This is a genomic window from Cryobacterium sp. TMB3-10 (assembly GCF_004402305.1).
Taxonomy (GTDB): Bacteria; Actinomycetota; Actinomycetes; order Actinomycetales; family Microbacteriaceae; genus Cryobacterium; species Cryobacterium zongtaii.
In genome coordinates, this window is record NZ_SOGH01000033.1 from 1 (window position 1) to 82,934 (window position 82,934).

The 82,934-nt window shown below is 67.2% G+C and carries 84 protein-coding genes, 1 tRNA gene and 1 pseudogene; 44 read left to right on the forward strand and 42 right to left on the reverse strand.

Annotation, left to right across the window (positions count from 1 at the left end; all coding sequences use genetic code 11):
- Positions 1-200 precede the first annotated feature (200 nt).
- Positions 201-599, reverse strand: coding sequence for a VOC family protein (locus E3T22_RS18225; RefSeq protein WP_088457620.1), 399 nt, complete (start codon positions 597-599; stop codon positions 201-203).
- A gap of 57 nt (positions 600-656) precedes the next feature.
- Here E3T22_RS18225 and E3T22_RS18230 point away from each other — a divergent pair, with 57 nt between their 5' ends.
- The 3 genes from E3T22_RS18230 to E3T22_RS18240 are packed head-to-tail and all read left to right on the forward strand — an operon-like array spanning position 657 to position 2,105.
- Entirely contained in the window at positions 657-1,001 is a 345-nt protein-coding gene (locus E3T22_RS18230) for a DUF1905 domain-containing protein (RefSeq protein WP_241983732.1), read from the forward strand.
- A gap of 11 nt (positions 1,002-1,012) precedes the next feature.
- The gene (locus tag E3T22_RS18235; RefSeq protein WP_088457622.1) at positions 1,013-1,300 is read left to right on the forward strand and encodes a hypothetical protein; all 288 of its coding nucleotides are present in this window, start codon (positions 1,013-1,015) and stop codon (positions 1,298-1,300) included.
- Positions 1,301-1,316: 16 nt separating this feature from the next.
- Positions 1,317-2,105 (forward strand): alpha/beta fold hydrolase, encoded by a 789-nt coding sequence (locus E3T22_RS18240; RefSeq protein ID WP_134480432.1) that lies wholly within the window; start codon positions 1,317-1,319, stop codon positions 2,103-2,105.
- A 525-nt stretch (positions 2,106-2,630) separates the two neighbouring features.
- Here E3T22_RS18240 and E3T22_RS18245 read toward each other — a convergent pair.
- From E3T22_RS18245 to E3T22_RS18270, 6 genes are all read right to left on the reverse strand, one after another.
- Entirely contained in the window at positions 2,631-5,114 is a 2,484-nt protein-coding gene (locus tag E3T22_RS18245; protein ID WP_134480389.1) for a tandem-95 repeat protein, read from the reverse strand.
- Between the two features lie 265 nt (positions 5,115-5,379).
- Positions 5,380-6,165, reverse strand: coding sequence for a (S)-acetoin forming diacetyl reductase (locus tag E3T22_RS18250; protein ID WP_088457625.1), 786 nt, complete (start codon positions 6,163-6,165; stop codon positions 5,380-5,382).
- Between the two features lie 81 nt (positions 6,166-6,246).
- On the reverse strand, positions 6,247-6,849 hold the full coding sequence (gene nrdG, locus E3T22_RS18255) for an anaerobic ribonucleoside-triphosphate reductase activating protein (protein ID WP_088457626.1): 603 nt from the start codon (positions 6,847-6,849) through the stop codon (positions 6,247-6,249).
- Between the two features lie 9 nt (positions 6,850-6,858).
- The gene (nrdD, locus tag E3T22_RS18260; protein WP_241983733.1) at positions 6,859-9,078 is read right to left on the reverse strand and encodes an anaerobic ribonucleoside-triphosphate reductase; all 2,220 of its coding nucleotides are present in this window, start codon (positions 9,076-9,078) and stop codon (positions 6,859-6,861) included.
- A 210-nt stretch (positions 9,079-9,288) separates the two neighbouring features.
- A complete protein-coding gene (locus E3T22_RS18265) occupies positions 9,289-10,623 on the reverse strand; it encodes a TrkH family potassium uptake protein (protein ID WP_241983734.1) in 1,335 nt (444 codons plus the stop codon).
- Between the two features lie 210 nt (positions 10,624-10,833).
- A complete protein-coding gene (locus E3T22_RS18270) occupies positions 10,834-12,354 on the reverse strand; it encodes a SulP family inorganic anion transporter (RefSeq protein ID WP_134480391.1) in 1,521 nt (506 codons plus the stop codon).
- Between the two features lie 186 nt (positions 12,355-12,540).
- Between E3T22_RS18270 and E3T22_RS18275 the strand changes: the two genes are divergently transcribed.
- Complete coding sequence (locus tag E3T22_RS18275) at positions 12,541-12,939, forward strand: MerR family transcriptional regulator (protein ID WP_134407911.1); 399 nt, start codon at positions 12,541-12,543, stop codon at positions 12,937-12,939.
- Between the two features lie 28 nt (positions 12,940-12,967).
- The gene (locus E3T22_RS19430; protein WP_241983735.1) at positions 12,968-14,164 is read left to right on the forward strand and encodes a haloacid dehalogenase type II; all 1,197 of its coding nucleotides are present in this window, start codon (positions 12,968-12,970) and stop codon (positions 14,162-14,164) included.
- A gap of 16 nt (positions 14,165-14,180) precedes the next feature.
- Here the strand turns inward: E3T22_RS19430 and E3T22_RS18285 are convergent, their stop codons facing one another.
- The 3 genes from E3T22_RS18285 to E3T22_RS18295 form a co-directional block, all read right to left on the reverse strand.
- Positions 14,181-14,702: a hypothetical protein gene (locus E3T22_RS18285; protein ID WP_088457627.1), complete on the reverse strand. Its 522-nt coding sequence runs from the start codon at positions 14,700-14,702 to the stop codon at positions 14,181-14,183.
- Positions 14,703-14,754: 52 nt separating this feature from the next.
- Entirely contained in the window at positions 14,755-15,360 is a 606-nt protein-coding gene (gene dcd / locus E3T22_RS18290; RefSeq protein WP_134480392.1) for a dCTP deaminase, read from the reverse strand.
- 74 nt (positions 15,361-15,434) lie between these two features.
- Positions 15,435-15,914, reverse strand: coding sequence for a DUF1801 domain-containing protein (locus tag E3T22_RS18295; RefSeq protein WP_134480393.1), 480 nt, complete (start codon positions 15,912-15,914; stop codon positions 15,435-15,437).
- A gap of 135 nt (positions 15,915-16,049) precedes the next feature.
- Here E3T22_RS18295 and E3T22_RS18300 point away from each other — a divergent pair.
- The 4 genes from E3T22_RS18300 (at position 16,050) to E3T22_RS18310 (ending at position 17,972) form a co-directional block, all read left to right on the forward strand.
- Positions 16,050-16,123: transfer RNA gene (locus tag E3T22_RS18300), tRNA-Gly, on the forward strand.
- Positions 16,124-16,151: 28 nt separating this feature from the next.
- Positions 16,152-16,655 (forward strand): hypothetical protein, encoded by a 504-nt coding sequence (locus E3T22_RS19435; protein ID WP_241983736.1) that lies wholly within the window; start codon positions 16,152-16,154, stop codon positions 16,653-16,655.
- Positions 16,652-17,662: a DUF2804 domain-containing protein gene (locus tag E3T22_RS18305; RefSeq protein WP_241983737.1), complete on the forward strand. Its 1,011-nt coding sequence runs from the start codon at positions 16,652-16,654 to the stop codon at positions 17,660-17,662. The genes E3T22_RS19435 and E3T22_RS18305 overlap by 4 nt, the downstream gene beginning before the upstream one ends.
- Positions 17,663-17,732: 70 nt before the next feature.
- On the forward strand, positions 17,733-17,972 hold the full coding sequence (locus E3T22_RS18310; protein WP_134480395.1) for a hypothetical protein: 240 nt from the start codon (positions 17,733-17,735) through the stop codon (positions 17,970-17,972).
- A 26-nt stretch (positions 17,973-17,998) separates the two neighbouring features.
- On the opposite strand, the gene E3T22_RS18315 is transcribed toward E3T22_RS18310, so the two are convergent.
- From E3T22_RS18315 to E3T22_RS18350, 8 genes are all read right to left on the reverse strand, one after another.
- Positions 17,999-18,883: a carbohydrate kinase family protein gene (locus E3T22_RS18315; protein WP_134480396.1), complete on the reverse strand. Its 885-nt coding sequence runs from the start codon at positions 18,881-18,883 to the stop codon at positions 17,999-18,001.
- Positions 18,884-18,952: 69 nt separating this feature from the next.
- Entirely contained in the window at positions 18,953-19,414 is a 462-nt protein-coding gene (locus E3T22_RS18320; protein WP_134480397.1) for a GNAT family N-acetyltransferase, read from the reverse strand.
- Positions 19,415-19,481: 67 nt separating this feature from the next.
- The gene (locus E3T22_RS18325; RefSeq protein WP_103479995.1) at positions 19,482-20,321 is read right to left on the reverse strand and encodes an ABC transporter permease; all 840 of its coding nucleotides are present in this window, start codon (positions 20,319-20,321) and stop codon (positions 19,482-19,484) included.
- Entirely contained in the window at positions 20,318-21,325 is a 1,008-nt protein-coding gene (locus E3T22_RS18330) for an ATP-binding cassette domain-containing protein (RefSeq protein ID WP_088457636.1), read from the reverse strand. Before E3T22_RS18330 ends, E3T22_RS18325 begins: the two co-directional genes overlap by 4 nt.
- 31 nt (positions 21,326-21,356) lie before the next feature.
- Positions 21,357-22,202: a DUF4097 family beta strand repeat-containing protein gene (locus tag E3T22_RS18335; protein ID WP_134480398.1), complete on the reverse strand. Its 846-nt coding sequence runs from the start codon at positions 22,200-22,202 to the stop codon at positions 21,357-21,359.
- A gap of 154 nt (positions 22,203-22,356) precedes the next feature.
- The gene (locus tag E3T22_RS18340) at positions 22,357-22,845 is read right to left on the reverse strand and encodes a toxin-antitoxin system HicB family antitoxin (protein WP_134480399.1); all 489 of its coding nucleotides are present in this window, start codon (positions 22,843-22,845) and stop codon (positions 22,357-22,359) included.
- A gap of 59 nt (positions 22,846-22,904) precedes the next feature.
- Positions 22,905-23,621 (reverse strand): MBL fold metallo-hydrolase, encoded by a 717-nt coding sequence (locus E3T22_RS18345; RefSeq protein ID WP_134480400.1) that lies wholly within the window; start codon positions 23,619-23,621, stop codon positions 22,905-22,907.
- A gap of 43 nt (positions 23,622-23,664) precedes the next feature.
- Positions 23,665-24,168: a DUF6328 family protein gene (locus E3T22_RS18350; RefSeq protein ID WP_088457640.1), complete on the reverse strand. Its 504-nt coding sequence runs from the start codon at positions 24,166-24,168 to the stop codon at positions 23,665-23,667.
- Between the two features lie 226 nt (positions 24,169-24,394).
- On the opposite strand from E3T22_RS18350, the gene E3T22_RS18355 reads away from it, so the two are divergent.
- The 3 genes from E3T22_RS18355 (at position 24,395) to E3T22_RS18365 (ending at position 26,791) form a co-directional block, all read left to right on the forward strand.
- Positions 24,395-25,033 carry a GAF and ANTAR domain-containing protein gene (locus E3T22_RS18355; protein WP_166789331.1) on the forward strand — a complete coding sequence of 213 codons (639 nt, stop codon included), beginning with the start codon at positions 24,395-24,397 and terminating at the stop codon, positions 25,031-25,033.
- A 7-nt stretch (positions 25,034-25,040) separates the two neighbouring features.
- Positions 25,041-25,796, forward strand: coding sequence for a GAF and ANTAR domain-containing protein (locus E3T22_RS18360; RefSeq protein WP_103460260.1), 756 nt, complete (start codon positions 25,041-25,043; stop codon positions 25,794-25,796).
- Between the two features lie 74 nt (positions 25,797-25,870).
- Positions 25,871-26,791 (forward strand): 5'-3' exonuclease, encoded by a 921-nt coding sequence (locus E3T22_RS18365; protein WP_134480434.1) that lies wholly within the window; start codon positions 25,871-25,873, stop codon positions 26,789-26,791.
- Positions 26,792-26,839: 48 nt separating this feature from the next.
- On the opposite strand, the gene E3T22_RS18370 is transcribed toward E3T22_RS18365, so the two are convergent.
- Entirely contained in the window at positions 26,840-27,820 is a 981-nt protein-coding gene (locus tag E3T22_RS18370; RefSeq protein ID WP_134407900.1) for an NAD(P)-dependent alcohol dehydrogenase, read from the reverse strand.
- A complete protein-coding gene (locus E3T22_RS18375; protein ID WP_134480401.1) occupies positions 27,817-28,536 on the reverse strand; it encodes a DUF4386 domain-containing protein in 720 nt (239 codons plus the stop codon). The genes E3T22_RS18370 and E3T22_RS18375 overlap by 4 nt, the downstream gene beginning before the upstream one ends.
- 112 nt (positions 28,537-28,648) lie before the next feature.
- Here E3T22_RS18375 and E3T22_RS18380 point away from each other — a divergent pair, with 112 nt between their 5' ends.
- The gene (locus tag E3T22_RS18380) at positions 28,649-29,362 is read left to right on the forward strand and encodes a TetR/AcrR family transcriptional regulator C-terminal domain-containing protein (protein ID WP_134480402.1); all 714 of its coding nucleotides are present in this window, start codon (positions 28,649-28,651) and stop codon (positions 29,360-29,362) included.
- A 7-nt stretch (positions 29,363-29,369) separates the two neighbouring features.
- Here the strand turns inward: E3T22_RS18380 and E3T22_RS18385 are convergent, their stop codons facing one another.
- On the reverse strand, positions 29,370-30,719 hold the full coding sequence (locus E3T22_RS18385) for a permease prefix domain 1-containing protein (protein WP_134480403.1): 1,350 nt from the start codon (positions 30,717-30,719) through the stop codon (positions 29,370-29,372).
- Entirely contained in the window at positions 30,719-31,081 is a 363-nt protein-coding gene (locus E3T22_RS18390) for a PadR family transcriptional regulator (protein WP_088457647.1), read from the reverse strand. The genes E3T22_RS18385 and E3T22_RS18390 overlap by 1 nt, the downstream gene beginning before the upstream one ends.
- Positions 31,082-31,340: 259 nt before the next feature.
- Here E3T22_RS18390 and E3T22_RS18395 point away from each other — a divergent pair, with 259 nt between their 5' ends.
- From E3T22_RS18395 to E3T22_RS18405, 3 genes are all read left to right on the forward strand, one after another.
- Positions 31,341-32,516 carry an alcohol dehydrogenase catalytic domain-containing protein gene (locus tag E3T22_RS18395; protein WP_134480404.1) on the forward strand — a complete coding sequence of 392 codons (1,176 nt, stop codon included), beginning with the start codon at positions 31,341-31,343 and terminating at the stop codon, positions 32,514-32,516.
- Positions 32,517-32,626: 110 nt separating this feature from the next.
- Complete coding sequence (locus E3T22_RS18400; protein WP_134480405.1) at positions 32,627-34,246, forward strand: HNH endonuclease signature motif containing protein; 1,620 nt, start codon at positions 32,627-32,629, stop codon at positions 34,244-34,246.
- A gap of 45 nt (positions 34,247-34,291) precedes the next feature.
- Positions 34,292-35,584, forward strand: coding sequence for a GNAT family N-acetyltransferase (locus E3T22_RS18405; RefSeq protein WP_134480406.1), 1,293 nt, complete (start codon positions 34,292-34,294; stop codon positions 35,582-35,584).
- Between the two features lie 4 nt (positions 35,585-35,588).
- Here E3T22_RS18405 and E3T22_RS18410 read toward each other — a convergent pair whose 3' ends face one another.
- From E3T22_RS18410 to E3T22_RS18420, 3 genes are all read right to left on the reverse strand, one after another.
- Positions 35,589-36,122: an NUDIX hydrolase gene (locus E3T22_RS18410; RefSeq protein ID WP_088457651.1), complete on the reverse strand. Its 534-nt coding sequence runs from the start codon at positions 36,120-36,122 to the stop codon at positions 35,589-35,591.
- Between the two features lie 108 nt (positions 36,123-36,230).
- The gene (locus E3T22_RS18415; protein ID WP_134480407.1) at positions 36,231-39,062 is read right to left on the reverse strand and encodes an esterase-like activity of phytase family protein; all 2,832 of its coding nucleotides are present in this window, start codon (positions 39,060-39,062) and stop codon (positions 36,231-36,233) included.
- Positions 39,063-39,278: 216 nt separating this feature from the next.
- On the reverse strand, positions 39,279-40,028 hold the full coding sequence (locus E3T22_RS18420; RefSeq protein ID WP_134407893.1) for an SDR family oxidoreductase: 750 nt from the start codon (positions 40,026-40,028) through the stop codon (positions 39,279-39,281).
- A 109-nt stretch (positions 40,029-40,137) separates the two neighbouring features.
- Here E3T22_RS18420 and E3T22_RS18425 point away from each other — a divergent pair, with 109 nt between their 5' ends.
- Positions 40,138-41,076, forward strand: coding sequence for an AraC family transcriptional regulator (locus E3T22_RS18425; RefSeq protein ID WP_134407892.1), 939 nt, complete (start codon positions 40,138-40,140; stop codon positions 41,074-41,076).
- A gap of 385 nt (positions 41,077-41,461) precedes the next feature.
- Here E3T22_RS18425 and E3T22_RS18430 read toward each other — a convergent pair whose 3' ends face one another.
- The gene (locus tag E3T22_RS18430; RefSeq protein WP_166789332.1) at positions 41,462-44,203 is read right to left on the reverse strand and encodes a DUF11 domain-containing protein; all 2,742 of its coding nucleotides are present in this window, start codon (positions 44,201-44,203) and stop codon (positions 41,462-41,464) included.
- Positions 44,204-44,803: 600 nt separating this feature from the next.
- Positions 44,804-46,381 carry a LuxR C-terminal-related transcriptional regulator gene (locus tag E3T22_RS18435; RefSeq protein ID WP_134480409.1) on the reverse strand — a complete coding sequence of 526 codons (1,578 nt, stop codon included), beginning with the start codon at positions 46,379-46,381 and terminating at the stop codon, positions 44,804-44,806.
- Positions 46,382-46,646: 265 nt separating this feature from the next.
- On the opposite strand from E3T22_RS18435, the gene E3T22_RS18440 reads away from it, so the two are divergent.
- The gene (locus E3T22_RS18440; protein WP_134480410.1) at positions 46,647-47,015 is read left to right on the forward strand and encodes an AraC family transcriptional regulator; all 369 of its coding nucleotides are present in this window, start codon (positions 46,647-46,649) and stop codon (positions 47,013-47,015) included.
- Between the two features lie 490 nt (positions 47,016-47,505).
- Complete coding sequence (locus E3T22_RS18445; protein WP_134480411.1) at positions 47,506-48,654, forward strand: hypothetical protein; 1,149 nt, start codon at positions 47,506-47,508, stop codon at positions 48,652-48,654.
- On the opposite strand, the gene E3T22_RS19700 is transcribed toward E3T22_RS18445, so the two are convergent.
- On the reverse strand, positions 48,651-49,136 hold the full coding sequence (locus tag E3T22_RS19700) for a GNAT family N-acetyltransferase (protein ID WP_134480412.1): 486 nt from the start codon (positions 49,134-49,136) through the stop codon (positions 48,651-48,653). The two genes, E3T22_RS18445 and E3T22_RS19700, sit on opposite strands and share 4 nt — an antisense overlap.
- 228 nt (positions 49,137-49,364) lie before the next feature.
- On the opposite strand from E3T22_RS19700, the gene E3T22_RS18455 reads away from it, so the two are divergent.
- Together E3T22_RS18455 and E3T22_RS18460 are read left to right on the forward strand one after the other, a co-directional pair.
- Positions 49,365-51,422, forward strand: coding sequence for a hypothetical protein (locus E3T22_RS18455; RefSeq protein ID WP_134480413.1), 2,058 nt, complete (start codon positions 49,365-49,367; stop codon positions 51,420-51,422).
- Entirely contained in the window at positions 51,419-51,847 is a 429-nt protein-coding gene (locus tag E3T22_RS18460; protein ID WP_134480414.1) for an ASCH domain-containing protein, read from the forward strand. Before E3T22_RS18455 ends, E3T22_RS18460 begins: the two co-directional genes overlap by 4 nt.
- Positions 51,848-51,915: 68 nt before the next feature.
- Here E3T22_RS18460 and E3T22_RS18465 read toward each other — a convergent pair whose 3' ends face one another.
- Positions 51,916-52,809: an ATP-binding protein gene (locus tag E3T22_RS18465; protein ID WP_370291428.1), complete on the reverse strand. Its 894-nt coding sequence runs from the start codon at positions 52,807-52,809 to the stop codon at positions 51,916-51,918.
- A gap of 92 nt (positions 52,810-52,901) precedes the next feature.
- Here E3T22_RS18465 and E3T22_RS18470 point away from each other — a divergent pair, with 92 nt between their 5' ends.
- The 10 genes from E3T22_RS18470 (at position 52,902) to E3T22_RS18515 (ending at position 62,555) form a co-directional block, all read left to right on the forward strand.
- Entirely contained in the window at positions 52,902-53,921 is a 1,020-nt protein-coding gene (locus E3T22_RS18470) for a LacI family DNA-binding transcriptional regulator (protein WP_134480416.1), read from the forward strand.
- Positions 53,922-54,026: 105 nt separating this feature from the next.
- Positions 54,027-55,325: an extracellular solute-binding protein gene (locus E3T22_RS18475; RefSeq protein ID WP_370028204.1), complete on the forward strand. Its 1,299-nt coding sequence runs from the start codon at positions 54,027-54,029 to the stop codon at positions 55,323-55,325.
- Between the two features lie 55 nt (positions 55,326-55,380).
- On the forward strand, positions 55,381-56,334 hold the full coding sequence (locus E3T22_RS18480) for a carbohydrate ABC transporter permease (RefSeq protein ID WP_134480417.1): 954 nt from the start codon (positions 55,381-55,383) through the stop codon (positions 56,332-56,334).
- A 176-nt stretch (positions 56,335-56,510) separates the two neighbouring features.
- A complete protein-coding gene (locus tag E3T22_RS18485) occupies positions 56,511-57,302 on the forward strand; it encodes a carbohydrate ABC transporter permease (protein ID WP_241979923.1) in 792 nt (263 codons plus the stop codon).
- A 10-nt stretch (positions 57,303-57,312) separates the two neighbouring features.
- Positions 57,313-58,308: a glycosyl hydrolase family 32 gene (locus E3T22_RS18490; RefSeq protein WP_134480418.1), complete on the forward strand. Its 996-nt coding sequence runs from the start codon at positions 57,313-57,315 to the stop codon at positions 58,306-58,308.
- Positions 58,305-59,252: a carbohydrate kinase gene (locus E3T22_RS18495; protein WP_241983738.1), complete on the forward strand. Its 948-nt coding sequence runs from the start codon at positions 58,305-58,307 to the stop codon at positions 59,250-59,252. The genes E3T22_RS18490 and E3T22_RS18495 overlap by 4 nt, the downstream gene beginning before the upstream one ends.
- A gap of 267 nt (positions 59,253-59,519) precedes the next feature.
- Entirely contained in the window at positions 59,520-60,326 is an 807-nt protein-coding gene (locus E3T22_RS18500; RefSeq protein ID WP_166789334.1) for a carbonic anhydrase, read from the forward strand.
- Positions 60,327-60,410: 84 nt separating this feature from the next.
- Positions 60,411-61,265, forward strand: a complete 855-nt coding sequence (locus E3T22_RS18505) for an endonuclease/exonuclease/phosphatase family protein (protein ID WP_134480420.1) — start codon at positions 60,411-60,413, stop codon at positions 61,263-61,265.
- Between the two features lie 79 nt (positions 61,266-61,344).
- Complete coding sequence (locus E3T22_RS18510; protein WP_134480421.1) at positions 61,345-62,103, forward strand: hypothetical protein; 759 nt, start codon at positions 61,345-61,347, stop codon at positions 62,101-62,103.
- A 38-nt stretch (positions 62,104-62,141) separates the two neighbouring features.
- The gene (locus tag E3T22_RS18515; RefSeq protein WP_134407878.1) at positions 62,142-62,555 is read left to right on the forward strand and encodes a MauE/DoxX family redox-associated membrane protein; all 414 of its coding nucleotides are present in this window, start codon (positions 62,142-62,144) and stop codon (positions 62,553-62,555) included.
- 17 nt (positions 62,556-62,572) lie between these two features.
- On the opposite strand, the gene E3T22_RS18520 is transcribed toward E3T22_RS18515, so the two are convergent.
- Positions 62,573-62,926 carry a helix-turn-helix domain-containing protein gene (locus E3T22_RS18520; RefSeq protein ID WP_241983739.1) on the reverse strand — a complete coding sequence of 118 codons (354 nt, stop codon included), beginning with the start codon at positions 62,924-62,926 and terminating at the stop codon, positions 62,573-62,575.
- A 90-nt stretch (positions 62,927-63,016) separates the two neighbouring features.
- Between E3T22_RS18520 and E3T22_RS18525 the strand changes: the two genes are divergently transcribed.
- The 4 genes from E3T22_RS18525 to E3T22_RS18540 all read left to right on the forward strand — a co-directional run bounded on the left by E3T22_RS18525 (position 63,017) and on the right by E3T22_RS18540 (position 66,462).
- The gene (locus E3T22_RS18525) at positions 63,017-63,718 is read left to right on the forward strand and encodes an NADPH-dependent F420 reductase (protein WP_134480422.1); all 702 of its coding nucleotides are present in this window, start codon (positions 63,017-63,019) and stop codon (positions 63,716-63,718) included.
- 133 nt (positions 63,719-63,851) lie between these two features.
- Entirely contained in the window at positions 63,852-64,892 is a 1,041-nt protein-coding gene (locus tag E3T22_RS18530; RefSeq protein WP_134480423.1) for an LLM class flavin-dependent oxidoreductase, read from the forward strand.
- Between the two features lie 81 nt (positions 64,893-64,973).
- Complete coding sequence (locus tag E3T22_RS18535) at positions 64,974-65,837, forward strand: endonuclease/exonuclease/phosphatase family protein (RefSeq protein WP_134480424.1); 864 nt, start codon at positions 64,974-64,976, stop codon at positions 65,835-65,837.
- Between the two features lie 10 nt (positions 65,838-65,847).
- On the forward strand, positions 65,848-66,462 hold the full coding sequence (locus E3T22_RS18540; protein ID WP_134480425.1) for a hypothetical protein: 615 nt from the start codon (positions 65,848-65,850) through the stop codon (positions 66,460-66,462).
- Positions 66,463-66,485: 23 nt separating this feature from the next.
- On the opposite strand, the pseudogene E3T22_RS19705 reads toward E3T22_RS18540, so the two are convergent.
- From E3T22_RS19705 to E3T22_RS18560, 4 genes and pseudogenes are all read right to left on the reverse strand, one after another.
- Positions 66,486-66,593: pseudogene (locus E3T22_RS19705) on the reverse strand (N-acetylmannosamine-6-phosphate 2-epimerase); the annotation flags it as partial.
- A gap of 61 nt (positions 66,594-66,654) precedes the next feature.
- Positions 66,655-66,870 carry a hypothetical protein gene (locus E3T22_RS18550; RefSeq protein WP_088457673.1) on the reverse strand — a complete coding sequence of 72 codons (216 nt, stop codon included), beginning with the start codon at positions 66,868-66,870 and terminating at the stop codon, positions 66,655-66,657.
- Between the two features lie 79 nt (positions 66,871-66,949).
- Positions 66,950-67,717, reverse strand: a complete 768-nt coding sequence (locus E3T22_RS18555; protein ID WP_134407863.1) for a DUF6544 family protein — start codon at positions 67,715-67,717, stop codon at positions 66,950-66,952.
- The gene (locus E3T22_RS18560) at positions 67,714-68,388 is read right to left on the reverse strand and encodes a TetR/AcrR family transcriptional regulator (RefSeq protein WP_241979921.1); all 675 of its coding nucleotides are present in this window, start codon (positions 68,386-68,388) and stop codon (positions 67,714-67,716) included. The genes E3T22_RS18555 and E3T22_RS18560 overlap by 4 nt, the downstream gene beginning before the upstream one ends.
- A 138-nt stretch (positions 68,389-68,526) precedes the next feature.
- Between E3T22_RS18560 and E3T22_RS18565 the strand changes: the two genes are divergently transcribed.
- The 4 genes from E3T22_RS18565 (at position 68,527) to E3T22_RS18580 (ending at position 71,420) form a co-directional block, all read left to right on the forward strand.
- A complete protein-coding gene (locus E3T22_RS18565) occupies positions 68,527-69,114 on the forward strand; it encodes a PadR family transcriptional regulator (RefSeq protein ID WP_088457676.1) in 588 nt (195 codons plus the stop codon).
- Positions 69,111-69,569, forward strand: a complete 459-nt coding sequence (locus E3T22_RS18570) for a hypothetical protein (RefSeq protein ID WP_134480426.1) — start codon at positions 69,111-69,113, stop codon at positions 69,567-69,569. Before E3T22_RS18565 ends, E3T22_RS18570 begins: the two co-directional genes overlap by 4 nt.
- Entirely contained in the window at positions 69,566-69,955 is a 390-nt protein-coding gene (locus tag E3T22_RS18575; RefSeq protein WP_241983741.1) for a hypothetical protein, read from the forward strand. The genes E3T22_RS18570 and E3T22_RS18575 overlap by 4 nt, the downstream gene beginning before the upstream one ends.
- A gap of 367 nt (positions 69,956-70,322) precedes the next feature.
- The gene (locus tag E3T22_RS18580) at positions 70,323-71,420 is read left to right on the forward strand and encodes a hypothetical protein (protein ID WP_134407758.1); all 1,098 of its coding nucleotides are present in this window, start codon (positions 70,323-70,325) and stop codon (positions 71,418-71,420) included.
- 179 nt (positions 71,421-71,599) lie between these two features.
- On the opposite strand, the gene E3T22_RS18585 is transcribed toward E3T22_RS18580, so the two are convergent.
- Positions 71,600-72,205: a TetR/AcrR family transcriptional regulator gene (locus tag E3T22_RS18585; RefSeq protein ID WP_134407757.1), complete on the reverse strand. Its 606-nt coding sequence runs from the start codon at positions 72,203-72,205 to the stop codon at positions 71,600-71,602.
- A 54-nt stretch (positions 72,206-72,259) separates the two neighbouring features.
- Here E3T22_RS18585 and E3T22_RS18590 point away from each other — a divergent pair, with 54 nt between their 5' ends.
- On the forward strand, positions 72,260-73,231 hold the full coding sequence (locus tag E3T22_RS18590; RefSeq protein ID WP_241983742.1) for an SDR family NAD(P)-dependent oxidoreductase: 972 nt from the start codon (positions 72,260-72,262) through the stop codon (positions 73,229-73,231).
- 66 nt (positions 73,232-73,297) lie between these two features.
- Here E3T22_RS18590 and E3T22_RS18595 read toward each other — a convergent pair whose 3' ends face one another.
- Together E3T22_RS18595 and E3T22_RS18600 are read right to left on the reverse strand one after the other, a co-directional pair.
- Complete coding sequence (locus E3T22_RS18595) at positions 73,298-74,359, reverse strand: SDR family NAD(P)-dependent oxidoreductase (protein WP_134480427.1); 1,062 nt, start codon at positions 74,357-74,359, stop codon at positions 73,298-73,300.
- The gene (locus E3T22_RS18600) at positions 74,356-76,050 is read right to left on the reverse strand and encodes an FAD-binding protein (protein WP_134480428.1); all 1,695 of its coding nucleotides are present in this window, start codon (positions 76,048-76,050) and stop codon (positions 74,356-74,358) included. Before E3T22_RS18600 ends, E3T22_RS18595 begins: the two co-directional genes overlap by 4 nt.
- 47 nt (positions 76,051-76,097) lie before the next feature.
- Here E3T22_RS18600 and E3T22_RS18605 point away from each other — a divergent pair, with 47 nt between their 5' ends.
- The gene (locus E3T22_RS18605; protein ID WP_134480429.1) at positions 76,098-76,655 is read left to right on the forward strand and encodes a TetR/AcrR family transcriptional regulator; all 558 of its coding nucleotides are present in this window, start codon (positions 76,098-76,100) and stop codon (positions 76,653-76,655) included.
- Positions 76,656-76,773: 118 nt separating this feature from the next.
- Positions 76,774-77,589: an MBL fold metallo-hydrolase gene (locus tag E3T22_RS18610; RefSeq protein ID WP_103460212.1), complete on the forward strand. Its 816-nt coding sequence runs from the start codon at positions 76,774-76,776 to the stop codon at positions 77,587-77,589.
- A gap of 10 nt (positions 77,590-77,599) precedes the next feature.
- Here the strand turns inward: E3T22_RS18610 and E3T22_RS18615 are convergent, their stop codons facing one another.
- The 3 genes from E3T22_RS18615 to E3T22_RS18625 all read right to left on the reverse strand — a co-directional run bounded on the left by E3T22_RS18615 (position 77,600) and on the right by E3T22_RS18625 (position 79,412).
- Complete coding sequence (locus E3T22_RS18615) at positions 77,600-77,920, reverse strand: ATP-dependent DNA ligase (RefSeq protein ID WP_088457684.1); 321 nt, start codon at positions 77,918-77,920, stop codon at positions 77,600-77,602.
- 137 nt (positions 77,921-78,057) lie between these two features.
- Positions 78,058-78,438, reverse strand: coding sequence for a hypothetical protein (locus E3T22_RS18620; RefSeq protein ID WP_088457685.1), 381 nt, complete (start codon positions 78,436-78,438; stop codon positions 78,058-78,060).
- 56 nt (positions 78,439-78,494) lie between these two features.
- Positions 78,495-79,412 carry a hypothetical protein gene (locus E3T22_RS18625; RefSeq protein WP_088457686.1) on the reverse strand — a complete coding sequence of 306 codons (918 nt, stop codon included), beginning with the start codon at positions 79,410-79,412 and terminating at the stop codon, positions 78,495-78,497.
- Positions 79,413-79,830: 418 nt separating this feature from the next.
- Here E3T22_RS18625 and E3T22_RS18630 point away from each other — a divergent pair, with 418 nt between their 5' ends.
- Positions 79,831-80,832: an SRPBCC family protein gene (locus tag E3T22_RS18630; RefSeq protein ID WP_134480430.1), complete on the forward strand. Its 1,002-nt coding sequence runs from the start codon at positions 79,831-79,833 to the stop codon at positions 80,830-80,832.
- On the opposite strand, the gene E3T22_RS18635 is transcribed toward E3T22_RS18630, so the two are convergent.
- Positions 80,829-81,542 carry an NUDIX domain-containing protein gene (locus tag E3T22_RS18635; RefSeq protein ID WP_134480431.1) on the reverse strand — a complete coding sequence of 238 codons (714 nt, stop codon included), beginning with the start codon at positions 81,540-81,542 and terminating at the stop codon, positions 80,829-80,831. The two genes, E3T22_RS18630 and E3T22_RS18635, sit on opposite strands and share 4 nt — an antisense overlap.
- Complete coding sequence (locus E3T22_RS18640) at positions 81,539-81,925, reverse strand: DUF4406 domain-containing protein (protein WP_240632304.1); 387 nt, start codon at positions 81,923-81,925, stop codon at positions 81,539-81,541. The genes E3T22_RS18635 and E3T22_RS18640 overlap by 4 nt, the downstream gene beginning before the upstream one ends.
- 55 nt (positions 81,926-81,980) lie before the next feature.
- Between E3T22_RS18640 and E3T22_RS18645 the strand changes: the two genes are divergently transcribed.
- Positions 81,981-82,742, forward strand: a complete 762-nt coding sequence (locus tag E3T22_RS18645; RefSeq protein ID WP_088457689.1) for a DeoR/GlpR family DNA-binding transcription regulator — start codon at positions 81,981-81,983, stop codon at positions 82,740-82,742.
- Positions 82,743-82,934: the final 192 nt, after the last annotated feature.

Here is an 82,934-nt window from a genome sequence, read left to right on the forward strand (position 1 = left end):
CGACCGCCCCCGCAAAACCCTCGACTGGAAAACCCCGAAAGAAGCCCTCAACGAGCTACTCTCGAAGCCACAACCGACCGGTGTTGCGCTGACCGGTTGAATCCGCCGCCAAAAGCATCCTTGAAATCTCACTATTTCCTTATTGACGTGCGAACCCGGTCAGTCGAGCGTGTGTTCCGACGGGTCGGCGGGAGTTTTCGTCAGTTCGCGGACAGCTCGGCGTAGAGGTCCACGGAGTTGCCATCGGGATCCAACAGGGTCGCGTAGCGCTGGCCCCAGTGCGCGTTCCACGGTTCGACATGGGCAACGTAACCGGCGGTGACCAGCTCGGCGAAGGCCGCATCCACCTCGGCCGGCGTGCCTTTGTCGAACGCGAGCGCGATGCGGTGGCCGCCCGTGGGTGCGATGTAGTCGGGGTCGAATCCGCGAATAGTCGCGATGGTGTCCCATGCCAGGCTCGTGCCGTCATCGAGTTTCGCGTCGACGTGCGGCGCATCGTCGAGTCCTTCCTCGATCCGCACGCCCAGCGCTCGATAGAAGGCCAGCGAAGCGGCCATGTCACCCGTCACGATCCCGATGAAACCCAGTTTTAGTGTCACGCCATCACCTTAGGAGACTTTGGCCGGCTGGGCAGCTGCTATTGGGATGAGCCGCGGGTGGCCGATACTGTGAACGGACGGTCCATCCAGGCGTGTCGATTGGAGATCCTTGTCATGAGCACCGAACAGGGCCCGATGCAGTTCTCCTTCACCGCTCCGATCGGAGTACTGGTGAAGGGCGAGATGTGGTCGTGTGTCGAAGTCCCGGGTTCGGTGGAGCTGTTCGGCACCGGGAAGGCCGTCCGGGTAGTGGCGCAGGTGGATGACCAGCCGGTGACGGCTGGCCTGATGCCCACCGGATCGGGTGGTCACATGCTCTCGATCAGCGCCAAGCTGCGGAAGAAGCTCGGCAAAGAGGTAGGCGACGACGTCGTCGTCCGGCTTTCAGAGCGGTTGACCTGAGGAGGATGCCAGTGGCCGTCAGCGAAAAGCTCGTGAAGGCTCAGAGCGAGCTCACCGACATCAACGTGCAAATCGACAACCATCCGCTCAACAGCAGCGCGCTGAAGGATGCGCGTGAGGTCGTTGCCGAGCACCGGGAGGCGGGCAAGGATGCCGTCGAGGTCGCGCTCGCCGAACGCGGGCTGCCCAGTGCCGCAGCGCAAGGCAAGGCCCTCGTGCTCGGCGTCACGTCAATGTGGAACCTGAACCGCAAGCGCGTTGGTCTCGAAAACCGAATCCGCAGACTCGACCGCTTGTGACGTTGCGGCACTAGCGATGAAAATCAGACGAGGCGCGATCGACCTCCACATCACCGACACCGAAGGCTCTGGGCCTCCGGTCGTAATCCTTCACGGCCTGGCGGGCAGCAGCACCGAGCTGGCTGCGACAGCTGCGGCTCTCGGCGATCACCGAGTGGTCACGGTTGACGCTCGAGGTCACGGACGCAGCACCCGCTTTCCGGACGACGTGTCGCGGGCGGCCCATGTGGCCGACGTGGTGTTCGTGATCGAGTCGGTGCTCGGGAGCCCTGTTTCCCTTGTCGGCCAATCCCTGGGCGGCCACACCGCTCTGCTGGTCGCAAGTGCCCGGCCCGATCTGGTGGAACGTCTCGTTCTCCTCGAGGCCGGTGTCGGCGGGGACGGCAACGAACAAAGCAGAGATGCCATGCGTCGCTTCTTCACGTCCTGGCCGGTGCCGTTCGGCAACAAATCGCACGCGCGCGCCTTTCTCGGTGACTCTCCGCTCTCGCGCGCCTGGATCGCCGACCTCGAGGTGCGGCCCGATGGGCTGTGGCCGCGCTTCGATCCCGACGTGATGGTCGAGACCATCGCTCACGTGGATGCTCACCCGCGCTGGCCGGAGTGGTGCGACCTCAACATCCCCACCCTCGCCGTTTTCGGCACCGAGGGAATGTTCTCTGCGGCAGCGAAGGATGAGTTCGTATCGCGTGGTTCGAAAGTCACGCGCGTCGACCTCGACGGCGGAAGCCATGATGCGCACCTCGATGCCTTCCCCCAGTGGATAGCTGAGCTCAGGGCCTTTCTCCCGCCGCCTCGCACCTAGCGGGAACATCCCCGCGGGCCCCGGCCAGCCGCTGATTTCGACGGTTACCGTGGCGACACCGGCTCCCAGCTCCACCTCAGTCGATGAAGCCGAATCCGATTTTCCCGAACCCGAAAGCGTGACGGGTCTCATCAACCGACACAGCCGCATCGGGGATCGGTCGTCCCAGAGAGTCGGCCAGCAGAACGCGGGCATCAGCGATGCAGTGGGTGAGCTCGGGAATGAGCGGGAACCGCCAGGGTGCGATGCGAGCGTCTCTGGCGCATCAGGTTCGCATTGCGGGCGAACCTCACTGAAAGTCAATCGTGCCAGGGCTAAATCAGTGCCTGCTTCTCGAGCGGGACGGTGGCCGTCGCGACTCGACCGCGAATGCAGTGAGTGTGACGGGCGCGACCTTGCCATCACTGTGCGTTCCATCTGTTGCAGCAAGAACCGCACCTCCGAAAGTGAACTCCCCATGAGGAGCCCAACTTTCGGGGTGCGGTTCAAGGTACTGTCAGGCCGGCGGATGGCCCAGTGGAGCGGCTAGCCCAGCTGCTGGCGCCGGCGGCGGAACAGGATGAGCGCCGTGCCGAGGAGCACCACTCCCAGACCGGTGCCCGCGACGCCGACCACGTTGACTCCAGTGGCGGCGAGCTTGCTGGTGGCCGCCGGAGTGGCAACCGGAGTGGCAACCGGGGGCACGACAACTACCGTGGCGGGCGCGTAGGTGATGGTCACGATCGCGGTGGTGGTGTTTCCGGCGGTGTCGCTGACCTCGTAGGTGACCGGCGTGGGGTTTCCCGTGAAGCCGGCCTGTGGGGTGAACGTGATGGCGCCGGTGGCAGGGTTGACCGTCCAGGTGCCCTCGCCCGTGACGACGAGCTTGGTGACCGGGTCACCCCTACCGTCGATGATGCGCACGGTGGCCGGGTCGAGGTCGCCGGAGTCGTTGCCGATCACGTCGACAGTGACCGGGGCACCCTGCGGGTTACCGACCGACTTGTCGTTCGCTGACTCCGGAACGAACGTGATCGTGACGTTGGCGGTGGTGGTGTTTCCGGCGGTGTCGCTGACCTCGTAGGTGATCGGCGTGGGGTTGCCTGCGAAGCCGGCCTGTGGGGTGAAGGTGATCGCGCCGGTGGCGGGGGCGACCGTCCAGATGCCCTCGCCCGTGACGACGAGCTTGCTGACCGGGTCACCCTTACCGTCGATGATGCGCACAGTGGTCGGATCGAGGTCGCCGCGGTCGTTGCCGATCACGTTGACGGTGACCGGGTCACCCTGCGGGTTGTTGAGCGACGTGTCATTGATCGCGCCGGGGACGTAGGTGACAACGACGTCGGCGGCCGTGACCGTGCCGAGGGTGTCGGCGATGGCGTAGCTGATTGAGGTCGGGTTGCCGGAGAATCCGGCCTCCGGAGCGAAGGTGATCGCGCCGGTGGCAGGGTCGACAGTCCAGGTGCCCTCACCGGGCACGACGAGCTTGGTGACCGGGTCACCCTTGCCGTCGATGATGCGAACGGTCGTCGGGTCGAGGTCGCCGCGGTCGTTGCCGACCACGTCGACGAGGACCGACCTGCCCTGCGCATTGTTCAGCGACTCATCGTCCGCGGCCTCCGGGACGAACGTGATCGTGACGTCAGCAATGGCGGTCTTGCCGCGCGCATCGGAGATCACGTAGGTGATCGGCGTGGGGTTGCCGGAGAAGCCGTTCTCCGGGGCGAAGGTGACCGCGCCGGTGGCAGGGTCGACCGTCCAGGTGCCCTCACCGGGCACGACGAGCTTGGTGACGGGGTCGCCCTTACCGTCGATGATCTGAACTGTCGTCGGGTCGAGGTCGCCGGAGTCGTTGTCGATCACCTCGACCGTGACGGGCTTGCCCAGCTCATTGCCTGTCGACACATCGTCGTTCGCCACGGGGGCGGGCTTGGGGGTCGAGGTGAAGGTGCAGGCGACGTCCTTCACACCGGCGGGGACGGTGAACTGCCCGGAGGTTCCGGTGCCCCCGGTGACCTGAGTACCGGTTGCCGGATCGACGCAGGTCCAGACCGTGTTGTAGGCGTCCGGGTTCGTGGTACCGGCGGGGGTCTGCTCGACCGTGTAGGTCTCTCCGGGCAGGATGAGGATCGGGCCGACGGTCTCCGATGTTTCGGTGCCGGTGGTGGTTCCGGTGTTGCCTGTGGTGATGCCGCCGCCACCGATGGTGACGGTGAACTGGTCGCCTTCTTCGACACGGCCTCCGGGGAGTTCCGTGGTCACGGCTGCGGTGAAGGGAACGGCGTTCGTGCCCAGGTCGGTGATCGCGACGCTGAGCGTGCGGCGCTCCAGGATGGCGCCGGTCACGGGGTTGGCCCGGAGGAAGCCGTCCGCCCCTCTGCCGGCGATGTAGATGAAGCCGTCATCCGCGAAGGCCATCGAGTTGAGGGCCAGACGGGAGTCGATCACGGGACCGACCTTGGTGGCGGCGACGGTGGCGCTGCCGCCGAGCTGATTCGCGTCGACGCGGTACAGCTGTGCGGTCTGGTCGTTGCTCGATACGAAGTAGAGGTTGCCCCGGCTATCGAAGGAGAGGTCACCGTTGCCGCCAGGCGCATCCGCCGCTGTGACGGACAGTACGCTGCTCGAGAGAGCGTTCGTGGTGGGGGAGTAGCTGCGGAACGTGAACGTGCTCCCCGTGGCCTGTCCGCCGTAGTAGAAAAGACCCGTGGCCGGGTCGACGCCGCCCATCGTGCTCGCCACTGTCGTGCCTACGCGGGCGGTAGTCTCCCACGTCTCGGACGATGCCGTGTACTCGAAGACGGTGGTCGGGTTCGTGAGCATGAGGGTGTTGCCGTCACCGGTGATACCGATCTGGTTCAGACCCTCAACACCGCCCGGAACAGTCAGAATCTTCGTGGTAGCTCCGGTCGCGCGGTCCAGCGCGACGATCTCGGAAGAGTTCGACTGGGTGGCCAGCATCTGCGTCTCGGAGAACGGCTCGGCCGCGAAAGCGGCCTGCGGGACGGCGATGATCGTGCCGCCCGTCACCAGAGCGGCCGCGACTGCTGCGCTTCCCAGTTTCGGTAGCAAGCGGTGGGTGGGTCGTTGTAGCGATCGCAAACGACGATCCTCTCAAGTAGTGCTGCCCCGTGGGCGCGACTGGGGCCTCGGTCCGGGCGGAGCCGAGGCCTCCCAAACCCTATTGGCTGAAAGAGGCGTAAATCCCGTGCCGCGAACCCCCAAAATGGGGCGATTCCCGTGCCGCGAGCGCCCGGCGCTGCCGGAGGCAGCGCCGGGTCGCGGTCAAGCGCGACTAGTTGAAGACCATCCCACCGTCGACCACGATTGACTGGCCGGTGATGTAGTTGGAGTCGGGGCCGGCCAGGAAGGAGACGACTCCGGCGACCTCGGCGGTTTCAGACAAGCGGTCGAGGGCGATGCCCTTGGTGAACTGTTCCCAGCCCCACGCTTCAGGCTTGTCGTTGTCGGTCGCCAGCTTCTTCGCCAGGTTCTCCATCAGGGGCGTCTTCACGATGCCGGGGGCGAAGGTATTGACCGTGATGCCGAACGGCGCCAGGTCCCGGGCGGCGGTCTGGGACAGACCGCGAAGGGCGAACTTCGTCGACGAATACAACGCGAGGCCGGGGTTGCCGATGTGGCCGGCCTGGGAGGCGGCGCTGATGATCTTTCCACCGTGGCCGAGTTCCTTGAACGCCTTGGTGGCAGCCTGGATGCCCCACACCGCGCCGTTGAAGTTGATGGAGAAGATCTTCGCGATGCTCTCCTCGGTGATCTCCTCGATGGGAGAGGTCGGGGCGATGCCGGCGTTGTTGACGATCACGTCGAAGCCACCCAGTTCGGTGACGGCCTGCGCGACCGCAGCGAAGACGCTGTCTCGGTCGGAGACGTTGACGTGCACCGCGATTGCTCCGCCGGCCGTGCCACCGAGCGATTCGGCGACGGCGACGGCGGTCTCGAGGTTCAGGTCGGCGATGGCCACCTTGAAGCCGTCAGCGTGCAGCCGCTCCGCGACCGTCCGCCCGATTCCCTGTCCACCACCGGTGATGAGTGCGACTTTTCCATTCTCCGTGCGTGCCATGATCGTGCTTCCTATCTTCATTGTTCGAAACCTGTCGGCGGGTCGATGACAAAGTCACAACCGGACAGGCGGGAGGCGCAGCTAGATCAGCGTTTGCTTCACGAGCTGCTCATAGGTCTGGGTGGCGTCGAGCAGGTTGGTCCAGAGCACGGCGCGACCCGCGGCGCGGGACTTCTTCACGTCGATGATGCGCTGGTTGCTGCTGCCGCGGAATTGCAGCTTGAAGTCTTTCTTGGCGAGGTCGAATCGGCCATCCACGAGGATGTCTATCTGATCGAGCAGTTCCAGCTTGTCGGGGCTGTCGAGCAGCAGCTCTTCGTAGGAATACCCGGTCCACGACCAGATGTCCTTGGCTTGGCCGAAGGTCGCCCGCACCCGGCGCACCAGGGAGAGGCACACCCCGGTGTTGATGAAGGGTTCCCCGCCCAGCAGGGTGAGGCCCTGCACGTACGGTTGGGCCAGGTCGGCAAGGATCCGATCCTCGAGCTCGACCGTGTACGGCGTGCCATAGCGGAAGTTCCAGGTGGCCTCGTTGAAGCAGCCTTCGCACGCGAACAGGCATCCGCTCACATAGAGGCTGCAGCGCACTCCCTCGCCGTCGACGAACATGAACGGTTTGTAGTCACCGATGAAGCCCTGGCTGAGCTTGTCGGAGAGCCACTCACCGGGTTTCGGGTTCCGCATAACGGCTGCCTACAGGGAGCCGCTGACGCCGGTGGCGCCAGCCATGTGCTTGACCCTGGAAACGATCTCCTGGTGGCGACCGTGCACCATCGGGCGGGCCTGCGGGTTGCCGAGGTAACCGCAGGTGCGCTTGACCACGTCGCAGCTGGCCGGGTCGTCGTTGCCGCAATCCGGGCAGGCGAAACCACGCTCGGTGGGGGTGAAGTCGCCGGAGAAGTCGCACTTGTAGCAGCGGTCGATGGGGGTGTTCGTACCCAGGTAACCGACCCGGTCGTAGGCGTAGTCCCAGACGGCTTCGAGCGCCTTGGGGTTCTGCTGCAGCACCGGGTACTCGCAGTAGTGGATGAAACCGCCGGAGGAGAACACCGGGTAGTCCTTCTCGAAGTCGAGCTTTTCGAACGGGGTCGGGTTCTTGCGCACGTCGTAGTGGAAGCTGTTGGTGTAGTAATCCTTGTCGGTGATGTTCTCCACCGACCCGAACTTGACCTTGTCGAGGCGGGAGAACCGGTCGGTCAGGCTCTCGCTCGGGGTCGAATAGACGCTGAACTGGTAGCCGTACTCGGCGCTCCACGCCTTGGTGTGCACGTCGAGGGTCTTGAGGATGTCGAGGGTGAACGCCTTCGCCTCGGCGTCGCCCTCCCAGGCGCCGCCGAAGAAGGCCGCAGCCACCTCGTAGAGGCCGATGTAGCCCAGCGACACCGTGGAGCGGCCGTCCTTGAAGAGGGTGTCGACCGAATCGGTGCGCGCCAGCTGCTGGCCGAAGGCGCCGTAGACGTAGAGGATCGGGGCGTTCGCGGGGGTCGCCTGCTTGCACCGTTCGATGCGGTAGACCAGGGCGTCGCGGGTGATCAACAGACGCTCCTCGAGGATGCTCCAGAACTTCGCCCGGTCCCCGGCGGCCTCCAGCGCGATGCGCGGCAGGTTCACCGTCACCACGCCCAGGTTCATCCGGCCCTCGGAGACATCGTTGCCGTCAGCGTCGGTCCACCCCTGCAGGAAGGATCGGCAGCCCATCGGCACCTTGAAGCTGCCCGTGATCTCGACGAGTTTGTCGTAGCTGAGCACGTCCGGGTACATCCGCTTGGTCGAGCACTCCAGCGCGAGCTGCTTGATATCGTAATTCGGGTCACCCTCAGCGAGGTTGAGGTCGCGCTTGAGCGTGAAGATCAGTTTGGGGAAGATGGCTGTGCGCTTCTCGCTGCCCAGGCCGTCGATGCGGATCTGCAGGATCGCCCGCTGGATCTCCCTCTCGAACCAGTCGGTGCCCAGGCCGAAGCCCAGCGACACGAACGGGGTCTGCCCGTTCGAGGTGAACAGGGTGTTGATCTCGTATTCGAGGCTCTGCATCGCGTCATAGATGTCCTTGCGGGTCTTCTCCTCCGCATAGGCGTGGTGCTTGGTCTGGTCGCCGATCCACCGTTCCGCGTCGGCAAGGTGCTTGGCGAAGTTGGCGCGGGCGTACGGAGCCAGCAGCTCGTCGGTGCGGTTGGCGGAGCATCCGCCGTACTGGCTGGACGCCACGTTGGCGATGATCTGCGAGATCTGCGCCGTGGCAGTCTGAATGGAGCGGGGCGGCTCCACGTCAGCGTTGCCGATGCGGAAACCCCGGCTGAGCATGCCCGTGAAGTCGATCAGGCAGCAGTTGGTCATCGGTGCGTATGGGCTGTAGTCCAGGTCGTGAAAATGGATGTCGCCCTTCTGGTGCGCATTGGACACGTGCGGCGGCAGCATCTTGTGGCCGATGGCCTTGCCCACGGCCCCGGCGGTGAGGTCGCGCTGGGTGTTGAAGACGTCGCTGTCTTTGTTGGCGTTCTCGTTCACCACCGAGGAGTCTTTGCTGAGCAGGTTGATGATCGAGTGGTTGATGTCGGTGGACTTGCTGCGGGCGAAGTCGCGCTGGGTGCGGTAACCGATGTACTTCTCGGCGAGGTCATATTCGTGGCTTTCGAGCAGCGCGTGCTCCACGATGTTCTGCACCTCGTAGATCTTGATGTCGGTGCTGAAGCGGCCGGCGATCTCCCGGTTGACGGCGGCGACGATATCGACGATCGCCCGGTGCACGAGCGGGGTCATTTCGGTGTGAATCTCCAGCGCGGCCTTGACCAGCGCCTCGTAGACCTTGGTGTCATCGAAGTCCACCCGGCGGCCGTCGCGTTTGACGACCTGGATGGCGACGACGTCGTCGCGGGTGGCAGTGGTCGGGGCCGGGGCGCTGATGCTTGGATTCACGACTTCAGCATAGGGACGTCGGGTCGCCGAAATCACTAGATTTGGGTGCCCTTGGTCCCTGGTGCCGCTACATGTAGTGGTGGCGCGCCGTCGAGGGCCGGAAAGACGCCTCGGGATTCGCCGACCGTTTTGGGTGCACATCTGTGCACCCGAAACACGTGGGCGTGTCTGTCACAGCTGTGACTTGTGCTTCGCCGGCACCCTCGCCGGTCAGCCGATGACGGGCTGTTCCTCCGGGTACTTGTAGAGCAGATTGCGGCGGCGCAGCGCCAACGCTGACGCCAACCCGATCGGTCCGATCCGGCCGGCGAACATCAACGCCGCGAGGATGTATTTGCCCGCAGGTGGCAGTTCCGCGCTGAGCCCCACGCTCAGCCCGCAGGTGGCGAAGGCGGAGATCACCTCGAAGAGAATATGGTCGAGCGACGCGTCGCTGACCAGCATGATCAGGCCGCTCCCGCCGAGCACCAGCGTTGCCCCGAAAAAGGTCACGCTGATGGCCACCCGCATGGTCTGCTCGGGAATGGTGCGCCCGAACACCATCAGGTTTTTGTCGCCCTTGGCCTCGGCAACGATCGCCAGGAACAGCAGCGCGATCGTGGTCACCTTGATCCCGCCCGCGGTAGACGCCGACCCGCCGCCGACGAACATCAACGCGTCGGTCGCCAGAAGGGTCGCCGAGGTGGATGCGGCGGGATCCACCAGGGAGAACCCGCCCGACCGCATCATGGTCGACGCGAAAATCGACTGCATCACCCGCTCCCCCACCGAGAGGTCCCCGATCGTGGCACTGTTGGACCATTCCAAAGCGCCCCACAGTGCGGCGCCGACAACCAACAGGATGCCTGTCGTCGTCAGGGTGAGCTTCGTGTGCAGGTTCCACTTGCGCCAATGGGCCTTGGCCATCATCAGCACCAGGAACACCGGGAACCCGAAACTTCCGACAAGAACGCCGACCATGATGGGCACGAGGATCCACGGGTCGTTCTCGAACCCGGACAGGCCGGTGGTATGAGCGGTGAAACCGGCGTTGTTGAACGACGAAACGGCGTAGAAGATGCCGTGCCAGAGGCCGCCGCTCCAGGACTGCTCCACCACTATGAACCGTGGCACCAGAAACACGGCCAGCGCCAGCTCCAGCGTCAGGGCTGTCAGGATCACCACGCGCAGCAGCGACTGCACCTCACCGAGCTTGGTGGTTCCGACCCCCTGACGGGCCAGGATGCGACCCTTCAAACCGAGATTTCGGGTCACCGCTCGAGTCAGGAGCAGTGCGATCGTGACGATGCCCAAACCGCCGATCTGGATGGCCAGCAGGATCACGATCTGGCCGAAAAACGACCAGTGCTCCGCCGTGTTGACGGTGACGAGGCCCGTCACCGTCATCGCCGAGACCGCTGTGAAAAGAGTGTCGTGGAACGCGGTGCCGCGACCATCAGCGGCGGCTATGGGCAGGCTGAGCAAGGTCGTGAACAGCAGCACAACGAAGAGAAACACCATCAGGGCCAGCAGCGCTGAGAAGTCGTGGACGACCAGATTCGACAAGCCCGTCGCCGTACGGGGATGCCCCTGCGTCTTCCGCCCGAACGAGGCGCGTGTCACCGCCACGGCCGGCCTCGGTGCCGTGAACAGGTGAGGAACACGTCCGCGGGATCTGCAGCGCCTTTCGGCATGTTTAGCCACCTCAGATGTCTAGGCTTCGGTCGTGCAACTGTACAGCCCGAGCGCCCCGTCGCGGTCCTCCGAACCGGCGGCCTAGTGCCCGCCGCCGAGATTGCCCGCGAGACGCGCGTGGATGTCGGTGCTGGCTTCGTTCAGCCCGACGATCACGGCACGCTTGCCGTGGCGTTCGTACCTGTTGGTGATCGCGTCCAGCGCGGCCACCGTTGAGGCGTCCCAGATGTGCGAGGCGGACATGTCGATGACCACCCGGTCGGGGTCGTCGGCGTACTCGAACTGGGTGGTGAGGTCGTTGCTCGAGGCGAAGAACAGCGCACCGGTCACGGTGTAGAGGGCCGTGGGCACGGTGTCCTCGGTGGAGACGGTGCGCTGAACGTTCACGAGGTGCGCCACCCGCCGGGCGAACGCGACCATGGCCACGAGCACACCCACCATCACACCGATGGCGAGGTTGTGGGTGAAAACGACAACCACGACGGTGGAGAGCATGACGGTGGTCTCGCTCTTGGGCATCCGCTTGAGCGTCGACAGGCGGATGCTGTGCCAATCGAAGGTGAGCACCGACACGATGATCATCACGGCCACCAGCGCCGCCATCGGGATGATCGCCACGACGTCGCCGAGGGCGACGACCAGGATCAGCAGAAACACCCCGGCGAGGAAGGTGGAGATGCGGGTGCGGGCACCAGAGGCCTTGACGTTGATCATGGTCTGACCGATCATGGCGCAGCCGCCCATGCCGCCGAAGAAGCCGGAGAGCATGTTCGCCACACCCTGGCCCCAGGTTTCGCGGGTCTTGTGCGAGTGGGTGTCGGTGACCTCGTCGACGAGCTTGGCGGTCATCAGCGACTCAAGTATGCCCACCATCGCCATCGCCAGGGCGTACGGCGCGATGATGGAGAGGGTCTCAGAGGTCAGCGGCACATTCGGGATGAACAGCTCCGGCAAGCTCTTGGGCAGTTCGCCCTGGTCGCCCACGGTGGGCACGGTGATCGCGATGGTGACGGTGGCGATGGTGAGGAGCACGATGGCCACCAGCGGCGCCGGCACGATCTTGGTGAACCGGGGCATCACGACCATGATGATGATCCCGATCGCCACCAGCGGGTAGACCATGACCGGCACGCCGAGCAGGTGCGGCAGCTGGGCGATGAAGATCAGGATGGCCAGCGAATTGACGAAGCCGACCATGACGCTGCGCGGGATAAACCGCATCAGTTTGGCCACGCCGAGCACGCCGAGTATCACCTGCAGCAGCCCGGCCAGGATGACCGTGGCGATGAAGTAGTCCATGCCGTAGTCCAGCGCCACGGGTGCGATCACCAGGGCGACCGCGCCGGTGGCGGCGGTGATCATGGCGGGGCGACCGCCGAGGAATGCGATGGACACGGCCATCACGAACGAGGAGAACAGCCCCACCCGCGGGTCGACGCCGGCGATGATCGAGAACGAGATGGCCTCGGGGATGAGGGCCGTCGCCACGACGAGGCCGGCGAGCACCTCCCGGGTAAGGATGCGCGGGGTGCGGAGCGCCGTCAGCACGGACGGGTCGGCCTTGTAGCGGTTGGGCGTGGGAGTTTTCTCAATGAGAGCCATGGCGGCCTCCAGCGACGGGGCCCGCGGTGCGGACCGGGATGGGGCAAAGTAGGGGGTGCGCCGGGTGCGCACGCCATCCGCCGAACCGGCAGGATGGAAGGGCTGGCAGCAGCGTCAGCCAACCAGCACAACCCTACCCTAACGTAAGGGTTGGTTTAGTTCCTGTGCGCGGGAGGGGTTTGAGACATGGCAACGGATGACGCACCGGCCACGATGCACATCGGCGAGTTGGCCGACCGCACCGGCCTGTCCCTGCGCACCATCCGGCACTATGACGAGGTGGGTCTGCTGAAGCCCTCCGGTCGCACCGAGGGTGGCTTCCGGCTGTACACAGCCGTCGACCTGGAGCGGCTGATCCTCATCCGGCGGATGAAGCCGCTCGGCTTCTCGCTGGAGCAGATGATGGCGTTGCTGAAGACCATCGACACCCTGGATGCGGCCGACGCGGCCGATCGGACCGCCGTGCGGGCCGACCTGGCGTCGTTTGTGACCCAGGCCGAGGAGCGCCGGCAGAAGCTAGCCGAGCAGCTCGCCATGGCCGACGAGTTCCTGGACCTCCTGCGCCGTCACGGCCGCGACGTGTAACACCCGCCGACGGGAGGGAACCGAACCAATGACCAGCAGCACTCCAGCCGTGATCGTCTGCGACGTGAATGAGACCCTCTCAGACATGTCGGGCATGAAGGCCCGGTTCGTGCAGGTCGGCGCCCCCGCCCATCTGGCGTCCGTGTGGTTCGCCGCGCTCCTGCGGGATGGTTTCGCCCTCGCCGCGGCGGGTGGCGCCGCGCCGTTCGCGGTGATCGGGTCCGAGCTCCTCCGCGAGGTGCTGCGCGATGTGGCACTCCTGCGCAGCCCCGCCGACGCCGTGGAGCACATCATGGCGGGATTCGGGCTGCTCAAACTGCACGCCGACGTGCCCGAGGGCGTGCGAGCGTTGACAAGCACCGGGATGCGCCTGGTGACGCTGTCCAACGGATCCGCCGGGGTCGCCAGGTCGCTCCTGGCCGCGGCCGGGCTCGAGGGAGAATTCGAGGCGCTGCTCAGCGTCGAAGATGCTGGTGCCTGGAAGCCGGGGCGGCCCGCGTACGACTACGCCGCCGAGGCCTGCGAGGTGCGCCCGGCCCAGCTGCTGCTCGTGGCCGTGCATCCCTGGGACATCCACGGAGCCGCGCAAGCGGGCCTGGCCACCGCCTGGCTGAACCGCGGCGGTGACACCTACCCGAGCTACTTCACGGCCCCCGACTACACGGTGGGCCGGCTGGCCGAGCTGGCCACGCTGCTGGCAGGTGCGCCGGCGTCGCCATCCGGCGACGCGGCGCCAGAAGCCGCCCCGGAAGCCGCCGCTGAGCCGGCCGAAGCTGATCCGGCTGAAGGTCTCGTGGTCGTGACCGAGGCAGGAAAAGGCGGTTACGCCCAACAGATCACCGTCGGCCAGCACCGACTCACCGCCGACGAGCCTCGCCCGGTCGGCACCGATACCGGCCCGTCCCCGTATGACCTGGTCCTGGCCGGGCTCGGCGCGTGCACGTCGATGACCGTGCGCATGTATGCCGAACGCAAGAACTGGTCATTGGAGAAGGTGACCGTGACCCTCCGGCACAGCCGCATCCACGCCACGGACTGCGCGGACTGCGAGACCGCGGTCGGGCACATCGACCACGTCGAACGGGTACTCCGGTTCGACGGCGACCTCGATAAGCAGCAGCGTCAGAGGCTGAGCGAGATCGCCGACAGGTGTCCGGTGCACCGCACGCTGCACTCGGAGATCATCGTGCACACCACGGTCGCAGAGGCTGGCGCACCCGAGTGAGCGCTGCCGAAGCCGGTCAGTGCACCCGCACGGCCTCGTTGTGCTCCACGAGGTGCCAGGTGGTGCCCTCGTCGTCGCTCACCCAACCCTCCCAGGTGTAACCGTCCTCGGTGATCGAGGTGAAGTTCCAGCGCACCGGGCGACCGTCGGTGCCGGTGCCGTCCTGGCGCAGGCCGTTGCGGTACGGGGTGGCGATCAGGTGGCAGTACTCGCCGATCGTCGGGGCGAAGGAGCTCACCCGCCAGGCACCGGCCAGCTGGTCGTAGACCCGCACGGCGGTGGCGACGGTCTCGAAGCCGGACGGATGCGTGGCGCTGGCCTCGACCTCCACGTCCTGCACCGCGCGCCCGTCGAGGATGAACTGCACGATCCAGGTGAACTCGCGTTCAGTCCACTCCCCCGTGGCCTCGTCGAGCCGGCTGCCGTGCGCCGCCCAGGTGCCCACGAGCTGGCCGAATCGGCGCATGCGCCCGGGGTATTCCGGGGTGGGACCGTCGGCGATCAGCGCCTCGGCAAAACGGGACTCTGAGGTGGTCATGCCTCGATTTTACCGGGCGCACGTAACGCGCGCATGAACATGGCGTTCCAGGTCAGCCGCCGAGGCTGCCGGCATCCGTGGTGCCCACGTCGGTGCGGTGAAAGCTCAGGTGCGAGCGGGAGGCCGTGGGGCCGCGCTGGCCCTGATACCGGGAACTGTACGCGGCAGAACCGTAGGGCTTCTCGGACGGCGAGCTGAGCTGGAAAAAGCACAGCTGGCCGATCTTCATACCCGGCCAGAGCTTGATCGGCAGGGTGGCCACGTTGCTGAGCTCCAGGGTGACGTGCCCGGTGAAGCCCGGGTCGATGAATCCGGCGGTGGAGTGGGTGAGCAGGCCGAGCCGGCCCAACGAGCTCTTGCCCTCGAGGCGGGCGGCCACGTCATCGGGCAGGGTGACGGCCTCGAAGGTGGCGCCGAGCACAAATTCGCCCGGGTGCAGGATGAACGGTTCGTCACCCTTGGCCTCGATCAGCCGGGTGAGTTCGGGCTGGTCGACGGCCGGGTCGATGAACGGATACTTGTGGTTGTCGAACAGCCTGAAGAACCGATCGAGCCGCACGTCGATGCTCGACGGCTGGATCATCTCCGGGTCGTAGGGGGCGAGCGCGATTCGTTCCGCGTCGATCTGGGCCTTGATGTCACGATCCGAGAGAAGCACGGTGCCAGCCTATCGGCGTGGCCCCGCCCGGAGCGTGTGGTTTCCCAGCGTGACTTTCGGCGGCGCCGAGCCGATCAGGCAGCGGCCGTCGCGACCAGCTTCGCGATGGTCGCTGCACTGTCATCGTTCAGTTCGCGAAGCGCATAGGAGGTGGGCCACATCCCGCCGTCGTCGTCGAGGTTGGCCTGGGCGCTGAAGCCGAGAGTCGAGTAGCGCTCCTTATCGTCTTGGCCACTGCGGAAGAACACCACGACCTTGCCGGCCTTGGCCCAGCCCGGCTGGCCGTAATAGAGCTTGGGCAGCAGCTCTGGGGCGGCCTCGGTGACGATGCCGTGCAGACGCACGGCCATCTGGCGGTCGGGCTCTTTCATCTCGGCGATCTTTGCCATCATGGTCGCCTCATCCGCGGCCGCCTTGTCCTCGGCACGGCCGCGACGGGCGTCGGCTTTGAGTTCGGCGGCACGGGCCTTCATCGCGGCGCGCTCTTCCGCAGAGAAGCCTCCCGCCGACTCGGCGCCGACCTGGTTGCCGCTGATTTTCGGTTCGGTGCTCATCGCGTTGGGCCCTTTCGTCGGCGGACCGTCCCATGTTCGCACCTCGGCGGCCGAGGCTCAAGGAAGTCGGTGCCAGCCTGGCGGTCGAGGCTTGGTAGGATGGCGGTTCCAGTTCAGCTTCGGCGGCCTGGACGCGCGGATGTAGTTCAATGGTAGAACTTCAGCTTCCCAAGCTGATAGCGCGGGTTCGATTCCCGTCATCCGCTCCAAACTTCGGTCGGCCCAATAGAATCCGGCATGACCTCTCTTCCTCCTGAGCACATGCCACTGGCGCAATCGGCCGTTCCGGACGCGTCCGGCCGCCGCTTTTGGGGAATCGGTTTCCTCTGGTTTGTTCCGTTGTTCGGCGCCCTGCTTGCTCCGGTTCTGCTTGGCATTCTCGCAGCTCAGAACCGCCGGCACCCGGACGCGCTGGTGCGGGAGAATTCCCGATGGGCAGCGAACTGGGTGCTGACCGTGACGGTTGTCGCAGCGATCGGGGCGGCCATTGTGGTATCCGACGCGATCATCGGGCTCGTTCTGACTGGAGAAAGCGAGAGCGGGCCGTCGCCCACCCTTCTTCTGGCAAATTTGCTGCTGTGGGCGGCTGTGATCGGACACCTCGTTGTGTCCATCGTCGGGGTGGTGCGGGCACGCACCCGAATAGTCAATCCGAAGATCGCGATTCCCTTCATCCCTGCCCTAAAAGTAGACGTGTCGATGGAATTGGGACAGCCCGCTCTGGTGCGAGAAACGCCGTGAGTCGCACGATCGTCGAGCGCGAGATCACCGAGCCGGTTTCGCTGTGCCTGCCCGACGGGCGGCTCAACCCCGCCGCCGTCGGTTGGAGCAGAAGGCCTCTGCACGACACTGCAGGCATCGACGGCCGCAGCAGTTGGGGCCGCAATAAGCGCTGGGAGTATTGGGGCGTCACCACGCCCACCCACATCGTGACTCTGACCGTCTCCTCGCTCGACTACGCAGCGGTGCACAACATCCTGATCTACGACCGCGTATCGGGAACGACGATGGAACGCGGCGCCGTCGCACCGCTGGGATCCAGTGCCACCCTGCCGGCATCCCTCGGCGCCTCATCCGCCCGGGCGCGCACCCGGTCGCTCACGATCGACATCGACGAGGTACCCGGCGGCACCCGCCTGCGCGGTCGCGCCGCGGGGGTGGCCTTCGACATCACCGCCGTGCGTCCGGCCGGCCACGAGGCGCTGGCCGTCGTGGTTCCGTGGTCCAAGAGCCGCTTCCAGTACACCGTCAAAGACGTGGCCCGTCCGGCCGAGGGCTGGGTCGAGGTCCAGGGTGACCGGTTTGAGCTTCCCGCCGGCGACAGTTGGGCGGTGCTCGACCACGGCCGCGGTCGCTGGCCGTACAAGATGACCTGGAATTGGGGCGCGGCGTCGGGAATCGTCGACGGACGCACCATCGGCCTCCAGCTGGGCGGCCGGTGGACGGACGGAACCGGTTCGACCGAGAACGCGGTGCTCATCGACGGAACGCTCCACAAGGTCAGCGATGAACTCGACTGGGTCTACGACGAAGCCGACTGGCTCGCCCCGTGGCGAATTCACGGAGGGAGCCTCGACCTGCGTTTCGACCCGTTCTGGGACCATGCCAGCAAGACCGAGCTTCTGGTCTTCGGCAGCCGCGGTCACCAGTGTTTCGGCCACTATTCAGGCTGGGTCGACACCGATCTGGGACGCATCCGGGTCGACAGTCTGTTGGGCTGGGCGGAAGACATCCGCAACCGTTGGTGACACCTCGACCAGCGCTCGGAGCTTCGTGAGGCACAATGGTCCCCACGAGATTCTGCCAACGGAGGACAGCATGCCCGGCGACACCCAGGACGAACCGATTCAGGCCCAGCACAGCACAACCGAAGACGACAAAGTGGCGGGCATCCTGCTGCAGCAGGAAGCGGACCTGGCCGGTCACGACGAGGCCCAGGTCTTGGTTGCATTACGCCAACGCTTCGCCGACGGCGGCCACCAGGTGACTGACGAGGCCCTTCAGGAGTACGCCCGTCGCATCGCGGGCCTCGAACCGAACGCCTTCTCGAAGGAGTAGGCGCATCGCCCCCCTGACCCCCCGAGCTAGGGAACCAGCGTCTCCAACGCCGGGTGCAGGTGTTTCGTGCGCAGAGCAACTGTCGCCTGGTCGGCGCCCGCGGCGAGCGCCGCCTCCGTGGAGGCGCCTGACAGGGTGGCGTCGAGAAAACCCGCGAAGAACGCATCGCCGGCGCCGTTCGTGTCCCGCAGCTGAACGGGCACGGCAGCCACCCGGTGCAGGCCCTCGGCGTCGACGGCCATCGCGCCCTCTGCGCCGAGCGTGCACACGACGGCCGTGGTGCCGGCCGCCACACGGGCCCGCATGAACGCCGACGGATCGCTCATGCCGTCGGCATTCATGAAGATGTAGTCGGCCGCCCGGATGAAGGGCTCGTGGAACTCGGACCGGCCGTCGTAGTCGTGGACATCGGTCCAGACGGGGACGCCGGCCGCGATAGCCGTGGGGAGCAGGGCTCGGGAGGTTTCGGAGAGGTCCATCACCAGGGCCGCGGCACCCCGGCTCATTGCCGTGAACTGGGCGATGTCGGGTGCGGTGAACGCCGGCACCGAGAGGTACACGGACACCCGCTCCCCCGCCCGGGTCATCAGGTTCAGGTGTCGTTCGCCGGCACCCGGCACCACCGACGCGGTCACCTGGATTCCCGCCGCCTCGAGAACGGAACGCACCCGTCCTGACGCGTCGTCGTCGCCGAGCAGGGTCTGACATTCGACAGCCCGCCCGAGCCCGGTCAGGTGCAGCGCCTTACCCGCGGAGGTACCACCGACGGTCTGAAAATCCTCGAGGGCGAACGTGACGTGCGGGCGCGGCTCCGGCAGCTGGTCGAGGTAGACCAGCGTGTTCCACGACACCGGTCCGCATACAACGATGTGACCCGCGCCGATGGCGCCCCCAGCGGATGCTCTGCTCATCCGCTCAGGCTACGGCACGGCCGCTTGGCGACTCGATGTGCCACAGCCGGTACGGATTTTTGCCGGTCCCTACCCGGCTCGGAGCGGGCGAGACCACGCAACCTCACGGCTGAGCTGGCCGGATTGGACGAAGTGTTGCACCTGGTGGGTACCGGCGAGCGCCCTGGCGAGGTCGTCGCGGTCGGCAGCCTCGAAGCCCAGTTTCTGCCAGAAAGGCCCGGACCGTCGACTGAACAGCCACGCCCGCTGCGCTCCGCTTTCAGCAGCCCGCGCCAGGGCGAACAGGGCCAGCCGGGTGCCCTCGCCGGTTCGCTGGGTGAGTGGATGAACCGCCACGCTCCGAATGAGCGCGTGCTCCTGGTCACCGCTGAGCTCGAATCCCGTGCACGCCACGATGCTGCCGACCGCATCCCGTTGGATCCAGAGGTGCACCGTGGGAGCGTCAAGCCCGCTCAGCGTCAGATCTACCTCGCGGAGGAAATCGGTCAGGTCGGCCGTATCGCCGGGCGACACTGGGGTGAGGGACGACATGGGCCCAGGTTACTGGGGCGGTTCATCGCGATCCGCAAGTCAACTCGCGAGAGCCCGGGCGGCGTGACTAGGAACGCACCGACTTGCGCTCGTAGATGATCATCGACCAGGCGTAGCCGATGACCGTGATCACCACGCACCAGCCGACCGCGAGCACAGCGTTCCAGCCGAGCGGGGTGCCGAGCAGCAGCCCGCGGAGGGTCTCCACGATCGGCGTGAACGGCTGGTACTCCGCGAACCACTGCAGCCCGGCCGGCATCGACTCGGTCGGTACGAAGCCGCTGCCGAGGAACGGCAGCAAAACCAGCAGGAGCGGCAGGTTGCTCGCCGTCTCCACCGATTTGGCCTGCATGCCCATCCCCACGGCGATCCAGGTGATCGCGAAGGCGATCAGTGCGATCAGGCCGAAGGTGGCGAGCCACTCGATGGGGGTGGCGGTGGGCCGGAACCCGATCAGCACACCGACGCCGAGCACCAGCGCGACGGCGATTATCGCCTGGATGGTGTTGCCGAGCACGTGCCCGGCGAGCACCGCCGCGCGGGAGATCGCCATGGTGCGAAACCTCGCGGTGATGCCCTCGGTCATGTCCATCGAGACCGTCGTGGCAGTGCCGCCGGCGGTGCCGGCTATGGTGATCGCCAGGATGCCCGGCATCACGTAGGCGAGGTACGCCGCCCTCCCGCCGGCCGGGTCCACGCCCGGCAGGCCGGCCCCGAGGGTGCCGCCGAAGACGAACACGAACATGAGCAGGATCACCACCGGACCCACGATGGTGAACACTGACAGGCCCGGGTAGCGAATCATGTGCAGCAGGTTGCGGCGCAGCATTGTGATCGCGTCGGTCACGACATAGGACCGATGACGGCTGCCCTGCACGGTCGGGCGCGGGGCGGTGATGGTGGTCATGAGTCTGTTCCCTTCGAATCGGCCCGGCCGGACGATTCCTTCGTGCCGGTCAGCGCGAAGAACACGTCATCAAGGTCCGGGGTGTGGATGCTGAGGTCGTCGACCTCGAGATGGGCCGCGTCGAGGCGGTCGAGCACGGCGCGCAGCGCGCCGACGCCGCCGGCGCTGGGCACGGTGAGCACCAGTCCGGCGTCATCACGAGCAGAGCCGTCACGAGCAGAGCCATCGCGAGCAGAGCCATCGCGAGCCGACTGATTGAGCAGGCGGGCGGCGGTGTCCAGCGCCGCGGCATCCGCAAAGCGAAGCCGGATGTGACCGCCCGGTACGAGGCTCTTGAGCTCGTCGGGCGTGCCGTCGGCGACGATGCGACCGCCGTCGAGCACCGCGATGTGGTCCGCGAGCTGGTCCGCCTCCTCGAGGTGCTGGGTGGTGAGCAAGACCGTGGTGCCCTCCGACACCAGGCCACGCACGATGTCCCACATGGTGTGCCTGCTGCGCGGGTCCAGGCCCGTGGTGGGCTCGTCAAGGAAGATCACGCTCGGCGCCTGGACCAGGGTCATCGCGAGGTCGAGGCGGCGGCGCATGCCGCCGGAGTAGGTGGCGAGTGGCTTGCGCGCGGCCTCGACGAGGTCGAACTCCTCGAGCAGTTCGGCCACCCGCGACTTCGAGCGTTTCGCGCCGAGGTGACGCAGCCGGGCCATCAGCAGGAGGTTCTCCTCGCCGGTGAGCAGGCCGTCGACAGCGGAGAACTGGCCGGTGAGACCGATCGCCGCGCGCACACCGTCGGGGTCGCGCGAAACGTCGCATCCCGCGACGGTGAGGGTGCCGGCATCCGCCCGCACGAGCGTGGAGAGGATGTGCACGGTGGTGGTCTTGCCGGCGCCGTTCGGGCCGAGCAGCGCGGTCACGGTGCCCGCCTTCACGGTGAGGTCGACGTCGTCGAGAACGGTCTTGCTGCCGTAGGACTTACGCAATCCCTGCACGGCGATCGCGGTGGTGGTCATGATGTTCTACCCTTCGCTTCGGTGCGCGCACTCAGCGCGCGCGGTGGATGCCGATGTCGCCGAACGCGGTGCGCGCACGCACTGCCACGGTCTGCTCGGACGGGTCTGGGGCACTGTCGCCGTCGAGCTCGTTGCGCAGGCGGCCGTTCTTGGAGGCCAGATCGAGCCAGGCGGGAACGCCGGGACGCACACCGATGCTGACCTGGCCGAAGCCGCTCTCGACCTGCACCGACCCGCTCGAGATCTCTCCGAGCTGGATACTGCCATAGGCGGTTTTCGCCGACACGGCGGCGAGCGCCCGGGTGATCTCGAGGTCGCCGTAGGAGAGCTTCGCGTCGAGATCGCCGCCGGACTCCCCCACCGAGATGTTGCCGTGCGAGGCCTTGAGGATCGCGTTGCCGGTGACAGTGCCGATCCGGAGCTGACCGTGATCGGCGGTGATCTCGATGTCTCCCTCGGCGGCGCCGACGGTGGCGTTGCCGTTGCCGGCGCGCAGCCACAGGTCGCCGGTGGTATCGACCTCCGCCGCACCGTTCGAGCACTTGATCCGGGTGGCGCCGAGGCGTCCGGTTGCGCGCACATTGCCCGATGAAATCTCGGCCGTGAGCCGCGATCCCGTCGGCAGCTCGATGAGCACGTCCACCGACTCGCTGGGGCCGATGATGCTGAAGCGGGGCTTCGGGCCGGTGACGGTGAGGCGCTGGCCGTCGAAGACCACTCTGGTCTCCTCGGCACCGCGGCGGTCGACTGCCCTGGCCGGGCTGGTGGGTGACACCGTCACGACGGTGTCGGTTCGGTCGCTGGCGACGACGTCGATTGCGCCGACCGGCAGGTGGATGGCGAGGTCGATGGGGTTGGGGGTGTCGTAGGTGGGCATGCTGATGCGTCCCTCTCTGTGGGCTATGCAATTCAGGGCTATGCAATTCAGGGCTGTGCAATTCGGGGCTGTGCAATGTGGTGCTGTGCAATGTGGGTACGACGGACCGACCCCGCGGGTGCGCGTGGTTGGAGTGTTCAGCGTGCTGGGCGGGTTAGCGCGCCCAGCCCGCGAAGTTGTCGCCGGTGCGCAGGGTGCGCTGCACGGAACGGCGTTGCTTGGGTTGCAGAGCGGCCGCCGTCGCACGCACCAGCCAGGTGTTCACCGACAGACCATCGGCCGCCGCCGCTTCGTCCACCCGCGCCTTGAGGGCGTCCGGCAGACGGAGGGTGGTGCGTGAGGTGCTCGCTTCGTCGAGGTCGACGGATGCTGCGGGCCGCTCGTCGCTCTCCGGCTCGGTGTTCGGCGCGGTGACGACGAACTCGATCTCACGACCGCGCAGCCGCAGGTCGACGGAGCCGGGGGCGAGGTCGCGGGTGATTTCGCCCACCGCGGCCGACAGCACGTCGAGGAGCACGAGCCGCGCCGCTGCATCCAGCCCGGCGGCGAGGCGCCCGGCGACGGCGCGAGTGTCCTCCGCACCGTTCTCCGCGGCATCCACCAGCTGACGCTGAAGGTCATTGACGTACGGTCCAAGTTCCATGCCACCATCATGACACCACGATGGTGTCATGTCAAGCATTGATGGTGTCAGAGTTGGCGTCAGACCCGGGCGGCCTTCTCTACGGCGGTGACGGCCGCCGCAACGCCGGCGTTCCACGGGGTGCCGTGTCCGGGCAGCACCCAGGTGGCCCCCGTGGGGAGAATGGCGCGAAGCGATGCGATCGCCTGCTCCGGCTCATCCGTGAACGGCGCCGGCTGAGGCCCCGTCTTGCCCGTGAGTACGTGACGGGTCGTGAGCCCATCGCCAACGAAAACGGCGTCGGCGATCGGCACATGGATCGCGATGCTGCCCTCGGAATGCCCGGGCAGGCCGATGATTCGGGGCGCACCGGGCAGGTTCAGCGTGTCTCCGTCGTTCGCGTCCACGGTCTCGGTCAGGTAGGTGGTGCGCATCCCGCCCTTGCGCAGGGAGTACGCCGCGAAACCCAGAGTGGCGCCCAGCTTCATCGACTGGGGGCCGTTCGCCGGCTTGGGGCCGCCCTTCGCGCGAGCCGCGTCGCCCGGGTGAACGTAGACCGGCACGCCGTGATCGCGCCGGAGCCGTTCGGCAAAGCCGACGTGATCGCCGTCACCGTGCGTGAGAATGACGCCTTTGACGTCGCTGAGGGTGCGCCTCATACCGGTCAGCTCGGCGAGGAGGTCCCGCCACTGGCCGGCGAGTCCGGCATCGATCACGGTCACCCCCTCGGGAGTGTCGACGAGGTAGGCGGCCACGATGTCGTTGCCGATGCGGTGAAGGTGCGGTCCTAGTCTCATGATGGCTCGACCGTACCGCTCGTGACGCCGATCGGCCAGGATGTCAAGCCGAACGACGGATGATGCGCGGCACCACAATCCAGAGCAGCGCGACAACGACGAGGATGAACACCGCGAAGGCCACACCCCACGCCCGGCCGAGCACCAGATCGAAGATGAGCAGCCCGATACCGGCGACCGTGATGGCGACCCCGGCGAGCGTGGCCTGCACGAAATAGTCGGTGTACCGGATGATGCGGCTCTTCGCGTGCTTGCGGAACAGCACTCGATGCAGGCTCACCGGAGCCAGGCCCACCAGGGTCGTCAGAACCGAGGTTGCGACCAGGACCAGATAGATGTCGCGCTGAAACGCATCGAGGTCCTCGAACCGGGACTGGAAGACCGCGGCCAGGAGGAAGCCGGTGAGAATCTGGGTTCCAGTTTGGATGACCCTGAGCTCCTGGAGCAGCTCATTCCAGTTGCGGTCCAGACGCTCATTCGGGGTTTCGCCGCGACCGTCACGGGTGGCGCCGCCGGGTACGTCCGGAACCGGAGAGGAGTGCGACATGGGCTGAACCTTCCGTGAAGAGAACCGGCAGCATCGGCCGCCGCGGGTCGGGACTCACGAGAGTACCGCCGGGCATCCGGGATCGCAGCCGGTTCGGACTGGTCGAGCCGGGCCAGACAGGACTAACGTTGACCTTAGGTTCGGACTCGTTTCGATGACACGTGCCCTTTTGACACTATGGACACGGCTGGCGGTGCTGATGAGTGAAGTCTCGGGGACACCCCGAATGACGGGCGGGCAGCTGGCCTCCCCGTTCCTGGAACTCCTGCCGATCACGGGTGCGGCCATTTCGGTGATGGATCAGGACCGCCGCGCCTCGCTGATCCACGCCACCGACCCCACGGCCGCCCGGTTGGAGGAGATGCAATTCGATCTGGGTGAAGGTCCCCAGTTCGATGCGTTTCGGACCGCATCGCTCATATCGGTTCCCGACCTCGCGCTGACCGACCGGTGGCCGGCATTCCTGCGGAGCGCTGCCGAGCTGACCGTGGGCGCCGTCTTCACCTTTCCCCTCATGCTGGGAGCGGCCTGCACCGGCACTGTCACCTGTTACCGCACCACCCCCGGGGCCCTCGATGACCAGGCCGCCGCACTGGGCACCTCCCTGTGTCGCGCCATCGCCGGGCCCGCCTTCCGCCGTGCGATAGTCCTCGCCGAACACGAATCATCCGACGATGAGGCACCGATCGAATCCCGGCGGGAGATCCACCAGGCCACCGGGATGGTTCTCGGCCAGCTGGATATCAACGCAACGGATGCTTTCTCACGAATCCGGGCCTACGCTTTTTCTAGCGGATATACCGTCCAAGAGATTGCCCACGCCGTCGTCAGCCGGCGCCTCAATTTCGCAGAGCTCCCAGAGTAGGTATGACATGCACGCCATAGACCACGCGGCTGACAACACCCGTGAAGAAAGAATCAACGACGCGTTTGTGCGCGTGGCCGGCAGCTTGGTCGCCGACTACGACATCGTCGATCTGCTGTCCACCCTCGTCTACACCTGCACCCAGCTTCTCGACGTACAGGCAGGCGGCATCCTCCTGGCCGATGGCACGGGGATGCTCGAATTGGTGGCCTCGACCAGCGAAGAGGCTGAAATCGTCGAGGTCATGATCGTCGCCGCCGGCGCCGGCCCATGCATCGACTGCTACCAGACCGGGGCGGTGGTGAGCGTTCCCGACATCGAAACCGACCCCCGCGACTGGCCGCGGTTCCGCCGCACCGCCCTCGACCAGGGCTTTCGGGCCGCCCACGCCACCCCACTCCGGCTGCACGGCGAGGTCATCGGCGCGATGAACCTGCTCAGTACGGAGGCCGGCGCGCTCAGCGACCGAGACGCCCAGCTCGCCCAGGCCTTGGCGGATGTCGCGACAGTCGGCATCCTGCACGAGCGCAGTTTCCGGCAGCCCGAGGTTGTGGCCGCGCAGCTCCACCTCGCTCTGGACACCCGGATTCTGGTGGAGCAGGCAAAGGGGGTTCTCGCCGAGGTGCGCTCCTGCACCATGAGCGAGGCCTTCGACGCCCTCCGCGACTACGCCCGCACACACGCGGTCACCCTGCGCGCTGCGGCGGCCGGTGTGGTGAACCGCAGCATCTCCGCCGAGGCACTGGTGGCCCAGGCACGCTAGCGGCGCGGCCGGCCACTGCGCCGGTTCCTCAGGTGTGGCAAGATGCGGCCGTGACCACTCAACCCGAGCGCCGGATGCTCCTTGACACCGCTTCCCTGTATTTCCGCGCGTTCTACGGCGTGCCGGACTTGGTGCGCGCACCGACCGGTGAACCGGTGAACGCCGTGCGCGGGTTGCTCGACATGATCGCCCGACTCGCCACCGAGTTCCAGCCCACCGAGATCGTGGCCTGCTGGGACGACGACTGGCGGCCGCAGTGGCGGGTCGATCTCATCCCCACCTACAAGACCCATCGGGTCGCCGCCGAGTCTTCGGTGGCTGCCGACCCCGCAATCGAGGTTGTGCCCGACCTGCTCACCCCGCAGGTGCCGATCATCCGCGAGGTGCTCACCGCGCTCGGCATCCCGATCATCGGCGCCGCCCAGCACGAGGCAGACGATGTGATCGGCACCCTCGCCTCGCACTCGTCGATCCCGGTGGACATCATCACGGGCGACCGGGACCTCTTCCAGCTCGTCGACGACACCCGGGACGTTCGGGTGATCTACACCGGCCGCGGCATGGCCCGGCTGGAGCTTCTGACCGACGCGACGCTGACGGCCAAGACCGGCGTCACTCCGGCGCAGTACGCCGACTTCGCCGCCATGCGCGGCGACGCCTCCGACGGCCTGCCCGGCGTGGCCGGGGTGGGCGAGAAGACCGCGGCCACGCTGCTGGCCGAGTACGGCGACCTCGACGGGATCGTGGCGGCGGCGGCCGACCCCGATGTGAAGTTGGGCGCCTCCGTGCGCGCGAGGATCCTCGCCGCCGCGGACTACCTCACGGTGGCCCCGACCGTGGTGAACGTCGTGCGTGACCTGGACCTGCCGGACTTCGACGCCCGCATCCGCCCCAGCACACCCGAGCAGAATGCCGAGCTGGAGCAGTTGTCGGCCACGTGGGGGCTCAGTTCGTCGATGCAACGCGCCCGCGAGGCCCTGGCCGCATTGGTCTGAGCGCGTGGCCTGAGCGCGTTGGCCTGAGCCAGTTCGCCTGAGGCCGGTCTAGCTCGATCCGGCGATGCGCAGCACAACACTGCCCCGCTTGTGGCCGGCGTCGACGAAGCGGTGCGCGGCCACGATCTCGTCGAGGTCGTAACTGCGGTCGATGACCGGTCGCAGTTTGCCCTGCTCCGCGAGGCCCACGAGAAACCGAAGGTCCTCGGCCCGGTAGTCGACGCCGCTGGCGCTGACCAGCTTGCCGCTCCTGCGAGTGCGGGACCTCGCGCGCAGGAGACCGGTGAGGTCGGTGATGACGGCCAACAGGGCTCCGCCGGGGGTGATCAGCCGCTGCACTCTGTCGAAAGACGCGTTACCGACGCAGTCCATGATCACGTCGTAGGTGTCGGATCCGGTCGTGAAGTCCGAGCTCTCGTAGTCGATCACCCTGTCGGCGCCCAGGTCGGTGACCAGGGCGGCGTTCCGCGCCGCGCAGACCGCGGTCACGTGCGCACCGAGGTTCTTGGCCAGTTGCACGGCCGCGGTGCCGACGGCTCCGGATGCCCCGTTGACCAGTACCCGCGCGCCCGGCTGGATGTCGGCGCGGTTCAGGAAGACCCTCGCGGTGATGCCGCCGAAGACGAGGGCGACGGATTCGTCGAAGCCCAGGCCGGCCGGCTTGGCGGTGATCGGTCCGTCCTGCCCGATCCGGGCATACTCGGCGTGGCCGCCGAACTTCGCGCCGAGCATGGCGATGACCTCGTCGCCGGGCGCGAATCTGGTGACCTTCTCCCCCACCGCTGCGACGACCCCGGCGGCGTCCATGCCGAGCACCCGCCGGCGGGGCCTGAAGAACCCCAGGCCGGCCCCGGCCAGGAGGCCGAGTCCCTTCGGCACGTCGTGGGAGCGGGCCCGGTGGTCGGCGGCGCTCACGGTGCTGGCGAGCACCCGGATGAGCACCTCCTCCGGCCCGGGCGCCGGAGTGGGGATCTCCTCAACCGAGACAACGTCGGCGGGGCCGAACCGTCCGTAGACCGCGGCCCTCACGAGGTCGCCCCAACCGGGTCGGCGCCGACTCGGCGCTGCGGCATCCGTTCGACGGCGGCGGTGTTGAAGCCCTTGAGGATCAGCCAGAGTGCGAGCGACACCTCCCAAGCGAACACGGGCAGCGCAACGAGCAGCCCGGTCGGCGAGAACTGGCCGTACAGGCCGAAGATCACCAGCACCGTCGAGATGGAGATGATGGCCCCGCCCACCAGGCCGAGTACCGCGATGGCGCGAGGCACGAGGCGGGAGGTGAACATCAGGGAGGCCAGCAGGATCGAGCCGACGCCGAGTGCGAAGCCCGGGCCGAACAGCAGGGTGCCGTCTTGCAGGGCCAGCAACGCGGCGGCGACGGCCTCAAGCGCGCTGTCATCAACACTGGGCGGCTGCTGCCGCAGCATCAGCACCGTGAGCAGGCTGAGGGTGCCCACCAGGATGATCGCGGCCTCGAGGATGCGCGCGGCAGCGTAGGCCAGCGCCAGCGTCGGACTCTGGCGGCGGAGCACCGGATAAAGGACCACCCCGGTGCCGACCACGGCGATCACCAGCACGACCTCGAACAGCACGCCGACGGCCACCATCGGGTCGCGGCCGGCACCGAGGACATAACCGGGCGTGTTGAGCACCGGGGCATAGAGCAGACGACCGACGATCGCGCCGACTTCGGTCAGGAGAAAGAGTACACCGGCGAGAATTGCGGTTCGGCGGATGGGAGACATGAGAGCTCCTTCAAGGTTGAGGTGTACGGCGTACACTCGGATGCAGCGACTCTAAGGTGTACGCTGTACTCCTGTCAATGGGCAGGACTGATCTCGTTCATAGGGAGCTCACATGGCTCAAGTTCTGGTGGTCCCGCGGGTGCGCCTCAACCGTGATCGGGTGCTGCAGGCCGCCGTCGGGCTTGCCGATCAGGCCGGTATCGAGGCGCTGAGCATGCGCCGGCTGGCCGAGGAGCTCGGCGTTGTGCCGATGGCTCTGTACAAGCACGTGGCGAACAAGGACGAGCTGCTCGACGGCATGGTCGAGGTGATCGTCGCCGAGATCGACCCGCCGGCCCCGGACACCGAGTGGAAGGCCGCGGTGCGACTGCGGGTGCTCTCGGCCCGCCAGATGTTGTTACGGCATCCGTGGGCCCGGTCGGTGCTCGAGTCGCGCACCACGCACACCCCGGCGGTGCTGGACTACCTGGAGTCGACGATCGGGATGTTCCTGGCCGGCGGGTTCTCGGCGGACCTCACCCACCACGTGATGCACGCCCTGGGCAGCCGCATGTGGGGGTACACCCAGGAGCTCTTCGACGCATCCGCCGACCCGGCCCGGCCACCCGTCGACCCCGCCGTGCAGGCTGCCCGAATGCAGGCGATGGCGGAGCGGTATCCCCACATCCTGCAGATCAGCACTGCGGCGGCCCACGACGATTCGGTCGTGGCGCACGGCTGTGACGACAGGTTCGAGTTCGAATTCGCCCTCGACCTGCTCCTGGACGGCTTCGAGCGCCTCCATGTCTCCGGCTGGTCATCCGGCCCGGTCACCCGCACCGCCTAGCGCGGAATCAGGCGAAACCGAAGACCAGCGGGAAGACCGCGACCACGACGAGCGCCCAGAGCCCGTATATCGGCAGGTACCTGGTCTGCCAGTGTTCGAGCGCCGCGAACGGGTGTCGCCCTCGCAGGAACCCGATGGCGAGCCAGGCCGCACGCACCAGGTGCACGAGGAGCAGCAGGTTGAGGCCCAGCGCGGCGATCTTGTTGGGGCTGAAGCCGAACTCGGTGATGCGCGTGAGCATCGCGGTGAGCATCACGGCGTCGACAGCCAGGGCCACGATCACCAGCACCAGCTGGAGCACGTCGAAGACGCCGGGCCGGGCGAGGGAATCGCGGGCGGAGATCGAGTAGAGCAGCAGGCTGAGCACGAGCACCAGGATGGCGTTCATCAGGATGAGCAGGTAGCGGTCGACGGTGCCCAGCCCGCCGGCGGCGGCCAGCACCGCGAGCACGGCCAGGAGCATGATGATCGTCAGCGGGGTGAACACCCGGGTGAGCACCGGGGCGATGTTCTCGACCACGTTCTGCTTGGCCTCGACCAGCCAGGCGGCCACGACGAGGGCGCCGGGTATCGCGAGCGGCAGGATCCAGCCGGTCAGCACCGGACCGGGATCGACGCGCACGGCGGACAGCACCGCGACGGTGAGCCCGATGAGCACGGCTCCGCCGAGGGCGAGCAGCGTGTAGTAGATCGCGAGCTCGCCGGTGAACCGCACGAAGTCCATCCGTCGGGCGTCGGAGCGCCAGCGGCCGCCGACGTAGGCGATCCCGACCAGCATCCAGAGCAGCACCGGGGCGTGCAGCGCGGCGAGCAACTCGGTGGAGCCGCCGGCGGCAAACGGGTAGACGTTGAGCAGCACCGCGAGGGCGGCGAACGAGACGATGAGGGTTGCCGCGACGGGCACGGTGAGCCGACGCTTCCAGCCGAAGTAGGCGGCGAGGAACGGGAACACCAGCAGGCCGAGGTTTCGGACCAGGCCCGTGCCGCCGTCGGACCATGTGAGGCCGGCCTTGACGGCCAGGCCCGCGCCGAGGGCGAAACCGACCACCACGGCGAGTTCCCGCCAGGCCGGCGCGCGGCTGTCGCCGGCGGCGTCGGGCAGGAGCACGAGTTGTTTCCAGAGCCTGTCGGAGTGCTCCCTGGCGAATTCGCGGGACACGGCGTCGAGGTTGCCCAGCCGCTTGATCGCCACGAGGAAGGCCTCGTCATGGTCGAGCCCGGTGGCCAGCAGGTCTTCGATCTGCTCGCGCAGGTGATCTTCCAGCTCCTCCACGTCGGCGGTGGCGATGGCCTGGCGTCGCTGCACGTAGCCGCGCCAGCTATCGATCTGGGCTTCCAGGTCGGCGTCGAGGTCCATCAGGCCCACCCCTCCGTCACGGCCGTCGGTCGGGGCCGGTCCTGCCAGACCTGGCGGAGGGCATCCGCCACGACGGTCCACTGCTCCTGCCGCTCGGCCAGCTGTTCCCGGCCGAGGTCGGTGATGGCGTAGTGCTTGCGCCGGCGGCCCACGTCGGAGGTGCCCCAGAGCGAGGTCACGTAGCCAAGCCGTTCGAGGCGGTGCAGCAACGGGTAGAGCATCCCGTCGGTCCACTGCATGCTGCCGCCGCTGAGATCGCTCACCCGCTTGAGGATGGCGTAACCGTAGAGGTCGCCGTCCATCAGAATCCCCAGCACCAGCGGGGTGGCCGCGGCGGCGACCAGGTCTTTCTCGATGCGCATGGCGCCTCCTATACCTAAAGCTGCAATGCATGAACCCTAGCAGTTCTAGGTATAGGGATGGAAGCGACCACTGCCCGGCTGCGGCCGCGCACACCCGTTGGTGCGACGGTGAATTTCCCGATTCGTCACGCCTCGGCGCCAAGCCTGGAGATACGTCCAGCTTCCTTGAGTTTCTCCTCTGCCTGAACAAGGCTGGTCAGATTCGCCCCACCCGGGCGGCACCGCAACCGCGGCCCGATCGTACAAAGAAGAGGACACCGTGAAAGCACTCACCTGGCAGAACACCAAAAAGGTAGAGGTCATCGAAGTCCCCGATCCGGTCATCGAAAAGCCCACGGATGTGGTCATCCGCATCACGTCAGCGGCCATCTGCGGTTCAGACCTGCACCTGTACAACGTGATGGGGCCGTTCCTGGCCAAGAACGACGTTCTCGGCCACGAGAACATGGGCATCGTGGAGCAGGTCGGCGCCGCGGTAACCACCCTCTCGGTGGGCGATCGGGTCGTCATCCCGTTCGTCATCGCCTGCGGTGACTGCTTCATGTGCAACCAGGGCCTCACCACCCAGTGCGAGACCACCCAGAATCGCGACTCCGGCACCGGCGCCAGCCTCTACGGCTTCAGCGAGCTCTACGGATCGGTTCCCGGCGGCCAGGCCGAGCGCCTGCGGGTTCCGTTCGCGGACTTCAATGCGGTCAAGGTCGGCGCGGACCTGCCCGACGAGCGCTACCTGTTCCTCAGCGACATCCTGCCCACCGCCTGGCAGGGTGTGCAGTACGCGGATGTGCCCGCCGGCGGCACCCTCGCCGTGATCGGCCTGGGCCCCGTGGGCCAGTTCGCCAGCCGCATCGGACGCCACCTGGGCTTCCGGGTGCTCGGCGTGGACCCGGTGCCGGAGCGCCGCGAGATGGCCGCCCGGCACGGTGTGGAGGTGTTCGGCCTCGACGACGACATCGTCGCGATGCTGCGGGCGACGACCGACGGTCGCGGCCCGGACTCCGTCGTTGACGCCGTGGGAATGGAGGCGCACGGCAACCCCGCCGCCGCGTTCACCCAGTACGCCGCAGGGCTGCTGCCGGATGCGGTGGCCAAAAAGGTCTTCACCACGGTGGGTGTTGATCGCCTGGCCGCGCTGCACATGGCGCTGGACCTTGTACGTCGCGGCGGCACGGTCTCGGTGAGCGGCGTGTACTCCGGTGTGGCCGACCCGATGCCGCTGATGAACATGTTCGACAAGCAGATCCAGCTGCGGATGGGCCAGTGCAACGTGCAGCGCTGGGTCGGCGATCTGCTGCCCCTGGTGGAGGACCCCACCGACCCGCTCGGCGTGATGGACCTCGTCACCCACCGGGTGCCGCTGGGTCGCGCCCCGGAGATGTACGAGACCTTCAGCGCCAAGGACGACGGCTGCATCAAGGTCGTCCTGACCCCCTGATTCCCTCTCGCGAACTGTGAGTCAAGCCCCAGAATCTCGCGATTTCTGGGGCTTTTCTCACAGCTCGCGGAACCTTCTGCAGTGTCAGTGGTTGGTGAGACGATCTCATCATGAGTAACCCCGACCAGGCAGTACCGCCCGCTCCGGATGATGACCACCACTCTCCGGAGTCCGCTCCACCTGGCTCCACCCCCTCCCCCGTCGACCCGACCGCTTTCGGGCCGTACGTCCCCAACCCGGCGCTGTACGAGTTGGTCTGCTCGGAGCTGGCCCGCCGCACTGAGCTGATCGCGGTCGAGGCCCGCGCCATTGCGCAGGCGCAGGCCCGGCAGGCCGAGTTCCTCGTCGCTCTGCAGGGCTGGAGTGAGGACCCGCTCGTTTCCTCGCGCCTGCACGGCAACCCGGAGAGCATCCGGCTGGCCGACGTGAACGCGGCCACCCTGACCGAGGACCAAGCCCGCGCGGCCGCCTACAACCGGTGGGACGACCGGGACGTGGCCCGCCGCACGATTGTCAGTGAGACCGCCTGCCTGCTGCGCCTGTCTGAACGCACCGTGGAGCACCTGATGGATCAGTCCCTCTGGCTCCTGGCCGCCCCGGCGACCTTCGAGGCCCTCTCGACCGGAGAGATCAGTTACCGGCACGCCACCGCGCTCGTCGACCAGATGCGCACCCTGCCGATGGAGGACCAGGCGGCATTCGAAGAGAAGGTGCTGCCCGAGGCCAAGCGCCTGCCGGTGGGCCGATTCATCGACAAGGCCCGCCGGCTACGGGAGCGGCTGCACCCGGAGTCGATCGTGACCCGCAGCACGAACGCCCTGACCGAACGGCACAGCCGCTGGGAGGCCGCCCCGGACGGGATGGGCTGGTTGCACTGGTACGGCACCGCCCACGACACCAAGGCCGCCTACGACCGCATCAACGGCATGGCCGTGAAGCTCAAGCACCTCGGCGACCCGAGCCCGGCCGACCAAACGGATGACGCCAGCAGCAACGGTGCCGCCTTCGGCATCGCGCAGGACCCGGCCGACGACTCCCCGACCCGCACCCTCGACCAGCTCCGCGCCGACATCACCGCCGCCCTGCTGCTGGACGGCATCACGCCCGACGGGATGGGTGCCGGCATCCGCGGCACCGTCATGGTCACCGTGCCCGTGCTCACCCTGCTGGGCTTGGACGAGGAACCCGGCACCCTCGAAGGCTACGGGCCCATCTCCCCCGAGGCCGCGCGGGAGATCGCCGGGCACGCACCGAGCTTCACCCGGCTGCTGACCCACCCGGAGACCGGGGTGGTGCTCTCGCTCGGTAAAACCCAGCACAAGAACACCGAGGCCATGAAGAAATACCTGCGGGTGCGCGACGAAACCTGCCGGTTCCCGGGCTGCTCCCGACCCGCGGTGACCAGCGACGTCGACCACACCGACCCCTGGGCCGGCGGCGGCAACACCGACAGTGACAACCTCGCCCACCTCTGCGAACCCCACCACCGACTCAAACACCTCTCCCAGTGGCGAGTCACGCAGGAACCAGGTGGGATCCTGCACTGGACCTCACCGGGCAAACGCAGCTACCGCACCGACCCCGCCAACCCAGTCGGACCACCCCGACCCCGACCACCGGTCGTGGGGCCGAAGACCCGGAGGCGGCCCGCCGACGAGACCTACCTGATGCCCCGGCAGCGGCCGACCCTGAAGCCGACCCCACCGGTGCCCGAGAACCCACCGTTCTAAGCGGTCACCGAGTGGCCCAAGGCTGGTATCCCTAGACTCGGATCCATGTCCTTGATCAACGCAGATTACGAGATCCGTCGGTTTGAGCCGGCAGCCCCAGGCGAGCCCGGATACCCCGAAGCGACAGCCTGGGACAGCGCAGTCTCGTTCGGGTTCCATGAGGAGCGCAGCAGCGACGAGCGGGTTCAGGAGTCCATCGCCAGGAGCCGTGTGGACGGCGCCGTCTACACGGGCGCCTACCAAACCGGCCAGCCGGCCCCGCATTCGCTGGGCAGCGACGTGCCGGTGGCCACGTTCGGCACCCAGCCGAGCACGCTCAACATCGGGTTCGGCAGGTTGCTGGATGCGCATCTGATCACCGGCGTGACAGTGCGCACCTCCCACCGTCGTCGCGGGCTGCTCCGCCGCATGATGACCGAAGACCTCACCCTGGCCAAGGGCAACGGCATCGCGATCGCCGCCCTCACCGCGTCTGAGGCGTCGATCTATGGCCGTTTCGGTTTCGGTGTGGCCACTTCGGAGCAGAGCATCACGGTGGATACCAGCGCCAAGTTCCGGCTCGACCACCTGCCAGTGGGCTCTGTGGAGGTCGCCGACCCCAAGGTCCTTCTCGAGCTGGCACCACAGGTCTTCGCCCGGCTGCACGGCGAACAACCGGGGTCCATCGGCCGTCAGGAGTTCTACCGCCAGCTGGCCGCCGGGGCGTCGAGCCGCGAGGGCGGCCCCGATGCCAAGGTGAAGGCGGCCCTGCACTACGCGCCCGACGGTTCGGTCGACGGCTATGTCTCGTACAGATTCGGCGGCTGGGACAAGACGCCCGCGACGATGGAGATTGTGGACCTGGTGGCCGCCACCCCGGCGGCCTACCTGGAGCTCTGGCAGTATCTGGCGGCCATCGATCTGGTGGAGCGCGTCACCTGGAACGAGGCGCCGGCGGACAACCCGCTCACTTGGGCCTTGACTGATCCGCGATGTGTGTCCGCGACGAACCCGCGGGACCTGCTCTGGTTGCGCATCCTCGATGTGCGCCAGGCACTCGAAGCGCGCCAATTCGCCACCGACGGCGCCGTGGTGCTGGGAGTCACCGACGGGCTGAGTCTCACGGCGGGCACCTTCTCACTGAAGGTGCAGGGCGGCACGGCGCAGGTCACCGAATCAGCCTCGGCGCCCGACCTGGACCTGGACATCGCCGCGCTCTCCTCGATCTACCTGGGCGCGGTGAACCCCGTGTCGCTGGCGGCGGCGAACAAGGTGCGCGAAAACACGTCGGGTGCAGCGTTCCTGGCCGCCAGGCTCTTCGCCGTCGAGCGGCCCGCCCACTGCCTGACGCACTTCTAGCGGGTCACGCCTGCCGGTCAAGCAGCACGTAGGTATAGGCCGCGATGGTCGCCGCATCCACGATGTCGCCCGCGCGGATCATGCGCCGGAAGTCGTCTTCGCTGAACCAGCGGTGCACCATGTCCTGCTCGGTGATCTCCCGCTCCGGCGGGCCGGGCGTCAGCTCGGTGGCCAGATATAGGTCGCAGCCCTGGCTGCTGTGCCCGTAGGCGCTGTAGAAGTGCGCCAGGTGTCGCACCTCGCCGGCGCGCATCCCGGTCTCCTCCTGAAGCTCGGCGCGGGCCAGGTCCTCCTGGCTGCCGTCGTTCTCACCCGGCCAGGAGCCTTGCGGGAACTCCCAGGCCCGCCGCCCGACGGTGTACCGGAACTGCTCGACCAGCCAGAACCCGCCGTCGACATACGGCACCACGATGGCAAAATCGGGCTTGTCGATGACGCCATAAATGCCCTGCGACCCGTCCGGGCGGCGCACGATGTCTTCGCGCACGGTCATCCAGGCGTTGCGGTACACCTCACGGGTTGAAACGGCTTCAGTCATGGGGCCATTCTCTCGGGTTCCCCGCACGACCCACAACGAGGCAGAGGAGGCGCCCCGACGTATCGGGGCACCTCCTCGACGATCTGGCCGCGGGGCGACCGGTGCGGCTCAGGCCCGCTGACGGCGGCGGATGAGCAGAGCGCCGGCTCCGGCGGCCAGTAGAGCGAGCGCGCCGCCTACCATTGCGGCCAGCGAGCTGACCCCCGTGTCGGCCAGGGCCGCGGCCGCGCTCTTGGCCGTCACCACGGTGAAGACGATCTCGGCGGCCTCTCCGTTCGCGGCCGTCACGATAATGCGGTGCGCGCCCGCTTCGGTGTTGGCCGGGATGGTGACGGTTCTACTGAAGGCGCCCGCAGCATCCGCAGTGACGGCACCGAGGCGCACCGGCGCCGAGTGCAGCACGACGTTGAGCTCGGCGTTCGCGGCGAAGTCGCGACCGGAGACGCCAACGGTGCTGCCCGCGGCCACCCGCAGGTCGGCGTCTGCGAGGGCGACGGATGGCTTGCGTGTGGTGGTGCCGGTCGGAGCCGGGGTCGGTGTCGCCGTCGCCGTCGCCGTCGGAACCGGGGTGGCGGTGGGCGTCGGTGTTGGCGTGACGAGGCCGAAGACCTCGGTCGCAGTTCCGAGGTTGAGGAAGACCGTTTCGCCGGTGGCGTCCTTGAGGCCGTCGTTGTCGGTGACCGCGTATACGTTGCCGTCGGCGCCGATGGTGAGGCCCTCGAGCTTCTCCTGGGTCCAGCCGTTGGTGGCCGCAAGGTCAGGCAGCACGTCGTGGGCGAGCGTTTTGGGCAGAACAGGCAGCGTACCTGCGGCCGGGTCTGCCTCTGGAACGGTCACGGTGTAGATGCGCTTCACCGCGGCGGCAGGGCCGTTGAGCTTGTCTCGCTCGATGACGGCAAGGGTGCTCTCGTCGACCGCGACGATCTCGGACAGGCCCATCCAGTCGCCGCCGCCGGCGGCTGCCTCCAGCTGGTAGCCGAACCAGGTCCAGCTCTGCTCGGTTACGTCGTAACGACCGATCCGGGTGACGCCCTCGCCGTCCACGGTCGTGGTGGGCTCGGCCGGGTCTGCCCAGAGCGGACGCTGCACGGCAACGTAGAGCTGTTCGTTTCCGGCCGCGTCGGTGGTCGCGGTCACGCCCTCGAAGCCCCATTTGGAGATGTGGTCGGAGATCTCCGTGGGCAGCGACACCTTCTCCTGCACCCCACCCGCGGCATCCGTTCGGTACAGCGCATTGCCATCGCCGGTGGCACCCTCGGCGGCGAGCCAGAAACCACCCTGTTCACGCGCGTGCAGGCCCTCGATGTCGAGCACGGCCGGCTTGCCGTTCTCGGTGACCACCAGGCTGTCGTCGATGCGCGCGGGCGCGGTGGTCACGTCGATCGTGAAGATCGTGCTCGGCGAGACGGCGGAGTCACTCGCCGTGTAGATGTGGGCGGTGTCGCCGGGCTTGGCGCTGAGCGCGCCGAGCGCCTGCCAGCCGATCGGCAGGCCGTCGACGTCGTCGGAGACGATGCTCGGCTGGCCCGCCGAAGCGTTACCGAGCGTGCCATCCCCGAGCTGGTACAGGGCCACCGAGGCGCGCACGCCGACGCTGGCGTCGTCGGTCTCGCTCGAGGCGACGAGCAGGTTGCGGCTGGGCACGGCCAGCAGGCCCTCTGGCCCGTTGGTGGCGAACACCATCTGCTGATAGACCGGCTTCACAGGGTCGGAGAGGTCGTAGACAGCCACGAAGTTGCTGCGCTCGGAGGCGACGAAGCCGTACCTGGTGCCGTCGATGGTGGAGACCATCAGTCCCTCGGGCTCGCTGCCCTTTTTGTCGGCGCGGCTGTCGGCGTACACGCCATTGGCCACAGCGAGGTGCTCGAAGGAGTTTCCGGCGTCCCAGGAGACGTCGCCCGTGCTGGCGTCGAAGATCGTCCAGCCGCGAGTGCCGCCCTTCCAATCACCCTCGTTGGCGGTGGCCAGGTGGGTGTCGTCGACCCAGGCGATCGAGTCGGGCTCGCGCGGGACATTCGTGATCTGACCGGTGAGGTTGATCACCTTGTCTTTTTTCGTGTCGATGCCGGTGACCGTGGCGGTGCCGGCGCTGAAGACCTTGGTGATCGCCCTGGTCGGCAGGTCGATGAGCGCGATGCCGTTGTTCTCCTGCAGGGTGACCGCCAGCTGGTTGGCGCTGTTGATGGTCACATATTCGGGCTCGGGGTCGGTGGGCGAGTCCAGGCCCGCGGCCACGAACGAGGGCAGGGCGGCGCCGTCGGCGGCAACCAACGGCACCGGGGTGGTCACCCAGCTGGTGGGGTCGGCGTTCAGGTCGATCACCTGAACGAACCCCGCGGGCAGCTGGGGCAGGTCGCCCTTTTTACCGGCTGTGGGAGTGAAATCCTCGTCGCGCTGGTTCTCGATCGCGATGGCCGCGTATTTTTTGTCGGCGCCGATGGCGATGGAGTCGGGCTGGCCGCCCAGGTCGATGCTGGTGACCAGGCTGCGGTCGCTGATGCGGATCACGTCGAGCCGGCCGGAGGGCGAGACGAAGTCTCCGCCGCTCTCGTCGACGACTACGAGCACGTAGTCGCCGTACACGGCAACGGAGGTGGGCTGGTCATCAGCGTGGCCGAGGTCGGCCAGGGAGATGCTGCCGGCGCCGACGGGGTTGTTCACGTCGGTGATGTCGAGGAAGCCGATGCGCTTGCCCGGGGCATCCGTGTAGATCACGGTCTTGCCGTCATCGGTGACGCCGGAGATCTCCGCGGCGGTGGTGTCGGCCGCGTCGGCTCCCGCGGGTGCGTTGAGGTAGACCGGGTAGGTGGCGGTGCGGTGAAACGCCGAGGAAGTCGGGGCCGGCGTCGCGGCGAGCGCCGGGGCGACGACCACGCAGCTGGCCATCAGTGTGGCCCCCACGATCAGGGTGGCGCGGCGGGCGGTTTTCGAGAGTGGCATGGCTTCCCCTGGATCACGAACGTGGTCTGTACGTCTTCACATGTACCCACCGAGCGTGACGGCGGCGGGCGACCTGGGGATGACCCGCGGGAGTCTCGCAGGCGACGGCACGGTGTACGTCAGGCAAACCGGTCGCGGCGCGGCGGTGCGGGTGCGAGCAAGCGGATGAGGACCCGGGCAGCCGCGCCCGGGTCCGCATCCAGCCCGAGGGGGGGGCTACCAGGCGACGGGTCCCTGAACGTCGGTGAACGTGCCGGTGGGGCCATCCGCATCGATCGTGGCCATGCGCACGGCCGATCGTGCGCCCTCGGCCGGGGTGAGTACGCCGCGGTGGTTGTTCAGGTCGGTCGCGACGAAGCCGGGGCAGACGGCGTTGACCAGGATGCGCTCGGCGACGAGGGCCCGGGCATACATCATGGTTACGGCGGTCAGTGCGGTCTTCGAGGGTACGTAGCCGAGGGCGATCGGGTCGGTGTTCGCGAAGTCGGAGATCGCCGCCAGTGAGCCCGCGCTGCTGGATACGTTTACGATTCGCGGGGCCGCCGACCGGCGCAACATCGGCAGGAACGCGCTGGTGACGGTGATTACCCCGAACACGTTCGTCTCGAAGACGTAGCGCACGTGGTCGACATCGGCGGTTTGGGGCATCTGGCCAGCGAAATCAGCGCCGGGCCGGTGGCTGATGCCGGCGTTGTTGATCAGGGCGTCGAGGCGCCCGAACCTGGTCTGGATGGTCTCGGCTGCCGCCTGCACCGATGTCGGGTCGGTGACGTCGAGGGCAACCGCGGTGACATCGCCGCCGGTTGCACGCAGCTGGGCAGCGGTCGCTTCGCCTCGCTCGAGGCTCCGGGCGCCGATGACCACGGTGTGGCCGAGGTGGGCGAGCTGGGCGGCGATTTCGCGCCCGATTCCTTTGTTGCCGCCGGTGACGAGGGTGATCATGGGGTTGGTCCTGGGGGTGGTCATAGGTGCTCCTTCAGTGCCGAAACGATTTGTGCGGCACAGCTCAGCCTGACGACCGTGGCCGGGATTCGGAATAACGCAATGTCCGTTTTAATTGCCCTATAGTTCGGATATGGCGACCGACCGGCTCTCAGACATCCTCGATCTCATCGAGGTGAGAAGTGTGGTGTCGGGTGGCTCGGCCGTGCGCGGTCGCTGGCAGACCCGCAACAACATCGACGACGACCTCAAGTTCATCGCGGTGGTGCGGGGCCAGGCCCGGTTGACGACCAACGGCCTGCTCGAGCCGCTCGAACTGAACGCGGGCGATGTCGTGATCCTGAACGGGCGATCGTGGCTGGCGCTCGAGGGCGGGGTCGGCGACGGCGAACCCATCCAGGTGCGACCGCCGTCGGCGGGCTCCGTGATGTCTGCCGAAGACGCGAATGCGGATGGTGCGGACGTGCTCATCGGCGGGCGGGTGGATTTGAACCCCACCGGCCGGGAGTTGCTCCTGCGCACGTTGCCGCCGGTTGTGCACATCGGTCTGGCGAGCCCGGTCGGCGCTGCGCTGCGCGGCCACATCCAACGATTGTTCGAAGAGATCGTGGCCGACCGCGTCGGGTCTGACTTCGCAATCCGCCAATACGGCCAACTGCTCGTGCTCGATGTCATCCGTGGATACCTGCACGACCCCGATATGCCGGCCGGCTGGTTGAAGGTGCTCACCGACGAACGTCTGCGGCCGGCTCTCGCGCTCATTCACGAGCAACCCGCCAAGGGCTGGAGCCTGGAGGACCTGGCCCGGGCCGCCTCCATGTCTCGCACCACTTTCGCAGGGCGGTTCCGCGACGCTGCGGGCACGCCACCCCTGTCGTACCTGATCAACTGGCGGATGCTGCTCGCTCAGCGTGAACTCCGCACCTCGGACACGCAGATTCGGGCGCTCGCTCTTCAGCTCGGCTATTCATCCGAAAGCGCGTTCAGCACCGCCTTCAAGCGTCGGGTCGGTGAATCCCCGTTGAGTTATCGTTCTCGCGCCCGCATCGAGCACGGCTCCGTGGCAACGTAGTGGGCGTCAGGTTCGGGTCTAGGCGCACTCGCCACCAGGTCCGGGCCGATCTCCTCCGAGGCCGCGCGGGAGGTCACGGCATCCGCCGGTTCAAGCCGGCAGCCCCCGGCGAGCTCGGTTATCCGGAAGCAGCAGCCTGGGACAGGCCAAACCGGCCAGCCGGCCACAGGGCAAGGGCATCACGATCGCCACCCTCACAGTGTCGGAGGCGTCGATCTACGGTCGATTCGGTTCCAGCACTTAGGTATACGCAGAGGGTCACGCCTTCAGTCATGGCGCCGGCTCGCGCTCGGTGATCGCACGTCGCTCACATCCGCAGCACACGCGGAGGCGCCCCCGCAGCCAGTTGGGGAGCTGGCTGCGGGGGCGCTTCTGTGTCGTCAGATTAGGTGTGCTTGCGACGCACCATGAACATGGCGGCGGCACCGACAAGTATGGTCAACAGGCTGAAGAGTGCAGCCCCGCGCAGAAGGTCTGAGTCCACCCCGGTGTGCGCGAGTGCACCCACCGACTTCAGGGTCACTCTCACGTCGTCACGGTCGGTGATCTCCGGCCCCGTGGGAGGCGTCGCGGTGACGCTCGCCTTGTTGCTCACGAAGCCCGCCGACTTGTCCGCATCCGTAACGGCGTAGGTAGCGGTCGCCGTCACGGACGCACCCGGAGCAAGCTCACCCTGGGCGTTCGGCCACGCACCGTATGTGATCGCCGACAGGCCGCGCAGTTCATCAGCGATCGAGACGGATGTCAGCGACACGTTGCCCGTATTCGTCACGACGAAGGTGAAGGTGATCGTGTCACCGTGAACCACACCGGTCTTCACCAACGAGATCGCCGGGCCGTCGACGAGCGGCAGCTCGAACGTGTCCTTGTCGGAGACCACCGGCCCATGCGGCGGCGTTCCCGTCACAGTGGCCGTGTTGGACACGAGGCCGGCGTCAAGGTCTGCCTGCGTCAGGGTGTAGCTGGCCGTGGCCGTCACCGACTGCCCTGGTGCAAGCACACCGGCGCCAGCCGGCCAGGCGCCGTACGACACATCCGACAGCCCGTCGAGGGCGTCCTCGATGGATACCGAGGTCAGGGTGACGGTGCCCGAGTTCGTCGCGACGAACGTGTAGGCAATCGTGTTTCCACTCAGCACACCAGTCTTGACCAGAGACACCGACGGAGTCCCGCCGAGGGGCTGGTCGAACTCGTCCTCGTCGGTGACGATGCCGCCACCGGGCGGGGTTCCCGTGGTCGTCGCCGTGTTGTGCACGGTGCCGGCATCACGATCCGCCTGAGTCACCGCATACGTCGCCGTTGCGGTAACCGACTGGCCCGGGGCGAGTACGCCCGTCACGGCCGGCCACTCACCGTACTGAAGCTCCGACAGGCCCTTGAGCTCGTCAGCGATCGACACCGCCGTCAGCGTCACGTCGCCCGTGTTCGTCGCAGTGAACGAGTAGGCGATCGTGTTTCCATCCAGCACACCGGTCTTCACCAGATTCAGCGCAGGTGTGCCGTCCAGGGGCTGGTCGAAGTCGTCCTCATCAGAAACCGGCGGGCCGCTCGGCGGTGTTCCCGTCGTCGTCGCGGTGTTGTCCACGGTGCCCGCATCACGGTCGGCTTGGGTCACCAGGTATGAAGCAGTTGCGGTCACCGACTGGCCCGGGGCAAGAACGCCCTTCGCGGCCGGCCACGTGCCATACGAGATCTCCGAGAGTCCCTCGAGCTCATCAGCAATTGTCACCGAGGACAGCGTCACGCTGCCGGTGTTCGTCGCAGTGAACGAGTAGGCGATCGTGTCGCCAGCGAGCACACCGGTCTTCACCAGATTCAGCGCAGGTGTGCCGTCCAGAGGCTGGTCGAAGTCGTCCTCATCAGAAACCGGCGGACCGCTCGGCGGTGTTCCCGTCGTCGTCGCGGTGTTGGCCACGGTGCCCGCATCACGGTCAGCCTGGGTGATCGCATACGAAGCAGTTGCGGTCACCGACTGGCCCGGGGCAAGAACGCCCTTCGCGGCCGGCCACGTGCCATACGAGATCTCCGAGAGTCCCTCGAGCTCATCAGCAATTGTCACCGCCGACAACGTCACATTGCCGGTATTCGTCGCAGTGAACGAGTAGGCGATCGTGTCGCCAGCGAGCACACCGGTCTTCTCCAGGGAGATTCCCGGAGTGAGTTCAGGCAAAGTGACGAGGGCCGGAGCCTCATCGGTCACGGCCGTTCCGGCCGGTGGGATGCCCGAGGTCGTCGCAGTATTCGACACTTCTCCGGCCGTGACATCGGCTTCTGTAAGGGTGTAACTCGCGGTCGCGGTCACCGATTGTGTCGGTTCAAGAACGCCCGGAGCGCCGGGCCAGATACCGAACTCGATGGAAGACAGGCCCGGCTTCGGGTCGGCGAGCGTGACGTCGGTGAGGGCAACGGTCCCCGTATTGGTGACGGTGAACTCATAGTCCACGACGTCGCCGGCCGTTCCGGTCGCGCCGTCCGCGAGGGTTCCGGTCTTCTCCAGATCGATCGACGCACAGTTCGTGTTCACGATGCCGATGAGAGTGCTCGCCAGCGCAGCGAATCCGGCAAGGTGGTAGTCGTCGCCCTCGGCCGGTCCGGAGATCTGAGTAATGTGCTCACGGAACATCGCCAGCTGACCGCCCGCGATGTTGTCGTTCACACCGATTGGAACGATCCGGGTGCCCTCGCCCTTGACCACGTTTGCGCTGCTGACAGCAGCGTCGATGGTCGCCTGATTGGTGCTGTTTCCCGGGCCCTGGACGGGGTCGGCATACTGGGTGGGATTGCCGTCGGTGAGGAAGAAGAGCGCGTCGTAGTTCTCGGTCGACCCGGCAATGGCTGCGAGACCGCGGTCCCAGTTCGTGCCGCCCTGGGCGGGAACCGGACGCTGCAGGCCGTTGACGTACGACACGATCGCGTCGACGCCGGCGGCGTCGGCCACCGACGTCAGCGGCAGCGGCGCGTTGGCTCCACCGTTGGTGGCCGGCGCGTTCGACGCGAAGTTGCTGACCGCAAAGCGAACCGGGTAGCCCTCGAGCGCGTTCGCGAGCTCGGCGAGCTCTTCTCGTGCCTGCTGAAGCTGCGGGTCGGTTACCGAGTTGGACAGGTCCAGGCTGATGGCGAAATCCACTTCGCACTGTGCCGCCATGGCCGGGTTCGGGGCCGCAGGCACTGCGGACTGTACTGCGAATGCTGCCGAGGCACCGCTGATCGCCAGCACCGAGGCGAGGGTTGCCGCCACCGCCCCGCGCGCGACATGTCGCGTATTTCTGTGTCGTGCGGATGAATCAGGACGTAGTCGTCTCACGTGATCGGGTCTCCATGGTCGATCGGATGGCACAGCACATACGGAGAACGGCCATGCCCGGCAGCTGGGTTACTGCCGCCCAATGCTCGCCTCTCCCACGCCCGCACCAGCTCGGATTCTGCGAATTTCACCCGCCACTTCACCCTTTTCCCGGTGGGCGATCTGTGGCGCGCGTCGCGGCCGGACACCCTCCCCTTGGGGGACAGGAATCTGCAATCTGGCTGATGAGGCGGCAATTATCGCATCCCAGGCCAGAACAGGTGCCGACAGGCGGCAAAGCGGCCATTGCGAACCGGGCGGGGTGGCCTTCATCGACTCGTCGCCCCAGCGGCTGAGCTCGGAATCATGGCGCTGTCGATGCCCAAAACCGAGAGATTCGGCTTGGCTGCGCTTGCCTTCTTCGGCGCGGTTGACGGTTTGTGGTCAGGCGAGCAGGTGAGGTGCCGACGTAGCGACTCGAATGGCACCGTCTCGGTCGTTCACTTCGAGTTTTCGATAGATCGACTTCAATTGGGACTTGATCGTGTTGGGTGACAGGTGCTCCGCGGCAGCGATCGCCGCGACGCTTCGCCGTTGCACAAGGTGGCGGAACACGACTCGTTCGCGTTCGCTGAGTTGCACGGTCGGGGGTGCGGTTACCGCGCTTGTACGAGCGTGGAGTTCGCGGAGCATGCGCGGTTCGAGCGCCGCCCGGTGATTGGAAAGCAGTGTCGCTTGTTCGGAAGCGGTCAGGCGCAGCAGCACGATGCCGAGTTTCTCAGAGGCCACGAGGTCGATTGCCGCCGCGAAGTGCCCCCGTGCCTGCTCGATCTGGCCGAGCTCGAGCTTCGCCGCGGCGACGAGCACCAACAGTTCGACGGTGACGCGAGGACTGATCAGAGTCTGGGACAGTCCCGGCGTTGCGAGCACGAGAGCCCCCCGGGCGTCTCCCCGCCGGAGAGCAGCCCACGCACGAACGAGGCGCACCGGATCGACCGCGGCGGGAAGGGTGACACCGTCGAGTTGCGCGATCGTCTGAGTCGCCGAGCCGACATCGCCAAGCGCCAATTGCAACTCAGCGACCGCCATCGTGGACAGCCACCCGTTCAGGCCGCTCGAACGCAGGCGCTCTGGCTGAGTTGACAGTGTCGCGCCGACGCGGGCGAGCTGCTGCTGAGTTTGACCGGAGGCTCTGGCCAATGCGGATTCGACAAAGAGCCTGAACGCCCAAGACTCCCGGTCGATGTCGGCCGATGGCGCGGCATCCAGTGCCTCTTGCGCATCTTCGAAACGCAGATCATTTACGGCCAGAAGGGCGCGCGCGAGTGCGCCCGCCGTCAATACAGTGTCAACGGCCGTCGCTTCCGCTGGACCATCTTGAGTCTCACGCCCGGCTCCCGGCTGGCGGCTCAACCACTGTTCAGCGACACCTCGGTTGCCGGAGAGCGCGTAGTTGAGCGCCAACGAACCCGCCGCCTCCGTGACGATCCGTTCGTTGTCGAAGGTCAACGCTTCATCGAAGGTGCGTTCGTAGGCACGGTTCGCATCGATCAGCTCGCCTCCCAGTTCGAGAGTGATCGCCCATTGCAGCCGAATGTCAGGGAGCACCGGTCGGATGGATGCGATCGCTTCGTCGGAGACGTCGGCGATCATCCCGTGCGCCTCGCGCACCAAAGCCACCGCTTCGGCCATGTTGCCCTGGAACCGTGCGGACACGCTCCGGCTCGTGAGGTCGACGAGGATATCGAGCAGGCCACGGGGAACGGGTGCTACCCGATGCTGGAACCGAAGCGGGCGGCGATCGCCGCTCACCGGCAGGTAATTCACGTAGGTCTTCGCCGCAACGAGCCGCGGGTTATCGGCAAGAACCTCGGCCGGGAGCGCATTAATCACTTCCAAGAGGAGGGCCTGATTCGTCTGTGTGAGAGCTACCCAGTTTGTCTCGACTGAGTCGATCGCGGCGGACCACGCCTGCTCGCTCAGCGCAGCACGCAGCTCTTCTTCAAACGACGAATCCCCCATAGCGAATCATTGTACGAGGGTTTTTCCTTCGCCTGGGCCCCCAGAAGCCGGGGGCTGCGGCGTCCCCATCCTCCCGGCGTGCGGTGCGAGAACACACCAAATATCGCGTTGGCGACGCGTCCACCAAAGCACCGCAGATCGTCACGACGGCCCGGCCGCGACCTGCCCGAGTTTCTCACCGCCGCCGGCATGACCCCGGGCGCCCCGATCCGCACGCCGTCCGACGTGTACCGGGTGGGCGCTGATCGCCGAGGTCCTGCAGCCGATGGAGCGCGACACCACCACCGCCAGCCTGCTCGCCGCCGCCGGCGCCGCCTGGCACCTGATGGCCCTGCTCGCCTCCGACCGCTCCACCGGCGACGGCCACGTGAGCGTCGCCGAGCTGGCCGCCATGTCACGCCTGAGCAGCTCCCACTTCGCCGCCCTCTTCAAGAGCCGCATCGGCTACCCCGCCCTGCAAAACCAAACCCAGCTACGGATGGCCCGGGTCCGCGAACTCCTGGACACCACCGACCAATCCATCGCCGCGGTCGCCGCCTCCTCCGGCTACCCCGACTCTTTCTACTTTGCTCGCCAGTTCAAGAAGGTGCACGGGGTGACGCCATTCGGGTACCGGGGGCAGCGGAAGGGTTAGCGGATTGAGCCTGCCCGATCAGTACGTCTGCCGCGGGCGGGCCCGTCAATACAAACGAGCGACTCGCCTCAGCGCGCGCGGCAGTTGTCATGGGCCGAGGGCAGCAGCAGCCTGAAGGGGCTCAGCCGCACTGCGCGGCTCCAAGTTCATCCTGAGACCAGAGTCTTGCCTCTAGGAGCCCGCGGACCGCCTTAACGACGGCGTGTGCAAGTGTTTGCTACATTGCTCGATTTCGGGTGATTCTCGGTTCCCGGCTACCGTGTTAGCCCACCTCCAGAGCGAGTGGCTGCACGCTGAAGGCGAGGCGGAGTTCCAAACCGATCGAAACGATCAGGTCAGGTCGACCTCCGACCTGCCGTACGCCCCCCCTTACTCCTCCAAAAAGATCAGTGCGAGGCCGATCTACCCTGCTGGCAAGCACACGCGCGTCGGAGGCAACGACACCCGCCGATAGCCGCTAAGTTCGTCATGCCGTAGAGAAAGGGCCGACGTGACGCTGCTTGCTGTCCTTGACGTTGAAGCAGCAGCCGCGCGCTCAGCTTTTTCCGTCACGGAATTTCATGTTAATTTGTGGAGCCTTGCCGCATTCGGCGGTCGCCGCCGCAGCTTCTTACTCGACGTTGGCGTGCGCATCAAGGCCGACGCTGTGCCCGTCTCACACGTCACACTCGCGATTCCGTTTGGCACCGTTGAGTTCGAATGTCTGCACCCTAAGCTCATCAACCCGCAAACAGCAGGTCTGATCTTTAACACCGAAGTATCGGTGCAGCAGTCAGTGATAACCCTCGACAACACTCCGTTGAACGTTCACAAGGTCTCGTCCGTAGGTTCGTCCAAGTCGGGTGCATACTCAGACAACTATTTCTCTCTGTGGGATATGGAGTTATCCAGTCCTATCGAGGCACATGCGACTGGCTATTTTCGCGTTCGCTTCCCCGTCACCGGAGCAGGAAAGACATGGCAGTGGCAGCGTCAGCGCCTGTTTCGGTCTGGTGCAACTGTTGACCTTCGAGTGTCAGACGGGCGGAGTGCGGCGCTAATTCGCGATGGCAGCAGGCTACTTGAACGCGTTAGACCGATTTCCAGGGCGGCCGTATTCGTGATGGTGCCCGCCTGGATGCACAACAGGTCAGTCAGCCCAGCGCCACACTATATCCGACTACTTGAGGGCAACCTTTGGAAGCAGTATCTCGATCGGAATCCGGAGTTGCGAACGCGTTCACGCCTCATCGTCTATTACTGGAAGAACAATGGGAAACAGTTAGCCGGAGGAGAACACGAGGCCATCGGACCAGACAATCCGTTTCAAGTCTTCAGCGACTTCGGAATCGACAGTCATCCATCTAGGATTACCACCATTCTCGCCTCGGCCGCAGCAAGCGTTATCGGGCTTGGCGCGGTCTATTCGCTACCGACTCAGGAATGGGTGTCCGTGTTAGGCGGTTGGATCGCTGAATCATTCAACACTTATTTCACCGGGTGGTCGGCGGCGAACCCAATCAACTTCGTGGTCCTAGCCGGTGCAGGCTTCATCGCGTTTGTTCAAACAGCGCGATCGTCACGGCTCTTTGCAATTCAACTTCGCGCACGGTTTCTGAAGGCCGAAGCAAAGATGTTCCGCATGTTTAGCGCTTCCTAAATCGACCGACCATCAGCATTAGTCGCAAAAACTGTTTCGTGCCGACCCAAGCCGTAGCGGTTGAGCTGAGTTACTAGCGGCAAAAACCCCTTAGGTTCTACTGTTCTTCGTATTTCTTCACCGACGGTGTGGGCAGCCGTGATGTATGAAGACGCTGCGCCGCACTCTTTTGCGGTTTGCATCATGGTGTCAAGAAGCGCGCTGCCTCCACCACGGCCACGTGATTCCGGCCGCACGTAGAGCGTGCAGATTTTAAAGCGACGCCCAACTTTCAAAACGCCGATGGAAACGCCAGCTATCTCACCATGCTCTTCCAGGAGTGCGCACCAGGCGTCTCCCCGCTCGATAGCGTCGAGACGCTTCGCGAGCCAAGCGTCTCCGTCCGGGTAAAGGGCCGGTAGGAAATCCAGAAGCGCGGTAACGCCCCGACGCCAGTCAGCTGGGGCGTGCACGGCGGTCCCGGTTGCTGTCACCAAAGCCATTGTGTACCTCCCCAGGTGTGCGAGTCGCAAGTGTATCGCGCACCCGTGACATTTATCAGTCAATTACAGCGGACGCGCCAGATCCACGGGCACTACAACGGGCATTGTTGCTGACTGTTCTGTGTGATGCGACTGGGGCCAATTGGGGGTGTGTGATCCTCAGCCAATCGACCGCACCCGTTGACCTTGAGTGGTTGAATGATGAAACGCCTATAGTCGGGGGTTTCAATGGCGAACGTGGACGTATGGTCAGCGACGCGACCCAATAGCGCCGAGCTACTTACGGGTGTTTTCGCCCTCTACAAGAAGAGCAAAAAGACGTTGGGGTTTCTTCCGGACGCGGCCTTCACCGATCGTGCCAATGCAGGTTCGCTGGTCATTTCAGAGCGCGGTGGTCAAGTCGTCGGCTATTTGCTCTACGACCGCCCCCGATCTCATTTGAAACTCGTGCATGTCTGCGTCGACTCCACCGAACGCCATTCAGGAATCGCATCGGGAATGATCGGTCGGATGGTGCGAGACAACCCGCACAGCACCGGGTACGAGGCACATTGCCGGCGCAGCTATGCAATAAATGATTTCTGGCGTTCATTGGGCATGAGCCCCAGGGGAGAGCGCCCTGGCCGAGGCCTGCTGAAGGAGCCGCTGACCATATGGTGGCGGCCGATGGGGGGACCAGATCTCTTCGATCACCTCATTCTTGAATCGTCCCTACCACTTGCTGTTCTGGACACGAATGTTGTCATCGATCTGGTTGCGAGCGACAGCGTAGAGCGAGTCCACCGAATCTCTTCAGAGCAGCTCACCGGGGATTGGGTCGAATCGCACCTGACGATTGCGGTCTCCTCGGAACTCGATCATGAACTTGGTGACCTTGAAGATCAGGCAGAACGAATCCACCAATTTAAAGGTTCCCAGAACCTCACACGGCTGCCGACCAACCGACCGAAGGACACAACCCTCGAGGACGCGTTGAGGTCCAGAATCGGAGAGTCCGATTGGTCGAAGGACGCAAGCTTGAAACACGACGTGAACCATATCGCCGACGCGATTAGTGCTGGCGGACGCTATTTCGTAACCCATGACGAGGGCCTCATTCGCGTAACCCAAGACTGGATCACCGCCGAGTACGACATCCGAGTTTTAATGCCGCATGAATTGGTGGCCGAGATCGACAGCCCGAGTGTCGCCGCCACTTATCAGCCTCGCCACCTCGACCGGTTGTTCACCTGGTCCGAAGCTGCCTCCATACCGTTCACGGATCTTGAGGAGTCCTTCCTTAACTATCCGGTCCACGAGAAGAGAAACAAGTTTCAATCACGCCTCCGAAACGTTCTCGCCCAGCGTTCAAGCCACGCCACTCATGTACTGAAAGATGATGGGTCAACGCTTCTGGGGCTCGTCTCTTCGTACACGGCTGGCGACCAACTGCTGGTGCCACTACTGCGCATTCGGCGCGGCGCAATGGCTCAGACGCTCGCCTTTCAACTTGCTCGCCACCTGCGCCAATTGGCTCTAGCAGCTGGTGTTCAACAAGTACTGGTTTCAGACCCGTGCATGCACCCAATGACCAAGTCCGCGCTATCAGGCGACGGGTACGCCGCGTCGACCTTGGGGTATCTGGCAGAAGTCATCGGTGGCGATATCGACGTTTCGGATGCGACACAAGTTGCATCCCTCGCGGGGCGGATGGGCGTTGAGCCTCACGGACTCACGTCAAGGCTCACCCCGGACTTGATTGCCGAGATCGAGAGGCGGTATTGGCCAATCAAGATTTGGGATGACACAACCTGCGTGATGATTCCCATCCGCCCAGAGAATGCCATGAATCTATTCGGCTATCCCCAGAACCTCATCGACCAACGCCCGTCCCTCGGGCTCGCTCGGCAACACGTTTATTACCGTTCGATAAGGAACAATCCCTTGACGTCGGTGCCCGTACGAGTCCTGTGGTACTGCTCGCAGGATAAGCGAATGGGCGTTCACACAGTCTTCGCATACTCGCGAATTGTTGGGTCATATGTTCTTGCCGCGCAGGAGGCCCATGCGCGATTCAACCACATGGGCGTCTATAAGCTTGGAGATGTTCGAGCGGCCGCAGGCAGTGCGAATGAAGTGCATGTCCTCGAATTTGAGGACACCGAGCTTCTGGAACGGCCGGCTTCGCTGGACGAATTCCTCGCGGCTGGATCACCGCATGGCATCACAAGCATTTCTCCCTCTCCGCGCCGAATCCCTACCGCCCTCCTGCGCGAGATCTATCGAGCAACGAATGGAACTGTGTGACGGACGCCGTCCTGCTATCAATCCGCCCGCGCTTCGCAGACGCGATCCTCGAAGGTTCGAAGACTCATGAACTCAGGCGGCGATTTCCGACAATTGAGGCTGGCACACTCGTCTACCTGTACGCGAGCAGCCCGACCAAAGCGATTGTGGGATCATTCGTCTGTTCGGCTGTACGCTACGACGCTATTGCCGACATCTGGTCGTCGTTGAAAATGGGACTTGGTTTGGTCGAGAGCGAATTCTTCGCATACTTCGAGGGCAACACCAGTGGCTTCGCGGTGGAGGCCTCTCACCCAAGCCGCTTCACTACGCCCGTCAGCCTCAACTTGCTGCGATCGAAGATCGGTTTGGAACCCTCCCAAAGTTTCCGTTACCTGAGGCCGGATGTCGAAGAGCGAATTCTGCTGTTGAGCCAGGCGAACTAACTCGCATCGAAGCCGGGCGATTTGAGCATCATTAATCCCTGGGCGGCTACGCCGGTCGCGGTGACTCGTCAGGCATCAGTACTGAGTCGCCTCGATATAGCCGTCTCGATAAGACTGCGATTGGTCGGCGATGCCCCATCGACAAATATTCTTCGTCTGAATTCCAGCTCGCCCATCTCAATGGCGAGCTTTCCCAGAACCTGGTCGGCAAGACTTGACGACACACCACCGACTCCTGCAAAGTCAAAGACGATAAAACGGGCGCCTGCCTGCAAGTAGTTCAATAGTCGCGTGCGCACTTCAGCCCCCTTGGCGCGGGAACCCAGCGACTGTTCCAAATCTATGACCGCGACGCGATGGTGACCGTCGGGCGTCTCGATCGCTTCGAGAAAGTCGCCTCCCGCGTGAGGAGCGCCAGGGGCATCCTGGATTCGCACTGGCCGCGAACAATCAAGCTGCCAGTCGGCCGTCGTGGCTTGGTTCCACTCCAGGTCGAGCACAGGCCGGAATAGATCTGTTCCTGTCTCCGCACTGGGGTGAATACTCCACACGCCTCGACCGGAAATGATCCGCAGCTCACCGCCGTTGATCTCGGCCTTGCGCTTCACGCCGAACAGTCCGATCCCCTGGTTCAACGTCCCCTTACTGGTGACACCCTGCTGAACGGCAAGATCCATGGCACTGTGCGCCTGCGCGAACTTTGATCGATCGGTCTTGCCGTGATGGGACCCGTCCAGCAACGGCCGTTGGATCCCAATCCCAGTATCACCGACCGTTATCACGCACATGCGACTGGTTCGGTGGATTTGCATCATCACGAACCCGCTTGACGCTCGACTTTGCTGAAAGACATTGTCCATAACTTCGTACAGACACCAATTCAGCGCGTCGACACCCCAGCTTCGCAGCGCCCATATTGGTACGCGTTCCTTGAACGAATCACCCGGCCCGGATTCCGGCAGCGAATTAGTTCACAGGCGCTTGACATCCACAAAAACGTTTATGTAAGCTCTCACCCACATCAACAAAAACGTTTTTGGGAATGGGTTCAACGATGAGCAAGCGTGTGGGTATTCGAGAGGTCGCAGCCGCGGCCGGCGTCTCCGTGACGACCGTGTCGCACTCGCTCAGCGGCGGCGGACAGCTCAGCGACGCCACCCGCGAACGCGTCAAGTCGGTGGCCGAGGGCCTCAACTACGCACCCAACCGGCTCGCCAGCGGACTCCGCAGCAAGCGCTCGCAGATCATCGGCTTCGTCAGCGACGAGATCTCCACCACGCCATACGCCGGCAACGTTCTGCTCGGCGCTCAAGAGGCCGCCGCCGCCAACGACCAGGTGCTCATGGTGGTCAACTCCAACCGCAACTCCAAGGTCGAAGACCTCGGCATCGAAGCACTACTGCAGCACCGGGTCGACGGCATCATCTACGCCCGCATGTACCACCAGGCGGTAGAGCTGCCGGCGGCACTGAGCGGGATTCCCACCGTGCTCCTCGACGCATCCAGCGACCGCACCGACCTGTCCTCGGTGGTGCCCGACGAGGAGGGCGCCGCCCGCACGGCCATGGAGCACCTCATCGAAGCCGGGCACCGCCGCATCGGCTACCTGGGCAACGTCGACGACATCCCCGCCACCCGCGGCCGCCTGGCCGGGTACCGCGCCGCCCTGGCCGAACACGGCATCGCCTTCGACGAGACCCTCGTCACCGTGAGCGAGTCGATGACCGCACCGGGCCGCGACGCCGCCAGCCGGATGCTCACCCTGCCCGACCGCCCCACCGCGCTGTTCTGCTTCAACGACCGCATCGCCATGGGCGCGTACCAGGCGGCGCAACTGGCCGGCCTGGCGATCCCAAACGACCTGAGCATCGTGAGCATCGACAACTTCGAGGTCCTGGCCGACGCACTGTTGCCCGGACTGACCTCCATCGCGCTGCCGCACTACGAGATGGGCCGCTGGGCCATCGAGCGGCTCGCGGCCGAGATCGCCGGCGACGCCGAGTCGGCACCGCAGCAGATTCGCATGCACTGCCCACTGGTTCAGCGGCAGTCAGTCGGCCCGCCCCCGCGATAACGCGGCGACGAGCCGACCTCCTCTACTTCGCGACCGCTGGAACGGCCGCGACGATCGGCGCCTCCGCCGAAACACCCCCAACCCAACCGATAAGAAGGAATGAAGATGCGACACGCAAAGAAGCGCCTGATCGTAGCGAGTTTAGTCGCCACGAGTCTCGTTGCCACGATGGCCGGCTGCGCCAGCGGCGCCGCTGGCGGCGGCTCCGATGGCAACAACGGCGAACTGACCGTCTGGACCCACAACGGCGGCAACGTTGAAGAGCTCGCCGCCGTGCAGGCCATCGTCGACGGCTACAACGAGAGCCAGGACAAGACCACGGTGAAGCTGCAGGCGTTCCCGCAGGCCTCCTACAACGACTCGGTCATCGCGGCCGCGGCATCCGGCAAGCTGCCCTGCATCGTCGACATCGACGGCCCCAACGTGCCCAACTGGGCCTGGGCCAAGTACCTCACACCGCTGGACCTGAGCGTGGATCTGGACGAGAACCTGCCCAGCACCCTGGGCATCTGGAACGGCGAGACCTACTCGGTGGGCTACTACGACGTGGCGCTGGCGATGTTCGCCCGCAAGTCGGTGCTCGCCGAGAACGGCATCCGCCAGGCCACCATCGACCAGCCGTGGACCCAGGCCGAGTTCGGTGACGCCCTGGAGAAGCTCAAGGCCACCGGCACCTGGACCAACCCGCTCGACATCGGCACCGGCGATGTCGGCGAGTGGTACCCCTACGCGTTCTCCCCGCTGCTGCAGTCCTTCGGCGGCGACCTCATCGAGCGTGACGAGTACCAGTCGGCCGAGGGCGTTCTCAACGGCCCCGAGGCCCTCGAGTGGGCCGAGTGGATGCAGTCCCTCGCCACCGACGGTTACATCGCCACCAAGAGCGGCGCCGACTCCGCCCTCGACTTCCAGAACAACGTCACCGCCATCCAGTACGGCGGCAGCTGGGCGGCCGCCAACAACGCCGCCGCTGTCGGCGACGACCTGGCCGTGATGCCCTCCGTCGACCTCGGCGAAGGCACCAAGATCGGCGGCGGCTCCTGGCAGTGGGGCGTGACCACCGGTTGCGCCGACACCGAGGCGGCCATGGACTACCTCTCCTACTCGCTCTCCCCCGAGAACATTGCCGCGGTCGCGGTGGCCACCGCCACCATCCCCGCCACGGATGCCGCCGCCGCCCTGGTGCCCGGCTTCGAAGAGGGCGGCAACCTCGCCATCTTCCGTGAGTTCTCCGCGAAGAGCGCGGTGCTCCGCCCCGAGACCCCGGCGTACCCGTTCATCGCGACGGAGTTCACCAAGGCCACCCAGGACATCATCAACGGCGGCGACCCGCAAGACACCCTCGACGCGGCGGTCACGGCCATCGACGCCAACATCAAGTCCAACGGCGGTTACACGCAGAAGTAGTCGACCGCGGGGGCGCAGCCACGCTGCGCCCCCGCTCTCGCTCAGGGAGACTCTCATGACCAGCACGATCGAACGACCCCCGGCGGCCCCCGCCGCCGGCCGCCCGGCCCGGCCCAGCCGGCCTAAACGGGACCGCACCAGCAAGACCGAAAACCTCGCCGGACTGGCCATGCTCACGCCCGCGGTGCTGCTGCTGGCCCTGTTCATCTTCGTCCCCGCGATCCTCGCGTTCGGGCTCGCCTTCACCAACGCCCGGCTCATCTCGCCCTACCCGGCCACCTTCGTGGGCCTCGACAACTTCGTCCGGCTGTTCGCGGATGCCGCGTTCTTCCGGGCGCTGATCAACGTCGGCTACTTCGCCCTGGTCGTCGTTCCGCTGCAGGCCGGCCTCGCCCTGGTGATGGCGATCCTGGTGAACAAGAAGGTGCGCGGCACCACGTTCTTCCGCACGGTGTACTTCCTGCCGGTAGTCACCTCCATGGTCGTCGTGTCGCTGCTCTGGCTGTTCATGTACCGCCAGGACGGCCTGATCAACGTGATCATCGACCGGGTCACGATGGGACTGGTCACCGGGCCCGATTGGCTGAACGACACCGCCACCTCGATGCCGGCGATCATCCTGATGTCGGTCTGGCAGGGCGTGGGCTTCCACATGATCATCTGGCTCTCCGGGCTGCAGACCATCCCCGCCGACCTCTACGAAGCGGCCGACCTCGACGGCGTCTCACCCTGGCAACGGTTCAGGTACATCACCTGGCCGGGCCTGTCCGCCACCCGCAGCCTGATCCTGGTGACCATCACCATCCAGGCGCTTAGCCTGTTCACCCAGATCAGCGTGATGACCCAGGGCGGCCCGCTCAACTCCACCACCACGGTGGTCTACGAAGCCGTCGAATCCGGCTTCGCCCAGCAGGAGACCGGCTACGCCTCGGCGATCTCCCTCGTGTTCTTCGTCATCGTGCTGCTGATCTCCGTCGTGCAGCGCTTCCTCAGCAGAGAGAAGGCCTGATCATGGCGATTCCCCACATCTCTACAGCACCAGCGGCCATCGCAGACGTCGCGCCGGCATCCGCCCCGCACGTGGTGCTCGGCCAAAAGACGGCCCGCAAGAAGCGCGTGATCGGCCTCGGCGGTTGGATCCTCCGGATCGGGCTGGCCGTCTTGTTCCTCTTCCCGATCCTGTTCATGTTCGTCTCGTCGCTGAAGCCCGACCAGCAGATCTTCGGCGACCTCTCGTCGATCGCCGCGTTCCTGCCCATCGGCAACATCTCGATGGACAATTACGCCGCCGTCTTCGACCGGGTGCCCGCCGCCCGGTTCCTGGTCAACTCGATCGGCATCTCGGCGATCACCGTGGTCGCCGGCATCCTGGTGAACAGCCTGGCCGCATTCGCGCTGAGCCGGATGCGGGTACGCGGCAAGACCGTCATCCTCACCCTGATCATCGCCACCCTGATCGTGCCGTTCGAGACCCTCGCGCTGCCGCTGGTGTGGTGGGTGAACCAGCTGCCCTCGTTCGAGCTGACCGAGCTGGGCTTCATGTTCAGCAAGGGCTGGATCGACACCTACCAGGTGCAGATCATCCCGTTCGTGGCCAACGCCTTCTCGATCTACCTGTTCCACCAGTACTTCGAATCGATCCCCAAGGAACTCGACGAGGCCGCCCGCATGGACGGCGCCGGCTGGTTCCGCATCTACCGGCAGGTGGTGATGCCGCTCTCCGGCCCCGCAATCGCCACCGTCGCCATCCTCACTTTCCTGCCCGCCTGGAACTCCTACCTCTGGCCGCTGATGGTGGTGCAAACCGAGGAGCTGCGCCCGGTGATGGTGGGCGTGCAGTACTTCTTCCAGCTCAACGTCTCCTGGGGCGAGGTGATGGCGTACTCCACGCTGATCACGCTGCCCGTGGTGGCCCTGTTCATCGCTTTCCAACGCTCATTCGTCAACAGCATCGCGTCCAGCGGTGTGAAAGGTTAGGCCGGTTTTCATGTCGCTCCAACTGCCCGATAAGTGGATCTGGGACTCCTGGTACGTTCAGTTCGACGGTGTCACGCACGCCTACTACCTGCACGCCAGCAAGGCCCTGGGAGACCCCGAACGCCGGCACCGGCACCCCATCGTGGGCCACGCCGTCAGCACCGACCTCACCAACTGGACCGTCGTTGAGGACGCCCTGATCATCTCGGATGCTCCCGCGTTCGACGACGCCACCACCTGGACCGGCTCCGTGATCCAGGCCGACGACGGCCTCTGGTGGATGTTCTACACCGGCACCTCCCGCACCGAGAACACCATGGTGCAGCGCGTCGGCGCGGCCACCTCCCCCGATCTGCTCACCTGGACCAAGGTGTCGACCGAGCCGCTCGTGGAGGCCGACCCGGCGTTCTACGAGACGCTCGACCTGTCGGTCTGGCACGACCAGGCCTGGCGCGACCCCTGGGTGTTCCGCTTCCCCGGCGAGAGCACCTGGCAGATGCTGATCACCGCCCGTGCCGCATCCGGCGACCCGCGGGTACGCGGCGTGCTCGGCCACGCCACCAGCTCCGACCTGCTCCATTGGACGGTGCAGCCGCCACTCAGCCAGCCCGGCCAGGGCTTCGGCCAGCTCGAGGTGTTCCAGTTCGAGATCGTCGACGGGGTGCCGATCTTGCTGTTCTGCTGCGGTGTCTCCGAGCTCTCGCCCGAGCGCCAGGCGGCCGGTGAGGTGGGCGGCGTCTACAGCGTGGCCGTGGATGCGCGGCTGGAGCAGGTGGACTTCACAGGCTCGATGCTGTTCGACCGCACCGATCTCTACGCCGCCCGGCTGCTGCAGGATGCCGACGGGGGCTGGGTGCTGCTCGGCTTCATCAACATCGTCGACGGCGAGTTCGTCGGCACCCTCAGCGACCCGATCCCGGTCACGGCCGACCCGGTGCGGGGGCTTGTGCACCGGCCGGTTCTGGACTCGGCCGAGGCGCCGGCCTTCGCCGCCGCGGTGCTGTGAGCGGCGGTGCGGTAACCGGCACCTACCGGGCCGAGCGCCGAGTGCTGGTGGTCGGCGAGGCACTGATCGACCTGGTGCAACGGGCCGACGGCTCCCGGGACGAGGCGCCCGGCGGCAGCCCCGCCAACGTGGCGCTGACGCTGGGGCGGCTGGGCCGGCATCCGCAGCTGCTCACCAGCCTGGGCGAGGACGACCGCGGCCACGCGGTGCGGACCTGGCTCGAGGACTCGGGGGTACAGGTGTCTGCGGGGAGCGCGACAGGGGCGCACACCTCCACCGCGACGGCACTGCTCGATGACGCGGGGGCGGCCACCTACGAGTTCGACCTGGCCTGGGCCGTGGATGTGGCGCTGGCGGGCCCGGCCGATGTGCTGCACATCGGGTCGATCGCCACGGTGCTCGAGCCGGGCGCGTCCGACGTGGCGCACCTGGTGGAGGCCCGCCGCGCGACGGCGACCATCACGTTCGATCCGAACATCCGTCCGGCCCTGATCGACGATGCCGCGGCCGCCCGGTCGCGGGTGGAGCAGCTTGTGCGCCTCGCCGACGTCGTGAAGGTCAGCGACGAAGACCTGCTCTGGCTGCACCCCGACCGCGAACTCGCCGACGCTGCCGCCTCCTGGCTGGCCGCTGGGCCCGCCGTGGTGGTGGTCACCCAGGGCGGGCAGGGCGCGTTCGCGCTCACCGCTCAGGGACGGGTGTGGACGTCGGCGCCCCGGGTGACGGTGGTCGACACCGTCGGTGCGGGCGACACCTTCATGGGCGCTCTCATCGACGGGCTGATCGACGCGGACCTGATCGGGGCCGACCGTCGCCAGGCGCTCCGCGACGTGCCGCTGGGGGTGCTGGAGAGCATCATGCGGCGAAGCGCCGCGGCGGCCGCCGTCACGGTGTCCCGCCCCGGGGCCGACCCGCCCACCCGCGCCGAGCTCGCCGGGGTGTAGTTCGCCTTGGTGTAGATCACGGCGGCGAAAGCCCGAGCAGCGCGCTCACTGCACCTCGTATGGCCCATTGCGCCCGCTATAGGGGGCGCGGTGGGCCATACCTGGTGCAACGACGAGGAAGGAACCCGGCGCGGTAGGTCGGAAGGCCCTACGCCGGCGGCAGCAGGGGTGCGGGTCGAGAGGATGATTCGGGAAGGCGGCTCTCGCAGGAGAGCGGCCACGCCACATGTTCGGTGTGGCGTTCTCTACGCAGTACGAGGAGTTCCCATGTCCGCACGATCCTGGCTCACCGCTTCAGCTCTCACGGTGGCCGCCGTCACCCTTATCGGCTGCGCACAGGCCGCTCCGGCCGAGACTGCGCCGACCGAGAGGCCAGTGGCCGAGCCGGCCCACTGGTCGTACGACGGAGACAGTGGCCCGGAATCCTGGGCCGGCTTGGACGACGCTTTCCAGGCCTGCGAGGCCGGCACGGATCAGTCCCCGATCGACCTGCCGGCGGCCGTTCCGGCACCGAGCACCAGCATCGAGCTGAGCGCCGAAGAAGCGGAGGGGGACGTCTTCGACAGCGGCCACGCCGTGGAGATCGAGACCGACGGGCAGGGCGAGACGCTCACGTTCGCCGACGATGACTACAGCCTGCAGCAACTGCACGCGCATGTGCCGTCGGAGCACACCGTGGCGGGACAGCCCGCCGCGGCCGAGCTGCACCTGGTGCATGCGGATGCGGACGGAAACCTGCTGGTGCTCGGGGTCCTGGTGACCGAGGGGGCGGCATCCGACGCGTTGACGCCGTTCATCGAGGCGGCCAGCCACCTGGCCGACGACGAAGAGGTGACGCTGGATCTCGCCGCCGTGCTGCCGGCGTCGCTGGAGAACTACGAGTACTCGGGCAGCCTGACCACCCCGCCGTGCACCGAGGACGTGCAGTGGGTGGTGATGGGTACACCGATTTCGATGTCGGCGGAGCAGATCGGCACGCTCGCGGGCGCGCATAACCACAACGCCCGGCCGACCCAGCCGCTTGGGGACCGCACCGTGGTGGGCGGGGCCGGGAAGGTCGAGATCACGGGGTAGAGGCTGCGCGTTAGAGACTGTGGTTGAAGGTGCGGGGCCGCAGGTCGCGGCACTGGCGGGTCGGGCACGACGTACGCTGGCCTGATGACGGATGTTGCACTGATCGGCCCGGTGGCCGCACCCGAGCTGCACGTCATGACCTTCAACATCCGCCGGCGGTTCGCCCATCTGTTGCCCGGCAATCCTGACCGCTGGGAGAGCCGCAAGCCGCTCGTGCGGCGCATCCTGGTCGCCGAGCAGCCCACGCTGCTCGGCGTGCAGGAGGCTCTGGCAGACCAGGTGGAATGGCTGGCCGGCGCCCTCGGGCCGCATTACCGCGGCGTCGGTCGGGGGCGCAACGCCGACGGAGGAGACGAACGCTGCACCATCTTCTACGACTCCCGCCGCCTCGAACTCACCGACTGGAGCCAGCGCGCGCTGTCCGACACGCCGGACGTGCCCGGCTCCCGGTCCTGGGGCAATCGGGTGCGCAGGGTGCTGGTGTCGGCCGAGTTCACCGATCTCGCTACCAATGGCCGGGTGCTCGCGTTCAACACCCACTTGGACCACCACTCCTGGCGCTCCCGGCTGCGCGCCGCAGACGCCCTGTTGGGGCTGGTGCGCGCGGCGCAGAGTGCGGAGCCGGCCGCCGCGATCGTGGTCACCGGCGACTTCAACGCCGACGCGGACTCGGCGCTGCACCGGCGGCTGACCCTCGATGGCACCCTGCGCGACGCCTGGCTCGCGGCGGCCGATCGGCTCACCCCGCAGTGGGGCACCTTCGGCCACTACAAACGACCGACACCCGGCGGCAAGCGCATCGACTTCATCCTGGCCGGGCCCGCTGTGACCGTGCTGCGCACCGGCATCAACGCGGTGCGGTTCAACGGCCTGGCGGCCTCCGACCACGAGCCTGTGCAGGCGGTGTTGCGCGCCGGCACCTCGCCGGCTCAGCCGTGAGGGCATCGCCCGGAGTCGGCAGCCTGCCCCATACTTGGATATGGGCACCCGCCCGCCACGATCCACGGAGATGAGACCGGTGTCAGACCCCAGCCTTCGCCTGCCCAACACGCAGTTCTGCGCGGTGCTCAACCTCGGCGTTCTGCCCCTGGTGGCGCCCCCTCTGCCGACGCGATTCGCCCTGCCGGTGCTGGATGCGCAGTGGCTCGAGGACGGGGCCGCGATCTACATCGGCTTCGAGGAGGGCGAGCTGCACTTCGACGTGTCGGAACGGGGCATTGAGCACCACTTCCACAACGTCGACGGCGTCGACAGTGACATCAGCCCGTGGCCGGCTGCCGATACCGCGCAGCTGCTGGCCTGGGCCGGCCCGTTCGTGCGTCATGTCAGCGAGCTGCTCGAGGAACTGACCATGGATGCCGCCGAAGCTGCCGAGTGGAGCGCGCTGGGCCTCACCGTCTACGCCACCAGCCCGCCCGAACCGACACAGCTGGAGGTCGTCGACCTCGAACTCGAGGGCGAACAGATGATGCTGCCCTGGCTGGGCGCCGGCCACGTGGGCCACGACCACATCGACGGGCCCAACCACCCGATCGCACTGCTCTGGAACGCGCAGCACGAGGAGCCCGACCTGCCCCTGGCCACCGCCTGGACCGACCCGGCCAGCGGCCAGCCGGCCGTCTCGGCCCGCCCCCAGGTGGACTGGGACGCTGTGGGCCTGCCCGAAGCAGAGGTGCTCGAGTGGCTGGAAGGGCTCTACCTCAACCACCACCTGCTCGCCGACCCCGAAGAACTCATCCTGCGCGCCGGCCTGGAGCGGATCGCCGGGATTCGCTAGCCCGGAACCGGGCCATGACGTATCGACAAGGAGCACGCATGACCAGCACACCCGCATCCACCGGCCGTACCGCTGGCAGGATCGCGCTCGGCGCGATCCTGGTCCTGGCCGGCACCAGCCACCTCACCTTTGCGCGGGACGACTTTCGGGCACAGGTGCCGGAGTTCGTGCCGCTCCCCGAGGACACCACGGTGCTGCTCTCGGGAGTGGCCGAGATCTCGCTCGGCAGCGCGCTGCTGTTCGCCCCGGCCGGCCTGCGCGGCAAGGTCGGGCTGCTGGCCGCCGCCTTCTTCACCGCGATCTTCCCCGGCAACATCGCCCAGGCCGTGCATCACAAGGATGCCTTCGGGCTGGACACCGACGCCAAGCGGATCGGTCGCCTCTTCGGACAGCCGCTGCTGATCGCCTGGGCACTCTGGTCGACGGCCGCGTTGGTGCGCCGCGCAAAGTAGTTGCGGCAGCGAGGCGGCTAGGGCGTGTCCGTGCCCTGGCGGGTGCGGCTCCAGGTGACCAGCGGATGCAGCAGCGAGATCAGCTGCCGGCCGGACGTCGTCAGGCTGTAGCTGATCGACACCGGCGTCGTGGGCTGCACGTCACGCTCGATCAGGCCCTCCTGCTCGAGCTCCTTGAGCCGGGCGGCGAGCACCCGGTCTGAGATGCCTTCGACGAGGGCACGGTACTCGGAGAAGCGGCGAGCGCCCCGGGCGCCGGCCATCAGTATCGCGGCGCTCCACTTGCGGCCCGCCAACTCCACCGAGATCTGGAACCGACGGCACTCTTCCTCATCGAGGGCGAAGGTCGATTCGCCGACGTCTTGTTTCACTGGCTGCGCTTCCTTACTGACCGACTCACTAACTATTGATTAGCAGCTTACCTCCGGATGGCGAATGGTGACGGAGTTTGGCATCGTGGGATGTCGGCGCGAATTCGGGCGCCGCGAACACCCGCAGAAAGGCCCTCAATGGTTACCACGATCGGCATCCTCGGGGCGGGCCGCGTCGGCTCCGCCATCGCCCGCACCGCGCTCAAGGCCGGTTACGCGGTCACCATCGCCGGATCCGGGGCCGCGGCCGACATCCAGCTCATCGTTGACATCGTCATCCCCGGTGCCTCAGCGATGTCGGCGGCGGAGGTGGCCGCATCCGCCGACCTCGTGGTGCTCGCCGTGCCGATGCATAAGTTTCGCTCGGTCGACCCGGCCACCCTGGCCGGCGCCATCGTGATCGACACCATGAACTACTGGCAGCCCATCGACGGCGAACTCCCCGAGGTCGCCACCGACCCCCGCGGCAGCAGCGAGGTCGTCGCCGGCCACTTCGCCACGGCCCGGCTGGTGAAGACCCTCAACCACATCGGCTATCACGACCTGGAGACCGACGCCCGGCCGGCCGGGCATCCCGACCGGCACGCCTTGGCCGTCGCGGGCGAGCCGCAGGCCGCATCCGTCGTGGCCGAGGTCATCGAGCGGTTCGGCTTCGACGCCGTCTACGCCGGCCCGCTCGCGGCCGGGGCGGCGTTCGAGCCGGGCTCGGCGGTGTTCGGCGGCCGGCACACCGCGACCGAACTGATGGCCGAGCTGGAGTTCGCCGCCGCCGAAGCGGACGCCGCCGCCTAACTGTCCCCCGTGCGGACATCTGAATCCGGCACACCGGGCGCAGATGTCCGTTTCGGGCACAGTTCCGCAGGCTCCCGTTCCACCACCCCGCGCCCCACCAGCCACCCCGCCCCACCAGACATCGGACAGACCCATGCAAATCGGCGCATACAGCTTCGGCGACACCCCACTGAACCCCGACGGCAGCTTCCGCAACACCGCGGAGGGCATCCGCACCCTCTTCGACGCCATCGTCCTGGCCGACCGGGTGGGGCTGGACTACTTCGGCATCGGCGAACACCACACCGTGAGCATGCCCGCATCCTCCCCCGGTGCTCTCATCGCCGCCGCTGCCGCCGCGACCGACCGGATCATCCTCGGCAGCGCGGCGAGCATCATCAGCACGGATGACCCGGTGCGGGTGTTCCAGCAGCTCGCCACCGCCGATGCCGTCTCCGGCGGCGGCCGGGTGGAGATCACCGCGGGGCGAGGATCCTCCGTCGAGACCTTCCCGCTGTTCGGACACGACCTGGCCGACTACGACAGGCTCTACGCCGAGAAGCTCGACCTGCTGATGACCATCAACAACAGCCCCACCGAGACGGTGAACTGGTCGGGCAGCGTACGCCCGGCGATCGACGCCCTGGCCGTGGTGCCCCGCCCGGTGAACGGCCGGCTGCCGATCTGGCTGGCCACCGGAGGCAACGCGGCGTCATCAGCCCGGGCCGGACGGCTGGGCCTGCCCGTCTCCTACGGCATCATCGGCGGCGAACCGCACCGGTTCGCACCGCTGACGGAGCTCTACCGCCGATCGGCCGCGCAGGCCGGGCACACCGAGAACGTGAAGGTTTCGGTGGCCACGTTCGGTCTGGTCGCCCCCTCGAAGGCGGAAGCCCTGGAGCGGTTCTACCCTGGTTGGCACAGCCTCAACGTGGAGATGGGCCGACTGCGCGGTTGGGGCGCCCCCGACCGCCGACAGTTCGACACCCAGGTCGCGGCGCCCGGCGCCTACTACGTGGGCGATCCCGATGACGTCGCCGAGCGCATCGTGCACCTGCACGGCTACCTGGGCCACATGCGGCACTTCCTGCAGGGCGACTTCGGCGGTCTGCCGCCGGAGCACCTACACGAGTCGCTCACCCTGCTGGCCACCGAGGTGAAGCCCCGCGTGGCCCGGCTGCTGGCCGCCAAATAGCAGCCAAATAGCCGCGAGATAACCACCGGACAGCCACCTCTTCTGGCGCACTTTCCCCACCGCGCGGGTACCGTGGGCCCCATGACGGATGCGGCGCTGATCGGTACGGTGAGTGCGCCCGACCTGCACGTGATGACCTACAACATCCGTCGCCGGGTGCCCACCCTGCGGCGAGGCAGCGCCGACCGGTGGGACACCCGCAAGCTGTTGTTGAAGCGCCTGCTTGTCGCCGAGCAGCCGACACTGCTCGGCGCGCAGGAGGCGCTGGTGGACCAGGTGCATTTTGTGGCCACCGCCCTCGGCCCGCACTACCGCTGGGTGGGCCGCGGTCGGCACGCCACCGGGCGCGACGAGCACAACCCGATCTTCTACGACAGCCGGCGCCTGCAGCTCACCGCCTGGCAGCAACGGGCGCTGTCGGCCACGCCGCACGTGCACGGGTCGCGCTCCTGGGGCAATCTCACCAGCAGGGTGGTGGTGTCCGCCGATTTCACCGACCTCGCCACCGGCGCCCGACTGCTGGCCTTCAACACCCACTTCGACCATCTCTCTTGGCGGTCCCGGCTCACCTCGGCGGGGTTCATCATCACCCTGGTGGATTCCGCCCACGCCGCGGAACCCGACGCCGTAATCGTGGTCACCGGCGACCTCAACGCCACCGTGGATTCCGCCGTCTACCGCCGGCTGACCGGCGAGGGTGCGCTCCGGGATTCCTGGCTGGCGGCCGCCGAACGGTTGACCCCGCAGTGGGGCACCTTCTCGGGCTATCGGCGCCTGCGCCGGGGCGGGGCGCGCATCGACTTCGTCCTGGTGGGGCCGGGCGTCGAGGTGGCGAGCACGGGCATCAACGCGGCACGGTTCGACGGTCGGTCCGGCTCCGACCACGAGCCCGTGCAGGCAGTTCTGCGCCCGGCAGGCTCTACTGCCGGCGGCCGATCCGGCTAGTGTGCTGGCCATGATCCACACATTGCTGCGGCGGCCGTCCGGCCTCGCGGAGGCGACCGCCGACGCGCTGCGGGCGTTGGCACTGGTCGGCATCGTGGTCGCCGGCGTCGGCTGGGGCCCGCTGTCCGGGATCAGCCTGGCGCTCGTGGCCGGCGGGATGCTGCTCCCCCGGCTGCTGAGACTGCGACCGAGCGTCGACATCGCGTTCGGCGTGGTGGTGCTCGTGGCGGTCTGGAGCAGCGTGCTGGGGATCTACCTCACCACCCGTTGGTGGGACCTGCCAGTGCACTTCCTCACCAACGGACTCTGCGCCGCGCTGCTCTACATCGTGCTCGTGCAGTTCAGGGTGTTGGCCGACGCCGACACCCTGCCCCGGCCGATGCTCTCGGCAGCCGTGGTGACGACGACGCTGGGGCTGGCGCTGGGCGTGCTCTGGGAGGTCTTCGAGTGGTTCGGGCACACCTACCTCGATCCGGAGATCTTCGTCGGCTACAACGACTCGATAGGCGACCTGGTCTGGGGAGGCGCCGGCGCGCTGCTCGCGGGCTGCGGCATGAGCTACCTCACCGACTCGCCCACGAGCCTCGCGGAACCCACGGCCGACGCCGACCCGGCACCCTTGTAGGCCCGGCACCCGTTTATGTCGCGCTACCGCGCAACGGCATCCGCGAACCAGGTGGTGATGGTCGTCGGATGCGTGATGGCGGTGCCGACGACGACCGCGAACGCGCCGGCATCGATGCAGGCATCCGCCGGGGGGGGGCGACGAGTCCCGCCGCGATTTTGGTGCCGCCGAGGTCGACGCCGAGTGAGGAGGTCATCGCACCACAAGGCCCGTGCGGTCGACGATCGCCTGGATGCGCTCGACGGTCTGGCCGGCAAGGGCGGGCACCGGCGGCGACATCCGGTTGGTCGAGATGATGTCCAGGTGCGCCAGGGCGGTCTTGAACGAGACGAGGCCGGAGGCCTGGAAGACAATCTCGAACAGTTCGGACAGTTCGGCCTGGATGCGGCGCGCTGACGACTGGTCCACCGTCTTCGGCGTCGGGCCCAGACCGCCATTCGCTGGTTGAGCCTGTCGAAACCCGGTGACACGTCCGCGGGTCCAGGCGTCAGCCCAGCTCCACCGCGGTGATGCGGGCGCGGAAGAACTCACCCTCACCCTGCCGAGCGGTGCCCCACCACCACCCGGCGGTGAACGTAGCCGGCAGCGTCAGACCCGCGTACTCCTGCTCGCTGTGCACGGTGCAGCCGAAGGGATATCGTCCGAAAGGCTCCCCGCCCGGGTTCCCCCAGCGCCACAGGGACACGGACTGCACCTCACCGCGCGGCCCGATGCACAGTTCGGCGGATTCCGCTTCGCCGTCGACCTGCCACGTTCCGATGACGTGATCTGCCGAACGGCCGGCCGTCCAGACCGCCGTGCGGAAGCCGACGGGGGCGAGCACAATCTCGCTGGCCAGTCGCCCGGCGGCGCTGCGGGCCACGTCGGCGCCGACGGCGGTGACCACGGGAAAGAGCCCGAGCATCCGCCAGCGCATCTCCCCGGCGCCGGTGGTGAACCGGTCGAAGCCGCGCACGGGCAGCCCGGCCACCCAGGCCGTGGCCGCCCAGATGTAGCCGATGCCGGGAGCGAGGATCTGACGGGCGGAGAACCTCCGCCAGACGCCGAGCCTGATCTCGCCGCGCATGGTCAGCTGCACCGAGCTGGAGAGGGGCGTTCCCGTGGGGATGGCGTGAGTGAGCCAGCGCCGTGCGGGCTCGGGCAGCTGCGCCACGAGCTCAGGCGCGAAGGCCTCGGTCGGGGCGGAGCGGGCGGCCAGCTGGCGCCACGCCTCGCTCACCTGCCGGGCTTCGCTCGGCACGTGGTTGGCCGTCACGGCGTGGCCCCGGTGTTCGCGGTGCGGAACGGGTGCCGTGGCGCGCCGTGGGCCGGCGCCATCCCGTAGCGGGCAAGTACAAGCTGAACGGCTAGCCGTGGCGCATCGGGGTTCGCGGGTGCCCCGGTGATGAGCGCCCGCACGTACAGCGGGCCGGCCAGCGCGTCGAGCACGAACTCGACATCGGTGTCCGGCAGTAGTTCAGCGGTGGCTATGCCGCGCTGCACGGCATCCCGCCACAGCCGTCGGGTGGGCTCGATGATCAGGGTGCGATAGCTCGTTGCGAGCTGAGGGTCGGTCGCCATCTCGGCGACGAGTCCGGGCAGCACCCGACCGAGCGGCGTGTGTGTGAGCGTCACCGACAGCCGGGTGGCGTAATCGAGCAGCTGTTCGGCGACGCTGCCGACGCGCACGCCGGTCTCCCCCGGCATCTGCGTGGCCATCGCCTCGACGACGAGCTGGGACTTGTGCGGCCATCGTCGGTACACGGTCGGCTTGCCCACCCCGGCCCGCCTGGCTACCCCGGCGATGGTGAAGCCGGCGTAGCCGACCTCACCGAGCAGATCGAGGGCCGCGGCGATGATGGCCGCGTCGACATCGGGATGCCGCGGACGCCCGCGCTCCCGCGCCGACCCTCGTTGCGGTCGTGCAGCCAGGTCGCCCGGTGCCATCGTCACTCCCCCAATATTGTTGCGCCCAATATCGTTACTGTTCGTAACGTTATGGCAAGTCTAGCGATTGAGGACCGAAAGCTGGCTTTCGGCTCGTCTATCTGATAAATATATCTAGAAGATATAAGGAGTTTATTGATGGCTACGACAGACCAGACCCGGATGGCCGTCCTCGGCGGCCTGAGCATCGCGCCGATGACCGGGTACGCCCTGCGTGAGCAGATCCGGGATGCCCTCGGGCATTTCTGGGCGGAGAGCTTCGGGCAGATCTACCCCGCGCTCAGCGCACTCGAGCGCGACGGGCTCATCGAGCGCCAGGCGGCCCTCCGCGCCGGCTCGTCCACGTTCGCCCTCACCCCGCTGGGCACTGAGCGCCTGCGCGAGTTGCTCGCCGAGGCCCCTCAGCCGGTGAAGCCGCGAAACGGTGTGCTGCTGCGGCTGTTCTTCGGGCGCCAACTCGGTCAGGAGGCCTGCCGGAAACTGGTGGCGGACACTCGGGCCACCGCCGACGCCGAACTCGCCGAGATGTGCCGCATCCGCGAGGAGTTGGAGGCCGACACCGGACCGGATGCGCCGTATATTCTCCTCACCGTGCTGGCCGGCGAGCATGCCGCGCGTGCCTCGCTCGCCTGGGCGGATGAGGCGCTGGGTGTTCTCGACGGCTTGGCGTCGGCGGCCCCGCCCGCTGCCAACTCCGCCGCCACCCCCGCCCGGGAGCACTCATGAGCGCCGGTTCGACCGTCTCGCGCCGTCTTTTCCCACGGCGGCGAACCGCGATTGCCGTCGCACTCGGGTTCCTCGTTGTCGTGATCTTCCAGATCAGCCTGCTGCTCGGTGCACCGTTCGGCGCCGCCGCGCTCGGTGGCGCGAATGCGGGCACCCTGCCGGCCGAGCTGCGGATGGTCAGCGCCGTGAGCGCGGTGATCTGGGTTGTCGCCGCGGTCATCGTGCTCGCTCGGGGTGGGTTCGGGATGCGCGTGCCACCCGCGCTGAGCCGTTGGGGCACCTGGGTGCTGGTGGGGTATCTCGCGCTGGGCGTGCTCATGAACCTGGCCTCATCCAGCCCCTGGGAACGGTTCGGCTGGGCCCCGTTCACGGCCGTGCTATTCGGTCTGACGCTGCTTCTGGCGCTCAGTGAGCGAGAAGGCCCACCGGCCGGGCCGACGGGGGTGCCCCGGTGAGCGGGGTGGTTACCGGCGCGGCCGTGCTGTTCTGTGTGCTCATGGCCGGTCTGATTGTCTTCCAGGCCGCACTCATCGCCGGGGCGCCACTGGGGCAGTTCGCCTGGGGCGGGCAGGACCGGGTGCTGCCCATCCGGAAGCGCCTGGGCAGTGCCACGTCGATCGGTCTCTACCTGGTCTTCGGGGTGCTCGTTGTGCAGCGCGCCGGACTGGCCGACATCATCCCGTGGCCCGGGTTCGTCATCGTTGCGACCTGGTTCCTGGCCGGCTACTTCCTGCTCGGCATCGTGCTCAATGCCGCCTCACGGTCGCGGCCGGAGCGGTGGACCATGGCGCCCCTCTGCGCGGTGCTGGCCGGCCTCACGGTGCTCGTCGCGCTGGGCTGACCGGGCCCGCTCGGGCGGCCCGGCCCGGCCCGCGCTCGTCCCCGCGGCACGCGCTCGTCCCCGCGGCACGCGCTGTAGCGGGTGCCGCCGGGCATGAACCCTGCCGCCGGGCATGGACCGTGCCGCCGGGCATGAATCGTGCCGCGAACAGCCGCGGCGGAGCGATCACTACGCCGTCGAGGTGGCCGGGGTGTCTCCAGCCACAGCCCGCGTGCGGCATCGGTGCAGGCTCTGTCGGAGCAGGTACTCTCGGGTCCTGCCAGCGACCTCGGGCCACGGGCCACAACCTGCAGTACGGTGAACGCACATGCAATCAGGGACCGCGTTGGCGTGTTCTCCCGAACGACCACACTCGAGAGGTGAACGGATGGCCGGTTCCGCCGTAGTCATCCCGGTCGCGCCCCGTCTGCAGCGGGACCGGTTCCTGGTGCCGGATGTGGCACGCGGCGTGGCCATCATGGCCATGCTCATCGCCCATGCCGGCCCCATCATGGTCGACCAGCCCGAGGCAACGGCCTTCCTGCAGGGCCAGCTCAACGACGTGGCCTCCCCGCTGTTCGCCACGACCATGGGCGCTGCCGCGGCGATCGTGCTGGCCAAGGCGGGCACCGCATCCGCCCAACGAACGGTGATCCTGCAGAACGTCATCCGGGGCGCCATCCTGGTGCTGCTCGGGTTGTTGTTGTCCACCTGGGGCAGCTGGATCGCGATAGTGCTCTCCTTCCTGGGCATCGTGCTCGCAATCGGCACCCCGCTGGTGCTGCTGGGCACCCGGGCGCTGGTCGCCGTGTTGGCGGCGGTGCTGGTGCTCGGCGCCCCGCTCAATGAGCTGATGCTGGCCGCCACCGGTCCGCTGCTCACCGTGGGTGAGCGCACCCCGGCGAGCTTCCTCCTCGAGTGGCTCTTCCTCAGCCCGCACTACCGGGTGACCAATCTGCTGCCCTGGTTCCTGTTCGGGGCCCTGCTGTTCCGCATCCGTTTCGGTGGCCGCCGGGCGGGCTGGATTCTGATGGCGGTCGCCGTGCCCGCCTGGTGGCTCGGGCCGCTCTGGCGCGGCGCGACCGGGGCGGAGTTCAGCCCGTCGGGCAGCTACCTCGACACCCTGCACGACGCCGGGCTGGTGCTCGGGGTGCTGGGCGTGATCATGCTGCTCGCGTCGCTGCGGGGGCGGCGAACCGCGGCCGTGGTGCGTGCAGTGTTCCTGCCGTTCGAGGCGATCGGCTCGATCTCGCTGTCGCTGTACGTGTTCCAGGTGGCCGTGGTGGGGTGGATGGCCGGCAACGGGATCAGCTACGGCAGCACCGACCCGGTCGCCTGGCTCGTGCTCGTGATCGGCGTGCCGATCGTGGGGATCCTTTGGTGGCGGTTTGTGGGAAAGGGCCCGGTCGAGTGGCTGATCGGCGTGCTCTCGGGCCGGTACCGGCTCCGCCGCTCGAGCACCGTCGGTGCCGGCTCAGCGAGGTAGCGCTGCCGGTTCGCGCGCCACCCCGAGTTGCTTCACATCCCCCGTTCGGGACGCCCGACGAGGTGTTTTCGGCAACTGGCGAAGATTCCGCTCGGCGACTTCGGGCGAAGCGCCCCTTGGACGCTTGCCGTGCGACACTGTGCGGCCACTCGGCGTCGACGCGGCACCGGGAGGCCGGACTAGGTTGCCGCCTGATGCAACGGCGCGAGCGCGGAGTCGAGGGCCGCTTCCAGCGGCCAGGCCGAGCGCATCGGCTGGCTGAGCACGAGGCCACCCTGGATCGCGGCGAGGATCACCACGGCGATGCGCTGGGGGTCGACCGCCTGGTCGATAAGCCCGCCGGCCTGCATTTTCGTCACGCCCGCTGCCAGGGTGTCCCGCCACTGGGCCATGCTGGCGCTGAAGAAGGCTTCGAGGTCGGGGTCGGTCATCGCGGCCTGCGTCGCCAACGACCCGATCGGGCACGCCCACCGGCCGAGGCCGAGGTAGTAATCCACCAGCGCGGCGCGCCACGCGTTCCAAGACTCCCAGGTGCTCAGGTCGTGGATGTAGGGCTCCTGCGCCGCGAGCAACTGCCGGCCTTCCCAGGTCGCGACCTCGCGCACCAGTTCGGTCTTGCCGCCGGGAAAGTAGTGGAAGAGCTGGCTCTTGCTGGTGAGGGTGGCGGCGCGAACGGTGTCCAGGGTGGTGCCGCCGATGCCCGCGGCGAGGATCTGCTCTCCGGTGGCCTCGATGATCCGCTGGCGGGTGGCCCGGCCCCGCGCGGTGATCTTCGTCTCCTCCATGCGTCGATCGTAGCGTACTGGACCGCACGGTCCAGGGTGTGGTACGAATGGACCGTGAAGTCCAATAGTGAACTCCAGCCCCAGCCCCAGCCCCTGTCCCCCGATTCCCGATCGCCCTTCGGGGCCGAATCGACCGCACTCGACGTGGTGCGCGGCCTCGACCTGGGCGGACGCTCCGCCCTGGTGACCGGGGCCAGTTCCGGCATCGGGGTGGAGACAGCGCGGGCGTTGGCCGCTGCCGGCGCGAGCGTCACCCTCGCGGTGCGGGATCTGGCGGCCGGCGCCCGCACCGCGGAGGAGATCCGCTCGAGCACCGGCAACAGTGCCGTGCGGGTGGCCCACCTCGACCTGGCCGACCTGGGCACGGTGCGGGCGTTGGCGGCGGGGTGGTCGGGCCCGTTGCACATCCTGGTCAACAACGCCGGCATCATGCACACCCCGGAATTGCGGACGCTCTCCGGGTGGGAGATGCAGTTCGCGGTGAACCACCTGGGCCACTTCGCTCTCGCGACGGCGCTGCACCCGGCGCTGGCCGCCGCCGACGGGGCCCGGATCGTGGCGGTGAGCTCCAGCGGGCACGGCTCGAGCGGCATCCGGTTCGACGACCTGTTCTTTGAGCGGGATGCCTACGACTCATCGCTGGCGTACGGGCAGTCGAAGACCGCGAACGTGCTGTTCGCCCTCGAGGCCACCCGGCGGTGGGCGGATGACGGCATCGCCGCAGCCGCCCTGATGCCGGGCGGCATCTGGACGAACCTGCAGCGGCACTGGGACCCCGAGGTGCTGGCGGGGATGAAGAGCCGGTATCCGGGCAAGAGCCCTGCGCAGGGAGCCGCGACCTCGGTGTTCGTGGCCACCCGGGCGACGCTCGGCGCGGGAACGCCGGGCTACTACGAGGACTGCCACCCGGCGGCCGTGGTGCCCGCCATCGTCGACGGCATCCATGGGGTGCTCCCCCACGCGCTCGACCCGGACACCGCCCGCCGGCTGTGGGACGTGTCCGCCGGGCTGGTCGCGTCCGCCTGACCGCCCACAGGCGACGTATCCGGGGTCGCGACCAGTCCGTTGGTGGAGTTTGCCGAGACCTGGCGGCTAGGCGACCGACCAGCCGCCGTCGCTGGCCAGCACCTGGCCGTTCACGTTCACGCCATCGTCGCTGAGCAGGAAGGTGATCGACGCGGCGAGCGCATCCGCCTCGACGGCGTCGGTCAGCACCGCCATGCCGGCGCGCACCCGCTGGGCACCGAGCTCAGACGCGAACTTCGCCTCGATGTTGGTGATGACGGGGCCGGGGGCCACCGCGTTCACCCGGATGCCGCTGGGTCCGTACATGTACGCGCTGCTCTTGGTCAGCCCCACGACGGCGTGCTTGGACGCCGTGTAGGCCACGCCGGCCGCGGAGCCGCGGAGTGCCGCCTCTGAGGCCACGTTGACGATGGAGCCGTACTGGCGCTCGAGCATTCCGGGCACCACGGCGCGCATGAGCTTCATGCTGCCGTCTACGTTGATCGCGAACACCCGCTGCCAGACGGCGTCGGTCACCTCGTGCACCGGGGTCATGTCGTCCATGATGCCGGCGACGTTGGCGAGGGCGTCGATCTGGCCGCCGGCGGCTTCGACGATCGCGGCGATGGCGGTGTCGTCGGTGATGTTCGCCACCACCGGAACGATGTCGGCGCCGGCGAGCTCGGCCACGAAATCGTCGAGGCGTTCCTCCGAGATGTCGACGGCGATCACCCGGCCGCCCTCCCGGGCGACCCTGGCGGCGGTGGCCCGGCCGATGCCGGAACCGGCTCCGGTGACGATGACGGTCTTGCCGGTGAACCGGCCCGCGTCGATGCGTTCGACCCACTCGGGGCGTTCGACGGCGGCGGGGCCGGCGGCTGCCGGGGCGGCGGGCGGAGCATCCGATGCCGCGGCGGAGGCCGGCATGTCACCGGCCGCGACCCGGCGCACCAGGTCGTCGATCAGCTCGGGCGGGAACTGACCCTTGCTGAGCTTGACCAGACGCTTGATCGCGAGCTTGCGCACCGGGCGCAGCGCGTCGGCGCTCTGGCCGCCCTGGGCGAGCAGGTCGCGCAGGATGGGTCCGCCGATCGGGTCGTCGAGCCAGGAGCCTACGGAGGAATCGGCGGTGAGGATGCTCTGGGTCATGCGAGTGGTTCCTTTTCTTTCGGGATGACCGTCTCCGCGGGGTTGACGGAGACGGAAGTTGCGGCCGCGTGCAGGGCGGCGAGGTAGCCGAACACCATCGCGGGGGCGATTGTGGAGCCGGGACCCGGGTAGGTGTGGCCCATCACGGAGGCCGTGGTGTTGCCGGCGGCGTAGAGTCCCGGGATCGGGGTGCCGGCCTCGGTGAGCACCTGGCCGTTCTCGTCGGTGAGCAGGCCGCCCTTGGTGCCGAGGTCACCCGGCACCACCTTGACCGCCGTGAACGGGCCTTTTTCGAGCGGGCCGAGGTTGGGGTTGGGTTTGACGCTCGGGTCGCCGTAGTAGTTGTCGTAGACGGTTCGGCCGCGGCCGAAGTCCAGGTCCACCCCGCTTCGGGCGAAGCCGTTGAACCTCTCGACGGTGGTCCGCAATGCTCCCGGGTCGATGTTCAGCCGGTCGGCGAGTTCCTCGAGGGTGTCCGCGGTGACGACGATGCCGTTGGCCCGCAGGGCCTTGCCGCCCATCAGCAGCGGCGAGAACAGGTACCGGCGGCGGTGCCGCACGTCCACGATCAACCAGGACGGGATCGTCGGCGTCTGCCGGTGGTGCTCGATCATGTCGTGGCCGAAGTCGATGTAGCTCTGGGACTCGTTGGTGTACCGGGAGCCGGCCTGGTCGACGATGATGCCGAACGGCATCGACCGCTCGGAGAGCATGAACTGGGCCGTGCCGTCGACCATCGGCACGGCGGAGCCCCACCAGGCGTCGTCCATCATTGCCAGCGCACCGCCGGCCTTGACTCCCACGTCGATGGCGGTGCCCTGGTCGCCGGCGGCCGCCGAGCTGTTGCCGGGCATGTCGTGGTACTTCTGGCGCCACTCCTGGTTCTGGGCGAAGCCGCCGGCGCCGAGAACCACGCCGGCCCGGACCCGGATGCGCACAGATCCGGCCCAGGTGGTGACGATCGCGCCGACCACGCGGCCGTCCTCGAGCACCAGCTCGGTGACCGGGGAGTCCAGGAGCACCTCGGTGCCCTGCCTGCGCACGATCTCCATCAGCGACATCACCAGGGCGCCGCCGAGCCCGTGCAGGCGCTTGCCGGTGACGATGCCGCCGAGAGTGCGGAAGACGAAGCGGGCGCCGCGCACGAAGCCGGTCGGCGTGGACCAGGCCCTGGACAGCAGCCAGACGTCGTCGGTCTTCAACGGTGCCGGGATGCCCTCATCGGCGCGGGAGGACTTCACCCAGTCACCCAGGCGCTTGGCATCGAAGGGTTGCACCTCGATGCCACGGCCGACCCTGCCGCCGGGCCGGGTCGGGTAGTAGTCGGGGTAGTCCTTCGCCGCGCACCAGCGCACACCGAGGCCGGCGAGCAGGCCGAACACGCGCGGCACAGCATCCACGAAGGCCTCTCGACGCTCGATGGAACTGGCCGGGCCGGCGTCACCGATTGCCGCTGCCATGTAGGCGAGGGCGTCGGCGCGGGAGTCCTGGATGCCGAGCTTCTTCATCAACGGGTTGTTCGGCATCCACAGGCCGCCACCGCTGAGCATGGTCGTGCCGCCCCAGCGGCCGGTGCTCTCGACGATGAGGGCGGTGAGTCCAGCGTCGGCGGCGGTGATGGCGGCGGTCAATCCCGCGGCGCCCGATCCTGCTACAAGTACGTCAACTTCGCGATCCCAGTGGGCGGTCATGACTCCTCCTCGATCCGGACAACACTGTCCGGATGTAACCTACCTCGGTGGGCACAAATTCCAAAGCGAATCGGGGGCCGAGTGCCGGACCCGAAAACCGCCGGGCGCTCCTCGCCGCCGCGCGGGAGGTCTTTGCCGCCGACGGCTTCTCCGCGCCGCTGAGCGCAGTGGCCCGCAGGGCCGGCGTGGGCCAGGGCAGTCTCTACAGGCATTTCCCCGATCGCACCGCCCTGGCGATCGCCATCTTCGACGAGAACCTCGCGGCGCTCGAGACCTTCGTGGACCGGCCGGAGAGCACGCTCGACGACCTGCTGGACCGGGTGATCGAACAGACGCTGGCCTCGACGGCGCTCATCGACCTGGTGATGGCAAATGCCCACGATCCCCGCGCGGTGCATCTGGCCGACCGGCTCGACATCGTCGTGGCGCGTCTCCTCGTGCGCGAGCAGGCGGCCGGCCGGATCGGCGAACACGTCGGTACCGCCGATGTGATCCTCGCGGTGTCGATGCTGGCCGGGGTGCTGGCCCGCAGCGACGCCGCCGACCGCCCGGATGTGGCCCGGCGGGCTTGGGGTCTCTTCCACGCGGCGTTCGCCCCGCGCTGAGCGGCCAGACGGACGGCAACATGGTGGGGCGGGGCTGCTCGTCCGCGGGTGGGCAACCCGGTGCCGCGGCGGCATACTGACGGCAACATCCGTCTGTGACACCTGCGGAAGGTACCCCGTGAGCTTCTGGATCTGTGCCACCTGTGGCGTCGAGCACGCCGAGAACACCGGCGTCTGCGCCATCTGCGCCGATGAACGGCAGTGGGTGCCGGCCGACGGCCAGCGGTGGACCACGCTGGCCGACCTGTACGAGGCGGGCTACCGGGCCGAGCTCCTCGAGCTCGAACCCGACCTGTTCGGCATCGAGAGCACCCCGACCGTGGGCATCGGCCAGCAGACCAAGTTGCTCTGCACCCCCACGGGCAGCGTGCTCTGGGACCCGATCGGCTTCGTGGACGACGACATCGCCGGCCGGGTGCTCGAACGCGGGCCGGTGCGCGCGATCGTGGCCAGCCATCCGCACATGTTCGGCCTGCAGGTGGAGTGGAGTAGGGCGCTCGGCGGTGTGCCCGTGCTGGTGGCCGAGGCCGACCTGGCCTGGGTGGCCCGACCCGACCCGGTGATCCGGGCATGGTCGGGCGAGGTGCGCCTGTTGCCCGGCGTCACGCTGATGCAGGTGGGCGGCCACTTCCCCGGCAGCGGGGTACTGCACTGGGCGGCCGGCGCGGCTGGGCGCGGCGTGCTGCTCAGCGGCGACACAGTGTTCGCCAACCCCGACCGCACCTCGGTGAGCTTCATGCGCAGCTACCCCAACCGGCTGCCGCTGTCAGGTCCGGTGGTGGAGCGGATCGCCCGAACCCTCGAGCGGTTGACCTTCGACCGGCTGTACGGCAACTTCGACACCGTGATCGCGGCGGATGCCCGCGCCGTGGTGCGCCGATCGGCCGACCGGCACTGGGGCTGGGTGCGCGGCGACTTCGACGACCTCACCTGAGGCGCGTGGGTCACTCGGCTCGCGGGGTCCGCTCTGGCGGTTCGGGGAGGATGCGCAGGCCGGCCGGGGTGTTCGCCACCTGCACGAGTTCATCGATCCAGGTGCGGTTGAGCGTGGGCTCCCGCTTGCCGGAGAACTCGAAATCGAGGGGTACCGCGGGGTTCAGCCAGATGGAGCTGTGGCCACTGCCCGAGTCCTTGGACCGTTCCCAGGAGAATGCGAAACTCTCGCCCCGGCGCAGCTTGGCCACGATCACGACCTTGAGGTGCGCGAGTGTGCGGTCGTCGATCTCTACCGAGATCGCCGGCGTCCCGTAGATGAACTTGCCCATCACATTCCTCGTTTTGCACATTCCTCGTTGTGACCGGAGGGCCCGCACGATGCGAGGACCGGCGCGGACTGGTGTCTCACGACGGAGTGTAGGCCGAGGTGGCTTCGCTGGCTATGACACTCGGCGCCCGCCGGTCGTCACCGGTCGAACAACCCGTCGCTGCCCTGGTCGATTTCCTCGACCGCCCTGTTGAAGTCCGCGGCGTGCTCCTCGGCCTCCGCCTCGGTCTCGGCCGATGGCTCCTTCACCGCGAGGATGTGGCTGGGCGGGAAGACCGGCAGGGGAAAGAGCGCGATCTCACCCGCGAGCGAGTCCTCCGCGACATCGGCCACGTTCAGTTCGGTGGCCGGGCCGAGCACGAGAGTGTGCGTGCGGGTACTGCCGTCGGGCTCGAGCACCTGGATCTCCACCGCAATGCTCTCCTCACCCTGGGAGTGCGCGGTGACGTAGTCGAGTAAGGCTTCCGCGACGTCGTCGCCGGTGAGGATGGTGCCACCGGCGTAGGTGATGAGCTTCATGCCACCGACGATAACCGCGCGGCGGCGTCTTGGGAATGACCTCGGCCGGGCAGCTGCTACCCGACGAGCGCCTGCACGGCGGCCGATCCTTCGGGCAGCACCAGGTCGATCCGCGCCGCGCCCAGGCGGACGGTGACGACGGATGCGTCCAGGTAGGTCGGGTGCGGCGCCAGCACGATCTCATCGATCGCGGCCAACGGGATGCTCGTGTGCGAGCGCGACAGATCGGGGGTGCTTCCGCGCACCAGCCAGCCCTTGCGGCCGACGATGTGCAGCTCACGGTCGGTGCGGCACAGCACCGCTCCGTGCAGGGTCATCGGGTAGAGGGCGTGCACGGCCCGATTGACCAGGCCGCCGCGGGGCGGCAAGACTATCCGGCCGTGGGCGGCGAGCAGGATCGCCCCGAGCTCGTGGCGCATCACGTCGAAATATGAGGTGACCAGGCCCACATCTTCCTTGCCCAGGTCGAGCAGATCGAGGTCGGCGAGCGGGGCATCCGCTTCGGGGATCGTCACGGCGGGCGTGGGCCGCAGCGCCGCCAGCGTGAGTTCGCTCAGCACATCGATGAGGCGGGTGATCACCTGTTGCGACGACCCGTTGTACGGCACGGTGAGGGTCTCGCCCGTGCGGGCCAGGATGTCGAGGCGGCCGTCCACCATGTCGATGGTTTCGGTGACCGCAGCGACGTCGCCGTAGCCGAGGGTCCTCTCGGTGTAGCCGCGGGGGCTCCCGCTGGTGTCGGCGTTCGCACGGCTCAGCACGACGAGCGCCTCCGGGGCCGCGATGATCAGGTGGTCGTAGAGGTCCATCGTGGGCAGCGCATCCCGCCGGCTGATGTTGCGGGGCACCTTGAGCACAAGCCGGCTGGTGACAAAATCCACCGGGTAGTCCCGGTACAGGCCGGGGACCTCTGTGGCGTCGTGCACCCGGTCCACCCAGGGGCCGAAGGCATCGAATTCCGCCGATCGTGTCATATCCGTCGAACTCACTGGCCGCTTTCCGGGGCCTCCGCGCCGGTGCGTGCCCCCCGCGGCCACAGTGCCGCTGAGGATCAGGCTAGACCTTCCACGCCTCCGGCCGTGACCACGGAATTCCGGGCGGCCCCCGAACCGCGCGCAGACGAATCCGCTTTCGAGAGTGCTAGCACGCGGGAGGCGTGTGGGGGACTTCGCCGCGCCGGGCCGTTTCAGAGAAGTGCACAGCTCTCTCCCCAGCTTTTCCACAGCCCAATCCACAGCCTCAGCGCGGTGATTCCGGGGTTTTCCACACCCTGTCCACAGGGTTATCCACAGGTCGGAATGGGGAAGTACTTTCGAATAATCTCGTACTCCCAGTATTCGGGTCCGGTGCCGAGCCCTAGGAGCGCGATGCGGCCGGAGCTACACTCACCGCATGGAAACGCAGCATTTCTCAATTGTGGTGAATGCACCGGCCGCCATCGTCTGGCAGACGATGTTCGACGATTCCACCTACCGGCAGTGGACGAGCGTGTTCAACCCGGACTCCTACTTCGAGGGTGACTGGTTGCCCGGCAGCGAGATCCGGTTTCTCGGCAGCAATCCCGGCGGTGAACTGAACGGCCTGAACGGCATGTACGGGGTGATCACCGAACATCGTCCGTACGAGTTCGTGCTGATCGAGTACCAGGGCCAGATCGTGAACGACGTCGATGACACCACCAGCCGGGAGGCCAGGCAACTGATCGGCGCGCGCGAGGCCTACTCTTTCAGCGAGGTCGATGGGGTGACGACGGTGACGATCGACGTGGACACCGCGGACACCTACGCCGAACTGTTCGGTGAGCTGTGGCCAAAGGGGCTGGCCAAGCTCAAGGGTCTGGCCGAGGCAGCCTGGGCGCAGCGGGCAGCCGAACCGGCTGCGCGGACGCGAGACCGGAGCTACACTCCCGCCATGGAAACCATGCATTTCTCAACCCAGATCAATGCCCCGGCCGAAATCGTCTGGGAGACGATGCTCGACGACGCCACCTACCGGCAGTGGACCAGCGTGTTCAACCCGGGGTCATATTTCCTCGGCAGCTGGTTGCCCGGCAGCGAGATCCGGTTTTTCGGCAGCGACGAGGGCGGGGACGAGGGCGGCATGGTCGGGGTGATCGTCGAGCACCGCCCGCACGAGTACCTCTCCATCGAGTACCGCGGGCAGATCGTGAACGGCATCGAGGACACCACCAGTGACGCCGCCAAACGGTTGATCGGCACCCACGAGAACTACACCTTCACCGAGGCCGACGGGGTCACCACCCTGACGGTGGATGTGGACGTGGACGATGAATGGGCCGGTATGTTCGGCGAACAGTGGCCCCTGAGCCTCGAGAAGCTCACCCAGCTCGCCGAGGCCGAGGTGGCCACGCGCGGTCAGCATCCGGCCGACTAGTCGGACCTCGCCACCGTGCGGGACACCGGGTTCGCGAAGGCCTGGAAGATGCCGGCCAGTGCCGCCCACTGCAGCAGGATGACTGTCTTGCCGTCGACGATGCGGCCGTCGGCCACCATGGCGAGGGCGTCGTCAATGGGCACCTCGAGCACCTCGATGTCTTCGCCCTCCTCGGCGAGACCGCCCCCGGAGTCGACCCGGTCGGCCGGCCCGTACCAGGCCAGATAGAAATGCACCAGCTCGGTGACCGAGCCCGGGCTCATGTACAGGTCGAAGAGGTGCCGCACCGCGCCGACCCTCACGCCGAGCTCTTCGCCGGCCTCCCGGCGGATCGCCACCTCGGGGGCGTCGTCGTCGAGCAGCCCGGCCGCGGTTTCGATGAGCATGCCGTCGGCGTGGCCGTTGACGTAGGCGGCGTAGCGGAACTGCCGGGTGAGCAGCACGGTGCGCCGGTCCGGGTCACAGAGCAGGATGGTGGCGCCGTTGCCGCGGTCGTACGTTTCCCGCTGCTCGGTGACGACCTGGCCATTGCGACGCCGGTAGCCGAAGGTGGTGCGCCGCAGCACATGCCATCCGTCGGAGGTCACCTCCACCCGCTCGACCGTGACGGCCGGGTTGCCGTGCAGGCCAGCACCGGCCTGGTCCAGGCCGGTACGCCCCCGACCGTCCGGCAGGTCGACGCCGAGCCGCCCGAGTGCGACCGGGGTCACCGGTGCGTCGATGCTTCGGCGAGGCCCGGGATCTCAGTGATGCTGGTGTACACCGGGATGCCGCGGCGCCGGGCGATGGCGACGTCCTGGTCGGCGCCGCGGGAGTCGCCGGGCAGCCTCAGTACGCCGTCGCACCTCTCGAGCAGGCGCTCGGCCGTTGGATACATCACGTCGGCGGCCAGCGGATGGGCCACATCCGTCACCCCGGCGCTGGCGAGAACCGGCAGCGCCACCCACTCGCCGATCATCGGCAGGTGGCCCGCCTGGAAGATCGGCCAGGCCGCCTCCTCGAGGCGGGCGAGGTTCTGGCGAAGGAGCACGGGGTCGTCGCCGGTGCCCGAACGGTAGGGGCCGGCGATCAGGATCATCAGGGAGCTGGTCATGTCCGCTACAGTAATACAACGTGCAGAAACATGCACAACTCGGAAGGAACGCGAAATGCTCGCTGCGGAACGCCAGGCCCTCCTGCTCGACCGCCTCGCCAGGGACGGCAAGGTCGTGGCCAAGGAGATCGCCGCGGAATTGGGCCTCTCCGACGACAGCGTGCGCCGCGACCTGCGCGAACTCGCCGCCGCGGGCTTATGCCAGCGGGTCTACGGCGGTGCCCTGCCGGTGTCGCCCGCTCTGGCGCAGTATGCCGAGCGCAGGCTCGTGGAACCCGACAGCAAGGACCGGGTCGCCGCGCGTGCGGCCCGGCTGATCATGCCGGGCAGCACCGTGATCCTCGACGGCGGCACGACAACCCTCGCGGTGGTGCAGGCGCTGCCTTCGACCCTGACCTGCACGATCATCACCCATAGCCCCACCATCGCCGCCGCGCTGGTGCCGCACGACGGCGTCGAGGTCTTCCTGCTCGGCGGCCGGCTGTTCAAGCACTCCGCGGTGACCTGTGGCGCCGCCGCTGTCGAGGCCGCCCAGGCGATCACCGCCGACCTGTTCCTGCTCGGCGTCACCGGGGTGCATCCCACCGCCGGCCTGACCACCGGCGATGTGGAGGAGGCCGCGATGAAGCGGGCGCTGGCGGGCCGGGCGGCCGACACCTTCGTGCTGGCGAGTGCCGAGAAGGTCGGGGTGGCGTCGCCCTACCGGGTGCTGCCGTTCGACGAGATCGCGGGCCTCGTCACCGACACCGCGGCCGACGATCCGACTCTGGCCGGCCTGCGCGACGCCGGCGTCAGCATCCTAGGCATCGGCGACTGACCGTCGACCTCCCCGCTGCTGCCGCCCGTCCGCCGACCTCCCGCCGACCTCGGTGGCAACTGTTGCCGAATCGGACATTTGCACCCGGCGTACCGGGGGTGGATTCAACTGGTCGATGCAACACCGCTGTTTTCTTGGTCTGAGAGTAGCTGATGCAGGGCTTCTCGCGGGGTGGCTGCGTCGAGCCGTTTT

Coding starts and splice junctions, on each gene's coding strand:
- E3T22_RS18320 (WP_134480397.1), bottom strand. CDS start 19,414: ATGTCGTCCCTCACCCCAGTGTCGCCCGGCGATACGGCCGACCTGACC.
- E3T22_RS18405 (WP_134480406.1), top strand. CDS start 34,292: ATGTCCTTGATCAACGCAGATTACGAGATCCGTCGGTTTGAGCCGGCA.
- E3T22_RS18565 (WP_088457676.1), top strand. CDS start 68,527: ATGGCTACGACAGACCAGACCCGGATGGCCGTCCTCGGCGGCCTGAGC.
- E3T22_RS18285 (WP_088457627.1), bottom strand. CDS start 14,702: ATGACCACCTCAGAGTCCCGTTTTGCCGAGGCGCTGATCGCCGACGGT.
- E3T22_RS18350 (WP_088457640.1), bottom strand. CDS start 24,168: ATGTCGCACTCCTCTCCGGTTCCGGACGTACCCGGCGGCGCCACCCGT.
- E3T22_RS18500 (WP_166789334.1), top strand. CDS start 59,520: ATGTCCGCACGATCCTGGCTCACCGCTTCAGCTCTCACGGTGGCCGCC.
- E3T22_RS18440 (WP_134480410.1), top strand. CDS start 46,647: ATGGAGCGCGACACCACCACCGCCAGCCTGCTCGCCGCCGCCGGCGCC.
- E3T22_RS18535 (WP_134480424.1), top strand. CDS start 64,974: ATGACGGATGCGGCGCTGATCGGTACGGTGAGTGCGCCCGACCTGCAC.
- E3T22_RS18360 (WP_103460260.1), top strand. CDS start 25,041: ATGCACGCCATAGACCACGCGGCTGACAACACCCGTGAAGAAAGAATC.
- E3T22_RS18580 (WP_134407758.1), top strand. CDS start 70,323: ATGGCCGGTTCCGCCGTAGTCATCCCGGTCGCGCCCCGTCTGCAGCGG.
- nrdG (WP_088457626.1), bottom strand. CDS start 6,849: ATGCGGAACCCGAAACCCGGTGAGTGGCTCTCCGACAAGCTCAGCCAG.
- E3T22_RS18310 (WP_134480395.1), top strand. CDS start 17,733: ATGCCCGGCGACACCCAGGACGAACCGATTCAGGCCCAGCACAGCACA.
- E3T22_RS19430 (WP_241983735.1), top strand. CDS start 12,968: ATGACCAGCAGCACTCCAGCCGTGATCGTCTGCGACGTGAATGAGACC.
- E3T22_RS18625 (WP_088457686.1), bottom strand. CDS start 79,412: ATGACACGATCGGCGGAATTCGATGCCTTCGGCCCCTGGGTGGACCGG.
- E3T22_RS18560 (WP_241979921.1), bottom strand. CDS start 68,388: ATGGCACCGGGCGACCTGGCTGCACGACCGCAACGAGGGTCGGCGCGG.
- E3T22_RS18640 (WP_240632304.1), bottom strand. CDS start 81,925: ATGACCAGCTCCCTGATGATCCTGATCGCCGGCCCCTACCGTTCGGGC.
- E3T22_RS18515 (WP_134407878.1), top strand. CDS start 62,142: ATGACCAGCACACCCGCATCCACCGGCCGTACCGCTGGCAGGATCGCG.
- E3T22_RS18410 (WP_088457651.1), bottom strand. CDS start 36,122: ATGACTGAAGCCGTTTCAACCCGTGAGGTGTACCGCAACGCCTGGATG.
- E3T22_RS18365 (WP_134480434.1), top strand. CDS start 25,871: ATGCTCCTTGACACCGCTTCCCTGTATTTCCGCGCGTTCTACGGCGTG.
- E3T22_RS18380 (WP_134480402.1), top strand. CDS start 28,649: ATGGCTCAAGTTCTGGTGGTCCCGCGGGTGCGCCTCAACCGTGATCGG.
- E3T22_RS18570 (WP_134480426.1), top strand. CDS start 69,111: ATGAGCGCCGGTTCGACCGTCTCGCGCCGTCTTTTCCCACGGCGGCGA.
- E3T22_RS18400 (WP_134480405.1), top strand. CDS start 32,627: ATGAGTAACCCCGACCAGGCAGTACCGCCCGCTCCGGATGATGACCAC.
- E3T22_RS18455 (WP_134480413.1), top strand. CDS start 49,365: ATGGCGAACGTGGACGTATGGTCAGCGACGCGACCCAATAGCGCCGAG.
- E3T22_RS18645 (WP_088457689.1), top strand. CDS start 81,981: ATGCTCGCTGCGGAACGCCAGGCCCTCCTGCTCGACCGCCTCGCCAGG.
- E3T22_RS18585 (WP_134407757.1), bottom strand. CDS start 72,205: ATGGAGGAGACGAAGATCACCGCGCGGGGCCGGGCCACCCGCCAGCGG.
- E3T22_RS19700 (WP_134480412.1), bottom strand. CDS start 49,136: ATGGCTTTGGTGACAGCAACCGGGACCGCCGTGCACGCCCCAGCTGAC.
- E3T22_RS18490 (WP_134480418.1), top strand. CDS start 57,313: ATGTCGCTCCAACTGCCCGATAAGTGGATCTGGGACTCCTGGTACGTT.
- E3T22_RS18425 (WP_134407892.1), top strand. CDS start 40,138: ATGGCGACCGACCGGCTCTCAGACATCCTCGATCTCATCGAGGTGAGA.
- E3T22_RS19435 (WP_241983736.1), top strand. CDS start 16,152: ATGACCTCTCTTCCTCCTGAGCACATGCCACTGGCGCAATCGGCCGTT.
- E3T22_RS18250 (WP_088457625.1), bottom strand. CDS start 6,165: ATGGCACGCACGGAGAATGGAAAAGTCGCACTCATCACCGGTGGTGGA.
- E3T22_RS18475 (WP_370028204.1), top strand. CDS start 54,027: ATGCGACACGCAAAGAAGCGCCTGATCGTAGCGAGTTTAGTCGCCACG.
- E3T22_RS18480 (WP_134480417.1), top strand. CDS start 55,381: ATGACCAGCACGATCGAACGACCCCCGGCGGCCCCCGCCGCCGGCCGC.
- E3T22_RS18630 (WP_134480430.1), top strand. CDS start 79,831: ATGGAAACGCAGCATTTCTCAATTGTGGTGAATGCACCGGCCGCCATC.
- E3T22_RS18595 (WP_134480427.1), bottom strand. CDS start 74,359: ATGACCCAGAGCATCCTCACCGCCGATTCCTCCGTAGGCTCCTGGCTC.
- E3T22_RS18415 (WP_134480407.1), bottom strand. CDS start 39,062: ATGCCACTCTCGAAAACCGCCCGCCGCGCCACCCTGATCGTGGGGGCC.
- E3T22_RS18530 (WP_134480423.1), top strand. CDS start 63,852: ATGCAAATCGGCGCATACAGCTTCGGCGACACCCCACTGAACCCCGAC.
- E3T22_RS18270 (WP_134480391.1), bottom strand. CDS start 12,354: ATGGCTCTCATTGAGAAAACTCCCACGCCCAACCGCTACAAGGCCGAC.
- E3T22_RS18435 (WP_134480409.1), bottom strand. CDS start 46,381: ATGGGGGATTCGTCGTTTGAAGAAGAGCTGCGTGCTGCGCTGAGCGAG.
- E3T22_RS18505 (WP_134480420.1), top strand. CDS start 60,411: ATGACGGATGTTGCACTGATCGGCCCGGTGGCCGCACCCGAGCTGCAC.
- E3T22_RS18315 (WP_134480396.1), bottom strand. CDS start 18,883: ATGAGCAGAGCATCCGCTGGGGGCGCCATCGGCGCGGGTCACATCGTT.
- E3T22_RS18345 (WP_134480400.1), bottom strand. CDS start 23,621: ATGAGACTAGGACCGCACCTTCACCGCATCGGCAACGACATCGTGGCC.
- E3T22_RS18340 (WP_134480399.1), bottom strand. CDS start 22,845: ATGGAACTTGGACCGTACGTCAATGACCTTCAGCGTCAGCTGGTGGAT.
- E3T22_RS18375 (WP_134480401.1), bottom strand. CDS start 28,536: ATGTCTCCCATCCGCCGAACCGCAATTCTCGCCGGTGTACTCTTTCTC.
- E3T22_RS18485 (WP_241979923.1), top strand. CDS start 56,511: ATGTTCGTCTCGTCGCTGAAGCCCGACCAGCAGATCTTCGGCGACCTC.
- E3T22_RS18470 (WP_134480416.1), top strand. CDS start 52,902: ATGAGCAAGCGTGTGGGTATTCGAGAGGTCGCAGCCGCGGCCGGCGTC.
- E3T22_RS18240 (WP_134480432.1), top strand. CDS start 1,317: ATGAAAATCAGACGAGGCGCGATCGACCTCCACATCACCGACACCGAA.
- E3T22_RS18620 (WP_088457685.1), bottom strand. CDS start 78,438: ATGAAGCTCATCACCTACGCCGGTGGCACCATCCTCACCGGCGACGAC.
- E3T22_RS18295 (WP_134480393.1), bottom strand. CDS start 15,914: ATGAGCACCGAACCGAAAATCAGCGGCAACCAGGTCGGCGCCGAGTCG.
- E3T22_RS18330 (WP_088457636.1), bottom strand. CDS start 21,325: ATGACCACCACCGCGATCGCCGTGCAGGGATTGCGTAAGTCCTACGGC.
- E3T22_RS18525 (WP_134480422.1), top strand. CDS start 63,017: ATGTCGGCGCGAATTCGGGCGCCGCGAACACCCGCAGAAAGGCCCTCA.
- E3T22_RS18335 (WP_134480398.1), bottom strand. CDS start 22,202: ATGCCCACCTACGACACCCCCAACCCCATCGACCTCGCCATCCACCTG.
- E3T22_RS18615 (WP_088457684.1), bottom strand. CDS start 77,920: ATGGGCAAGTTCATCTACGGGACGCCGGCGATCTCGGTAGAGATCGAC.
- E3T22_RS18325 (WP_103479995.1), bottom strand. CDS start 20,321: ATGACCACCATCACCGCCCCGCGCCCGACCGTGCAGGGCAGCCGTCAT.
- E3T22_RS18420 (WP_134407893.1), bottom strand. CDS start 40,028: ATGACCACCCCCAGGACCAACCCCATGATCACCCTCGTCACCGGCGGC.
- E3T22_RS18275 (WP_134407911.1), top strand. CDS start 12,541: ATGGCAACGGATGACGCACCGGCCACGATGCACATCGGCGAGTTGGCC.
- E3T22_RS18540 (WP_134480425.1), top strand. CDS start 65,848: ATGATCCACACATTGCTGCGGCGGCCGTCCGGCCTCGCGGAGGCGACC.
- E3T22_RS18355 (WP_166789331.1), top strand. CDS start 24,395: ATGACGGGCGGGCAGCTGGCCTCCCCGTTCCTGGAACTCCTGCCGATC.
- E3T22_RS18390 (WP_088457647.1), bottom strand. CDS start 31,081: ATGCGCATCGAGAAAGACCTGGTCGCCGCCGCGGCCACCCCGCTGGTG.
- E3T22_RS18385 (WP_134480403.1), bottom strand. CDS start 30,719: ATGGACCTCGACGCCGACCTGGAAGCCCAGATCGATAGCTGGCGCGGC.
- E3T22_RS18600 (WP_134480428.1), bottom strand. CDS start 76,050: ATGACCGCCCACTGGGATCGCGAAGTTGACGTACTTGTAGCAGGATCG.